Source organism: Spirosoma jeollabukense (assembly GCF_054777855.1).
The window spans coordinates 1-115,343 of sequence record NZ_BAAHAD010000013.1; the positions used below are offsets into that span (position 1 = coordinate 1).

Consider the following 115,343-nt stretch of genomic DNA (forward strand, 5'->3'; position numbering starts at 1 on the left):
TAATAAAGCATCGGACTTACCCCACTGGTGGCTCAATTCACAGTTGAATAACTGTTTTTTTGAGTATTTTTCAATCCAGTTCAAACGTACTATAAAGTAGTATGACCAACAGATTTAACCTAAACACAAGCCGCATGGCGGCCGTAGTAGTTGCCACGATCTTATTGGCCATAGGTTGTCAGCCCGTAACGGATTTAGATCAACTTCCTTCAACGGCCCCAACCAATGCCAACGCCCGACTGGTTGCCGGAGAGGATTTTGTGGCCGGGGAACTACTGGTCAAATTTAAAAACAGCGTTGGAGCCGAAAAGCGACTAAACGCCTTAAGCCGAATCAAGGGAGCCGTTGCCGAACGGATTCTCACCAAGACGATGGAACGGCTAGGTGATGGGGAAGCGATCCATGTCATACATACCCCGTTAGCCGTATTAGAAGCGGTGGCGCAATTACGGGGATTACCCGACATTGAGTATGCCGAGCCTAATTTTATTTATCAGCATACGGCCACCTCGAATGACCCCTATTACACCAATGGGTCTCTTTGGGGTATGTATGGGGATGCTACGACTCCTGCCAATGCCTTTGGCAGTCAGGCCGGTGAAGCCTGGGCAAGTGGCCATACGGGTTCAAACACGGTTTATGTTGGCATCATTGATGAAGGCTACATGTACACGCATGAAGATTTAGCCGCTAACGCGGGCATCAATCCGGGAGAAACGGCGGGTAATGGTGTAGACGATGATCAGAACGGCTACGTCGATGATGTCTATGGCTGGGACTTTGCCAACGGTGATAATTCCGTATTTGATGGAACAGGCGACGATCACGGTACCCATGTGGCGGGGACAATCGGGGCAGTAGGGGGAAATGGAAAAGGGGTAGCAGGCGTGAATTGGTCGGTGAAATTAATTTCTGCCAAGTTCCTGGGACAAAAGGGCGGTACGACGGCCAACGCCATCAAGGCCGTTGATTATATAACTGACCTGAAAACCCGGCATAAACTCAACATTCCGGCTACCAATAACTCGTGGGGAGGGGGCGGTTTTTCCCAGGGACTGCAGGACGCCATTGCCCGGGCGGCAACGGCCGAAATTCTGTTTATTGCCGCTGCCGGCAATGATGGGTTAAATACCGAAACCAGCCTGAGCTATCCATCCGGTTACCCTAATGCCAATATTATTGCCGTCGCTTCCATCACCAATACGGGAGCCTTGTCCAGCTTTTCAAATTATGCCGCGACCCAGGTTGACATAGGCGCACCCGGTTCCGCCATTTATTCTACCTTACCCGCTAGTAGTAAAGGAAAAGTCATTTCTGCCTACGGGTCCTATAGCGGTACCTCAATGGCCACGCCCCACGTTACGGGTGGAGCTGCTTTGTATGCCGCTACCCATAGTGGGGCCTCAGCGGCCACTATAAAGGGCGCGATTTTAAGTAGTGCGGTGGCTACCCCCTCCCTGGCGGGTAAATGCTTAACCGGAGGCCGATTGAACGTGAGCGGCTTTTAAGCACGGAGAACCTAGGCTATATTATTCTCTCAAAGCTTGATTCGTAAGCATTTGTCCGTATAAATGTTTCATTTCCAGCCGCTCTTTGTCGGGGCGCGGACCTTCGCTTTCCTCAACTGCTCAGGCATGTATTGATCATGCCTGAGCAGTCCAGTTAGACTACCAGAGGCCTATTCCGCTGAGTAGGCTAGATGACTCGCCTACCTGTTAAGGTAAAGAAGCGAGAAGGATACTGAGTTAATAAGCTGATTGGCAAGGTCTAAAGCAGGCTCTCTACGGAATTTCTCTTTAATGACAAAGCAGCCTCGGTCGGGGCTGCTTTGTCATTAAAGAGAAAAATAATCTATTGACTTATACGATTAATGAAAGCCCTGCTGAGTCAGATACGTTTTGTCGGCTTCATCCCGAGGGTGAACCCCCACAACAATACCCCCACTTTTCAGCCCCGATTCATACGCTTTGGCCGTTTCTTCCGGAATCCCTGAATTGACTAAAGCCCCGATTAAGCCACCGGCTAACCCCCCGGCTCCCGCACCGGCTAAACCAGCGGCCAGTGGACCCGCAATCAGTAAACCTAGGCCAGGCAGGGCCAACGTCGTCCCGATAGCGGCAATAGCGGCCGCTACCGCTCCCACCGTACCGCCAATAGCAGACCCTTTACCAGCTCCTTCTAGGGCTTTATCCGTTAAGGCCGAATCATCCGAATCACGAGCATCAAAATGCTGTTTACGGGTTTCATCCGTCATGACGATATTCACATCATCTTTCGAAAAGCCATGCGCTAACAAGGCGTCGTAAGCGGTTTCGGCCGCGTCACGATCCGTAAAAATAGCCGTCATCAGCATGGATGAATCGGTTGATGATGAGCCACTAAAGCTGGTATTACTTGGTTGAGTCGTCATTGGAATGATTTGGTTTTGTTGGGTAAACCAACTAGTAACCTCTAGTCGGTTACAAACAAACCCTAGCAGAGCACGCTATGTTCACGTAATTTGAGCGAGCGGTAAAGAGCAGTCTCCTGAGGGGACCGAACTAGTAGGTGTTATCCATTCACCCTTTTCACCATTCAATAAGAATTAATAACCAATTTGTAGGAGCCCAGTTCTAGTAGACAATTCACTTACTTTCACTACTAATCTCCAAGCATATGGGCAATCTTCTGTATACAATCGCCGTGGTATTGATGTATGTCGTCAGCCAAAAGTGGACAGATGCGGGTGAAAAGAGAAGAGATACTTTTAAACACTTCGTAGGCGCTGAAAAATATGATTTTTTCGTCGTTGAGCCATGGTTAACTGCTTAGTTTTTTGGCGTTCGGCCAAGATTTGATCCTGACGACCCCAATAGGCATCGGCAGGCCGTACATTATCCAACGATTCGTGATACCGCTGATGATTATAGTATTCCACCCACTCAGCGACTCGTTGGCTCAGTTCATCTGGACTATAATAGTGTTCTAGAAGCAGCACATTTTTCATTGACCGATGATAGCGCTCGATCTTTCCCTGCGTCATAGGGTGAAAAGGAGCACTTCGAATATGCTCAATGCTTTCCCCTTTTAAATACTCCTTTAGATACCGAGACACATAGGCCGACCCATTGTCTGACAGCATACGAGGCCGCTGCCCACTTTTTAGACTACTGGCTTTCAGAGCCGCTTGCACAGTTCGTTCAACATCAGTGGCCTGCATACCGGGACATAACTCCCAAGCCAGAATGTACCGAGAATAGTCATCCAGCACCGTCGAGAGATAATACCAACCCCAGCCCTTGATCTTGAAATAGGTAAAATCAGTTTGCCAAAGTTGGTTAGGAGCTGTCGTAGGATTATAGAATTGATCAGCCGCTTCCATCAGCCGATAAGCGGGGGTAGTGATTAGTCCCCGACTTTTCAGAATACGGTAAACGGTTGATTCCGACACAAACCAATGCTCATTATCAACGATATGGCAAGCCAATTCACGGCATGATAGATCGGGGCGATCCAAAGCTAACTCCACCACACGCCCTTTTTCAGCTGGTGGTAGTTGGTTCCAAGCACTAGTACGTCGATAAGCGAGATCGGCCAAGCCATCATAGCCACTCTGCAAATACCGTTTGTACCATTGATAAAAGGTCGAGCGATGGACGCCTAACTCCCGGAGAGTGGCTTTGACGCTCAAGGGTGACTGCTCCACCAACGTAATAATCTCCATCTTTTCGGACTGAGTCATGCGATGGTAGGGATTAATCGTCGGCTTTGAGACTTTTTTTTAACAGCCGATTCTCCAGACTCAACTCAGCTACCAGTTGTTTGAGCGCTTCGTTTTCGGATTTAATCGATTGCACTTCAGGGGCAGTAGCTTCGCGAGTGGTATCGCCCGCCAGCCGCTTTTTACCGGCTTCTAAAAATTCCTTACTCCAGCGATAATAAATGTTGGTATTGAGTCCTTCCCGCCGACAGATTTCGGCCACTGACTGTTCACCCTGCAAACCTTCTAGGACAATCCGGATCTTTTCTTCGGCAGTATACTGACGTCGGGTTTGCCGCTGAATGTCTTTAATGATGGAAAGAGCTGGTTTACGTTCAGCAGCAGTTGAGAGGTTGGTAGCAGAACGCTTAGACTGGGATGATTTAACCGATTTGGACATTACTAAGGTGATTTGGGTGAAACAATTTACTGAATTGTCTCTTCCCATTTTCACCCCTTTTGTCCACTTTCATTTGACGACGTACAGCGAATCAAACGGCAGGCTGGCTTGAAGGGGCTCAGGAGCGAGTGTCGGTAAGGGAGTCGAGACGTTTAATAATACATCGGCTAGGGCAAAAACTTTCTGTTGGGTATCTTGATAATCCGACTGGTTGGACAAGTAAATCAGATCGAGATAATACGCCGGAAAACGCATCATCAGGGAGGTGTAGCGGTAGTCATCACCCCCATGACCAATAGAGCGGGTGGTTTTATAGGGTGTCACATTCAGACCGAAGGCATAATGAATGGTATCTCCGCTACTCAATACATAGCGGGTCTGTAGGGTCTTCACGAATGCTTGCCTGCCCAGACCCAGCCGATTGGTAGCGAAGTTCTGATCCCATAGAATCAGGTCATCCACCGACGTAATCAGGTTGTTGTCGCCAACTACCCCTTGATCATGGCGAATGGATAACGACTTATAGGTTCGTCTCTTTTCGTCGATCAACTGGTAGGGAGTTGCCCGACCCGCTCTGGCGATGGCCTGCGGATCATTGAAATACGTGTGGCTCATGCCCAAGGGCTTAAAAATGGATTGATCGGCAAATTCGGCTAAACTAAACCCACTGACTTTGCGAACGATTTCACCCAGTAAAATATAGTTGATGTTGGTATAGGCGAACTCATGGCCAGGCTCGAAATTAAGCTCTTGTTGCTTAGCCATTAACTGGACTAAATGCGCTGTGTTCTTATACTGCTTTCGTACTTGCCCTTTCAGATTGACTTTCCCGGATAGAGCCGCTAAAACATAAGCCTCTCGCAATCCGCTGGTGTGGCTGATCAGGTGTCGGATTGTAATGGTTTTCTTGATCTGAAATTGCGGAAAATAGGTACGGATGTCATCCTCAAAGGATAGTTTACCCTGCTCTTCGAGAAGGGCAATACAAGTGGCCGTGAATTGTTTGGCGGTGGAGGCAATGTTAAATAGACTAGCCGTTGTGAGGGGTATTTTGTTAGCTATATCGGCCATGCCATATCCTTTTTTGAGCAGAACGTCTCCTTTATATAGCACCGCGATCACGCCACCAGGCGTATTTGATGAGTTAGTATGGGCGAATATGGAATCTGTTTTCCGCTCTAAAGCAGTAGATGATAAGGGAGAGAAAGGGGATTGGGCAAACCCTATTGTTGCTGTTAGGTAGCAGAAGCCAAGCAGAAAATGGCTAGTTCTCATCATACACCGTTATAACTCGTAAGACGTTTAACCTCGTTAAGGAAACGGGTTATTTAAGCTTATAGTGTTACTGGCTGATACTGACATAGAGATGACTTAATTGGACGATTTTCAAGGCTAATTCTTGCTAGTTCATAGTCTATTTAACTGCCCCATTTAAGACGCAGATCATGATACCTCGTCGTCTCTGAAGAATGCTTATTCAAGAATGATTACTCGTCTCACCGGGGAGCGTTTTAGTAAGAACAGCTGATTTTTGAGGTTATTCACTTCGCAACGATTTTACTGGATTGGCCAAAGCGGCTTTTACACTCTGGTAGCTGACCGTTACTAAAGCTATGCCAACGGCTAACCCACCGGCTAAGGCGAATAGCCACCAGTCTAGATCAATTTTGTAAGCAAAATCTTGAAGCCACCTCGACATAATCCACCAAGCCAGGGGGGAAGCAAGAACGATAGCGACTACCACCAGTTTCAAAAAATCGCTCGACAGCAGCGCCACGATGCTGGCCACCGATGCACCTAACACTTTGCGGACGCCGATTTCTTTCGTGCGCTGCTCGGTCGTGAAGGCAGCTAAGCCGAATAAGCCCAGACAGGCAATGAAAATGGCTAAGCAAGCAAAGCTTGTAAAGATGCGGCTTACGCGCTGAATATTATCATACATGCGGGCATACGACTGATCCATGAACGTGTACCGGAAGGCTAGATGGGGCACAAACTCCTTCCATTTGGCTTCCATGGCCGTCAAGAGCTGCGGCATATCCTGCGTATTGACCTTCACAGAAATCATGCTGGGACTGGTATCGAAAAATAGAGCCAGTGGCTCAATTTTGTTTTGCAAGGTTTGGGAGTGAAAATCTTGCACTACCCCGATAATTTCGTAGGGGTCGTTCCCTAAGCGCGACAATTTTTTGCCAACGGGATTAGGCAGACCCAATTTTTGAGCCATCGTCTGATTGATGATGGTGGTTCGGCTATCGGCAGGCCGTTTCTCGGAAAAATTGCGCCCGGCCACCAATCTCATACCCAGCGTGGCTAAATAATCCGCATCCACAGCCCAGGCCTGCCCGGAAATGCCTGGGTCTATTTTTTCCTTACCTTGGTTAAAAAAAGTGTTACCGTTGCGCTTGGTCCCCTCAATGGGCAGGTAATCGCTGATACTGGCATCGACGACGCCGGGTAGGCGTTTGAGTTCAGACTTGAAGGGTTTCACCCGCTCATGGAGCAGATTCGTACCGTACAGCTGAATCACCTGGCTTCGGTCGAAGCCCACTTTCTGAGTCAGAATATAGTTCATCTGCCTACTGATAACCAGCGTTCCGACAAGCAGCAGCATCGAAACGGCAAACTGGAACACCACTAAGCTGCTTCGCAGCCCGGTGGAACGAGTCCCCTGGCGAAGTTTACCTTTCAGCACCGCAACCGGATTGAAACCCGATAGATAAAAGGCGGGATAAATCCCGGCCAGAAAACCCACCAAAAGCGTGGAGCCGACAAGGACCGGCACAAACCAGGTGGTTTGCCAGGGAAAAGCTAATGCCTTGCCTGATAACGTATTGAAGAAGGGCAGCAACAGCGTGGTAAGCGTAATGCCTACCCCAAAGGCGACCATAGTAATTAGCGTCGATTCGGCCAGAAACTGCCCAATTAACCAGCCCCGTCCCGAACCGACTACCTTACGCAGGCCCACTTCTTTCGCTCGATTGGCTGACTGAGCCGTTGACAGGTTGACAAAATTGACACAACCAATCAGCAGGATAAACAGGGCTGCGGCCCCAAAAAGCCAGATGATCCGAATGTCGCCATGGGTGTGACCATCGTCAATATCGCCCGAGTATAAATGAATGTCCCTCAGCGGTTGCAGATGAAGGGCGGCCGATTTCAAAAAAGCTTCCGGGTTAGCAAAGTCCACCTGTCGTAAAGCGGGTAGGAGGTAATTGGTGACAATATCCCGGGTCATCTTCTCTTCTAATGCCCTGATCGTTGTGCCGGGTTTGATTTGTACATAATTGGTATAATTACTTTGCAGCCAACGGGTTTGCTCGCCTTCGCCAAACTCCACTCCAGCCAACGTGAGCAGAAAATCATAGCTCAGGTGCGAGATGGTGGGCCTGTTTTTCATCACGCCACTAATTCGGTAGGGAACGCTGTCATTGCCATTTAGGTAGATGGCACTACCAATTGGGTTCTTGTCTTTGAAGTATTTTGCTGCCTTCCGTTCCGATATGACCACGGTGTGTGGTTCGACCAGGGCAGTGCTCACTTCCCCCCGAACCAGCGGTAGACGGAGAATATCCAAAATAGCCTGGTCGGCGTAGGCAAATCCCTCTTCATGGTACTGTGTGGGTTGGCCCTCCATACGGATTTCATTACTGCCCGCCCCGTAAAACAATGGGCTATCCAGTAAACGGCCTGCTTTTTCTATTTCCGGAAAGTTTTTCTGGATGGTGGCAGCAAAATTGGCCGAAAAGTCGGTGTCTGTTTTGCGTTGGCCGTCCAGCGTAATCGAGCGGTATACCCGATAGATATTTTCCGCGTTGGGTACCTGCTGGTCATAGCTGGTTTCCTGGACAATGTAGAGCGTAATTAGTAGACAGGCCGCTACGCCTAAGCCTAAGCCTGATACGTTGATGGCGGTAACTACTTTGTGGCTGAGCAGATAGCGCCAGGCGATTTTGAGATAGTTGTGGATCATAGCCGGTTGCCAGGTTGAGGGTTGATCATAGGGATGTGACGGTTTTTTTAGTAAGCGGGTGATAGGATGAATTAACCGCAGGACCGTTAACCCATACCGCCAACGAGCGGCGGGTACACCTAGGGTTTTCACCCAGTAGGCGTACATTTCGAGCAAATCACCTTGTAGCTCATCCTCTAATCCAGGTGGACTAAATCGGCTCAATAACCAAGTAGCCCAGCCTGGCGGTTTCGTATGACCTTCTTTCTTACGGCTGGTTAAACGCCCCATAGCTGTAAAATTGGGGTTGGAATCTGCTCCCAGAGTTGGGTCCGCACCTGCCGACACTCGATCAGGGCCCGCTGACCAGCCATCGTAACGGTAAACAGGCGTTTTTGGCGGCCTCCCCGCTCGGCGGTGGCTCCGCCCATCTGCGAAGCGACGAAGCCTTTCTCTTCGAGTCGCTGGAGAGCGGTATGGACCGTGGGAAAGCTAATGCTTCGTCCCATTTGCTGGTCAATGGTTTGGGTGATCGCAGCACAATAGGCTCCTTCTTGCAGCGCGGCCACCGTCAGTAAGATGACCTCTTCCAACTCCCCTAGAAAGACTCGTTTCATGGCGAAAAATGCCGGATTCCCGGTGCTTTAATAATTAGTATAGCTTTTGCCGTACAAATACCTGACCAATTTTCAAAAAGTGACTTATTTAGCTGAATTGGGGCATGGTGATTGTTTGGCCAGCGCTAGTTTGTCCAAAAATGGACAGACTCAAGTACAGAAACGGACAGAGTTTTAATGGCTTCTTAAACGCCCTATTTACGGACCAACTGATTTGGTCCTTCTCAAGCAGGAGGGTATTTTGAGACTATAAAATTGGTGATATATAATCAGGGTCAATAAGACTGGCTTGTAGGGCAGTACTCGTGCCATAGGCTTGTTGTTAATTGGCTTCTATCTAATCACCCCAATAAATTCATGCCTATTCAAGCCAATAGCCCACCAAACTGACACATCCTTTCGACAGTCTGTTTAACAAGTTGATTTATGGAGCCAACCTAAAAATTAGATGGGTTCAAGCTAGGCGCTAGCCATTGCCAACTTCCCCCTTTAATGTTGCTTTTACTTTTATCCGGTGATGTTGCCCCCAATCAGCCATTGCCCACAGGATAGGCCTCAAGGTCTGACCATAACTGGTAAGCGCGTATTCCACCGTGACCGGTTTGGTAGGCTGCACCGTGCGACAGATTAATCCGTTGATCTCCAGCTCTTGTAACTCCTTGGACAGCATTTTGGAGCCAATCCCGTTTACTTCCCGCATTAAGTCCATAAACCGTTTGTCACCAAAGCTCAAGCACCCAATGATCGTGATTTTCCATTTGCCGCTTAAAATATCCATCGTATCATGGATAGCCTTGAGCTGACTGGGACAGTGCAGCGGCTTTTGATCAATAAATACTTTCTTGTTCATCCGTCTAGGCGCAACGTAGTTTCTCGAAGGAAACTACTTTCTAAAGGGAAACTACTTTCTAAAGGGAAACCCATATCCAGGGTAAAGTTCGTTCATCTAGCTTTGTCAAAAAAGAGAGCTCATGAAAATAGATTTGACGCAGAAGGTTGCCCTCGTTACCGGCAGCTCAAAGGGTATTGGCGCTGCCATAGCCAAGGAACTTGCCGCCTGTGGCGCGATTGTCATTGTTACCTATCATTCGGCGGCAAGCGATGCAGAAGGCGTGGTTAAGGCCATCCAGGAGACAGGCGGACAGGCAATTGCCCTACAGGCCGATTTGGCCCGGCATACCGATATTATTAATTTGTTCAAACAGGTGCAGGAGCGGTTTGGCAAACTGGATGTGCTGGTGAATAACGCGGGCATCGCTCGATTCGGCCCCATTGAAGCGGTTACGGAGGATGATTTCCTGGAACAGTACCGGGTCAATGTGTTAGGACCAATACTGACGATCCAGGAATCTTTGAAGTATTTCCCCCAAACAGGAGGTAGCATTGTTAATATCAGTTCAGTAGGGGGACAGAATCCAGGGCCATACACCAGTATTTACACCTCATCGAAGGCGGCCCTGAACGCCTTAACCGTTTCTTTGTCAAGAGAACTGGTAAACCGCCACATCCGGGTCAATACGGTGGCACCGGGTCCAACAGAAACCGAAGGGTCAAAGGCGCTGGGACTGGCAGGCAGTGCCATCGAAAAGGGCATGATTGCCGCTATACCCATGGGTAGATTCGGCAAACCAACTGAAATAGCCCCAGCCGTTGCTTTCCTGGCATCGGATAACGCGGGCTGGATCACGGGTGAAAAATTAGCTGTTTCGGGAGGAATGCGCTAAACCGTATACGAATCTAGGGAGCAGCCAGGAGTGTTAAAAACAAGCCCTCTATCGGTTGGGTGAGGCTGTCTGCTTAAGCTGATCTATTGACCCAGATCGTTACCTTGTTAATCGTTAACTATAGTTTTTGAGTTCTAATCGACACTGTTTCACCCTACTTCCTGTGTAAGAAACAGATACATGGACCTCTCTTTGTCTCAAGCAGGAGGGTTTGTTGAGAAATTTCTAATTGTTTGCCTATCCCAACGTAATGAACTTCTCACTAATTAGTGAGCCCCCAACAGGGGTATAACCTTCGTGCCAATCAAGTCAATGGACTTCATCAGCTGGGTATGACTTAGTCCGGCATTGTCCATCTAAAAGGTAAATCGATCAACGCCACCAAAGGCTTCGCTATGCCGAATCAGCTTGTCAATGACCCGCTCAGGACCGCCAACTACCAATACGCCAGTGGGCGAGACTAACTCATCAAATTGACGCCTTGTCACTGGTGGCCAGCCTCGTTCCCGGCCTAACTTGGTCCATAACTCCGCATAACCCGGATAATAGTCGGAGATGGCCTGCTCATCCGTAGCACCCACGTAGCCGGGCGAATGCAACCCTACCCTTAACTGATCAGGCGAAAACCCGGCAGCTGTACCTGCTTTACGGTATAAATCGATTAAAGGACGAAAGCGATGGGTTTCTCCACCAATGACCGCCACCATCAGCGGCAAGCCTAAAGTGCCCGCCCGAATAAAGGAGTCTGGGGTTCCCCCTACTCCCAACCATACAGGTAACTTCGTCTGCAAGGCTCTGGGGTAGATGGGTTGATTTACCAGTCGTGGCCGGAATTTGCCCGACCAATTAATAAACTCTTCGTCGCGAATTTTGAGTAACAGCTCAAGCTTCTCCTTAAAGAGTTCATCATAATCCGAAAGGCTAAACCCAAACAAGGGAAACGCTTCTACTGATGAACCACGGCCAACCACCAGTTCCGCCCGACCGACCTTTGGAGATAAGATCAAGTGTAGCAAAACTTTGATAAACTCGCACGGGATCTGCCGCACTTAGTACGGTTACAGCACTGGTAAGCCGTATTCGCTTGGTACGTGCTGCGGCTGTAGCCAAAATCACGGCTGTTGCCGAATCCAGAAATTCTTTCTTGTGGTGTTCCCCAATCCCAAATACGTTAAAACCGACTTCATCGGCAAAAGCAATTCTTTCCAGCAATTGCTCCATCGCGTCTGCACTGGTTAAAGAATTTGTACCATACATCGCTGATGCGAAGCTATCAATGCCAATTTCCATAGTACGCTAGAACCCCAAATGGTTGACAAATGGTTCTCTAACGCCTGATAACCTAAAGGAAGCATTTGTTGAGACGGAGCCAAGTTCTTGACTACATCGTTCTGAGAAGCCGACGCGCTAAGAACTGGTTCATTAGACGCCTGAAAGTCACAGTTATGATCACAAGCTTGTCCGCGTTGAAGAGACCAATCTTACCAGCAGTCAATTGCAGTGGTTCGTCAGCTACCGGATGCTTATCGTAACCTTCCCTTGGGGGCTTGCCTGCTCGAAATAAGTGAATGCCGCTCTAGCCTCTTCAACATCAAAGTGTTTGGCCAGCAACGGTTTAATGGCACCAGTGTCCACTAAGGTGGCCAAGCGTGTCAACTGCTCGGCGTTTACCTGGCTCATCTGTCGGATAGCGGTGATCCCACGCTTCTGAGCTAAGTCTTGGTCAATTTGACCGACCAGGGTAACCAACATGCCCCCCTTTCGAAGAATCTGATAGGATCCCGCCAGCGCATCAGCGGCATTGACCAGTACAGCGTCGTACTCCTGAAGCAGGGCCGTAAAATCTTGCGTTCGGTAGTCGATTACCTGATCGGCACCCAGGTGTCGAGCGGCTTCCAACGACCCGCTGTCGACCGTCGTAGCCACAAAAGCTCCATGGTACTTGGCCAACTGAATTGCCAGCGAGCCAATCCCACCCAAGCCGCCATGAATAAGAATCTTCTGGCCCGGCTGCAAGTGAATATGTTCTTCGATGGCTTGCACGGCACTAGCTCCGGTCAGGGGTAGAGAAGCTGCTTCCTCCATGGTCAGTGAAGTTGGTTTTAGGGCTACCTTATTACTAGCTACAGCCACAAATTCAGCCAAGGAACCTGAGCCACCCATCAGCGTGCCGGCCTGTCCATATACCTCATCCCCCACCTTTAGCGACGTAACATTATCTGCCGTCTCAATCACCACGCCAGCAAAGTCCCCGGCTAATACCGCCGGGAAGGTAAGCGGTACTATTTGGTGAAGATAGCCCGCCCGCAGTAGCGAATCGATGGGATTTAGACTAGCACTATGCACGGCAACAAGTAGCTGGTTAGCTTGAGCCAATGGCTTAGGCGCATCAGCGATGAAATGAATGACGTCACTGCTTCCATACTGGTTAATGATGACCGCTTTCATGGATAGGCTGTTGGTTAATTGGTTTACCGGTTAACTCTGAAGAATAAAGCTTCTTTCGCTGAGGGCAGGCATACTGGATGGGGCTTCGTAAAAATAACGCAGCTCATCCGTTGGCTCCATCAGACCAAGGCTGTACAGAACTGGCACAAAATGGTCCGGCGTAGGCGAGGCTAGTTTACCTAACGAATGGCTGGATTGATAGTTGATGATATTAGTCACGGCGCGCGTATCGAGCTGCTCTTTGAGCCAGCCATCATAGTCGACCTCCCAGCCGTAGGGTGTCCTGTCACCCCGCGCTAATTTTTGCCTCACCAGCGATAGGTTATGAATCAGGGAGCCACTACCGATGATCAGAACGCCTTTTTCGCGCAAGGATTTTAGCTGCCGAGCTAACTCATAATGGTAGCCGGGAGATGCCTTGTAATTGAGACTAAGCTGAAAAACAGGAATATCAGCTTGGGGAAACAAGTGCATCAGCATCGGCCAGGCCCCGTGATCCAGGCCCCACTCGGTAGTCTGTTCTACGGCGGGAACCAGCCTGGCAATCTCCTGCCCAACAGCCGGAGCACCTTTTGGCGCATATTTGGGCAGGTAATACTCCGCTGGAAAGCCATGGTAGTCGTAGATTTGCGCCTGCTCGGGCGCAATATTGACAAAGGTCCCCTGGGTGCACCAGTGAGCCGACACGACAAGAGCCGCTTTTATTTCATACTGGCCCTGCAACTCTAACCCTAACCGACTGAGATTGCCCCAGAAGGGGTACTCCTGATCATTTTTTGGAATTTGCATCGGGCTGCCGTGTGAGGTAAACAGAACCGGCATCTTTTGGTTCTGAACGGGCAGCATATCGGTATATGCTTTTAACTGGCTCAAGGGACTGGCTGCTGTAAAGGCAGCTAGGGCCTTCATAAATTTACTGCGTTCCATAAGGATTTATTTGGCTTAGTGGATGATCATGTCTACGCTAAAGCGTTCTAGCCTGTTCAATGCATACAGTTGCCTGAACACTCATCCTGTCTTCTTCTGCTGATCGCTTGTTTGCTGACACAAAATTGCACACATTAGCTTTCTAAAAGTATCCAGCTACCTAAAGGTAACTAGTTACCTTTAGGTAGCTGGATATAACTGACTAATCGATGAACAAAACTCAGGAAGCGACGAATAACCATCCTTGCCGGTTTCGGCTCCAGGCCGTCGGCGATGCCATGTATGCTATTGGAGGCAAATGGAAAATGCAGATCATTGTGGCTATGCTGGAAGGTACGAACCGATTCAATGAACTGTTGCGGGTCATTGATGGCCTTTCCTCCAAAGTATTAGCCTCTGAACTGAAGGAGCTGGAAATGAACGGGTTCATAAAACGAACGGTTTCAACGGGGCCCCCAGTGGTAGTGGTATACGAATTAACGGAATATAGTAAGACGTTAGAAGATGTCCTGAAGTCTTTATTTGAATGGGGCGTTAAGCACCGAAAGGAAGTAAGGAAATAGTAATGACATCTATCTCGTCAAACGCCCCATTTGCGGACGTGAGAACTCTAGTTGTCTTATAGGGGAGCGACACGGAATCAGCCCAGTTGAGTAACTAGTTCTGGCTGAAATTAACTAATGGTTGGTGACCCCCTTTTAGGTGTACAATCAGGCGTCTCAAGTGGGAGCGATTCCTATGAACAAAACAAGCGTCGTCAACTAAAAATTATTCTATTTCGCATATTCAAACGTATAGGCCGTTCTTCGCTCCATAACCGCCACCATTCGATGGACTAATTTGTTGCGAATGGCATTGTAAACACTCATCTTTCGCTTACCAGCCGCTACTTTCCGCTCAAAATAATCTCTCAATTCCCCCTTTACTTTTACGGCAGCTAAGGAGGCCATATGCAATAAATGTTTCAGTTTCGTATTCGCCATCCGACTGACCTTAGTTCGACCCCTTACCGACGTGCCGGACTCATAAGCGAAAGGCGCCACACCGGCATAGCTAGCCAACTTTTTAGCATCCGTAAAGCGGGTAAAATTGCTGGTGAAGATGAGCATAAACAAGGCCGTTTGTCGACCCACGCCCGGTATGCTCATCAGTAAATCCATGTTCGATTTTAACTCAGGAGAAGTCTTGATGTGCCGCTCAATCTGAGCCTCTACTAGCTTGAGCTGCTTTTGTAAGCCAACCAAGGCTAGCTCACTGGTTTGCTGATGAAGCTTCAGTTCCGCTAAAAGGCCCATTGCCTGGTAGTCCTGACTTAAATCCGTGAAGGCCTTAGCCATCTCCATCAACCGTTCCCGTTGCTGGGCAAGCTGGCGAACCGTAGCTAATACTTTGTCATTCAGTCTAAAGAGGCTCTGATCACGCTGATGGCGGATACAATATTTAGCAATCTGTCGCGCATCAGCCTTATCGGTTTTTCCCCGCGTTAAGCCTAGCGAGCGTTTAATATGGACCGCTGATTGCAGCCATAAATTAGCGCCGATAGGATAAAAGAAGTTGATCGTTGGCTGGCAATAGATCCCCGTGTGTTCCATACAAAAGAGCGTTGTTTCCAGTCTGAAGTCGGGTAGCTTATTGAGTTGTTTGAGCAAGGTTTCCATCCCCGCTTTGGTGTTGGGTATAGAGAGTTCGAGTTGACGATTCTCCTGTGCATCAATGACACAAACTGCATTCGTTTTCTTGCCAATATCAGCGCCGATAAAGTAATTGTAAGTGATCATGGTTTAGCCGATTTAGGTTACAGACTAACACTAAGCAGACTGGCGAACGAAACTGTGATAGTAGGCCTTATGCCTCAATTCCTATAAGTTCCCTGTTCTGCATTCAACAGGTAGCGGGGTCTGTATCGCATCGATAGGCCTATAACCTGGTTTAATGATTAGCTCGCCCCACTACCTATTGAAATGTCTTGATTTTTAGCGACAAAGGCCATCCATGAATCTGAGTTTTGTCTCAGCAGCGAACCTAACAGTTTTAATGAGACCATTGGGCACAATCAAACTGACCTCATGGAGGCCCTGCCGGGGACGGCCACCACGGCCAGTAGCCCGGAGTAGGCCGTCTGTATACGAATAGTTAATAGGGCATCTTAAGCGTAGAAAGGTATAATGAGATAATCTGTTCGCAGAAAAGCGTCGTCTGTTAAAGGTAGACGTGGATTTAACTCACTGAAAAGTGTGCTGATGTTATCATGTCAATTCTACAGAACGCATTCCTTAGAATTGCCAATTGAAAACAATTCTCCGTAATTCTTAAAAGGCGACCCCTCTCCCCAAACTTGACTGTATTTCGTACCAAGGTCAGGCAATTGGCGAAATATAGTGGAAATCTAAATTTAAAAATTACTATAACTGTCTGATAATTAGCAATATATCTGTTTGGCATGTCGATTGTCTTTCTATTGTTACGTCTGACATTAAAATCAACCACAGTACAGGCTCATCTACAATCTGATTAACAAATCTGAGTTGATGGTAGGAATTGATTTTAACTGGCAGTGTAACAACAAGATTGCTAACCATTTTTAAACGTGTTAAATTATGAAAATCGTAGTCATAGGAGGTACCGGCCTCATTGGATCGAAACTTGTAGACAGACTTCGCCGACTGGGGCATGAGGTAATAGCCGCATCCCCCGCATCAGGGGTCAATACTATTACTGGTGAAGGACTAACAGAAGTGCTCGTAGATACGCAGGTCGTTGTGGATCTGGCAAACTCCCCTTCGTTTGAGGACAAAGCTGTGCTGGAATTCTTTGAAACCTCAGGACGTAATCTGCTTGGTGCCGAAATAAGAGCCGGTGTAAAACATCATATAGCTTTATCGATTGTTGGGGTCGGTACGGACCGGACAAAAGAAATCGGGTACTTTCGGGCTAAACTGGCGCAGGAAACCCTGATCAAAAAATCCGGAATTCCGTATAGTATTGTTCATTCAACGCAGTTTTTTGAGTTCCTAAGCGGTATTGCTCAATCGGGTACGGTTGGGCAAACGGTTCATCTATCCCCAGCATATGTGCAACCGATTGCCGCCGAAGATGTGGCAGACGCCATGCTGGATGTTACAATCGGCCCACCGCTAAATGCAACAATCGAAATCGCTGGCCCTGAACGGGTGCGTCTCTCAGAACTGGTACAGCGTTATCTGCGCGAAACCAACGACTCACGAACAGTAACGCCTGATGTACATGCCCGCTACTTTGGCGCCGAACTAACTGATCAAATGCTTGTTCCCGGTGATCACCCGCGTATTGGCTCGATCAATTTCGAGGCCTGGATTGCTAGTCAAAAGGTGAACGTATAGACGCATACGTTCTTTTCTCAAACCCGTTTAGTTAGTTTCTATCTATAGAACGAAGATGACGGGTGTCAGGTCTTCGAGGCTGTTGTAAGGGGTATGCACTTTCCACCCGTTCGTGCACGAGACAACCTACGTCGGCGCGGTGTCTCCGCGAAAACCGATCAACAACGCGACGATAGTATGGACAGAAACTTTCTACGGGAGCTATAAGCAAGTTCTCCTATTGCCGATAATCATAACGCGAACAACGTATTAAATAATAAAAACAATGACAACGGACCTTGAAAATCCACCCGTGAAGGATTATGCGACTGATCCTCACCTCTCAAAAGAAGTTAGAAGCTTTTTAAAGGTATTGAATACGGCGGGAAACCCACCGTTGGAAACACTTTCACCCCAGGAAGCGCAATTGGGACTTGTCCAGGCACAGGCATCTGTGGAGGTCGACCTGTCGGGTGTTGAGGTTAGTCAAAAAACCATCACGAGCGAAGGCTATACGGTTGACCTTCACCTTATTCGTCCACAAGGTGTACGTGAAATCTTACCCGTGTTTATGTTTATCCACGGTGGCGGCTGGGTATTAGGCGATTTCCCAACCCACCAGCGTTTGGTTCGGGATCTGGTGGTAGAATCTGGGTTTGCCGCCATATTTGTAGACTATACCCGTACCTCCGATGCACCCTATCCGCAAGCCATCCACGAGATTTACGCAGCGACCAAATGGGTGGCCGAACATGGCCGTGAAATCAATGTTGATGGAAACAATCTGGCCATTGTAGGCAATAGTGTGGGAGGCAACATGAGCACGGTGACCAGCTTACTGGCTAAAGAAAAAGGAGGGCCTGTCATTAAATTACAGATTCTGATGTGGCCCATTGTCGATGCCGATTTTGAGACGGATTCCTATCATCAGTTTGGGGAAGACCGTTTTCTGAGCACGTCGCTGATGAAGTGGATGTATGACTTATATATACCTGATCCTGAGCAACGCAAAACGATCTATGCTTCACCCCTGCAGGCATCCTTAGCGCAACTGAAAGGCCTGCCACCCGCCCTAATCCAAACGGCCGAAAATGATATCCTGCGGGATGAGGGTGAAGCGTATGGCCGTAAGCTAGACCAAGCTGGTGTAGCCGTAACGACGGTGCGCTACAATGGCATGATTCACGATTTCGGATTACTCAATGGGTTAGCGACCCTGCCGGCGGTTCGTTCACTAGTCGTACAGGCGGCTGCTGAACTGAAAAAATACCTCAGCTAAGGTCAAAAATTCGTCTGTTCATTTTTCTGATAAACAATAACCAGCTACAATCATGTATAAGCCAAAAAGTTTGTTAAGCGCAATTTTCATTGGTTCATTATTCACTCTTTTCTCGTTAAATCAAGTGGAAGCCCAATCAAAAGCAGTAAAAAATATTGTCCTGGTACACGGTGCCTTTGCCGATGGATCAAGTTGGACTAAAATTATCCCCCTTTTAGAAGCGAAAGGGTATAAGGTCACGGCTATTCAAAATCCCTTAACATCTTTAAAAGAAGATGTGGCAGCTGCCAAACGAGCGATTGCCTTGCAGGATGGTCCTGTGCTGTTAGTCGGCCATTCCTGGGGGGGCGTTGTCATTTCGGAGGCCGGGACTGACTCAAAGGTAGCCGGGCTAGTTTATATAGCGGCTTTTGCGCCCGATAATGGAGAATCGCTAAATGATATAGCGAAAACCGCTTCGCCAGCACCGGGTAATCAGGAAGTAAGGGCAGATGCTTTTGGTTATCTCTCCTTAACGCCTAAAGGTATTTATGAGGATTTTGCTCAGGACTTGCCCATTGCCGAGCGTAAACTTATTCTGGCTACACAAGGTCAGTGGGCAGGTTTCACCACGGACGAAAAGGTGTCTAATGCCGCCTGGCGGATAAAGCCTTCCTGGTATGTGGTTGCCAGCCAGGATCGAATGATAAACCCGGATCTGGAACGGATGTTGGCAAAGAAAATAAAAGCTAAAACGCTCGAAATCAATGCCAGTCACGTGCCGATGGTGTCCCAGCCAAAGAAAGTAGCCTCATTCATTATGGAGGCTGCCAGTAACATAAGTACTCAGGAACTAGTCTCTAAATAACCGGTTTTTTGCTCAGAAGGTAACAGGCTACCTTACGTCAACAGGTAGCCTGTGCATCATCTAGCCGAATGGTGGACTTGTTGAGGAAAGCTGTTTGAGAAGGCCAACGTTACTGTATATCAACGGACATGTCGAAATACCTCAACTTTGATCGGAGTCGCTGGTTAGACGTTCTCGTATTCATCCTTTTAGCCGGACAGTATAGCCTCATTATATTCGGGGCTACGCACGATCACCAGTTAAGCCAGCTAGTTACCCCAGCCTTTTGGCAGAAACCAAACCGTTCGTTTGGTGCGCTGAAGCAAATTGATGCCGGCGTCCTACGGATTAGCTACGCTGAAGTAGGGCCTCAAGACGGAATACCGGTGATTTTGTTGCACGGCTGGCCCTACGATATCCATAGCTATGGGGAAGTAGCGCCCTGGCTGGCTGCGCGTGGTTGCCGCGTCATTGTACCCTACTTACGTGGCCATGGTTCAACTTGTTTTCTAAGCCCAACTACACCGCGATCAGGACAACAGGCTGCTATCGGAGCCGATGTCATTGCCTTAATGGATGCGCTCAAGATACCCCGTGCCGTGCTGGCAGGCTATGACTGGGGTGGCCGGGCCGCCTGCGTGGTGGCTGCCCTTTGGCCAGAGCGATGCCTAGGGTTGGTATCCGTTAACAGCTACCTAATTCAGGATATTGCCAAAGCAACACTACCGCTCCCCGCAGCCGTTGAAGCTGGATTTTGGTACCAGTATTATTTCTTGACTGAGCGTGGGCGGGCGGGATTGATCGCCAACCGGCGCGATGTTGCGCGGCTCATGTGGACACGTAACTCGCCCAACTGGCGTTTCAGGGACGCTGATTTTGCCCAAAGTGCCCCAGCCTTCGACAACCCGGATTATGTCGATGTGGTCATCCATTCTTATCGCCATCGACTGGGTTTTGCCGCAGGATTTCCACCCTACGAAGCTATCGAGAAGCAACTCGCCCGACAACCCGTAATAATTGTTCCAACAATCACATTAGACGGCGATGCCGACGGTGTTATTCCGGCAACAGATGGCAAGGTAACGGCCGGTAAGTTTACCGGTTGGCGTCAACATCGTGTCATTCCGCAGGCAGGCCATAATTTACCTCAGGAAAACCCTGCCGCCTTTGGGGCTGCGGTCTGGGAGCTTGCTTCGAGAAAACGATGAAACCCGTTACATCAGCAGCAGCGTGATTGCCGAACGGATTCACTCGTCATTTTGCTAGATATACTTGTCAAACTATGGGGTCTCAAGGGTGGTTTGCCATGAAGTAGCGGCTGCGTCTGAGCATACATCGTATTTAAGGTCACTAAACTAACACAACACGATGCATATAGGTAAATCATATAAACTATCCGAATTTTTGATCTGGACCAGACGAAAAACGTATAGTCTTTTCCTGCTTGGGCTTCTACCGGTAATCTTCTATGAAGTCTTTGGGTTAAGATGGTTGACCGTACCCTGGCCCGTAGTGGCTCTGCTGGGAACGGCCACCGCATTCACCGTTGGGTTTAAAAATACCCAGACCTATAACAGGGCCGCTGAAGGGCAGAAAATCTGGACGGATATACTGAGTCTAAGCCGGTATTGGGCTGTTATTAGTTTGGATTTTTTTACCGAAGCACAAAAAAGCAAGGAATTAATTTACCGCCAACTGGCCTGGCTGACTGCCTTACGGTACTACTTGAGAGAAGATCGGGTGTGGGAAAGCGTCAATAAAAAGCACAACGCTGAATATCAGCAATTTTATTCCATTCCAGAACGAGAAGCCGCTTTGGACAGCGAGTTAGCCAGGTATTTGCCCGATCCTGAACTGACATCCATTCTGTCGGTTAAAAACAAGGCAACTCAACTCCTGGTCTTCCAAAGCAGGGCGGTTAAAGCACTGTATGTACAGGACAAAATTGTCGTACTGCAATTTGTGGAAATGGAGCGGGTCATTAAAGATCTTCTCCTTCAGCAGGGGAAAAGTGAGCAATTGAAAGATTCGCCCTATCCCCGACAGTACGCCATTATCAACACGTTTTTCGTTTGGCTGTTTTGTGTTCTGCTGCCATTCGGCATACTCCGGGATTTTGATCAGCTCAATCACATGATCAATGGCCCGCTGAGAGGCTACATGGTGTGGCTGGTTATTCCGTTCAGCATGCTTATTTCCTGGATGTACACCTCCCTGGAACAGGTCGGTGAAAGCACAGAAAATCCATTTGAAGGCAGTGCCAATGATGTACCGATTTCGCAAATAGGCCGGCAGCTCGAGATTGAACTTCGGCAGATGCTGGAGGAAGATGATTTACCCGCAGAACTGCAGCCCCAACATGATATCGCTCTATGAAGATGCTTAGAGTGCGGTCAAATACCCTTAAAACACTAAACGAAAAAACCATGGAAGCGCTTAATCAGGAAATTATTAACCCAGTAGCTATCCTAACAAATCTGAAGTCGAAACTACAAGCGGTTACGGATTTGTCTACCCTCTATCTCAGTCGTCCTCAAACGGATAGTCAACCAGATACGTCAACAGCTAATCAGACCATGAATGCATTGGGGATTCAGAAGGCCATTTTGCCCTGGATTCTGCAGCTGATGGGCATCCGCAGCTTGACCTTACGTTCCCAGCAGGACTTAACTCAACTGACAAACTTTAGACTTGACTTAACCAATGTAGCCAGTGAACAACACCGCTGGCATTACCTGCGAAATGATACGATCGTTGCTGAACTGCAGGCACTATTCCGGCAATGCCAGAGCGTTGCTTTTGATGATTGGTCAAGGGTAGTGAGTGCCTCTGACCTTTGGATTGGCTTATTGACTGATGTTATCCAGCCGATTGACAATAAGAACATTGAGTTTATTTTTTATCTGGGCGATCCGCTGACAAAGCTTTCGTTTCAGGTTGATGAGGCCCTGGATATCATTAGTGATTTTTCCCGCTATGGCCAGATAACCTTTGCCCTGGATGAACATGAGGCTATCAACCTGTGGATGGTGCTCAATGGTGTGCAACCACAAATGCCGGTGCTAAATCAACACTTTCTCGATCTGAAACGGAAGTATATGTCCATTTTCAGGGCGATGAACATTGCCCGGTTGCTGATTTATTCCCCAACGAATGCCATGCTGTTTACTCGACAGGAGCAGTTTATCCTGGCCCGCAGGAAAGTAGCCCCCCTCATTGAAATGGCACCCGATGCCCGGCAGCATTTCATTGAAGGCTATAGCATTGGCTTACTGCACCAACTTGATATGGCCCAGTGCCTGGCGCTTGGGCTTATCGTTTTCGGCTCGTATGGTGAAGTCGGAGTCAGTCCGGATCTGGAAGCCCTCATTGCCTATATAAACCAGTGGGTCGATGATCTCCAGCAACCAGAAGCGATATACCTCTACCAATAATAAATCGATGCATTTAGTAGGTGAGTTAAGGCTAAGACTTTTATAAGTAAGGTAAAACAGGTTATGCCCTCTTTGGAATGAAAAAGTCAAAAACACTTGATCCTTTTGATGGAAATTCAGCTCAAACCAGGCAGGATGGCGATGCGATCGAATTATTGCAAACGCAAATTAACTTGCTGGAGCGGGATCGGGATATATTGCTGGACTTAGGAAATGACATCACAAAGGTTCGAGAAAAAAACGACCTCATTACCCTATTTACATCAAGGATTAAAGGCCTCTTTTATTTTACTCACGCCATTATTTCCCTGGTTGATTGGCAAAAGGAAACCTATAACGGTTTTCTGCTTGACCCCTATTCGTCGGCCATTAAAAACCACAAAGAGTATGATTCGATTACCAAGAAGCATTTCTCTCTAAACGAGCCGTTCATTCAACAAGTTATGAGTTCGGGTGAGCTTACGTGCTTTACCTTGGAAAAAATCATGAATGCCCCGAACTATCCATCCTACCTGCGGGCAAACTTTGAAAGTGGCGTTCGGGAAATAATGATGGCTCCGCTGAAAAGTAAGATGCAGATTATTGGGTTCCTGCATATTTACTCGGATCGGTTAAACAGTTTTACGCCTGAGTTCAGGAGTATTATAAAAGGCATAGCTCCGCAGATTTCCAGCGCTGTTTCCAACATTATTAAGAATGAGGAACTTAAAAACAAAGAATGGGTCAACGAGGTATTGCTGGCGTTAAGTAATGATATGGTTACCGTCCGTAACCGAAGGGATTTGTTGAACGTAATTAATTCGGGACTAAGAAAACTGATTCCTTTCACAAATAGTGTAATGACCATACTCGATGAAACAGGCCAAACCTATAACGCCTTTTTGACCGATCCTGAGTCCAAATCAAAAAACTTTTCACTGTATACAGAAGCGATTTCCATACCGTATTCCGTTAACGACGGCATTTATGACGTAGCAGCGCGGTCAGAAAAGCCGGTATTGTTTGATATGAAAACGGTCAACACTAATACGGCTCCATTATGGTTCAAGCTCAATTATGCCGCCGGGGCGCGGGAGATGATGATCAAAGCCCTTCCTGGTGATGAGACGCCTAAACATACGTTACTATTATTTTCGGATGAACCCGGCACGTTTGACCACTATGCTATACAAATAATAGAGCGCATATCCAGTCAGTTATCTACAGCGGCCAGCAATATTTCAGTTAACGAGGAAATTCTGAACAAGGAAAGTGAAAAATCATTCCTACTGGATTTTAGTCAGAACATAGCGGCTGTCCGCACCAAAGCGGATTTAGAAGTGGCCATTTCGAGTGTATTACAGCAAGTGTTGAATATACGGCTTGCCATGATACGCATCATTGACGATGATGGAATAACACTGAGTCCTTATATGTATGACAAGGAAATGTTCTCTGGTGTAATAGAGAGCTTTGATGAGCTTGCGTCTAAAACGATTACTGTTACTGAACCCTTATCCGCTCGGGTGCTTACCAGTAAAGAGCCAGTTATTTTTAACATTGCAGCCGAAGAGAAAAAAGGAAATAAGTCCGATTACATTCAATTTTGGAAAAAAGTAGGCTTTAAGAATGCCTATGGGGCCGCTCTTCGTGTTGGAAATGTTGATCAGGGAACTCTATGGTTATTAACCGACGAAATTAATCTAACGCTACTTCGAGGAATCTGTGCACAGATATCCATAGCCATCTCCAATATTAGGGCGAATGAAAAAGTACTGACGTACAAACAATTGCTGGAAGTTGAAAATGACCAGCTAAAAGAACAAATAAAGACACTCTATAACTTTTCTGACATCATCGGCAGTGGAGCCGAAATGCAGAAAGTGTACCATCTGATGTCACTGGTGGCTGAGTCCAATTCAACGGTGCTGCTGCTTGGTGAAACCGGCACCGGCAAGGAACTAATTGCCCGGGCTATCCACAATGCATCGCCCCGGAAAAATAAAGTGATGATCAAGGTTAATTGTGCTGCTCTACCGGCCAATCTAATCGAGAGTGAATTGTTCGGTCATGAACGAGGTGCCTTCACCGGCGCTGTTGATAAACGAATTGGCAAGTTTGAATTGGCCCATAACAGCACCTTGTTCCTGGATGAAATCGGCGAGATGCCGCTGGAATCACAGGTAAAACTGTTGCGTGTACTTCAGGAAAAAGAACTGGAACGGGTTGGGGGACGAACACCCGTCAAAGTGGATGTACGCATCATTGCGGCCACCAACCGGAACCTGGAAGAGGAAGTTAAAGCGGGCCGCTTCCGTTCTGATTTATATTACCGGCTTAATGTGTTCCCTATCCATCTTCCGCCCTTACGGAATAGGCCCGAGGATATAGCACCTTTAGCCAATTTCTTCGTCGCGCGTTACAGCAAGAACGCCGGACGAAAGGTAAGTGCGATTTCGCCGAAAGTAATTCAGGAGCTAAAGGCGTATTCGTGGCCGGGAAACGTCAGAGAGCTGGAACACCTGATCGAACGAAGTGTGCTGCTGACCCATGACACTATACTTCGGGAAATCCATCTACCTACCTACCAAAGTGACCGAATAGAAACTGTCGAGTTAGCAAACCGAACCCTTGATGAAGTAGAACGGTCGTATATTATTGACACACTCAAGCGATTTAGTGGGAAAATATCAGGCCAGGGCGGAGCCGCTGATTTTTTAGCGATCCCATCGACCACGCTGCATTCCAAAATTAAAAAATTGGGGATAAATAAGTCTGACTACTTCTCAAAATAAGTGCACTAAGTTGTAATTCATACAGCCTACGGGTTTTCCTGATGATGTTTCTTCGCTGTATAAGCTGACTATATTTCGTGAATCACTTCGCCAATCAGCTAAATATCGCCTGAAAAAATTTACAAATTAGGCTGTAGTTTACTGGTAGACACGCGGTTAGCGCTATGGCACGTCAATTGTAAACACCCTATCAAGCCGATAAATTTCTGAACAGCTCAGTACATATAGGACAGACCCGTTGGTTGTCCACCCTGGTATTGCCAGATGCTTGTGTAAGTCAATGAACCACGGCTTTACACTATAATTAGATAGATAAAGTGAATGAAATGATCGAGTTCGTATTGGTATTCCGGCGGGATTATTCGACAGAAGCAATACAACCTACTGAGAAAGAACTGCTACAGCATACTAAGCATTGGCAGGATTGGTTCCTAAGTCTGGCTGCTCAGGACAAACTGGCCAGGCCAATTCAACGCTGGGATACGCAGGGGTTTGTGATACACCCGAATAAGGTCGTAGTGAAAGGGCCATATCTCGAAGGAGTTAGCCCGATGGGCGGGTTAATTTTTATCAAAGCGTACGATTATAGGGAAGCCAAAGAAATTGCTCAAAACGCACCCATACTGGAATTAGGTGGTACAGTGGAAATTCGGGCGATCAGTTGACGTATGCATAGTTAGCCGGTAACAAATAAAGGAAGATGAACGAGTTCTTGTTGCTTTTTCGAAGAGATTTTACAACTAAAGCAGTCCAACCTTCTCAGGAAATGATGGAGGATTACCGTACACACTGGCACGAATGGCTCGACAAACTGGCTATCCAGAACCTGTTAGTCCGGTCAGTACAGCATTTAGACCCCCGCGGAATGGTGATTGGGCCAGATAACACCGAATTCGATGGCCCTTTTAGTGAAACAGGGGAAGCTATTGGTAGTCTATTGATTTTAAAAGCTCCTGACTATGAAACGGCTGTTAATCTGGCAAAAGACTGTCCGATTCTGGAATTAGGTGGCAATGTGGAAGTACGTCAGGGGAATTAAACACCGTCCAGCTTCTTTATCAGTACTTTATTTCGTCACAGACAACGTTTATTGACGAAATAAAGTGAAATCGGAAAGGGAGATTTTAAAGTATACTGTTGAAAATCAATAGCTTAATTAATTGGCACGACGGTTGCAACTTAATAGACTATCCTACCGAAAAACCGAATCGAAGGTAACAGTTCAGATTTAGATTGGCCAGGTCAGGATTCGGCATAAGGCAGACAATACATTTTTTTCATAACTAAACGTAACCAATACAATGAGCATTTTTTTGAATTTATTTAAACTCAGAATGGCTGGAAAGCCAGCTAATGAAGCGAAAAAAGACTCGTTAGAACCTGTAGTGCCCAACCATCAGGAAGATGCCAGTCAAGGCGGGGAATTTGTCGACGATGTAATTTGGGAAGAAGATCAGTCTCAAAATGCAGAAAGCCAACAAGCGTTTTAATCAGACATGTATCAATGAGCGAGAGTCAAATCAAGCTTAAACCATTAACTGATATGAGCACCATTGGTCCAGCTAAAAAACGCGTTGTCATTGTTGGCGGAGGCTTTGCAGGCCTTAGTTTATGTCAGCAATTGTTCAACAATCTGTTCTACGAGATTACATTGATCGATAAGAACAATTACAATTATTTCACTCCCTTGCTTTATCAGGTTGCTACTGGTTTTCTAGAACCTTCGAGCATCAGTTACCCATTCCGAAAAATTTTCAGAGGGAAGAACTTGAACTTCAGAATGGGTACTCTGTTAAAGGTAAACACGGATGTGAATACATTGTCGTTAACAGATGGCAGTGAGATTGGCTATGATATTCTGGTTTTTGCGGCTGGTTCGAGGACTAATTTTTTGGGCAGTGAAAGCACTCAGCGACATGCCTTTTCTCTGAAAGGGATTGATGATGCTCTTCATATGCGTAACGAATTGATTAAAACCCTTGAAATGGCATCATTGGAAAGTAATCCGCTGATAAAGAAAAAATTGCTAACAGTCGTTATAGCTGGTGGTGGGCCAACCGGCGTAGAAATTGCCGGTATGCTGGCCGAAATGAACGAATACATCTTGGGTAAAGATTATCCGGGAATTAATAAGGAATTGGCCCAAATCTACCTTATAGATGCCTCTCCCTATCTTTTGGCTCCGATGAGTGAGAAAACCCATCAGGCTGCTTACAAAACGCTTACTCAGATGGGCGTACACGTAAAATTGAACACGCGAGTCATCCTATTTGAAAATGATAAAGTTTACTTATCAACCGGTGAAGTAATCGAAGCAAAAACGTTGCTCTGGGCGGCCGGGGTCATAGCCAATAGTTTCGAAGGAATAGCAGACAGCAGCATAGGGAGAGGTAACAGAATGATCACCGACCAGTACAATCGGGTTTTGGGCTACAATAACCTGTACGCCATCGGAGATATCAGTGTCCAGTTTACAGACATTCATTATCCGGCAGGACATCCGCAACTTGCGCAACCTGCTATTCAGCAAGGTAAAGCCTTGGCAAAGAATTTGTTATTATATGCAAAAGGGAAGCCAATGAAGCCTTTTAGCTATTTTGACAAGGGAGAAATGGCGATTATAGGGCGAAGACACGCTTACGCTGATTTGTTCAAGCATAAATTTCATATAGGCGGTTTATTGGGTCTAACGAGTTGGCTTTTTATCCACCTAATTTCATTAGTAAATTACAATAACATCATCAAAACCCTTTATAACTGGATCGTTGCTTATCTGACAAGGGATCAGGCATTGCGAATGATATTCCGATCGGAAAATAGAGAGACCCGAGTTTATAATGCAGTAAAACCGGTCGAAGTTTAGCACTTATTTCGTTATCAGTAACCTGATTTCCCGATAACGTTTATAGGTAATCGTTAGTTTGATTGGGATGTTAGAATCCCGTAAAACTGCATAATAAATTAGCATATGGCTCACCCCTTCATATTGGTTTTAGGCTAGAGAAGCTGAAGCTTGGTGGTTAATGAAATGGTACATCGATTGCAGAGGATTACCCCTCTGACGCGTCACGTATTGCCTCACGTTTTTCCTGTTTCACCTAACGAACATTAAATAAATGTTCCCAGCAGTAACAGCTGGCATTCGGTTTATGACCGAATGTTAATTCCAACAAAACCTCAATTCATAATTTATTACTGTTCAACACAATTAAAAAGTTAATAAGATGGAAAATAGATTAAACGTTTTCGAAAAAGGACCAAATGCCCTCAAACCGCTTTTCGGAATGGGTGGTTACCTGAAAAAATCTTCAGTTGAAGCCAGCCTTCAGGAGCTAATTGATGTCCGAGTTTCTCAAATAAACGGATGTGCTTACTGTCTTGATATGCATTACAAGGAAGCCCGGGCAAAAGGTGAATCTGAACAACGACTGTATGGATTAAACTCCTGGCGAGAAACTCCCTATTATACTGAACGGGAAAGAGCAGCGTTAAGCTGGGCCGAGGCAGTCACAAAATGTGATGTTCCTGATTCTGTTTATAACCAGGCTATTGAGCACTTCTCCGAAGAAGAGTTAATTGACCTAACGCTGGCTATATCAAATATTAACACCTGGAACCGTATAAATCTTGCTTTCCCTAATACACCAGGTAGTTATATGGTCGGCCAATTTGGATAGACTTAATGGATACCTATAGCCCACCTAGGGTTATAGCTGCAGTCAAATCAGGCAAGGGGAGTTTAAATACCCGTGTGCAACCTTGCCTGATTTGTCTAATCGCATTGGATCATTCATAAGATCATGATGAATCAGAATAGGGTAGCCATCATAAAAAAGTAAACCGAGAGATGAATTTTCAGGTGACAAGGCAGAAAGATGTACCATTATGACGACGGAACTTAGGATAACCAACCAATACGCGCCTGCTTCTGATCAGGGGTCTGGCAACATCCTTGAGTTGGTTGAGTACGGCGATTATACCGACGCTCGTTGCAAAGCGCTTCAACTTGTAATTAAAAACAGTTTACCTGACTTTGGAGAACCAATTCGACATACATTCCGGCACTTTCCGAATCTAGATAGTCCGCAGGCGCTGTACTTGGCGTTTTCGGCTGAAGCGGCTCGGCGGCAAGGAAAGTTTTGGCCGATGCACCAAGTCCTGTTCACTCATGGCTTAACCTGCACATCGAACACCCTGTCCAGCCTAGCGGTTGACGTTGGTTTGCAGTTGGATAGGTTCTTAGATGATTTACACGATGAAACGCTAAAAGCATCTGTTCAGGCCGATATAGAAGGGGGCATAACGGCTGGCATAACAAAAGCCCCTGCCCTATTTATAGGCACCCACCGGATTATTGGAAAATTGACTCAGGCTAAAATAATCCCATTGATCCAGCATTATTTACGTCACACGCCAACTCAAGTGTTAAGTACGGTGGATCAAGGAAGTGGTATCATTAATTGGTCTAATACTGGATGTCTTCTATAAGAAATCATTTATGCCCGGAAAGGCCGTTCTTTTCCTCCAATTGACTTTATAGAATGCATCTTCCTTTGTGTGCTTGCTTTGACGGCATTCATTAATTCGCCCTGTCAAAACGTAACAGCCTTACAAACACTTTCGCCCTTTCAAGTGCATACCAGGGAGCTAAGGATCCATCCAACGGATTTAAAAAAAATTTGGTACTACTTATCATACCCACCCGAAAATCTTATGAGCTGGATCAACCAATTGTTAACAAGTTCTATTGGTAAGAAAATAGTAATGGCCCTGACTGGCTTATTTCTTATCAGTTTCCTGATCGTTCACTGTGCTATCAATGCACTGATTTTCTATAACGATGGCGGTAAAACATTCACCCACTGGGCTCATTTTTTTGCCACCAATCCAATCATTCGTACAATCGAGATTTTTTTGATAGTTGGCTTTTTAATTCATATTGTTCAGGGCGTATTGCTCTGGAAACAAAATCGCAGAGCACGCCCTGTTCGGTATGCAGTACAAAAAGCATCTACGAACAGTGCCTGGTATAGTCGGAGTATGGCTTTATTAGGAACACTGATCTTACTGTTTCTAGTAATTCATACTTCGAATTTCTGGATACCTAATCGCACAAATCAGTTTCTATATAATGAGGAGCTGCCGCTTTATGACATGATGTTGGAAACGTTTCATAATCCTATAGAAGTGATCATATATACACTTGGCTGTTTTTCCCTATTTTGGCATCTGTTACATGGATTTAAAAGCGCCTTTCAATCGTTGGGTTTGAACCACATAAAATACAACTCCCTGATTGCCTCTACCGGGACCATGTTTTCAATAATTGTACCATTACTACTCGCCCTGATGCCTATATCAATTTACTTTCACTGGATACATTAGGTTCTGAACAAACGTGAAATCAGGAATTAGAGCGAATGGGTTTATATCAAATCCGAGTCTTAGGGTCGTAGAAATGGTAGCCTTACCAAGCCCGCTAGCGTATGCACTAAAGTATTGACTGGTGACGGGTAGGATCCATGTCTTGTACATTTATCAAAATATTATTTACTTATTCAATTAACGCCCGTTTGTCCAACACAGCCTGTCTTTATCTCAGAAGTTACACCCGGACATTTTTAGTAATCTCAACCGGGTCGCCGGAGCGATTGCCGTCTCATTAATCAACTGCTTATTCTCACCGTAGAGATGAGTTCGTGCGACATCTACGAATAATTGTAGCGGTCTTGTCCTGAGTGGAAACCGATGAGGTTAAGACACACTTTTTGCCACCCTCTCTGTTTCTTCTGACTAACCCGCAAACTGGAAAAGCTGGTTAAGTAGCGCTGTTTTCTTCATTAACAGCGGGTCGGGATAATAGCCCCGTTGGGGCTCTTTCTTAAGGGAAAGTAAGCCAAACCAACTCCCAAACTGCTCAACAAAGCGCCAGCGGTATATCCGCTCAAATTCTAACCAGTAACTTGACAGCCGACCAGAGGGTATCGGCTCCTGTAGATGAGGAAAAGCTTGTTGAACTTTAGCCGCATAAAAATCCGTGTTGCGCCATTCGCTTCCGTACCGATCTACCAAGTAGAGGGAAAAAGCCCAACCGAACTGACCTGCCTGGGTCTGGGTATCATCCAGGTAAGCCCAGTTAAAACGAAGGGTATAATCCTGGAGTGCTTGCCGGAAGCGTAAAGCTCGATGCTGGTCCATCGCCTGTTTACCCAGTTTAGTCAGCTGGAGGGTATTGTGCTGTTTCTTGGCATAGGGACTTAGCGAAAGGCAGACTTTAAGCGCCTGAAGAAAGGGAACATTATCCTCCGAAATCTTTTTGGTAATGCCTCGTTCGATATCATCCTGCACCAATAGCTTTCGGTCATACAGCTCTCGGCACAGGGCCAGGGGGAGATTACCCTTCGGGGTTAGCTTGATAGCTTGATGGGTGAGCAACTGCTGATAGAGCACCTCCATCAAGACAAAGAAGGGAATTTGATCCAATAATGAATCGGTCAGTCCCTGCTGTAAAGAGAGACATGATCCGCTGCCCAGCGGCTCGCTCAGCAGTACATGCATCTGCTGAGGGGAGAGTCCCTCGAAATCGGGCTGCGGCTGCTGATTGCGAGCTTGGGTGAAAGCAGTCATCTTCTGGTTTACCTCTTCTAGGGAGAGATGTCCTTTGGTCACTTCGGGGTGAGCAGCGATGAAAGCTTGCCAGATTTCTTGAGCGACTCCCATAGGACAAGATGTTAGACCAGTTGGTGAATAAGTCAAAGATATCCAAATTCGGGAAGCGTTCTCATCAATACTGAAAGCGTAATTTACTTCTTTAGGTTTGTAACATTTTCACAACGCTCCTTCGAAAAGGCTACAAACTCACATCTAAGCTAATTTTACATTTTCTAAACGCAGGTCTAAAAAACGAATAGGTCTTTCCAGCAAAACGGGGCCACCGTGGCGCGGCCATCCAGTCGGACAGCCGAAGCAGCCGGACCAAAATGAAAATAGAGTGCTGGGTGTGATTAAAAAATACTACAAAAACCGTCACGGGTTGACTGTGTGTTTTTTAATCACATCCAAAGATGAAGGAGCTGTGAGAATTTCATCCTGGCCACGATCAGGAGATAGATCCAGGGCAGCCTATCATTACTGGCCTAATTGTAGCCAGCCCTTCGAAAGGAAAGCGGAATGAACAGCTCAATTTTCCACGGATGCTAACGTGGCTTTTGCTAGTGCATCTTCTTTTGAGGCTCCAGTTCTTGGGATAGCGTCTTTTTTCGAGACTTTAACCATCAGATACCTGCTTCCTGTGCTCGGGATACCAGGTACGACGGGTGGTATTGGGGATTTAATAGCGTAATAAACAAAATCCGTATCTACCCCCAATCCAACGAGCACGGGGTTGCCCGTTATGCTGGGCTGTGCTGGCTGAGGTATCTGAGCTGTCACCTGCTGAGTAGTGTATATAAATACGCTTAAGCTTAGCAAAACCGCTGAAATAGCAGCTGCGAAGATTATGATTTGTTTAGTTAATGTATCTAGTGATCTCATTTTATTAGGACGTTTGATGAAACATAATATGGTGAATTGATCTTAGTTAGATGGATGCGAGTTTGAATTGCAGCAATTTACGGACGGCATCCGGTAGTCATTTTTTAGTTCTTCACCGTAAACTTAATTCTAACTTTTTATACAAGCGCCTGACCCACTTATGATTCACTAGCTTTCCCTACCTACGCAATCGCCGATAAATCTAGAGCACGCCAGTTATAATTTACAAGACGGTTTAACCGACATTTTGCTGTTTGGGACCGGGACGCCCGAACATTCGCTCCGATCTGCGATTCAGTGAATCGTTACCTGCTTCATTCTCCTTTGTTTACTAGTGAAATTCAAGTTTTCCCTCTATTTTCACTGGCTCACTTTTAGGGGATCAGTACAACTTAAACTAGGGGCCCAGCCCTATCCGGTCTGTTGTAGTCGCTTGAGTAAGCGCATGACCTGAGTGGCCTGAAAAGTACAACCTCGTACGGTTTGAAAGCCTGACTGGTTGAGGTAGTCGGCAATTTGAGAATAGTTCTTGCCAGCCTTGAACATCATATCGGCGACAGATAAGGTCCGCCGGTTGGCCGGGTCAGCTACCGCATTACGCCGGGTGGTCTCCCCGCCTTTCTGCTGACCCTTGGCTGTTAGATTTTCCGGTTTACCCAGTTTAGCCCCCTGGGCAATCTTAGCCGCTAAAGCCGACTTGGTACGGGCGCTGATTAATTCCCGTTCATGTTGAGCCAGTGAGGCAAAGATGCCAATGGTGAGGGTGTTGGCATCGGGCAAATCGACGCACTGAAAGTTAACCCCCGAATCCCGAAGGGTAAAGATAAACGAGGCATTGCGGCTAAGTCGATCTAATTTGGCAATGACCAGAATTGCCCCCTCTTTCTTGGCTCTATTAATAGCTTCTGCCAATTGAAGGCGCTGGTTATTCTTACCCGATTCAACTTCGGTATACTCCGCCAGGATGACCCCTTTAATAAATCCGGCCACCGCCGTTCGTTGTGCTTCCAATCCCAATCCCGAATCACCCTGTGCTTTGGTCGATACCCGGTAGTAAGCAACGTATTTAGTAAGACCTGTACTAACCAGGGCAGGGATTGATTTCTTGGCCATCACCTTACAGAATTACTTTATTAATCCGGAAGGTCAGAAAGGGGTATTTCTTGGAGAGCTCCATTAGTCTGGTTTCGGCTTCTCCTAAGCTCAATTGCTCGGCCGAGTCGGAAAGGGGTAAAAGTGCCCCGGTCGAGTCATCAAATCCGTTGACGCTGATCCACTCCCCCTGAACGGGTGTGAGAAACTGAACTTCATGGTAAACCATAACTTCTTTGCTTTGTCTGCTCAAAAATATAGTTTCTTCTTTACTTTACAAGGCTTAAATGTACGTTCAATAAATGTTAAATTGAGTATCTTTAAGCCATGAATCTTAGTTTTTGTGCCGTGGAACATTATTTTGGACACAAACTATCAATATATTGATCTAATGATGCAGCGATCCTACGTAGCCTACTTCCGGGTATCAACCCAGAAACAGGGACGAAGTGGCTTGGGCCTAGAAGCCCAACGCTCAACTGTCAATACATATCTAGGAAGTAGCGGAGTGCTTGTGGGAGAATTTACAGACGTTGAGTCAGGTAAGAAAAACGACAGGCCTCAACTGCTGGCTGCTATTGCTTACTGTAAAGAGCAACGAGCAATCCTGTTAATTGCTAAGCTGGACCGGCTGACCCGGAACGTTGCGTTTATCTTTACCCTTCGAGACTCAGGTATTGAATTTGTCTGTGCCGATATGCCCGAAGCCAATACGCTCACTATCGGCGTCATGGCCACCATGGCTCAATACGAGCGAGAATTAATCGGCGAACGTACTCGTAAGGCCCTTGCTGAAAAGAAGCGTCAGGGTACTCAATTGGGCAATCCCCAAAATTTAACGGAAGCTGCTATCCTAAAAAGCCGTCAGATTCGTCAGGCCAATGCTCGTCAAGATGAAAACAATCGAAGGGCCGCTACATTGGCCCGCTCACTACGGCAGGCGGGTCAGAACTGGAGTCAGATCGCTGAGACACTCAATACCAATGGATTTCGCACTCGTCGTGGTAAACCCTTCCATGTCATGCAGGTAAAACGGGTTATTGAATTAATGGGCTAGTTTTGCCTCCCAACAATAATTCAGTTATCCTTTTCATAGGTATTTTTTAAGAGACCCCTGTTTCTATGGCAAAACAATTAAAGAAAACTACACAGTTTCCAGATTACATTCTTCGAGATTGGGAAGTTACTGATGGAGTAAATTTTGCAATTGCTTTAAGCAGAATTACTGGCTAGTTGTTACACGTTGATTGGTGGACGCCTACTAACGATAAAGAAGTCGCTGAAAACATGAAATCTTTACGTGTATATGTCGGCAATAACGCCAATCAAATATATGATTTCAAAGGCAAGCAGTCTCTTGCAACTTTTACAAAGAACATTATTAAACCACTAGCTCAAAAACGAGGAGCAAATCATGGCGGTATTGCAACAAGATATTATGGCGAAAGCATATTATTCAGTTTACCATTGAGAGTAAAGCCTGATGAAAACAGAATAATCACAGCTCAAAAAATGATTATTGCTAATAAAGACTTTTTAAGGAAAATCCCTAAAAGACAAGATCCTAATGTCCCTGCACATATTGCAGCTAATTTTACCTTCGGGCACTGCAATCCTTTTGCAAATGCACTAAGTGATTTAAAAAATTACAAACCTGTAGCACTAATTGCTAAAAAATACAGTGATCTATTCGGTTTTAGTCAACCAGGTTATGTCCATAGTTTTGCCATAGACCATGATGGAAACGCTATTGATATCTGGGGAAAGGACACGGTGGAAAATATCGCACAAAGATACGGAGTGATAGAGTATGAATTAAGCGAAGTGGAACATTTTATTATTAGTCAAAAGCTAAAAAACAACTCAACAATAAAATATGGAGAAATTTACGAAAAATCGACAGCAATCATTAATGAATACTTTAAGTAAATTAATCTTACTGCATTGATTTTATTTGAAATAGGTCGTTTTTGTTTTTACAATGCTATACACAGCCAACTATTTACGAAATCGCATACGAGAATATACGTTGGAAGCAATTATGGATCAATGTCTTCCACTTATTCAAGATGAATTGCTTACTTCGAAGTTTCCCAGTTGGAGTCTATTTACATTAATGAGATGGGCATATGAATTTGCAGGTAGCAAATCCAAGTTAAAGGAGCTTACAAGCAGCCGATTTAAGACATTGTTTAATGGAATAACAGAAGTAAGTGATGAGCATGTTGGAAGATTTTTTAAAGAAGATAAAACCTTTAAACCATTTCAGATTTTATATAGTCAACAGTTTTACTTACAACGAAACGTTTATACTAGCGATATCTTATCTCAACTAAAGCTTTTTTGTACATTAAATGGTAATTATGATATTGAACAAGCTTTTAAGAAAAAAGCCGGATTAACTATTCAAGAATTTATACGAATTGTTTATGTAATAAATCTTGTTTACATTTCTGAAAGTTCCATCAAACATAAATATATATTCCGCAATAGATTACTTCCTGAATTATTACATGTGCTGCGTGAGTATACATCAGAAAAAGCTGTTGAGTCATTCTTTGATCTATTAACTGTAAATTTCTCTTCAAAAGATAAACGCTCAATATCTACTAAAACTGAAATCAGGAATTTAGAAATACAACCACTAGGACTTTCTTTTTTCACTAGATTTCCTTTCCTATTTTATAAAGGTAATTGTTATTTAGTGAATCATGGCCTGCTAAAATACGTCCTTGATTATTATATATACGATTTTTTACGCGATGAAGACTTTACAACTGAATTCGGTGGTCGAATTGAAAAGTATATAGAGTTGTCATTAAAAGATTTAAATATTGTTTTTAAGAATGAAACTTCTTTGAGGAAAATATTAGGTAAAGGTTCGAATGTCGTTGACTTCTATTTAGAGAACGAGAATATATTTTTTGAGTGCAAAGCCACTGAACTTCAGCCTTATGCAGCTGTCAATCCTACAGATACTATATTGTTCAAATCCCTCAAGGAGTCGCTCCTTAAAGCATATTTCAAACAGTTGCAAACCGCTGCACGCAATTTATCGCCAAATACAGAAGCATGGGGCGTCATATTGACATATAAAGAATTGTTCTGGAGTGATTTTAGAGATTTATATCAAGTTGGAATTACACAATATGGAGATATTGTTGGTTATAATCCTTTGCCGCCTGAAAATGTATTTATTGTTGATTTATACACTTGGAATAGAGTTCTGTATATTTTAAAACATTCAAATGTTTCATTGCAAACTATCTTAAAAAAGGCTAAGGAAAACAATAGCCATACTAGTACAGAAAAATTATTATTTAGTATGCATTTAGAAAGTTTCTCAATTCAATCTTCTGATATTGAAGTTGAGCTGACATTTTTAAAAGACGAGCAGGCCATAATTGATTTGTAAAAAGTTATTTCATTGATTCTTTTATATATATATTAATTTCACTCTTAATTGGAGTAAAAAATTTAACAAAAGTCTTCGATTGGAAAAATGGCTATATAACCCTATTTCATATAATCAAAGACTTTTTCCAATTCAGTATTTAATTTACCAAGTACCTTAAGGCCTTTATAATATTCAATCATCATTGTTAAAAACTTAAGGCTTGCCGATGCTATATACGTTGAGGATTGATTAATTATTGCCAAATTTATAGGTATCTGTGATTCGATGCTCATTGGTTTCAGTTCACGTGTTGTTCTCGTAATAATCCTTGTCGCGCTCACAGGAAAAATATGATCAGCGTAATAAAGATCATTAAAACTTTTAGGAAATTCACTATAGAGCATCGGATAATCTCCCAACAATAGCGTCTTTTCGGGAAAATCCGTTATTCTATAATAGGCTGTTTCTTTAGGAGGACCCGATAGTTTATACACACTCTCAAAAAGCAATGCCGCTTTAGCTACTTTTAAAAAAGAAGGATCCTTTTTGTAATTTTTATTTTCAATTAAATTAAGAAATAAAGACGTGTTCTTTGATGTAAAGGTCAAATCTGCGTTTTGGACAAGATTATTTATCAAATACCTTGTTGTCGGTATACGCCAAAATATAGAAATAAAAAACAACGAAATTGCAATCTTATTTTCTTCTATAAAAAGAGTCTCCGCATTCTTTTCATTACGAAATATTTCAATAGTTTTTGAAAATTTATTATCAATATCACGATAATATACATCCTCTAACTCATAACTTACTTCGCCATGCAATTCAATTGTATTGGCATCAAGCTCATAGAATATTCCTCCAGGAGCAATCGGCCTTTGACTTATAGTATCCTTTTTCTTATTGTATATATATAGTTGCTTTTCATTATTAGTAAAGCCCTTAATGTAGAATTGAGGTAGATAATGATGCTTGCTAGACTTGCTCATAGGATCCTTGATGCTAAGAACGATACTTATATCTCTAATTAATTTTTATGTGCGATTTTTTACTAAATAAACTGTTGCTTTTAATTCACCAATTCGTTCAATTATGCCTTGTTGCACCATATATAATAAATCTTTTTTTAATGTATTTATGGATATATCAGGTAACAGGGCTGCCAAATCACTAATCTTGACTGGTTGGTGATCTTGCAATACAGCTAGTACTTGCTGCTGACGGTCATTTAGGTATCCTCCCTTATCCTTGTACAATGCATATTTACTCTCCAGACGATTAGCCAATGTTAACAAACAGTCTAGAAAGAATATTATCCACTCACTAATCACCTCTTTATCCGTATTACGATATTGTTGGCCAGCCATTAACGCTCGGTAATAGTCGGCCTTTCGCTGTTCAATGATATTTTCAAATGATACATACTGAGCAAAATCATACCCTGTTCTTAATAATAGCAGCGTGGTCATCAGCCGCGATAAACGACCGTTTCCATCCTGAAAGGGATGTATAGACAAGAATTCATAGATAAATAATCCAATGATGATTAATGGATGAATGAGTTCATTATCTAAGCTAGTACGCACCCACTCAATCATCTCATACATCTCCGTCTCTGTTAGATGCGGAGCGGTTGTGTTAAAGATTATCCGCTGACTCCCGTCCGGATAATTGGCTACAACTTGGTTCGAGAGTGTTTTATAGCTACCCCGATGTCGCTGATCTTTGTCGCTGTACCGGAGCAAAATACCGTGCAGTTGCTTGACATAGGCTTCCGATAGGTTAATCTCCTTTGCATGATCTAGTATTAAGTCCAGCGCTTCGTAATAGCCAAATACCTCTTGTTCATCGCGCGTCTTAAACTCGGTAATCTTCACATTGCGCACGAGCCTTTCAACTTCATCGTTGGTCAGAATTGCGCCTTCGATTCGCGTTGATGAGCCTATACTTTCAATCGTAGCTACTCGTCGTAATTCGCGTAGATATCGGTTGTTCTTCTGTTCAATTGCCCCCCACTTTCCTCTAAACGCATCAATTACGCCAATCCGACGGATAACCTCCTGCATTTTAGCAAAGTCAAATTGTAGTTTATTTTCAAACGTCATATCTGTATTGTATCCATATTATATCCGTAAATGTAGTATATTTAAGCTGGCCAGATGTAAGTTTCAACCCCAACTTAGTTCTAATTGTATATGGATTGGCCTAAGCATTTTGTAATGATATGATACTTTACAAATACCTATCCAGGTTAGAAACCTTAACGAATGGTATGCTTCGGTTCACGCAGCCAAGCTCATTTAATGATCCATTTGAAGTGACACCGCATATTGATGCCTTAATTGAGCGGGATAAAATAACGCCCTTTGGTGAAGCACTTTTTTCTGGGCCCGATTTTGAGAAAGAGTTCTTTACGAATTTTAGTCAAGGTATTAACCAAATTATAGAGGAACATAACTTACCTCCAGAGGTTGCGCAGCTGCTTAAAGTAACAAAGCCTGAAGAGGCTTTAACTGCTACGCAGCCCTTGTTGATGTCAATCTTTAGCGATTTTGTCGGCTTGAATATGGATGGCATAAAAGATCATTATCAGGATACGCTGCAAAAAGACTTAAACAGTAAGTTTGGTCTATTATGCTTAACTGAGAAGCCTGACAATGAATTAATGTGGTCTCACTATGCTGATTCTCATAAAGGATTCGCCATTGGCTTCAAATCTGACCATCCCTACTTTAACCAACGAAAATCAGATCTTGACCAAACCAATTTTCTGCAGAAAGTAATTTATACTAAGCAAAGGCCAAGCCTTGCCTTCTTCGATCCTGAAGCGGATGAAGCAACAGCAGTCCCTAAACTGATACAGCAAATTTTTTTGACTAAAAGTCTCAATTGGAAATACGAGAAGGAATGGCGAATGATCAAATTACTCGAGGGAGCTGATTTGATAAAACAGGTATCAGTTGATCAAATCTATTTATTCAACTATCCAATAGACAGTATTGATCGGGTTGTATTGGGAGCTAAGTGCCCTCAACAATTAAAAATGGATATCAGTAAGTTCATTAGTGAAAAATCGGCATTGGCAAAAATTAAGCTCTACCAATGTACACTAGATCGTACTACTTATAAAATCAAATTAGGTAAAGTTGACTAAAGTGGTGCAGTAAGCAAGTTGAACCGTAGCAATTAATCGAGAATTTTCGTAAATTAACTAGGAGATAGAACCCCATTTCCTAGAATGACTTCAAAATCGACCGCAACCAAAACCACACCTAAAACCAAGGATAAATCAGCAAAGAAAAGTCGTAAGCCAACCAGTGTTCGGGATTCTAATGCAGGACACGACTTTCATGTTCTGTGGGCGACGCGAAAAGTGATTTCTATGCTTTCTCCAGACAATTCGCTTACCTGCGTTAAAATGGAGGGCGTTCATGAGTACGATACGGCCAATCTGTCCCCTGATGAGGATCACTTTCTAGCAGCTGACCTGACGGAATATTATCACGGAGAGCATTTTGCCGAAGCGGATCAGGTCATCATCTCTCAGTTAAAATATAGTACACGGCATCCAGATAAAGATTGGACGCTCGGTCGATTGCGAGAACGCAGTTCATCCGATTCAACCGATTCTGTTGTGCAGCGGTTGGCAGCCAGTTATACGGATCTAATAAGTAATGGTTTTTCACCAGCTGATATTGTCAGGAAGACAAAAATTCGGCTGGTTAGTAATCAGCCTTTAGATCCTAAACTAGAGACTTGGCTTACTACTGTCCAGTCGATTATTACGACTCAAACTAGGCCATTTACCAAGCTACAAGAATTAATTGATAAACTGCCGAAAAAACCAGTCTCGTTTACGAAGAACGTCGAGAAACTTCACGAGTTTCTCAACTTATCAGAAGTTGATTTTATTAATTTTCTGCAAGTTCTAGACCTGAGTGGTTGTGGTGAAGACTCACGAATGGAGCAGCACCTAACCATGATGCAGGAAATAGCGATGTCTGTCAATTCAGGAGACAGGAAGGATGTATTGCTAAAATTAACCGATTTAGTATGTAAAGAAGCTTTACCCGATAAAGAAAAATCAATTGGATTAATCCCTGGGGACATTCTAGCCGAACTAGGAATTTTTGCCATACGTGATTTATTCCCTGAGCCATCCTGGCTTATCCTTCCAGAAAAACTGATACGAACAGAAGAGGCTAAGGACTTAGCACAGACAGTCATTAAACACAAACGTATATTGGCCCATGGTGTCGCTGGCGTAGGAAAAAGTACAACTGTGCAACAAGTTAAGGACCATTTACCCGCTGGTTCACAGGCCATTATGTATGATTGTTACGGTGGCGGAGATTATTATTCAATAAATTCTGGTCGGCACACCTTACAGAGAGCCTTGCTTCAGCTTAGTAATGAACTATCAGCCCAAACAGGTATTCCTTATCTGATTAAACAACCCTCAAACCAATTTGACCAGCTTACTACTTTTCAGGACCGTCTGAACAAGGCAGCCCAAATTGTTGCTGCCGCAGGGGGCCTATTAGTGCTTATGATTGATGCCGCTGACAACTCCGTTATGAAAGCGGAAAAAGAGGGCGAAAAGCGATCGTTTGTTCCTCATTTGTGGGAACTTGATATGCCGTCTAACTGTCGACTGGTCATGACAGCACGTACTGCCCGTGCTGATTCGCTACAAGCGACAAAAGACACAATACGTTTTGAGTTAAACGGGTTTGGGCTTGACGCTTCAGCAACCCATTTAAGGCAAGTCTTTCCGGCGGCAAAGCAAAAAACAATAGAAGCTTTTCATACTCGTACTCGCCACAACCCCCGAGTCCAACAGTACTTACTCGAAAGAGCACAAAAGCTAGGGACTGACTTTACGAGGTTTCTCTATATTTTTCGTCAAGCTAATTTAATTCCTGATGAAATTTTTGAAGACTTAATTCGCGATGCTGTTCAACACCAGCCTGATCCCGTTCAAGCGAATCGTCAATTAGCCACCCTAATCTGTCTACAACGACCAATACCGATAGACGTTTTTGCCGGTGCCTGTGGCATTTCTGAAGCAGCTGCAACAAATTTCTGTCAGGCATTGCGGCCTGGACTCGTGTTTGAAGAGGGAACGATTAATTTTCGTGATGAAGATTTTGAAACGCATGTCCGGACAAGAACTGAAACCGTACAAATTCTTAAAGAAACTCATTTCCAATTAGCAGACTATTTTACCTCAAAAGCAGAAACTGATATCTATGCAGCTTTAGTTGTAGCCGACCATTATGTTGAGGCAGAACGATATGAGGATTTAATCCAATTAGGACTTAATGGCCCCTCTCTTGATATTATAACGGATAGTCTGCTACGCCTAAAAACTTATCGACGCCGACTGCAACTGGCTATAGAGGCAGCTGCTCGATTGAAACGCGATGCTGAAGGAGTTAAATTGCTTTTATTGGCCGCTGAAACAACCCGAACGAATGATGCCGCTAAAAGCCTGGTACTAGCGAATTTAACCTTAGCGAACTATTTCGGCAATGCTGGTAACCTCACTGATTATTTTGACAGAGATGATGAGAATAGCTATGAACCTCGCTGGTTGGGATCAATGCATTTCAAGTTGGCCGCTACGTATGCTAAAGATGAAACACAGCGTGCATTAGCTGAAGATCATCTCAAACAAGGGCGGGTATGGATTCGTCGGTACATGAAATTATCTGAAGATGAGCGGTATAACCAGAGAATAACTATAAACGACATTGCCAATGAAACAGAAGCAATCTTCTGGCTTTATGGTTCACAAGCAGCCAAGCAATCGCTCAATGGGTGGACGCCCATACAGGCAAGATTATATAGTTTGGCCATAGTGACCAAAAATGTTGCTATAAGGTTAAAAGATGACGCTATAGAGCGTTGTCTAGCTGATCTTAAATTAACAGTGCTAGGCGAAAGTATTGTTGTAGCAGCCCTTTGGGAAGAAGGGCGGACTATTCAAAAAGCTAGAATTGATAGGCTTGCTCGTCGTCTTCAGATCGCGATTCAAAAGAAACTTATTCAACGTGAAGATCGATCTAGTCAATCAATTCTAGATGATAAAGAGCCTGAATGGCCATTACTTTTAGCTGAGCTATTTGCCCGTTATAAAGTTGACAAAGCAATAATCGCGGATGTCATTAATGAATTGGTACATCCATTTCCAAACAGAGCACCTTTAGAGCATGGTGACTTTAAAGAGTTTATTTATGCATTAAGGTCAGTCACTCTTAAAGCCGCTTTACAAAAGACTGTTTTAACGATCGAAGAATTATTACCTGAGAAGCACCGTCAGACAGACGAGACAAAAAAAGGTACGTATACTCCTGATCGATACGACACCGACCGAAGAAGATTTGTTGAGAAAATAGGTTTCGTTTTACCAGTATATACTATACGGGCACAAACGATTGTTGGCTCGGCAGATGCAACAGTGATCAGTAAGCAAATCGAGGAAGGACTAACAGCCTTACATACCCTTCACGAAAGTAATCGCCTATATTTTATTGATAAGCAACGGAACTGGTTATTAGGAGGGGGTATTGCCTTAGCGAATCTGCCAGGTCAACGAGATTTATTAAGTAGACTATTTGAAGAAGCACCACGTTGCACAAACCGTTTTCAGGCGCGTGAACTTTGGATACGCTTAGCAAAAGAGATAGTGCATTTAGAAGAATACCAACAGTTTGCGCTGAGTTGGCTGGAAAAAGCAGCTGATGATGCACAAGATGATTCAATAGCAGTCGAAGACCGTTGGGAGATATTATTAAATTGTTCAATCGTTGCTTTCCCCTATGATAGAGATCTCAGTCAGGAATTTTACAGAAGAGCTGTAGAGGCTGCTGATCAGGGTGTTGGCGACGAGGTCGCCTACCGTCTTGGCATCAGTGCTCATCTTCTCGGGCGATATACATCGAGCTTTAATTCTATAGAAGGACATCAGCTGGGAGCTAAGCAGGCTGCGTTAGTTGAAGGGTATAAGCCATATATATCAGACGACATAGTACTACCTACAAAAAATACAATTGAGGCAGTAGCACGATTAAATATAAATGCAGGTCTTCGGCTTAGCAGCCGGTGGGATATGCGCAATATCTGTCCGTTAGATGATGCAATAGTACCTTTATTGACTGGGGCAACAGCCATGAATCAGTGGTCAGCGAACATCACCGTGCCCTTTTTACGATTACTGGGTGATGGACGAAACTACACTTCCCACGCATTGACATTGTTAGATATTTCAAAGCGAGAAAAGTGGCCAAACAGAGAAGGTGATATTCAAGACATTTTTAAAAAACTCTGTCAATGGGTGTTGCGAGATGCGCCAGTTAACTTTCGTCAAGAAGCCATCCAAAAATTAGTCGATTGGGCTAATGCGAATAACCTGAGTCAACTTGATGAAGTGAAGCAATTAGAACAAGCACTTTCATTTGTGTCAACATTGCATCCATCCGTCAAGAATACAGACCCAGAAAGCGAATATAAAATAGAAGCTAAAAAAAGGGCTAACGATTGGTACTCAAAAGCAACTCAAGGTAATTTGAAAGCCTTTCAGGATTGTGATGATTTGTATTTTCAGGTAGGAGAAAAAAAACTAGCTTCCTGTTTAACAGAGTTAGGAAACCGAATTTCATATTCACAAAGAATTGATTTCCTCAGCCTGATCAGCAATTTAAAACTGTTTCAGGACAGCCGTGAAGATCTTGCGGTAAGTTTATTAGCAACTTTTCTTAGAGATTGGCAGCGAAATAATAATGTAAATGAATGGGCTATAACAGGTTTGCCACATTTCTTTTCAAGAAATATAGGTCGTTTGACGAATCAAGGAGAATGGCCTTCACATGTGGAATCCGTTTGCCGTTTGCCTTTGGCCAATTCATCCCGCGCGGCCTTACTCCTACCTGGTGTAGCCGACAAACTCCATTATCTAAGTGCTGAAATGATGTGCCGTATTGCTCAGGCCACAACCGATACGTTAGAGGATACCTCAGCACGTGAGTTGATAACCTGGCTATTGGATAGATTGGAGAAGCAATTGATCAATGATGGCAAAACGTTGCCTTTTACTCAGTTGATTGACGATCCGTTGGCACTTTCGATTCCACCGATACAAAATCTGGCTGAATTGGCCTGGTACCTATTTGGTTATCCAGACAAACGAGTACGATGGCAAGCCGCTCATGCTATGCGAGACATTTTAACTATGAACTCAAATAGCTCACAGCGAAGCGATCTTCTAGCTACATTGTTAAGGCTTTCACACACCACCAGCTCACTGATTCCTGATAAAAATGATTTTTATTGGATGTCGGCTAGAGTCTGGCTACTGTTGTTGTTGGAGCAATTAGCTTTTGAAATACCCGATCAAATTGCTCTATATGCCGAAGAGATTGTAAAACATGCCTTAAACAAGTCGCTTCCGCATATACAAATACGAGGACTTGCCCGTTCGACTATACTCCGCTTACAGCAAGTTTATCCTCAATTGATTTCAGAAACATTAGAAGCAATTGAACTTGTAAACCAGCCTACCAAATATTTAATCGACCGTCGGCGATATGAAGCGTTAGGCGATGAACTAAATCTCGCCAAGAAAAAAGCTGATCGTTTTAAATTTGATCATTTCGATATTGAAGAATACTGGTTTAGACGATTAGGCGACGTGTTTGTTCAAGGAAGTAATACCATCGCTGTACTAACTGAACAATGGATATGTGATCGTTGGGGGTATACGAATGAGGATTGCGAAAAGAATTGGCCTTACCTAAACCGATATGAACACCGCCTAAAATATTATTATAAAACAGATGAACCAACTGTCGAGTCCCTGAAAATGAACCTGACTCTGAATGCCCTTATGTGTACGGCTGGAGAGTTAGTTGATCAGTGTAGTGTATTGATGGAAAATTATTCCGATAACGATACGATTTCATATTGGGATCAATGGGTTGACGACCGATTGTCAAATTCGCTAAATAAAGGATGGTTAGCGGATGTTCGAAGCCCTATCCCATTACGACCCGAGTGCTGGGGTAAAATGCCATCCCCCTGGGAACAACGCTCAGGCGATGATTTTCTTAGTTGTATGGGCATTAAGGAATTAGGCCGAGAGGACTGGATAGTCATTTATGGAGACTACGATTTTGGCGACAGTACTTATTCTGGTCATAGTTATGTAGAAAGCTTGCTGGTAAACCCGGACATGGCTACATCTTTTATGCGTGCGATACAATTAAGTGAGCCATCTCGATTCGTTTTTCCAACATTTGGATTCAAAGAGCACCATGAAGATGCGGATTGGATAACTGATTTATCTTCTGAGTTTTTAGTGGAGCCAATTATTCAACAAATTGATTCTGTTGATGAGGGACTAGAGGAGACGGATGGGAGCCTGCGGAAAATAAGCCGACTGCCTATCATACCAGCAGATAAAATAGTATCTGGACTTTCCTTATCTGCTGATAATAAGCTTCTTAACTTCAAAGATGCTAATAACTCTGTTGTGATTAAACGAGAAGTATGGAATGATGATCTGCGGAATGAGCGTTACCACAAAAATAACCCATACTCATCGGGTCATCGCATCTGGATGAATAGAAAAAAGTTGCTTGAGTATATGCACCAAACCAATCAGGATCTATTGATTGACGTTAGATTACAACGTAACTACCATGACTCAACCCGAGAAAAGCGAAATCATTATGACCATGGAAAACACATCTTACTCATCCTCCGCCAAGACGGAAGCCTCGAAACCGTGGATCAATGTTGCTCGCCTTGGCCAACGAATAATCCATGAACTAGGTATCCATAAAGATGTAAGCGTCCTTGAACGATGGATGTCCCACCGAGTAGCGGAACTAATGGATCGGGTCGAAACAGCTACTGATGCTACGATTCAGGAAAGTGCCGCCAAAGAATGTGAAGAGCTAATACTAAAGCTTTGGGAAAAAAGAAACTCATGGCCATCAGGCGGTCCTTTATCACCTATACTGCCTACCCTAAATCGACTCTTTAGTGACCCTGATGAATATTACCACCCTTTTTTTGAAAGCGAATCCGATACAGCTGGGGTAGTTGGTCAATTAATTAAACTACACAAACGAGAAATGCGACTTTTCCTCAGTAACCCGAATTTAGCCGTTTCAAAAGAAGCAGCTGAAGCTAGCGCAGAAACGCTTGAATCATTAACTGATGATTTAACTGACGATGAAAGACGGGCTTTTCAATTCGCTTTAATAGAAAGACTTTCGGAAAGTGAAACATCTGATCCTGAAACTCAATTAGAGTTAAACGAGGAAGATCTTCAAAATATAATTTACCAATCCAAAGACAATTTTGAACTACTTACCAAAGATCGAGCAGAATTGATAAAGCAGGTTTCAATGCCTCCATCAGATGGACCTAAGGAGGAGTTCAATCCATTTAAATAATCAAATTTATATCGACAGGTAAAAATTGATCAAATTACATAATGAGCTACTTTACAAAAAAGTTGACATAGGCAAACTGGTCAACAAATCGTACAATTAATCCAAACTACAACCAGAAATGCTAAACTATTAAAGTGAACGGGTTTATTGGACGCAAAAAAGGACAATTACCGCTACTTCTCTCCTACCCGACCACCGTTCAAAAAAACGTCCGTATAAAATCAGGACAAGACACTGGGTAATGTAGGCGTTACTTAGTCTCTTTATTTTAGTATGGCTAAAATCGTTAAGTTAGTAGCCACCATACCCTTACTGCAAACGTAGTGCCCATACCGCAGTTCGATGCTTTGCCCGGGTCCAATACCTAGCATGCCACCGGGCGAAGCCAGCATCAGATCGAGATTAAAGAAAAACCTGTGGATAAACCACCTAAAGTACCGATTCCTGCTCCTCGCAGTTCGCCGAGAAATAAGTGAATTCAATCTTGATTCAAGAAAGTACAACCAACTGTTGAAACATTAAATTTTAAAATTTTGACTCAAATCAGTCTATCAAAAGCTTATGAAAAGGTGACCTCAACTATGTGCCGACGGATCTGGGCATCGTACATATACTGCACAGTCATTCCGTACTGATTGGCAATTTCTTTAACAAGGGCTAATCCTAAACCCGTTGACTGAGGTAATGCTTGGTTTCGAACGAACCGTTGGAAAATGTCTTCTTCTGGAAAAGGGAGCGGGTCGCCTTGATTGGTAATAATAAACGAATGAACCGTAACCTGAATCAAAATTGACGTGTTCGAACTTCCATGGCGAATGGCATTTTTTATCAGATTAGAAAAAAGGACAAAGGCTAATTGCCGGTTCATTGTTCGATTAGGATTATCCGTAATGAGTCGGTTCAAGACCATCCCTTTATGAGCCGCATAATCAGTATAGTTTTCTATTAACTGATTGGTCAGCTCGCTAATATTGATCGATTCATTCTGGATAAATTGCTGATTGTCAATCTTAGTCAATAGCAAAAGCGACTGATTCATGGACGATAAGCGCTTAATGGTCTGCTGGGATCGCTGAATTCGATTCAAGTCGGCTTCGGTGAGCTGACTGGATTGTTGCAACAGGTCTAACTCGAAGGATAATATACTCAACGGTGTCTGCATCTCATGGGAAGCATTGTCGGCAAACTGTTTCTGCTGGTGGTATTGATGACCCGATCGCCGGGTCATCTCCTCAAGCGACCGGCTCAACAAAGCAAATTCGTCTACATCACTGATAGGAAACGTAACCGGTTTCGACTGATCAATGCGGTATTTCATTAATTGGCCGATAATCGTGTAGAAAGGACGCCAGATACGCTGTAAAATAACTGCTTCAAACAACAATAAGATAGCGACCAGCGCTAAAAAACAGATAATAATCCCCATCGATAAGATGTGGGCAATTTCATCAAATTCCAGGTACGGCTGATGCAGCGTAATTACGTAATACTGCTGCTTTACGGCATACGTAGCCAATAGCTTACGAACCCGCACGACTTCATTATCGAGAGGATCTACCAGTGTAGTGTCGATCAGAATGGGGGAACTCGTGCTGGTGTTAGTTGCAATTGCAATCTGTAGATTGTGGTCCCAGTTACGCAAAGTCGTCGCGTCGGGTGGATGTTGACGTAGGTTTTGTTTTACCTGTTCGAATTCACTCAGAAGTAATTCATCGATCTCAGTTGAAATGGTTTGATGAATAAAGTAATTCAATAAAAAAACGCCCCCTAACGCGAAAGGCAGTAGGGCCAGAAATATATAGCGGGTGGTTTTTTGAACTAGTTTCATTCGTCAGCGGTCAACACGTACCCAACCCCGTAGCGTGACTTGATGTAATCCGGGCACCCACAGGCCAGTAGCTTTTTACGGAGGTTTCGGACGTGCGTATAGAGGAAATCATGCGAATCCACATTGTCCATGTAATCACCCCAGACGTGTTCGGCAATAATCTCTTTTGATAATAAACGGTCCTTATTGGTAATCATAAAAAGCAGAAGGGCGTATTCTTTGGCCGTTAAATCAACCGGTTGATTAGCTACCTTAATTTCTTTCCGATTTGGGAACATTGCAATTTCCCCAAATGTGAGCTGAGTTTCACCCAGGTGCTGACGTCGGCGCATCAACGACCGAATTCGGGCATTTAATTCGGGCAGATAAAATGGTTTTGTTAGGTAATCATCGGCACCCAGGTTTAACCCGCTCAGCTTGTCATCCAGGGAATTTTTGGCTGATATAATAATAATACCGGCCTGCGAATGCGCTTCTTTTAACTGTTCTATAATGGACATGCCACTACCATCGGGAAGCGTAATATCCACCACAATACAATCGTAGATGTAATCATTCACTTTTTCCGAAGCCTGGCGAAAATTGTTGGCTGTCGACACCAGGTAACTTTCATTTTCCAGATAGTGCTGCATGGTCACCAGCAACCCAGGCTCGTCCTCAATTAGCAATATTTTCATAAAATACGACCTATTTTACCACTAAGTAAATCGTCAAAACTGAATACAATCCGAAGACAAACGTACTTGCTTCAGATTAGCCTGCCAAATCATAGTACCCTTAAGCTTACTACCTACTTTCATATCTTTTGCCTTTTCCGGATTTGACCTTCTTTACGTAAGCCGACATAAAATCCGACACTATTCGTATACAGATCGCCTACATCGGCCGCGATTGATGTACTGGCCGATGTACCGCCGAGAATAGGCAGTAGCGCGGATAAACTTAAAATCGACGAGAATTGGTGCACGGGTTGCTCAAAGGGGATCGCATACGTACCCAGATTTTCACTATAAGAAGCTTTAAGCTGAAAGTGCAGAAAATTGTAGGCATGACCGTCAAGGCCAATGTGCATAACAGCCACCCGATTATTATTGGTGAATCCATAGCGCGGCAATCCGCTTTGGCTATCATTTGAAGGGGAGATAAACGGGGTTCCTATGGTCTGACCAAAGCGTGACCATCCATCTACATACTGTGAATGGTTGAAATAGTTGTCACGACCACGGTGCGCGGCATCGTCTAGAAATAAGTCGCCCCCCTGGTTTTCAGTGAACAAGTACTCTAGAAGCAATGTTTGAAGCTGAAACCCGTGTGCATTGACCGGGCGAAGATTTCGAATACGTAGCCCATTCAATCCGTCGCGAAGATTAATGAGGTGAAACAGCGAGCCATCTTCATAAAGATTCTGGCGATACGCAAAAATAGAAAACCGGCGGGCTATATACTCCGCTCCCAAATCAACCGATCCAAGGTGATTCCCAATGCGATTCTCGCGGTCAAATGAACTGATTCGATTGGTATCAACATTTGTGCGGTTACCCAGCGTACTCGCGGTGACTACATCCATGTAATCGCTGAACTGGTTGGGGAGCTGATTATTTTTAATAACCGGATTTAGATTCTGATTCGTATTACCTCCCCACATGACCTGATGGTTAATTCCTCCATAGAGCTTGAGTCTCCATTTCGGCTTACCAAACCGAGCATACAACGCTTTTTGATGTAGCATTGTGTTTCTGACCAGGCGATCATTTTCAAACCAGCCGTGGGCGTAAAAACCTTTAAAGCCAAATAATCCGCGACTAGGTAAGTAATCAGGAACGGCCAACTGAATTTTCATCATCGGCAACGCATTGCCCGACCAGGCATAGGAACCCGATGTTAGGGTAGAATCAACCAGACCAATGATTTCCCGCCGTTTACCCGCCCACAATTCAAGTCCTTTTCCAAACTTTACTTTTACATAAGCTTCTGGTATAAGCAGTTTTTGCGTAACGCCTGCATTGTACACGGCTTCTCCTCCCCACCCCCAATCAATCCACCGGTTACGTGCCCGAATACTGTCCAGTTTATTTTTGGGCGTACCGTGATAATCCATCCAAACCGCCTGACGAATGGTCATAAAAGGAGTCTGGCCTGGGACAATACCGTATTGATTCGATCGCAGCCAGAAAGGTGTTAGGCCAGATGCCGCATAATAGCCACCTATTTCTGACCGGTAACGTACTGATTTTGTCGTCTGTGCAGAGCAAGTAGAAACGGCCAGCAAACCAATGGCTAATTGACGGGCAAGAGTGAATTTGGGCATATATGTGATTTATACCGTCTGGTTATTAACTACTTAGGCATGCTCCCACCTCCTATAAGAGCAAGGAAAATAAATATCTATTATGAAAAACGGGCGAAAGCAGTCTGGTCTTGATACGCTGCTTTTGTATCAAGACCAGACATTGCGATCAACTAAGGGAAAGATTAATTGGCCAATCGGGCTAGTGTGTCGGCAATACGACGTCGGGAAGTCAGTTTCAATACGCCATCGCTTAATAGCAAAGACACTGTTTTCGCATCTTCTCTGATCACTCTATTGACATGCTTGGGATTAATCATTGTCGACTTGTTGATTCGAATGAAATCCGTAAGTTGGTCTTCGAAAAATTTCAAGGTTCGACTAACGATCAATGGATACGTTTTGTCTTTTAAATAGACGGCCGTGTAGTTACCCCTGCCCTCTAACCGAGTAATCAGTTGAGTATCTTGCAGGTGTCGATAGGCTGGGATCAATAACTGGGAACTCTCTTTTGACAGAATTATCATGTGTTGAGTTATTATTATTTAGTTTAAGCAAATGATGTAAAGATTACTTTCCATAGACTTCGCTAAACCTAATAGATCAAACGTACTCAACGATTCTTTAGAAAATCTGTAGAGTGGCCACTAGGGTATTACCTATTGAAGTACAATTCCTGCCGATTTAAAGCTACGTTCACAGAAGCTGTCAAAGAAATTGTGCTACTATTTGATTGCCAATACAATGAGTCAAAAATTGGCGTAAACTATTCAGCCCCTTACGAATGGGTTTACGCCAACCAAAGCGAGCTAATTTATTTGTATCTGTTCAATGACTTACCGTAATAGATCCACTAAAACAAGAACAAGACCTACGACCAAGGCTATTATACCCAATGGTGACGCTACATTGAGAATGATTAATAATAAACCTATGATACCAACGATTGCCCCAATGGTTAGCAATGATTTTGCCATTGCCCGCTCAGGTGATAAATGATTTTTTATTTTCTTGTCAATACGCTTCAGCATTACACGCTGAACTAGTGTTGTTTTTTGAGCAGACAAAGCCTTTGTCGACAAATCCATCTGAGAGTTGGTCTTAGCCAGCAATTCACTCACGCGCGCCATACGTTTGGTTAATTTCCTATTCGACGTCAGCTTGCTGTCATTACGCACATAGGCTTCAAACCGATTCATCGCCAGTTTAGCCTGATCAACCTGTTGAGCCGAAAGGTCCTGCTCGGGTAGGGCTTTAGTAGTAGAGGCTATCTCCAGAGCTATCGGTTGAGTTTCTTTTGCAACACTAGTCACGTTGGGTTGAGTTGACTTAAATTGCTCCCGCGAAGTCGGTTGAAAATAAGCTACCGGACGGCTGCAGGAAAAGATAGAAACTCCCAAAAAAGTAGCAATTAAATAGTTAGAAAAGGTTTTCATAATGTACGTTTTAAAAAGTAAAAAATAAGATACTGTCCAACGGTTTTAACAAAGTATAAAGCGTACTTTAACAAAACGCCTAGGAAAAAAAGAAATAAACCTGGATTTATTTTGCATAAAATAAATCCAGGTTTGTAGTGACAGTGGAAGTATTTGCGTCAATCATGCCAAATGTATAGTTGAAATCTAAAGGAATTCTGAAGAATTGAAATAAATAATTAATAGTTAAATTTAATGCCCTAGTTAAAACCAATTAATTATAAATTTGATCAATTTTTACTATTTTGTTAGTCAAAATTTTATTTATTTAAATTCCAATACGTACGTCAAAAAATTAGGAAATTTACTTTTCGGCATAAAAAAAACCTTCTCATACAGAAGGTTTTTTATAAATCCACTAAATTTTACTTTTTTATTCTATTTTCTTAGCCGTTTTTTTCATCATCTTAGCCGTATGCTTCATCTTTTTGGCGCTATCTGCTCTCACATAATCGCCTTCCATTTTAGCTTCTTTTTTTTCTATTTTAGCATCGTGCTTCATTTCTTTCATGTCCATTTTCACCTCTTTTTTGGGTTTGTCCTGTGCCAGGCTAATCCCTGAGAATAATAAAATAGCTGCTGAGGCAATCATTAATTTTTTCATAGTGTACATGGTTAAAATGATTCAACATATTGACAGGCAGGCCATTGACTTTTTCAACCAGCCGTACTACTCAGACTTTACACTGGGCCCATGCTTTAACTCGTTGTGCGTTATCAATGGCATCAATAGCTTGAAAGAATCAAACCTACGAAATGATTCTAAAGCAATTCTGAAGACCGGTAGCGCTACTTGTTTACGCTAACCCCATTGGCCAGTTCGTCGTAAGTAATCTTATCATTATGCATCAGTGTCTTCTTTACTTTGGCTTGACGGTGGAGCAAATACAGGCTCCAGAAGACGCCCAAGCCAGCAAGTCCCAAAACAACAATCCACTCATGCTGTCGAAGGTTGGTTAACAATCTTTCAGCCACCTCAATAATACTATTTCCAGCTAAAGCCACCACCAAAGCCCATAGCAATGCGCCTATGGCATTTAACGCCAGAAACTGAAGTTTGGGGAATCTCGACAAGCCAATAGCTGCGGGTATAACCCCTCTGAGACCGTACAGAACCCGAAAACCCATTAATAAACCCACTCCATATCGATTAAGCCAGTACTGTACCCGGCTAAATCGCTGCTGCCATGTAGGACGATTAGCCAAAAACTGCGCACCATATCGGTGACCCAGGAAGAAATGTAGCTGCGTAATGACAAACGAGGAAAAGGCGGCAACCGCAATAACAGCAGGCAACGAAAAATAACCTTTATGCGCTAAATAAGCACCTACCAGCAGAAACGCTTCACTTTCGAGGATAACGCCCACGAACAGAATCGGGTAGCCGTAAGTAAGCATCAAATCCTGGAATGACATGGCCTGACAAATTAGAAAAAAAGCGTAAAATGATATAAAAGTCCGTTAGTTGGTGATCCATTTATTTTAGGCATATACGTGTCATTTATCAACTAACAAAATCAGGTTTTTAATTAAAGAGTGCAGATTAGGGTACATAGAATTAACAGTCTTGCACCAAAAGATTTGGAATTAATTCTTATAGTTTCACTTTGCGCCTGACAAATTCGAATCCACCACAGGAATACAGTAAAATAGCCCCTGTTTCGAGTACAGCTTCCATCTGATGACTTGCGTATACGCCCGTTTTGTAATCTTGTACCCAGTCAATCAAAGCGGCACAATAACCAAACAGGCACACCAGGCTACCGATTACCAAGCCTAAAATACTGAGTGAATAGCGCATAACTATTTTTAATTCTTTAAGCACTATTGGGTAGGGCGAGTGATGGTGGTATCATCTAGTAGAAGCAAATTGTTTGCCAGCTACTATCATTTTTTTGTCAGTCAGGCTATAATTCAGCAACGGGCATTAAAAAATGTATAGCCACGCAACAATACCTATTTTGCTTTAGTAGTACCGAACTATACGTTTATGGACTGTCAATTCTTATTACATATATAAAAATCAAATTTGGGCAATACTCACCACACAATTGACGAATTTCATGGACAAGTATAAAGACAGTATTACTTCTACATCAGGTAAATTCCAGCAAGGATTTTCATTTAATTCTCAACTTATTAAATCAGATATAAAGTAAACAGCTTTTATTAGGACGAGATTATAAGAGTATTTTCCCTAATTATGATCTTTCTTATTCATTCATTTACCATTTTTTCACATAGAATTAGTCTAGATAAATTACTAATATAAAAAAACGTTCGATTAATAAAGTAATTAAGCTAACTGAAAAGAGTATCCAACTCGTGAGTTAGATACTCTTTTTTTACTACCTCTTTTTGATCGCTATTAATTGAGTAATAGCACTCGGTCGATACAATGAACGACACCATTCTTGGCTACCCTATCAGCTGGCACAAAATAGCTGCATTGGTACTATTGCCTTTGCCGGTGATGGGTACTTTATTAACATTAACCGTAAACCGAACGCTGGTCCCCTGAGCCGTCACAACATTAGATCTATACTGGAACGTCTGCGAGAAGGCGTGGTAGTTCAATACATGATAAGCCAGCCAGTCAGCTAACATCTTTGGATCAGCAGCCTGAATGGCAGCAACATTCGCATAACCGGCGGCTTTAAAGGCGGCATTGTTTGGGGCAAATACGGTGTGGCCTCCTGCGAGTTTTGACTGAGTAAATTTTGCATCGTCGAGCCCACCCAAGCAACAGTAAACTACGACAGGTCCGACTTCTTCTGGATCAAATCTGTTGCACCAAGTGTAAAGGGCGTCAGCACCTGATTGATAATATGAACCACGCTACCCGTTATGGGAATATTCCCCTCTACAATCTTGGCCTTATTTATACAAATATCCGTATTGCTGACTTTGTAGAGAGTGGCCCGTCTCTCAGTCAATGTTATCTGGTAGGACGTATTAACGTTTGTCAGAAAAGCAGACAGGTCGATAACTGAGCCGACTACGTAATACTGAAAAATTTGTTTCAGGTCAGCGGCTGGCGCGGTACGCACAGCGCCAACACTGGTATAACCAACTGCCCTGAAGGCGTCAATAGTACTTTCTAGTGAGGACTGGACTTTTCCATAGAACACATGAACAAAATACCCTTTCTGCCGGGCGAACAACGAATACAGCCCAGGCTGGTGAAGAGCCGTTTGCCCACCAAAACGGCCAGTTGATCGCGGATCAGCTACCTGTTGGAGCGTTGAAGTTTGTCGATAAGCAACCGTTCGTGGTGACCGCTAGCCTGGATCAGCAGGAGTCGTTCTGGGTATCGTTATTGGCTGGCAGCCTGGCTTTGTGCAGACCGAAAGTTCACAGGTCGTTCGACTGAATCCGGATCAATTGGTATAAGTCGCCGATAACATTTTTTGGACGAATGTGTCTGACAAACTGTTTAGCAAATGCGGCATTTTCTAACAGAATGGATTACGTTGGAAAACAACTCCCCTCCTACTTGGCCATCGTTCATTTATACTGCCGAATAATTTAAGGGTATGACGCTTTGTGGCCGTTTAATTTGCTTCACCGGATACTCTCCGGCACGGATTGATTGGGGGATTCTGTGTGTTTAATCAGGATTATGGAGAGGACTTTATGATAGTGTCTCAGTTTAAATTTTTTTATGCTTGACTGTTCAAGTAAGGTGCATAAAATGCTATACGTAACCCAAGCAATGGAAACGGGATTTGTTAAATGTCCAATGGAACCCGCGAGACCGTTGAAATGACCGATAAATAAAGCGGCATCCGATGTGATTTATAACGAGTCTAAACCTGATTAGTTAGTGACTGAAAACACTCATTAAACTTTTAAGTATTGTTAAAATCTATAGTACTATACTATAGATTTTAATAAATAAGTATTAACTATTTATTTATTAAAATCCGACCTTAATATACTTAAAACAACGTTAAATGAAGACTATGAAACAGCACTTATCGTTAATCCTTTTTATGGGCGGTACGTTAATTTGTTTTGCTGGTTATTGTTGGGCGTTAATTGATTGGGTACAAGATTATAAAACGGGCGTATATGCACTTGAGCGCTGGGAAGCCTTTTATGAATCGTTAGCACTTCTCATTTATACAGCGTTAGCCGTTCGATTCATGATTAAACACCTTGCCTTTCCTAAAAACGATATGTAGGGTTTTCATCTGTGGTTGACAGTCTACGAAGAAATTCAAACTGAGACACTACCAACTTGTTAGAAAACTGTTGGTATGGGCTTTTCTACTTTGTCAGGAATTAGCCATCTCAAATTTAGAATACCCTTTATGATAAGAGGGCGCCACTCTAATTCATTCTATTCTTCAGAATTGCTTCAGAAAGCTAACCGACATTTAGCTCCTTATTTTAAATATTAGTCAATGTACTGATTCAGCCAGCCTAGTTAGTCAACTAACTGGCATCGCAATTCGCCACTTCATTCATGACTAGTCAGCAAGAAACCCCATTACGGATTCCAGGCTACCGTTACCTCCAGGATGCACAACGCATCAGTCGGCTCGAAGGCAATGGTAATAATACAATCATGAACGTACAGAGTGAGGCAAAACCCCTGTTGGTTAGTCAGACTCTAAAGCGGTTTGAGGAGCACTTACCCCATTTTATCCGCATCAGTAAGTCAACGATGGTCAATCCGCAGTATGTTGACCAGGTCATTCGGGAAGATGCCAAGGTGATTTATTTAAAACTAACCAACGGAATCTGTGTGTTGGTTTCCCGCCGTCGAACAGTCGAAACGTTGAAAGCACTTGCTCGATTAGGCCATATGTACGGGTAGGGTAAGTCTTTCATACCTAATGGTTTTACACCTGATCCATTTACTCCTTTTTCCGTATGCCCTGCCAACCCACATCCAAACTCGCCCAGCTATCGACTTATTGGGCAGCATTACGCTTTATCATTCAGATTGTCTTACTGCGATTCAGAAAGAGCCGTTGACCAGAAGCTACTCAATGCGTAAACTTACTAGCCAACTCTAGTGCATTATGCTTCCTAAATCTTAACAATCTACCTGCTTGGAAGGTGTTTGTTGAATGGCTATTTAACCCCTAATCGTCACCCTATTACCTGAAAATAGTAGCTTTTCTCAATAGCTTTGACACGACTTACTACGCTTTCTTACACGGATGAATTGGATCTATGCCTTACCCAATTGGCTCTTTTTTCTACTCGCCACTGGAATCACCATTGCCATTGCGGCCCTAGGCATGCTAGTGACCCGTAAATGGGTTCGACAGCACGCGGATCAATACGAACAGCAAAATGATTTGGTCAGTTACTTCCTGGGCGCATCGGGCGTGATCTACGGCATCGCCCTGGGGTTAGTGGCGGCCGGTGTGTGGACTAATTTTCAAACCTTGTCGGGGGAAGCCGATGACGAAGCGGGCATCACGGCCGCTATTTATCAGGATGTGAGCGCGTATCCCATGCCGCAACGGCAACGCTTACAACAGCATCTACGAAACTACGTCCAGGCGGTCATTGATCAGGATTGGCCCCAGCTGCACCAGGGACATACCCCCCAAGCGAGCACCAAAGTCCTCTACCAGCTTAAGCGAGAGTTATTCAACTTTGTGCCCACGGATGCAGGGTTACGACTAATTCATGAGCAGGCGCTGGTCCAGTACAATGAACTGGCCAAGGTTCGCCGGGATCGGTTACAAGGGAATCAAAGTAGTTTGCCGGCTGTCTTGTGGTGGGTGATCATTTTAGGGGCCTTCGTCAATATCATCATCACCTGGTTTTTCGTGAGTGATCATGTAGGCTATCATTTACTGCTGACCGTTCTGTTAGCCCTTTTATTAGGCTCCTTGCTGTTTCTAACGGCCGCTATGGATAATCCCTTTCAGGGCGAGTTTTGTATCGACGCGGGATCATTCAAACAAGTATTAGCGCAAATGCCAGCGCCTAAAACGCCACGATAATTGGCCTCCCGAGGCTTCCCACTCACGAATAGTTGGCAATTTCAGCCCGATATTCCTATGCAAAAGGCATTATTGGCCTTAGAGGTTGTCTACCGGTAATCGTTCACGAAGACATCCACTTGTTTGAAAAAATACTAAAGTTGGAGTGACAGCAGGCATCCAGGTAGGTTGAGGTAACATGTAAGAAATTCCACTTCTTCCCAATTGGATTGAAAACAAAGTCAGTATGAGCAAACGTTTTAAGCCATAGTGGACACGTAGACATGTGGATGTATTGTTATGACTACTAGTTAATTACTCAGCCTTTAACACCTGGGCCGGATTGCTTCGCGCCACACCAATTGTTTTTGAGCCGATGATTAGCAACGCAATCACCATAAATAGTCCCAGGCAACTCAGCAAACCAAGCACTGTAATGGGTGCATGATAGGCCATCTGCCTTAAAACCAGTTTATCAAAAAGCAAATAGGTTGCAGGCAGGGCCAGGAAAGCCGCAGCGAGTAAAAGGCTTAAGAATCCCTTACTTAAAAGATACACCAGACTCGCCTCACTGGCGCCCAGCACCTTCCGAACGCTTACTTCTTTCAGGCGGGTCTCCGCCGTGAAGACGACCATCCCGAACAGACCCAATGAGGCAATAAAAATGGTTAGAAACGCCAGGCAGCCAATGACTTTACTCATGACGGTTAAAGGGTGATAAAATTGCCTGATGTCATCCTTATATAAACCCGCCTTAAGGGGGTGAACCCGATCAATGGCACGCCAGGTCGATTGAATGCGAGCCAGCGTGGCGGGCGAATCGTTGGCCTGTATGCGTACATTCAGATAGCGGGCATCCTGAGGAGCATAGCGAAAAAAGGTGGGGTCAATTTTTTGATACAAGGAGCCATAGTGAAAGTCTTTCAGAACACCTACAATCTGATGGGCTTTCCATTCACCAGTAGCGACATCCCTATTGCTTTTTGGGGATCATGGTTGCCAATATTGAATCGTTTCAGTAGTTGCTGATTGACTAGAATTTCGCTTGTTTCACTCGGTACAGACTTAGGCAATACATTCCGACCAGCGAGCAGTTGATACTGGTGCAACGGTATGTACTTTTCGTCAATTCCATTCATCTTAGCCATGGCGGAATCCTGAGAATCCGTATACTTGACGTAAGCATCATACGAATTACCTAAACCCGTGACCATCTGAGATTGCGAAAGCCCACTTACACCGGCTAACTGGGCAATTTCTTTCTTAACCCGATCGGCCGGATTACCCTGCAACGCAATATTGACAATGTTTTCGGTTGTAAAGCCCAAGTCCTGCGAAATGAAATAATCGTATTGGGTGTAGATAATTAGGGTTGAGGCAATGAAGCACAGCGAAAACGTATATTGAAGAAAGATCAACGCCTTCCGCAGATTTAGGTGGCGAAACAACTTCAGAGCGGGAGCGCTCTTCAACACCTGCACCGGATTGATTCTGGCCAGTGATACCGCTGGCAAAAGACCCGAAAGGATTCCCACGACCACAGCCAACATCAAAAACGAAGCAACGACTACGGGGCTTACATCCAGCCGCGCGAAACTTGGTCCCATTGACAAAAAAGCGGCCCTCAAACCAAAAAATAAGCCTATGGAGACCAACAGGGCCAGTAACGCAATCACGACAGCCTCCACCACAAACTGCATAGCCACCTGGCTTTTCAGGGCTCCGAGTACCTTGCGAACCCCTACTTCGCGGGAGCGTCGGAGCGAACGGGCGATGGACAGATTCGTATAATTGAAACAGGCCGATAAAATAGCTACCATAGCGAGTCCGATAATCACCCACAGCACGCTACGCGGTACGCTATGCCCGATCTCATTATGGAGATCCTGGCCCAGGAAGATGTTGGTCAGGGGTTGTAGATGTGTCTTGATTGTTGCATCAGCCAGACGAGCATTTTCAACCCGACTCAGCCGATCCAGACCGGCCTGAATCTGGGTGGCATCGCCGGTTGGTGGCAACAGGAGATAAACATAAGAATCGGAGATATTTTCCCAATTATCAAACTCCTGTTTATAACGTGGCGTGTTTTCCAGCGTGGCAAACGAGGCCAATGCGTCAAATTGAAGATGGGAAAAAAAGGGAATATCCTTCATCACACCCGTCACGGTAAAGTTCGTTGAATCAACCTGAATCTGTCGATTCAGCGCAGAAGCATTGCCAAACAGTTTATGCGCTGCTTTCTGGGTGAGTACAATCGAATTCGGCTCCTGAAGAGCAGTGGTTGGATTCCCTTCGCGAAGCGGAAAGGTAAATACAGTAAAAAAAGAGGCTGTAGCCCACAATCCATTGATGGGTAAGGTGGTGTGTCCAACTGAAATATCACCCGGAAAGCCACGTCGAAGTATGACTACATCGTCTATACCGGCCAGTTTTTGAGAACTATACTTCCCAATTTTAATCGAGGTAGATGCCAACTCATTGGTATTGCCGGCCTGAGTTTGCTGAGTCGTGATAACGCGATAAATACGATCCCGATGCTCGTGAAATCGGTCATAGGACAGTAGGTCGTAGATGAGAGCAATGACCAGCAGGCCAACCGATAATCCAATCGAAAGTCCCGCCACGTTGATGAGGGAGAATAATTTATTCCGCACGATGCTGCGCCCGGATGTTTTGAGGTAACTGCCAATCATGATTGGTTGAGGAGAAAATGTACGGGAAGGGGTACGAAGGGTATAGATTCGGGCGAACTTGAGTACATCGAGGCTATAAATCCAACGGGCTTGCTTTGGCCCTTTTGTTAGGAGATTACGTTCAAAATATTCATTCAGATCACCCTGTAAGTCTTCCAGCAACTCGGGTCGGCAATACCAGCTGAGCAGACGCTGCGCCCACTTAGGTGGTTCGACGGACTTTCTATCTTCTGGTCTACCATGATTTGGCTCCTGATTGTCTGGCGTTTTCATAGGCTGGGTTTGAGAGCAAAGTCTGGAATTAAGTGCCAAAGTCCATCACGCACTTCCTTACTTTTTAGTAAAGCCGCCTTCCCTGCATTGGTCACCGAGTAATAGCGTTTGCGCTTGCCCCCTCGCGCACTGGTCGATTCACCCAGATTACTGTTGACCAATCCTTTCTCTTCCAGCCGATTGAGAACGGCATGAATAACCCCAAACTTGGCGGCTCGTCCGGTATGCTTTTCCAACTCGTCACAAATCGCTACGCTGTAGGCATCATTAATCAAAGCCGCAATAGTGAGTAAGACTAGTTCCTCAAATTCACCCAGGTTGGTTCCTTTCATGAACAAAATCAATTAATCCATCAAATGTATGTAAAATTGATTAACTACGTATTTGTATGTAAAATAAATTTTAGTAAGTAAATTTCGATGGTATTATTAGTAGAAGGCTATCCCTATGAAAATCTGCGGTTTCATAGAGATAGCCTTCTACTAGGTTAGTTCTATTAAATTAAACGCTCCTGTTAGTTCTCCTCTTCACCACCCGCCGATTTTCCTTTTTTTACCTTAGCCCCATTCAGATTACCTAGTTTATAGCTGAACGTCAGCCGGATACTGGAGTTATAGATATACTGGCGGAAATCCTGATTGAACTGGGCGGAATTCAGCACCGAGGTGAAGCCCATGCCGTTTGTCAGAAAATTCTCGGCGGCTAATCCAATACTGCCTCGTTTATTGGTGAATGATTTACGGGCTCCCAACGAGTATTGGGCAAACCCAATCCGATACCCTTGCAAAGCGATGTCCTTACCCCGATAGCCCAGATTAGCCTGAATCGCCCAGCCCTTATCGAATTGAATCTGGCTATCGAACCGACCACCCCAGCGAATACCCGTGTTACTCAGCGGAATGGATAGCCCCGACACATCCAGGGCCAACCCGCTGATGTACCGATACATAATATCCAGGTTCGTATTGATGCTCCACCGGGGTGTAATATTCACCGTAGCGAACAGGTTGGTGCCGTAGTTGTATTCCTTACCAATATTAGATCGGCGGCTAACCACCGCACCGATCAACGTATCGGAGCGTTGACTGATCGATTGAATATCATCCCGATTCAGGCGGGTATACAGCGTTAGGTTTAAATACGTTTTTTTGACGTAGGTACTGTACCCAAATTCGATCCGGTCGGTTATTTCCGGTTTCAAGTACGGGTTCCCGATGGAAACATTGTAGGGATTAGCCGCGTTGAAATTGGGATTCAGATCCTGAACGTTCGGACGCTGAATCCGGCGATTGTAGGCCAGTTTAATCGTGGTTGACTCGTTCAGTTTTTTTGAAAGATTAATACTCGGAACCAGTTTACCGTAGTTCGGAATGGAAATAGGCCCCTGGGTTCCAGCAGAGGCCTGTATACTTGTATACTCATAACGGGTACCCGCTTTAATCGTGATCTTAGTAGGCGTCGTATACGTATACGATAGATAAGCCGCTCCAATATTCTGATCATACAGCAGGGAACCATCCGGACGTTGGCTATCAACCGAATATTCGGAGGTTGGGCTAGCCAGCAAGTACTGATACTGACTGTTCACGCGCCGGTAGGTTTCTTTGGCCCCAAATTCCAGTTGCTGGGTTGGACTGATGGGTGTCTGATAATCTACTTGCAGCACAAACTCCTGACTGGTATTGAAGTTCAGGTTCCGTTGCCGCGTGGTCAGGATGCCCAGCGTATCCAGATTATTCGCATCAAAATTATTAGTCAGGTGATTCTGGCTATACTGGGTGGAAAGGCTTAATTCCCGCTGAGGACCGTCACCCGTGCCGGGATAGGTATGCTGGTAATCGACGTTCATATCGACTGAGTTCGACAAATCCTGGCTAGTTACATCCCGTCTCAACGGTGATCCTACGATATTGCCATTGAGTAAGCTAGTGGCCAGGTGCTGGTCGCGGCTTAAGTTGCGCACCCCAAACCGAACCCCGCCGGTGAGCGATTGATTTTTGGCGATATCGTAGTCCAGCCCCAGGGCATATTGCCCGAACAGACCGGTATCGAAGCCATCTGAGTGCTGAAGGGTCTGAACGGGGGGAATGGATTCACCCTGAAAGGTCGTCTGGGCTAAATCCGACCCCGATTTATTGTACACGCCCCGGCCATTGCCGTTCAGACTAACCCCCAGTTTACCTTTTCGGAAACTACCATTTACACCCAGGGTGGAGGCCCGGTTACCCACGCCCCCATCCACATCGAGGTGTAATCCCTGCAAGGTGTTCTTCTTGGTGATGATGTTGATAATACCGCCCGAACCTTCGGCATCGTATTTAGCTGAAGGTGAGGTGATAACCTCCACCGTTTTAATCAAATCAGCCGGAATCTGACGCAGTGCATCGGCCAGATTCCCCGCCAGAATCGACGAAGGTTTATTGTTGATCAACACGCGCACGTTGGAGCTACCCTGTAAGGATACATTACCCGCCAAATCCACCGACAGCATCGGCACCTTTTTAAGAATATCCGTGGCGTCTCCTCCTTTTGCGGCCAGATCGACGTCGGCATTATAGACCAGCCGGTCGACCTTGTCTTCTACCAGGGCTTTCGTTCCGGCCACGGTTACTTCACCCAGTGTGCGCGTGCTGGGACTGAGTCGGATAACGCCCATATCTTTTGCCTGACCTTTCGCCAGTACTACGTTGTCAACCGTTTTGGCGGAGTAGCCCAGAAAGGAAATTAGTAGTCTATAGGTGCCGGGCGCTACCTTGGTGAGCGTGAATTTGCCTTTATCATCGGCTACCGTGCCATCAACCAGTTTATCGGTAGCGGTATTATAGACGGCAATGTTGGCATACTCGACCGCTTTAGTCAGGGTTGAATCGACGACATAACCCGAAATTTTTGCATTGCCTTTTGATGACGTTTCGCCTACTGGCGAAGCAGCGGGTTGGCCTGATTGAGCCGGAACGGGTTGTGTGGGAACGCCGGCTGGCGTTTGGGCCAACGTAGTTCCCGTCGTTACTAAAATAAGAAGCCCTGTAGTTTTAAGCCACATAACGTGAGATTGAAAAAATTGAACCTGGCCAGATTGCACAAACTTGCCACTAGCCCTTGATGAAGAAAAAAATTAATAGACTGAATACCTAAACTATCCCGGTGGATGCCCTTTTTGGCTGGCCGAACAAAAAGTCATGGCCCGCTTATGTTTTGTCGATCAGCGAGCCACGACGTCAGTCAGTTGGTTTACTTTATACGCTGACCTTTCTCGTCGAATATCAGGTCTTTACCCCCGATTTCGGCTTCGTAGGTTTTCTTGCCTTTGGCATTTACAATTTCTGCCGCTTCCTTAATTTTTTTGCCGGTGTAGTGCCTCGTAACGTACTCACGAACGGCTGCTGGCAGAGCCGACACCGCAATCTCGGTTTCGGTCTCGATCAGATTTCCTTTCGCGTCAATGATTAATGACAGGTCTTTCCCATTTTGGGTGATGCCCGCTTCGTAATTTTTTCCCTCCATTTCCCATTTCACCTCTTTTGCCCCGGGATATAACTTAGCGACGGTAGCTTTCGCGGCAGCCGGAACATCAATAGCGATCATGATAACGGCAGAGGTTGGAGCAACTACGTAGTTAGTCAGCGCAACGGAAGCTGCGTGTGTTGACGTGAATACGATCAGGCCACTTAGCAATAAGGTATACATCTGTTTTGACTGGTTTAGTTTGTGGGTCAAAAGTACTCCCACATTCTGAAGCAACTTGGAAGTTTCAGCAGCCAGTCGCCCGTCATTAGAAATCAACCTGAAACATATGCCGACGCATGGACAGAGCATAGTTGTAGGTGACGGTCATGCCATACTGCTCAGCAATCTCTTTGACTAGCGCCAAGCCTAGGCCAGTTGATTGTGGTAGCGCCTGATTGCGGACAAATCGATGAAAAATCTGTTCTTCCGGAAAGGGTAAGGGGTCGCCTTCGTTGGTGATAATAAAACTATGGCTACCCACGTGCACCCAGATTGAACGGTTCGGCTCGCCATGACGAACCGCGTTTTTTATCAGATTGGAAAAGAGCACTTCGGCCAGTTGTCGATTCAGGTTCCAGGTAGGACCGTTTTTAATCATTCGGTTAATGGTTATGCCTTTGTGCGCCACGTAATCCAAATAATTGTCCAATACGTTATTCACCAATTCGCCGATATTAACCGCATCATGGTGCGCAAACTGCTGGTTATCAATCTTGGCCAGTAATAGCAGAGATTGATTCATGGCTGAAAGTCGCTGAATTTCCTGCTGTGACCGCTGAATTCGATCCAGATCGGCTTCATCCAGCCGCTCCGACTGTTGCAACAAGTCTAACTCGAAAGCCAGCACGCTTAAGGGCGTTTGCATCTCGTGGGACGCATTATCGGTAAACTGCTTTTGCTGCGCGTATTGATGGCGGCTTCGGCGGCTCATGGCTTCAAGCGACTGACTCAAGAGTTTAAACTCGGTCACGTCGCTCACAGGAAATGCGGTTTCGTCGGGCAGATCGATCCGAAACTGCTCTAATGTAGTCAGGATACCATAAAATGGATGCCAGATACGCCGGGTAACCAGTACGTCGGCTCCGATCAGCAGCACCACCACTACCAGAAAACAAACGGTCACACCAACGGATACAGCACTGGCTATTTCATCAAACTCCAGATACGATTGCTGTAGGGTGAGGACGTAATATCGATTGCCATCGGCATAACTTGCCTGAAGCATTCGAACGAGGGCCTGCTCCTTCTCCTTTGGGTTAACGGTGACGGTGTCTTTAAAGGTATGCCTGGGTTGAAGGGCCGACGTAGCCAGGGTTATCCGTACATTCGGGTCCCATCCGGGAAGGTCGGTGGCATCGGGGGGATGCTGGTGGAGTCGCTCCTGCACCTGGACAAGTTCACTACTCAACAACTCGTCGATTTCATGCAGCACGTCCCGGTGAATATAATATCTCAGCAAAAAAACACCGCCCAGGACGATAGGCAGGGCCGCCAGCAACAGATAAAGTGCTGTTTTATGGAGTAGTTTCATTCGCCTGCCGAGAAAATATAACCCGCTCCGTAACGCGTCTTAATGTAATCCGGGCAACCAGCCTCGACTAGTTTTCGACGCAGATTCTTGACATGCGTATAGAGAAAGTCGTGCGAGTCAATACCATCCATATAATCCCCCCAAACGTGCCCAACAATGCCGGCTTTCGACAGGAGTCGCTCCTTGTTGGTCACCAGAAACAGGAGCAGGTCAAACTCTTTGACCGTTAACTCCAGCACTTGGTTGTTCACCAGCACCTGTTTCTGGGAAGGCATCATCGAGATTGGCCCGAATACGAGTTCCGTTTCACCATCGTGCTGCCGACGGCGCATCAGGGAGCGAATGCGGGCATTTAGCTCCGGCAGGTGAAAGGGTTTGGTCAGGTAATCATCAGCGCCTAATTCCAGCCCCGTGAGTTTATCATCCAGCGAATTTTTGGCCGACACCACGATAATGCCCGCCTTTGAGCGCGCTTGTTTGAGTTCGTTGACAATCGCCAGGCCGTTCCCATCGGGCAGGGTTATGTCCACCACGATGCAATCGTAATCGTTATCATGGACTTTCTCCGAGGCTTTCCGGTAGGTATTCGCCGTTGAAACGTTGTATTGTTGCTCCTCTAAATAATGCCGTATAGCCACTAAGAGTGACGGCTCATCCTCAATCAGCAAAATTTTCATAGTTCATTCATCTGGATTACTCCCAAAGTACAGACCCAATCCTGATTACATTTTGAAGATGAGCTGAGCGGATGCGGCATTCGCTTCATCAACTACAGATTCTCCTCAGGTTTGCCCATTTACTTTGCTTATCCCCAGGTATTCATCGTGACGTTGCTCAACCACACCTTTTTTATCCGGTACACGTACTGGGGAGATAAGAAACGCTATGCCTATTCAACGTATGAAACAAAACCGGAGATTCGGTTCTTCGTTACCAGCCTGGGTACTGATCCATTGGCTTTTGCTGCTTCCAGGGGCCGTGGCCGTTGGACACCCCCTGAATACCAATGGTCGACAGACGTTTCGGGACACCCTTCCGACGCGCCCCGCTACGTTCCGCTGGGTGGCTCCGGCGGTGCTGATACCAGTTGGTCTAGCTTTATTACCCGACTATTCGAACAGTCATTTCGATCGCTTTTATGTCCGGAGTGAGCTTCAGGATAAAATCCACGTTCGCACCCATGCCGATGATTATTTGCAGTACGGGCCAGCCGTAGCCTGGATAGGCCTGAGCGTAGCGGGTGTGAAAGGCCGGTCACAACCCCTCGATCGGGCACTTATTGGTGTACTGGCGTATGGAATGAGTACGGTCGTCGTCCTGGGGCTCAAACATACCACGAACGAATTGCGCCCTGACGGATCGGATTACCTGTCCTTTCCATCGGGTCATACGGCCAACGCGTTTACCGGAGCGGGTTTGCTGGATCGGGAGTTTGGCGGGGTCAGTCCCTGGATTCCCATTGGTGGCTATGCCATGGCCACCTCGACCGGAATCCTGCGGATGACCAACGATAAACACTGGGTTTCTGACGTACTGGTTGGCGCGGGTATTGGGCTGCTTTCCACCGAAGTAGCGTATCACGTGTATCCGTGGCTGAAACGAAAATTGGGGCGACATAAACCAGCTATGCCTTAGTTGATCCGTAAGCGTCAGCAAAGGCGATTTGAGATTTAGCTTGACAAGTAGAAAACAGACTCGCATGAAAAAAGCTCGATTTCCGTCAAAATGGCTTTTTGCCGTTGGTGGTCTGCTGCTGTTATGTCCCAATCATGTCCTGGCGCAATACCCAATGATTAACGGCAACCCAGCCGCCCGAACATTGGTGACGGCAGGGCTTGACCAAGTCTATGATAATCAATTTTCTGCCGCCGACGCTACGTTTACTCAATTAGCGAAAGTAGCACCCAACCATCCATCCCTTGATTTGCTCCGGGGCGTCAGCTTATACTATCAGTGGTTCCCCGCTCGCACCGATGCGAAGTTGAAGCAACGATGCGGGCAACAGTTAGAACTGGCGGCAAAAAAGGCCGATGACTGGCAGAAAGCACAGAAGAAAAGCAAAGGCTCCGACCTGCCCGAAGCCATGTTTTTATACTTCACGGCGGAGGCTATGCTGGCTAAAATCAGTCATTTCGAACATGAACCGTTTGCGGCCATTCGGCACGCCAAAAATGCGTATCCATATATTCAGAAAGGCAAGCTTTTCCAGCAACAGTACCCAGACTTTTACCTCTCGACGGGTCTTTACAATTTCTATCGCGAGGTATATCCCGAAATTCACCCGTTCTATAAAACCGTGGCCTGGGTGATGACTTCCGGGGATAAAAAACTGGGCATGAGTCAACTCCAGATCGCGACCCAAAAAGCGCTCCTCGTGCGAACGGAAGCCATTCTCTACCTGACGCATTTACTAACGGATTACGAAAATAAACCTGCCGATGCGCTACCCTACCTGGCTCAACTGGTGATAAAGTATCCCGGCAATCCGTACTGGCGATATAAGTACGCAGAAGCCCTTCTGAACGCGCATCAAGTAGAGACCATTCCCCATGAAATCAATCACTTAATGGCGACTTCGGAGGAAGTTTATCATCAGATGGGAACGCTGGTTAAGGCTCGGTACGCGCTGGAAAAAGGACAGCGATCAACGGCCCAAACCCTGGCCAACGACGTGATTCGCAGTTCGGTGCGGGATGAAACTGTGCGGGCCTATGCGTATCTGGTTTTGGCCCGAATCGCCCGTATTCAGGGGCAGGAAAAACAGGCCAGGCAATACTATAAACAAATGCTTGAGTTTGCGGAGTACCCGATACTACGTAACGAGGCTCCTTGAACAAGCAATATGCGCATAGATAAACGACTACTATGGGGGAGTATATGGATACTGCTTCAAGCCCTATCCGGCTATGGACAGGATACGCTTGTTCACCGAAATTTAAATTATTACCTCGACGCAGGGCTTACAAACAGTCCCCTGTTGAAAGATAATATCAATGCCATTACGTTGAATCGGCTGGATAGCCTGCTTAATATTGCCAGTAACAAACCCTACGTTCAGGCCATTGGTCAGTACCTCTACGCCCCCTCCGGAACGAACTGGGGCTATGACCAGAATACGACCAACGGTGGTGCCTACACGGGCCTGATTCAGGCGAACCGAAATCTGCTGTATCGCCGGAACCTGCGGATTCAGAATAACCTGAATGCTGCCCTGCGCGATTCACTGGTCAACACGGTTCACATTAACCAGAACGATCTCCAGAAAGCCATTGTCGACCTCTACCTGACGGCCTATCAGGATTATCAGCAGATGGTCATATTCGGCGATTTGTACAAGATTTTCTCCCGACAAAACGAGGTATTGAAAGAGCTACTTCGGAAAGCGTTGTTCAACCAGTCGGATTATCTGGCATTTCGGGTCGACTGGCAGCAGAGCGAAGTAAATTACGAAGGGGCGAAAGTGCAGTTTTTACAGGATTTGCTGACGCTCAATACCCTTTGCAACATTCCCGAAATGGGTCTGGTACAACTCGAAAAGCCAGCTCTGGCTCCTCAGGCCCGCTTCACGCTGGACGACAATCCCTATTTTCTCCGCTTCCGCTACGACAGCGTCATTGTCGAACGTAATCGCCGGGTTATCGATATCTTTTATCGCCCCTCGCTGGACGTAGTGGCCAACGCCGGCACCAACGCCATTAGCTCCGATCTGATTACCCGGCGTTTTGGCTATAGCCTTGGGTTGAATTTTACCATGCCCATCTATAATGGGAACCAGCGTCGGCTGCAATACCAGAAACTCGACGTAGCGCAGCTTACCATCCAAAATTACCGGAATCAGTACCTCAACCGCTTCAACCTGCAATTGAGAACGGTAAACGAGCAACTACGCGTGAATCAGAATCTGATCAGCCTCACCGAAAAACAAAATACGGACGTCGAGAATCTGCTGACCATCAGTCAGACGCGGCTCTATCGGGGCGACATATCGGCCATTGATTACCTGCTCATCGTGCAGCGATACCTGAATATCAAGCTGTCGCTGATCCAGTTAACAGTCCAACGACAACGATACATCAACACATTCAACTACCGTAACTTTTAACGTATTGACCTCATCCATGCCGCCACTTTTGACTAAACAATTGTATCTGTTCGTGCTTATCGCGTCGCTGTTTCTGACGGGCTGCGGTTCGTCGTCAACAACTACCGACACGAGTACGCAGACGGCCGCTTCCGACGCTCTGAGACCCAAAACACCGGTGGACGTAACGACGGTAAAAGCCGACTCATTCCGGGAGGAAAAAACGTTTCGGGGCATGACGTATTACCTCACCAGTGGCGACATCAAATCGCCGATTGCGGGTTACGTAACCAAAGTATACGTCAAAATTGGCGATCAACTCCGCAAAGGATCGCCCCTGTTCGGACTGGAAACCAAGGAAGCCTATGCGCTGGGTGGCAAAAATTACCTCAATGACCCAACGCTCAAAGACATTGGCCAGTTGATCATCCGCGCTCCTGATAAGGGTCTGGTCACGCTGGTGCAAGCCGAAGAAAACGAGTATGTGCAGGACGGTACGGCACTGGCCTCCTTCTCGGCACCCGACATGTTTGTCTTCCTGATCGAAGTACCCGTCGAGCAGGATTCGTCGGTGCATGTAGGCAGCGTTTGCAGCATTCAGCTACCGAATGGTCGGCGCATTGCCGGACGGATTTCCCGAACGTTGCCCATGACTGATTCGCTTTCGCAAACCGAACGGTTCGTGGTTAAACCCGATCAGCCAATGGTGTTGCCCGCCCGACTCCAGCTCAACATCACGTTCACCAATCAGCAACGTAACAACGCCCAGTCTTTACCGAAAGAAGCGGTCCTGGCCAATGAACTTCAGACCGATTTCTGGGTCATGAAAATTATAAACGACACGACGGCGGTAAAAATCCCCGTCCAAACCGGCCTCCAGCGCGAGACACGTATCGAAATTCTCAGCCCACGGTTTGGCCCCAAAGACCGTTTCGTTAGTAAGGGTGGCTACGGCCTGGCCGATACCGCTTCCATAATCATAAACCGCCCCGCCCATGCCCACTGAACAGCCTGGCTTTTTTCGCTTTCGCAAGCCGATTCTGGGGCTGCTTCTCCTGCTGCTGGTAGGCGGCATTTTCGCGTACCGAAGTATCCAGGTATCCTTATTCCCTGAGCGAACATTTCCTAAAATAAAAGTCATTGCCGATGCAGGTGAACAGCCCGTGGAGCTGATGATGGTAGCCATTACGCAACCGCTGGAAAATGCCGTCAATCAGGTGGAAGGCGTCGAAATGGTACGTAGCACCACCAGCCGGGGCAGTTCCGAACTATCGATTTACCTGAACTGGTCGGTGGATATGGATGTCTCATTACAGCGCGTCAACGCCCGGATCAACCAGATTCAGAATACACTACTGCCTAATACAATCCTGTCGGTGGAGAAAATGTCGCCGTCAATTCTGCCTGTGATGGATTTCGCGCTGACCTCGACCAGTCGTGATTTAATCGAACTGCGAAAGCTGGCTATCTACACCATTCGGCCGTATTTAAGTCGGGTAACGGGCGTATCGAACGTGCAGGTGATGGGCGGCCGAACCAAAGAGTACTGGATTGTGCTCCAGCCTGACAAACTAGCCAGCCTGAACGTAACACCGGTGGCCATTACGACCGCTCTGGCGGCAACGAACTTCATCCAGGCCGACGGACTGGTTTCGGATTACAACCGCCTGTATCTGACGCTCACCGATGCGTCGGTTCATTCCCGACAGGATGTCGAAAATATCATTATTCGCAGCGATGGACAACGAGTACTTCGTTTAGCTGACGTAGCAACAATCGAACTGCATGAGCAACAGGAATACACCAAAATTGAAGCGAACGGCAAAGAAACGGTACTGGTCAACATCGTCAAGCAGCCGTCGGCGAATCTGATTAGTTTAAGCGATGGCATAACCCAGAAAGTTAAGGAATTAAAGAACCTGCTTCCCGCCGACGTAACGCTGACGCCCACCTACGTTCAGGCAGATTTTGTGACCGACGCCGTTAAAAGTGTGACTGACAGCATTTTTATTGGGCTGGTGCTGGCCATTGTCGTCACCAGCTTATTCCTTCGGTCACTAAAAGCCAGCTTCGTCATTCTACTTACGATTCCCATCATCTTGGCGGCTTCGATTTTTGTGCTGTTTGTAATGGGTTACACGCTCGACATCATGACGCTGGGCGGTATTGCAGCCGCCATCGGCCTGATTATCGACGATGCTGTCGTGATTGTGGAGCAGATTCACCGGGTAGAAGAAGAACCCGGCCGGTCCGCCGGTGCGGTGGATTCGCATGAAGGGAAGTCGGATGCCAGGACGATCCAGCAGGCCATTAGTTACCTCTTTCCGGCCATGGTTGGTTCATCGCTCAGCACCATCGTTATTTTCATCCCTTTCTCGCTGATGAGTGGTGTAGCGGGCGCGTTCTTCAAAGTGTTGGCCATGACGATGGTCGTTACGCTCACCTGCTCGTTTCTCATTACGTGGCTGGGGCTGCCGGTAATTTATGGTCTGTTTAGTTCGGGAAAGAAAAAACAAAATGATACGGCGACCCACCCCGCCATTGGCAACATACTATCCGTTTTCATTCACCGGCCCTGGATCGCGCTGGGCCTGGCCGGAGCGATGGCGCTCGCCGTTTTTCTGATCTATAGTCAGCTAGAAACGGGTTTTCTGCCCGACATGGATGAAGGGTCCATCGTTCTCGATTACCATTCCGCACCCGGTACGTCGCTGGCTGGAACCAATGTTATGCTCGATGGAGTCGATCAACAGATAAAAACCATTCCGGAAGTAGCCGCTTATTCGCGCCGTACGGGTGCACAGATGGGCTTTTTCATTACCGAACCCAACGGGGGTGATTACCTGATTTCGCTCAAAAAAGACCGAACCCGCTCCACCAATGAAGTCATCGACGAGTTGCGCGGAAAAATCGAAGCGACCCAGCCGGGACTGACCGTCGATTTCGGTCAGGTGATTGGCGATATGCTCGGCGATTTGATGAGCGAACCCAACCCCGTGGAAGTGAAAGTATTTGGTGATCAACCCGCCGAACTTCGCCCCCTAGCCGATCAGGTTAGTAGCATCGTGACCCAGGTACCCGGCACGGCCGACGTGTTCAATGGCATCACCATCGCCGGGCCTTCAGTAGTATTTAGCCCAAAATCCAGCGCCTTACTGCAATATGGCCTGTCACCCCTCGACCTGCAAAATCAGTTGACGACCCGGCTGATGGGTAACGAGGTCGGTAATATTCTGGAAGGCAACCAGTTCATCAAAATGCGTTTGAAGTACCCCGGCACAAGCAGCGATCTACAACTTCTCAAGCAAAGCCCCGTTTTTACCGCCGATGGCCGCAGTCGTTTATTATCCGACTTCGCTAATGTACGGGTCGATTCGGGGAGTGCGGAGATTCAGCGGGAAAACCTCCAGCCGATGGTCGCAATTACGGCTAGTCTGGCCGGTCGAGATTTGGGCAGTGTGATGGGCGAAATTCAACAGAAAGTAAGCACAGGCGTAACGCTTACATCTGGTCAGCACATCGAGTACGGCGGAGCCTTCGCCCAACAACAGCAATCCTTCCGGGAGTTGCTGCTCATTCTGGTATCAGCCTCGCTGCTGGTGTTTATCGTGTTGCTGTTTCTGTTCCGCGATTTGAAAGCCGCCGGACTGATTCTGTTCATTTCGGTATTAGGCGTATCGGGGTCTTTTATTGCCTTGTTCATTACCAAGACCCCGCTCAACGTGGGTAGCTATACGGGCATTATTATGATCGTGGGTATCATTGCAGAGAACGCTATTTTCACGTTTCAGCAGTTTGCCATTCACCACCAAACGGCCCTGGTCGCCGAATCCATTGAGTTTGCCATTTCAGCTCGTATCCGGCCCAAACTCATGACCGCCACCAGTGCCATTATCGCCCTGATGCCGCTGGCATTGGGCATCGGTACGGGCGCGCAACTTCATCAGCCGTTGGCTATTGCCGTGATTGGCGGGTTTTGCGCAGCCTTACCCTTGTTGCTCCTGATTTTTCCCGGTCTATTGCGATTAGCCTATAAAGACAAACCAGTAAACCAATTGATTGACAAACCAATAAACCAAGTAGGATGATTATGAAAACGTTCTGGATTTCTGCCGTATGCCTGTGTTTAACGGGCTCACTCTTCGCTCAATCAGCAAACTATCACCTCGTTAAGAAAACCACCATCGGGGGCGAAGGTGGCTGGGATTATTTACTGGCCGATGCAGAAGGGGGCCGGCTCTACGTATCACATGGTACGCAGGTGGAAGTGCTTGATCTGAAAAGTCATGAGAAAGTTGGCGTCATTACGCCGACTCCGGGTATTCATGGCATCGCTGTTGTGCCCGGCACCAATGTCGGCTACACAACAAATGGCCGCCCTAACACAGCAACGATGTTTGACACGAAGACGCTCAAAGCCAGCAAAGAAATCCCGACGGGCAAAAAACCTGACGCGATCATGTACGATGCTTTCTCCAAACGGGTCTTCATCTTCAACAATGAAGGCAATAGCGCAACAGTGCTGGATGCCACTACGGGCAACGTAGCAGGAACGGTTGAACTGGGTGGTGCGCCTGAAGCTACTGTCACCGATGATCACGGAACGATTTTCGTCAATCTGGAAGATAAAAATGAGGTAGCCGTTTTCGACGCCAGGTCGCTGGTGGTCAAACATCACTGGAAATTAGGCAAGGGCGAAGAACCGACCGGACTGGCTTTTGACAAACCGCATCATCGGTTGTTTAGCACCTGCGATAAGGTCATGGTAGTACTCGATTCGCAGACGGGTAAGGTGCTGGCTGAAGTACCCACCGGTAGCGGAACCGATGGTGCCGTATTTGACACATCGACTGGCTCGGCTATCAGTTCCAATGGCGAAGGCACGTTAACGGTCGTGAAGGAAGTAAAACCGGGTAACTTCGGGGTCGTTCAAACCGTGCCGACCATGCGTGGTGCCCGAACCATCACCATCGATCCAAAAAGTCACCATATTTTCGTAACAACCGCTGAATTTGGTCCGGCACCAGCTGCCACGACGGAAAACCCAAAGCCCCGACCTGCTGCGAAGCCGGGAACGTTCATGGTGCTGGAATACGCAGCCAAGTAGCATTGATCATTGCTGGATGGTTAAGGCTATCTAGCAATGTTTACGTTCACTTCCCCAAACGATACAGAACTTGCAGGTTTGCCCCCCAGGAAAGCTCGTCCCGTTTATTCTCAACCGGGCGAAGTTGCGGACTGATAAAAGGTCCTGCCCGAAACAACCACTTTTTCCAGGATCGTTCTACGGACGTACTCAGTATGAGGTTGTTGACTGTATGAATGTGATCCTTACTCCCTGATAACTCGTGTTCTGATGACCGGCCGTTTTCCCGATAATTATAACTCACCGTACTACGTTCCCAAAGATTTAACTCTGTGCCGAGTCCCAATCGTAATCCCCATTGCCGCCCCAACGGGTAATGATAGGCTACCTGGATGGGTACCTGAATGAGCAGTGTCAACTGACTAATATCCTCAATGTCAGACGAGGAAGGAACTTGTGAAGCGTATGTCTGGCGAAAATCTTCTTTCTGATGTTCGTTAAAGTCCTGTTCGTCCCGATAATGAAATCCCTGGTTATAAGCGAGTTGTAAGCCAGCCTGAACGCTCCAATGTCGCTTGACCATGATTTCTCCTAATAAAGCTCCTCCTACCTGATCGCTACCACCCGTAAGGCCAGCTCCTATTCGATATTGCGCGTTGGGTACCGATAAACTGGGCATTGCCAGGTGCCAGGATCGGCGAGGGGCTTTAACGGCCAATTCGCTTTTAGGAACAATAAGCGATCGGCTAGGCGAAATGATCGCTAATTGATTTGAGGCAGCGCCCATTTGCAAATTGGCTAGCGGTTCAATAGATATCATTGGGCGATTAACTACTGAGACCGATACGCTTGAATGGGAATTTTCCGGTTTGACGGGCGTAATTCCAGTCGTTAGCGGGTTAGAAGTAGTCCGTTGATTCTGGTAACGGGAATAATTTGTTGCCAGCAACTCATTTTTCTCGTTACCTGAGACGGTTTGTTTTTTGCCAAAACCCGTTTGTCGTCGAGTAGTCGAATGGCGGCTGTTTGCCCGTGTAGTAGGTAATAGACTACTGTTTGGAAAATCGCTTCCCATCAGTTCTATTCCCGAAGAAGAAGGATTCAGCAGGGTATCTGTCCCATTAGTTGGCCTTGACTTTTCTGTAGTTGAACGCTCTCCTGAACCTGACGGCAAAAGCACTACTGATTCATTAGTTTCTGTCTGTACCTGACTCGATCGCTCACGTCCTTCACTTCGTTGATTCCGTTCAGACAATATATTCGTCGGAGCTTGTTCAGCAGCTCTTGCCTCCGAACGAGGAGTACCTACTTCCGATTGCCTTGAAACCACTTCCTGCCCGGAGGGTGGTAATTTCGGACGTCCCATTGCTACCGAGCCAATAGGTTGAATGCCCGTTGGCTGACTGGCATCTGTCTGATCCAGTAGCTTTTGGCGAGTGGTTTCGCTGGCGGTATTCGGCAATGGTGTCGATTCAATCGAATTGCCGGATCGGGTAATGTAGACCGTATCATGGCGAATTATTTCGCCGGATGCCGTTTTATCAACCGGTCGCTGAGCCAGTGAATCAATCGATGACTGTAAATGTGTATTTCGATAGTTCTGGATTACGTTATAGGATAATGAACCGATTAGCAACAGGCCGCTTCCACCATATAGCAATAGCTTACCCCACCCAAAACCGGGCAGCGCAGGTTTGTTCGCGTTAACAAAACCCTGTATGCGTTCGACTTCACCGGAGTCAGCCTTGGCGGGCAGGCCCAGCAGCTTGCGCCGGAATTCCTCGTCGAATCGGTCAGTTTTCATTGAATCGCTGATTGGGCCACGTATACTGTTGATACAAAGCCGGGTAGTGTAGTTTTATCATGAGTTGCAGTTTACGGCGGGCATCGCGCAGGTTCGATTTGGACGTACCTTTCTGAATACTCAGCAGATCGGCAATTTCGCGATGGGAGTACCCTTCCACGACAAACAGCGTAAAAACCATTCGGTAGGCCGGAGGTAGTTGTTGCACCATCGCCAGAATCTCCTGCGCTGAAATAGCCGCAATAACATCGTCGTTCCAGTTAACTACGTCTAGATCATCAAGACTGAACATATGAGCCCATTTTTGATTTTTTCGGTAATAGTCCACCGCCGTATTCACCAAAATAGTTCGCAACCAGGCCTTAAACGGCTGCGTTGGATCATATCGATCCAAATGGGTGAATACCTTCAAAAACCCTTCATTAATAATTTCTTCCGTTTCGTGCGGATGCGCCGTATACCGCTGACAGATGCTTTTTGCATAGCCTAAAAACTGGCTAATCAGGCTACGCTGCGCCCGGTCATCACCAGCCAGACAGGCTTGCAGGACACTGGCCAGATCATCTTCCGAGAAGCGGGTTTTCTTTTTAAAAAACAAGGGCTGCGCAGGTTAATGAGAGGTCAACCAATCATCTATACGAAGGTCAACTCACTAAGGTGGGGTGCGAATCTGTTTTTTTTCTGAAGATTTTTTTGACGAGCAACCCCACCCTTCACTCGCACCTGTCGTAATGGTAATTGAAGACAAACAAACTTCATCTATTGCTTTTATGAACGCATCTCACCGATTTATTGGACTTGCCCTGTTCATGGGCCTGTTGAGCGCGCCATTTGTATATGGTCAGGATAACATTATCCTGAAGAACGGCTCCGAAATTCAGGCCAAAGTGCTGGAAGTATCGCCCGGCCAAATTAAGTACCGACGTCAGGATAATCCCGATGGGCCGATTTACACAACGGGTACTACGGATGTATTACTGATCAAATATGCCAACGGCACCAAAGATGTATTGGGTCAGTCAGCCAATCGCCCACCGCGTACGGCACCTGCTCCTATGAATCCTACTGGCTCTGAAATGACCAATTCAATAGGCAATGCCGCCCTCGGCAGACTGGGCTATCATACGGGCTTTTTCAGCCGCTATTTTACGAATACTGCTGGCGAACGGATTGATAATTCTGTAGCTCGGTCACTATTGGTTGAACACCCAGACGCCATGCGGACTTACCGGCGTGGGCAGTCACTACGTCGATGGACATATGTGGCGGCTGGTACAGGTATAGCGTTGATTGGAGCCGGTGCGGTCGTTGCAGCAGTTGGTGATGGTGGTTTTGGGGGCAACGAAAGCAATCGGCGGGACGGTGTCAATACGAACTCAACGACAACTGCCGATGAGCGAAATCGTCGGGGAGATCATGGTTCCACGGAAGTTGGGATAGCCCTGGCCGGTGGTGGCGTATTACTGGTCGTTGCTGCCATTATCCTTGACCACCGGGCAACCGTACAGTTCCGGCGAGTGGCTGACCGCTACAATCAGCTACAACCCGCCACAAGCCTCCGCTTCGGAGCGAGTCAGCGCGGGCTGGGCGTCGGCATGGTCTATACGTTCTAATTCTGTATACCATGCTCCAAGCCATTGCTTTAGACGCCGACCCATCTGCGCTAGAAATTCTGGATACGTTTTGTCAAAAAACAGGCAACGTAGTGCTTTCCTGCACGTTTACCCATCCCTCCGAAGCCCGTCAGTATTTACATCGCCATCCAGTTGATTTGGTCTTTATGGACATCAATTTCCCAACCGAATCGGGCATTGATTTCTGGCAGTCTATTCGTCAACACGGAACAGGACATATAGAGGCAGGCCAGCCCCCAATGGTCATTTTCACAACGGCATCCAGCGAATATGCATTGGTCAGTTATGAGCTAGAGGCCATTGACTATTTACTAAAACCGTTCGCTTATGACCGGTTCGAGCAGGCCGTTCAAAAAGCGGCTTACTTCGCCAACTGGAATCGCCTGCCCACTGCCCAGCCAAGCACGTATCTTTCGGTGCGGGTTGACGCGGGTTTAGTCCGGATTAAACTCGCTGATATTGCGTGGATTGAAGCCTTGAGCAATTACCTGAAAATCCATTTGTCGGATCAGCGCTTCCTGGTCGTACGGATGACGATGAAGGCCATACTAAATGAACTACCTGCCACTGATTTTATTCGGGTTCATCGATCCTACATCGTCCCCATTCACCGGGTGCAGGCGATACATAACAAGCTGATTCGAATCGGCGAAAAACGAATCCCGCTGAGCAGCAACTACGACGATCAATTTGTTGCGCGTGTGCACGCGTACCAGCCTTCGTCCCAGTTTTTGCCACTTTCGTCACATAGGCAATCGCCCCTGCAACAGGCTTAGGGCAACGTTCGTACTGGCTACTGAAGACGAAGACGTCTAAATCCAGTAAAACAAACACAGCAAAAACACTATGAAAAATCTGCTTATGGCCGTTACGACGGCCCTGCTGTTGGTAGGCCTTATTTCGGCCTGTACACAAACCAGTGTAGACTCAGCAGCATCAACCAGCCTGGCCGATGCTCGGATTGCCTCCGTCACCAGCACATCAGCCGTGAGCGGTACCTGCGTGAAAGGGTCCAGTGAAACTGTTGTTAGTGCGTCGAGTTTACCAGCCGCCGTGCTCACTTACCTCAGTACCAACTATGCGGGTTATACGATCGTACAGGCCGAACAGGGAATTAACCTCAACGGTGGAGCTACGTATTATGAAGTCACGTTTACTTATAACGGGGCAACTAAAGAGCTTCATTTCGACATGACCGGTGCCGTTCTGGCCGAGATTGGCCGCGGAAAGGGTAAAGGTAAAAGCGGATCAGGCGGCAATACCGAGACAGTCATTACTGCCGATAAGCTACCAGCCGCGGCCCTGACCTATCTGAGTACTAATTTTTCTGGCTATACGCTGGTGCAGGCCGAACAGGGAACGGATAGTAGTGGGGCTACCTACTATGAAGTGAAGTTCACCTACAACGGGAAGACCAAAGAGATTCACTTTGATGCGAACGGCGCTTTGCTTTAGTAGACTTTTTTACTCCTTCATACACAGGAGTTTTATGTAGAAATCAGGAATCAGTAGATACGCCAGGTCAGCTTGATCTGGCGTTTTTTAAAGTTACTGACCTGCCGACCTCGATCAGCACGTAAACCCGAACTCGTTAATTTTCCTACCTATAACCCAGACAGCCAATCGCTTATGATTACGTTCACTCATCTCTGCCGGTATATCGATCAGCAATTCACCCTACCGACACCAGACATCAAGCCAGATCACCGCTTGCAAACCGATTTGGGCCTAAACGCGATGGAGGTCACCGAAGTGGTCGTTTTTCTGGAATTACTGTACGGGGTAACCTTACCAGACGAGACGTTAACGCCCTCCCTTTCTGTAACGCAATTGTGTTCGCTCATTGAACATTATAGGAACAGCCAACAGGCAGATTCAGCCTTTCTGGTGTACCGAAATCCTCGGCTAGTATTCTCCAGAGCCCGTTTGGACCGAAACCCAATCGTCGTGAAAAATCTGTGCTGGAATTCTACACTACATCAAGACTTGCTCCTGAGTGACTCCGATGTCCAAACCATACGGATATAAGTCACAGAATTGATGACTATCCCGATTTCGATCGATGCCGACCACCACCTGACGGATGTATTTGATGTGACGGTTTACATACTGCTTTGCACTAAGGCGGAGTTAGCCTATTTGAGAGATTCCGAGAGTATACGTCCGATGGCTCCTGATTTTCCTCAGTTTTCGGCGTTAGCTTGTCGAATGGAAACGGATGTAGATCGTCATTTTGGCGGTAAAAAAGGGGAATGATTATTGACAGCATGCTAGCCAATACATCGAAACTCTGGAAAATTCTGGCTGGCCATCACTCAGTATATTCGGTCGGTGTAAATCACGGCAACTTTAGTTTGACGAATCAGCGAGCAAGGCGATATTATTAGCTTTCCCTTCTGCCAGAAACTTCTGGCAGTACGTGGTATTGAATTTATGGGTTTTTAGAAGTTTCAGCGATGAAGCGTCCCAGCCGTCAATGGCCTTCCCGCTTAACAGAGTCTCCTGCTTCACCAGATTGTCAATACGACTAAACTCGTCAGTACCAAAATGGTATAGGTCGGCATCACAGAGAATTTTTTCAGGTAATGAATGGGGACACTGTGGCATTTTGGTCGCCATGATGCACTGTTCCACCTGGGCAATAAGTAATGGGGAAACCTCCGCCTGGCTGCTTAAAAAATCCCGGGCAAGCTGAGCACTTTTTTCTTCATGCAGTGGTGGAACTACAAAAAGATAGCCCGTATCATGAAACCAACTGGCCACATGAAGAATAAATTGGGTATTGGCATCCAGTTCATAATGGGCCGCGATTTGCCCGGTACGTTGTACGACCGTTTGGGTGTGCTCAAGATTATGATACACGAGAATCGGCGACGTATAATTTCTAAACAGCAATGTCACAGTCTGTATGGTCTTCTCCTTGAGCAATTCGATGAATTGAAGCGTCATGCTAATCCGGATTTATACGATGATCAAATTACCAGTTTGATTTATGGCCAGCCGTTGATATAAAAAGCTCTCTTTTCTACTTTGTCAATACGTTGGGGCGGAGATGCCAAAGGCGCCTATGACTACCTATACGATAAGTATATCCGAAAAGAGGGGAATCAATCAAAAATTATTTACCCTTCCGTTTGACGGAAGGGTAAATAATTTTTAGACGAATGATCATCAACTTTTACAAAAGGCGGAATAAGTTCGACCGTTTCAGGGGTCCTGAACCCACGGCCATAAAGTAATCGACGGGGTAAATAGTGCTAAGTATTAGTCACTTCACCGAATATTTCCTCCGGGATTTAACTTGCTGGGCACACTTGCGGGAATACTTTTGTCGAAGTTACTGTCCGTGAGTGCCGTGAGAAAGGCCACAATCTGTGCCTGCTCATTGTTGCGCAGGTTAATGCGTCGTACTTGCGTGTCTAACTGTTGCCGCCCTACGTGCGGATTTTGGGAGTTCCCATCACCAATTCGGTCATAAAAGGCGACCACCTGATCAAGTGTTTGGAACACCCCGCTATGCATGTATGGAGCCGTTAAACTTACGTTACGCAAACTGGGCGTTCGAAAGGCATACGTCCCGCCCGCACCCCCATCCGAAGCCGCCAGCTTTGCATTATCCGGCACCGACAGGACATGAGCCTGATAATCGGAAAACATGGTGCCCGAATGACAAGTAGTACACCCTTCATTGGTGAAGGTCTGTAAGCCCTGAATCTGCAAGGCCGTCATGGCCGTTTTATCCCCTTTTTGATAACGGTCGAAAGGCGAGTCTGTAGCCGTCAGCGTCCGCTCAAAAGCCGCCAGTGCTTTCCCAATGTTAGTGGTAGTAATGGACTGTTGTGTGCCGAATGCCTGCTGAAATAAAGACTGGTAGTCGGCAATAGTGCTCAGCCGGGCAACTAGGCTATCCATTGTTAGTATATCAGTGTAAGCATGTCCCCGCATTTCTTCAAAGGTCGTCAGCGGCCCATTGGCCTGGAGTTCCAGACTAGCCGTGCGGGAATCCCAGAACATGGGAGCCGTTGTCGGATTAAACAAGCCATTAGCATCCATGCCGTTATAGGCCGTATTTAAAATGGTCTGGGAATTCCGTTTCGTAAACGACACATCATTGGGTAACAGAAAGTGGCGGGCACTTCCATACCCAACGGCATTTTCTCCTAATGACAGGTCAAGCCCATCGGTGTAGGCATTGTTGGGGTGATGGCAGGTAGCACAGGCAACATCTTTACTTCCTGATAAAATTGGGTCCCAAAATAAGGCTTTGCCAAGGGCTACCTGAGCTTGACTGGTAGTGGCATTGGTTGAATTTGGAGTGGTGATCGCCGTCGAAAAGGCGGGATTCACCACATCTGTTTGTTTGGTGCAGGCATTCAGGATGGCCACCATAAACAGGCAAAATGAGACCATTAGTACCCATAGCTGTACATTTCTATCCATTTTCATCAACGTGTGATCGTTTTTTGTTTCGATGCCGTCCGTGTATACCTACAATTGTTCCTGAAAATAGTGGCTTACAGTACCAGTTGACCAACCCAACCCATTGATAGCCATAAACACAGCTCGGTTTTACAGGATTACGACCGCCCTTTAGCTTCTGTTGCATTGCCTGACCGATTAGTGACGAAGGCCCTAAATGCTGGGATGAAACGCTGAATGTGTTCATAAAAAACCTTCAGGGTTTACCTCACACATGCAAAAACAGGGGTTTCAGGCGACAAATTGAATCGCCTGAAATCCCTGTTTTAGGGAAAGGAAATTACTTGGTTACCTTGAATGAATCGAGTTCTTTACCGTTCACATCAATCTGGCGGATAGTCAGATTTTTGCCGTCTACGTCGGCTACCGTGAGGGAGTGTACATTCGAAAAAAACTTGTCCGTAAATCGCTGCCACGAGTCGGGGTCGTTGTTTTGCTCGGGGTTATACAGCGTTTGACCACCTGCGCCCGTCACCAGATAAATGATGCCTTTTGGTTTGGTGTTTGTCTTCCCGTTAAACGATTTGTCGAGTGTCCATTGGCCGTTGACAACCCGACCACGGGCCGATTTAGCACCCATACTCGCGACCAGCAAAACGCCTTTTTTATCTGGAACAAAGGTCAGCGGGAAAGAGCGCTGGTAATTATGCACGTGTCCCGTGAACACTACGTCTACATTGCCCTTTTCAAAGATGGGCGACAGAAGCCGGGTGTGTTGCTGCTCATAATGCTCGCGCGCCGAGTTGAAGCCGGGGTGGTGGAACATCACAAACCGCCAGGTAGCCTCTTTAGCACTGGCTAAATCAGCCGAGATCCAGTCCTGCAACGCTTTATCCGTAAAATCAACGTAGGGGTTCGAGTCGATTACGGTCCAGTGGGCATTGGCGTAATCGAAGGAGTAATTCGACATTTTCATATAGGCATCACCAGCGGCATCGGTAAATGCTTTGCGATTATCGGCCGAGGCCGTCATCGTCGGCACAAGTGGGCCACCTTCTGTACCCGTTAGGCCGTTTAAGGGCTGATTCCAGTAATAGTAATACGCCAGCGCATCGGGGTATTTGTCCAGATCACGCGTATCGGTATCGTGGTTGCCCGGAGCCACAATCATCGGCACTGACCGTAGTAGCGGTGCCCCTGCCGTATCAACCTGGTTGGCGTTATAGATCGGCCAGAAGCGAGATCGATATTCTGAAATCAAGCCCCGTTCATAAACAATATCACCCGGAACGACCACGAAATCTGGTTTCGCTAAATAGGCGCGGGAAGCCAGTTTTTTCTGAGCGGGCGTTTCTGCCCCAATATCGGCAAATGCCACAAAGCGGTACGGCTGGTCGGCTTTTTTCGAGGCTTGTGCTTCAGCGGTAAACACGACCTTGCCCGCTTTCGACACCCGGTAGTTAAACTTGCTGCCCGGCGTCAGACCCGTAAACGCTGTCTGAAAAACCCGGTGTGGCTCAATGCCAGCCACCGCCACCCGAACGGACGTAGGGGTTTCCGTTTTTTTCCAGGGGCCATTGCCTTTAGGTTGATATTCAACTGTCCAGTCGGTGCTCGCGTCGGGTGCGTGCCAAAGCAATTGAAGGCTTTCGGCAGAAGGCGTGGGACCAATCTGAAGATAAGGCCGCGCAATGAACGGGTCATCCGTTTTTTTGTCCTGTGCCGAACAGGCTTGGGCTACCACAAACTGAGCCAGTAGCAACAGGAGTATAAGCTTGTTTTTCATCGATGGCTATTTGTTAGAGGATCAAAAAGTTAATACACAGAAAAGCCCAGAGGTAAAAGGAGATTCCCCGAGTTCGGAGTGCTTCTCTTTTTATTCCTGGGCATCTCTGAGGGATAAATCGTACAGTTTTTAGTGCAGATTACCCTTGCCATTGCTTGGGTAGGCACCGATATCGGTACTCGGTGGCGTGATTTCCGATGAACCAAAGTTGGGACTCACCGGCACAACCGTCAGCGGACTGAAACTGGTTGTGCCTTTGCCAATAGCGGGTGACGTTGATAGTAGGCGGAAGTTCCAGGTGCCTACATACGTAACATCCGATATTTTCTTGGTTGCCACATAGGGCAATGGGAAGTTCACAAACTGTGGGTTGTTTTTCTGAACCACTGCCGACCCATCATAGACCTGACCAGGTTTATAACCAGCGGGCAGGAACGTTGAAGGCGCTGGAATGTCAGTGGTTTGTGGTTTGGTGGTGAAGAGAACCGGATAAATCTGGTTGGCCATTTTCAGCGAATCAACATAGTTGTAGTTATTACCGTATTTGATGTTGGCCGTATCGGCTACTACCAGCGCGTTGCCTGCATACGACTGCGTAGCACCGACGATGCGCGGGCCATATTTACTATCAACCATTAGGTTGTTATAATAACCCCCTTTTGCACCTTCCTCAAAGTTAATCGAACCGCCCCGGCCATCTTGCGCCCGGCGATATCCATTTGCCACCAGCGTGTTGTTATAGAACATCAGGTTGGTTTGTGGCTGGCCGGGCTTCTGACCATTATTAGACGCTTTAGGGCCGTTCGTGGCAGCACCAATTACTACGTTATACGCGAAGTTACCTACCGTACCGCCTTTCACGTTCCAGGCTTCGCCACCCGTGAACCCGCACTTTTCGAAGGTGTTCCGCATGACATTGTACTTACCACCAAAGGGACGCATTGGATCATCGACCGAGCCATAAATCCAGGAATCTTCCAGAACCACGATGCCATCTGAGTTAGCCGAAGAGACTACGTACGCTTTGCCCCCGTTCGCAATAAAGGACACAGGCGAGGTCACGACTGTGCCGCCCCCAAACTCCAGGTGCGTCCACTTGATGATGATGTTTTTGAACGTCGTTTCACCCAGGATACCCCCCCACAGACCCGCATAAGCCGGATCTTTAGTTACATCAGCGCCAGGGGTATCGGTTTTAGTCGTATTTGGAACGGTGAAATAGATTGGCTTTTCCTGTGTACCCAATGATAAAAACGAGCCTTTCACGATGAAACTCCACACGCCCTTGCCATCGAAATATACCTTGGCCCCGGGCTGAACGACCAGCGTATCACCTTCATTGATAAATACATCGCCGGTAACCCGGTAGGTCGAATCGGCCAGGAGAGTCCCTTTCACGACACCCGACAACGGCGTTTTCGTGCTAATGGCAACACCCGCTTTAAAAAACGGAGCCGATACCTGCACATCTTCTGATTTGCTGCAACCGGTAAGTCCGGCCATCAGCCCGGCAGCAACGGTAACAGCTGCCAAACGGAAACGAATCTGATAGTTCATAGTTGAAAAAAAATAAAGAAGCAATGCGTGATGAAACGATTAGTGTTTATAGCGGAATCCGATCAGATAGGTCTGACCAAACAGATCTTTCTGCACCAGAATCCGATCGGTGCGGAGTTGCTCCGGCAGACTACTCAGGGTATTGGGCTTCAGAATCTCGGAGATGATTGGGTTATTGAGCAAATTGGTCAGCTTGGCAAAGACCGAGAATCGGGTACCCGAAGCCCGGTTCGTCCCAAAGCGCTTCTCCGCCGAGAAATCCAGTTGCGACGTACCCCGCTGCCAATAATCCAGATTCAAATACGGCGACACGACGTTGATCCGCTTCCCCGTGTATACCCAGGCTAGTTGCGCGTCGACATTGATCCGCTGATTTTTATACACCAGCGACAGGTTCGCAATGTGATCGGACTGTCCCTGTAAGGGCCGTGTCTGCGATGCATTGGTCACCACGGTTGCCCCTTGGGCATCACGACCATAGACCAGTTTTGAGGTCGTAATACTCGATTTGGTAAAGGTGTAGTTACCCGTTAACCCCCAGTCACTGAACAACTTGGCAAACACTAATTCAGCGCCAAAGTTGGTCGCCGTACCGAAGTTAAGCGGCTGGTAAAGCGTATTGACCTGGCTGACCTGGTTAAAGCCGTATTCAATCGGATTCTGGATGTTTTTATAAAACCCACCGATCAGCAATTGCTGACTACCGCCCGGAAACAGTTCATACCGCAAGTCAATGTTATCGGCAACGGTATGCTTGAGGTAGGGGTTACCCGACTCGGTGTAATAATCACCAGGAAACAGGGCCGGAACCAGTTCAAAATAACCCGGTCGGCTGATACCCCGGAAGTAGGAGAACCGGACATTTTCCAGGGTCGACAAATGATACTTCAGGTGCAGACTTGGTAAGATATCCAGGTAATTGATTTTCCCCGTTTTCCCCGTCGAGGTGACTGGAAGTTGTGATACATAGGCCTGATTGGTGTTTTCGAAGCGAACGCCACCCATCAGTTGCCAGCGACTCGCCAAGGTAACTTTCCCCTGCACATAGCCCGCTGCAATTTGCTCTTTAGCCGTATAGTTGTTGCCATTCGCACTATCCGACAAGGCCGTGGCTGTGGGGAAGAACGACAGGGTTGCCTGATTGATGGTCGTGTACACCTGTCGATCGCCACCGGGTAATACCGTCGACAAACTGTAATCATTGTAGTAATTAGTCCGGTCTTTATGACGGTACATGCCGCCTACTGACACTTCCGCATTAGCCATCGGATAGTAGCTCAGGTTAAGGTAGCTCGTTAGATCGCGGTCACTGTTGCGCGTCCAGATATAACTCACCGGGTTAATGAACTGCGATCCGGCGATGGGATTGCCGTTTATATCGGGTTCTACCCGGTAGGTAACGCTATAGTTGGCCCAACTCGGCGTTTGACTCTTCGCCTGGGAATACACCGCCGACCAGTTCAACTTAAGCCGGGCATTGGTTGGATTTCCAACTAGAATATGATCGCCCTGCAAGGTGGCACTATAGATGTTCTGCCGCCGAAACACCGACCGTTCACTGGTGGTAATATCCCCAAATTTGGTCAGTTGGTCGCCCAGAATAGTTCGGTGTTGTTTATCGTCGAGCTGCATAAAGAGGCCGTACAAACTCAGTTTGTGACGATCCGTAAACGCATAATCGAACTTGGCATTCAGCCCCGTTCGGGCCTGTTCATTGGAATTAATCCGGTTATCGACCGAGGTGAAAATAGGCGTATTGGGCAACGGGTCCGGACTTGGCTGGCCGTTGATGGTGAAAAACGTAGTGGTGCCACCCCGATAGGTATGCTGGTAACTACCGCCCAGTAAAAAGCCCAGCCGGTGATTGAAAATCCGGTTACCGATGGATAGGCTAAACAAGCCATTTACGGGCAGTGACACCTTGTTGTAATTGAGCGACGTGCGCGAAAACTGCGACGGTTGCGCGTAGGCCGTGTTACTGCCCATGATCTCCGAGGGCGAACGGAAGTTGATGTCTTTGGTGCTGAATCCCTGGAAAGGTTGTTTACCAAAAATCTGGCTGTATCCGCCCGATGCGGTGGCCGACAGGGTCAGGTAATCGGGGGCCGATTTCATAATCATGTTCATCGAACCCCCAATGGCATCGCCTTCCATGTTGGGCGTCAGCGCCTTCACAACTTCTAAGCGTTCGAGCAGATCGGCCGGAAAAATATCCATCGGCACGTAGCGGTTTTTATTGTCAGGACTAGGAATTTTGATCCCGTTGACCAGCGTATAATTGTACCGCCGATCCATACCCCGGATGATCGCAAATTGCCCATCGCCTGTGCCATTCCGCACCACCGAAACGCCTGAAACGCGCTGCAATACGTTGGCCACCGTAATGTCAGGTAATAACGAGATGGCTTTGGCACCAATGATATTCAGGACATTATCGGCTTTCTGCTCGGTTTTTCGGGTGTTATTCTCATTTTCCCGATCACTGAAAGCTGTCACGACTACTTCGGTCAAGTCGTGGCTACTTTCCGCCAGGGTAAAGTTTTGGATGAACACATCATTATTAACGACAATCGTTTTATGCGTTTTCTGGTAACTCACATACTGAACCAGATACGTGTACGTCCCGGCAGGAACCCCTTTGATGAGGTAGTTGCCATCTAGCCCGACCGTACCCCCGAATTTGGTATTGGCCAGACTTACCGTCGCGCCAATGAGTGGTTCGCCGGTTCGGGAATCCATCACGGAGCCTTTCAGCGTAGCCGCCTGCACCGCAAGCGATCCAAGTAGTAGCAATACGTATAACGTAAGTTTCATAGTTATGGCGTCAAATCGTTGCTATTCATTAGTTGCCCTGCACCATAAGCGGCTCAATCTGAAATAGCCCCGGTGTGGCTGGATTGATCGTCACTTTTACGGCATGGATATTATCTTCTCCGAAGAGTTGTAGCCGGGTGAAATTGTCGAGGTCTTTCTTGCCCTTGCCACCCTTCACGTAGACTGGCTTATCGACCAGAAAAATGTGCGAATCACCATTGACCAGCAGCACGGGCTTTTTAAAGTCTACGGTCAGATTCTGGAGCTTTTCTTTCAACGCGATAAAGGCATTCGCTTCCTTCGCGTCCTTTGCCGGGTTGTACATATCGGCCTGCGTGAACAGCACCACTGCGATGTTGTTAGCCGCTTTCGCCTGAGAAAAAACTTCATCCAACCAGGCAAGATTGGCCTTATTCCGGTCGTAGAATTCGGCATTGTTCCCCTTCGGGTCGGGGTAAAAATTGTTGTTTGTCCCAACGATGTGGACGGTGGCAAAAGCGACATTTCCGTGCTGCCAGCGGTTGTTTTCAACGTATCTGGCAAACTCTGGATGCCTGGCCTGGGAGAGCATCGGCAGTTTCGATTTGCCCAGACTGTTCTGGCCGTCGAAGAACAGTTTCCGGATCGTGCCCAGCCGCTCGTCGATGTCATATTTACCCGGTGTATGTTTGTTACAATCGGTCCACTCATTGTCACCAGGCGTATAAATCAGCGGTTTTTCAAACTGATTGAAATAGCCGTGAATCTTTTTGTAATACGCATCCGAGCAATCGTTCTCACTCGACTTGATATCACCGACGTGCACATTGAATACCTGATTCTGTTTGTTCACATCCCGAATCAGATTCTCAAAACGGCCATAGTCTTCGGGAAGATTATAGGGCATATCGCCGAACGCGACAAAACTAAACGGTGCCTGCTGAGCCTGAGTCGAAAAACCCAGTAGCATCAAGGTGCTAAAGACCAACAGGAAAGAACTTTGTCTTTGTTTCATGGGTATAAAATGGGTCATTAAACGGGTTGGCTTATCGTAGTTTTACGTCACGACAGACCGTCCCAAACGTTTCGGCATTGACCGCTTTTAAGCTGACAGTCGGGCCATTGACCAAAATCAGGGCCAGTACGGGCGGTTCGGTGAAATATTGAAACTGCTTCATCCAGGGCGTGGCCAGCATTGCGTAGGGAGCCGAACCTCCTCCCCCATTGTTGAGGTGGTAAAACGAACGGCTCAGTTTCAGCCTGGGTAATGCATAACTTTCCGGATACATCGGTGTATCGGGCGTTACATGCAGGAAAGCGAAGTTGTGTTCGTCCCCTGAAAGGAAGGCCAGAAACTTTTTGCTCTTGTTGACACACAAATCCAGCAACTGATCCCTGCGCTCCAGAATACCCGTTTTCACTGGCTTTCCGGCTACTTCCGGCCGTTCAGCGTTATTACCCTCGTACCACATGGCACCGTTCGCATGATCGCCATTGGGGAAGACCGCACTGTGTACATTGACAAAAATGTGGTCGATGGACGGGTCTTTCTCCAGTTTCTGGATGGTTTCGGTCAGCCACTTGAACTGCGCATCCATGATGTAGCCTTCCGGCGATCCATCAACTCCTGGATAATGTGACTTCCAGTACTCGGTATTCAGCACGATCATCCCTACATTGTCGTAGGTATAGTAGTACACATTTTCCTGATAGGTCGGGAAATCAACCTGCTTGTTATCAGGGTCGTAGCTTGCACCATCCTCGCTGGCGGGGCCATTAGTTGGGTGAACAAAAGCGCGGGCAAACGTGGCCTCCCCCGATTCGGTCTGATAGGGAAACCGATCGATCTTCGGATTTTTCTTTGTCTCCGGGTCGGGCGCAAACGTCAAGTAATTCACTTCATGATCGCCCATACCGGTATATACTGGGATCTTGTGCCAGAACGGTTCCAGCGCCCGCTTCCAGTTCGTATACTCCATCAGGTGGCCATCTTCACTCGGATTTCCGCCGGTTGTCAGATCGCCCGTGGCCTGCATAAAAACGGCTCCATTCAGCATGGCAGCGGCCATAATTGCCCGCGACGACTGGTAATTCGTGCCACCGAAATCACGCTCTCCACCGCCTGTTGTCCCTCGATTCGCACAGGCAAATGCGAACGTAAACGGCTTGCGACTACCCGAAGCAGGTGCTGTTTGGAAACGATGCTGATCGCTCCGGGCGGCATACGTAAGGGTATATACGTAAGCCATTTCTGATCGTAATCCACTGATCGTGATCTCATGATGCGTTGTTTCCTTCGGATCACTGAACGTCTGGTTGCCAACCGAAATTGTCGTCTTTACCGGCACCTGCGTTTCATACGAAATAACGCAGCCCGTCGATGTGAGGTTGTTGATAAAGGGCCCTTCAATAACCGTTGGTACTACGGTATAAGGCCCTTTTCCCGTGAACGCCACCCGACCTTCGTAGATGATCCGTCCGGCATTGTCAAGTGCACGATAGCCAATAACGCCCTGACCTTTTTCAATTAGCTTGAAGAAATCGTTAACGGCTTTAATTGTGCCTTTGATATCCAGCAGAGCTTTTCCATCCTGAATGGGTACCGTGCGGGGTAGAAACGCAATGGCTGGATATTCGGCTTTTTCATTGTAGGGCCCATAGGCCACAGTTCCTGTAAAACCCGGTTTACTAAAATTCAGGAGAATACCCGTTTCATTACCAACCGGATTGCCTACCATCTGCGTCAAAGAATAGACATCTTTTTTATCCAGGTCAACCAGTTTCTGACCGTTTCGTGTCAGGACCAACTGGCCTGTTTCACTATAGTTTAAGCCCGATAAAACTCGGGGAATTGTTGGCTTAGCCGATTGCGCCTGGGTAAATAACGGGCAAAGCGCGGCCAGACAAGCCACCAATAAGGCTTTATGAAGGACTGACAACATGTGTAGTTGGATAATGAGTTATTTGACCGTTTACTGCTTTTGACTAGGCCCGTACACGTATACTCCGAACGTTCCGGGCGTCGGTGTTTTCCCATCGGCCTGGTAGTCAGCCCCGCTTAAGTAAATACGATGCGTTGTGCCCCGATGAACCATTGTTTTCTGGCCAGGCTTCGTGGGAAGCGTTTGAACCACAGAATAGTTGTCGGCCGAATCTTGGTGAATAATCGTGACATTACCCTCGCCATTTGAGGTCATGATCAATTTTAGATCTTTCTCATACACCACTGCATCGACACCACCACCAATTGGCAGGCTCTGAACGATTTTACCAGTCGACGCATCCATCACCACCAGCGCCTGAGGTTTACGACAAACCGAAAACAACCGGTTTGTGCTCGCATCGAAGGCAATCCCCGTTGGTACACCGCCATTAGGTGCCACAGAATACTTGTTTTTTACCTTGAGTGACTTCGCGTCGATCTCGAAAATCTCGTTGGTATCTTCGTTGTTATTGAAAATACTTCCTTTCTCGTTGGCGACCGCAAACTCGGGGGCGCCACCCATGTCTACCGTGCCAACCACTTTATCGGTTGTGGCGTCGATAGCTACCGCATCTCCGCTGCCATTGTTAAAGACAAAAATCCGCTTTGTGCCCTTATCGTACATAATGGCGTCGGCCTTTTTACCCGGAACCGAAATCGTTTGCAGGACTTTGAACGTATTGTAATCAAAAACAGTGATCGTGTTGTCTGTTCCGTTGGTGATGTAGCCTTTGTTAAGGTCTTTCGCCAGACCGATACCGTGCACCCCTTTCAGGCCGGTGATCTCACCAATTTGTTTGTTCGTGTTTAAATCAATAACATGTACCCGATCAAAGTGCGATACGAAGAGCCGTTCACGTTCGCCATCCATTTTTAGGTAATCCCATTTGCCATCACCCGTAGGCAGATTGATTTTCTCAATAAAGGAATACGCAGGCGTAGTTTGCGCGGTAACATGTACGTGGCTAGCGCCTATCAGGCAGGCAGCAACAGCAATTTTTTTGATTAAAGAGACCATAGGTTGTCGAATGAAAAGGAAATTGTTTCGATCCTTTTCGCCAGCAAACTTATAGACTATTTCTAAGACATAACATGTCAGTAATTCGAATTAATTATTTGATAATAAGCAATTTACAATTAATTAATATTGATTTATTATATAACAAAAGACATAACCGATCGACTGCTTTCCAGGGCAGATCTAGCGGTTATGGCTACAATATGGTTGGTTTGGTTAGCGGCTAAAGTCCACGTTTGGACGTTCCATTTTACGTTGGTTGCGTTTTACTGTATAGCTGCCGAGTGGCATCATGCGTACAAAAGTGATGGCCAATTTTGAAGCAAATCTGAAGTTGATGCAGATTTGATCTGCTTCTATCAATATGTCAAGCTACTCCTCTACTAATCCTAAACAGTAGCGCTGTCAACGGTAGGGGTTATTCCCCAAAACCAGGATCGGGGTAATCTTCAAAGTCTCTTCAGAATGCCATCGTTAGTTTGTATTCATAATCTCTGTTCTAGTGTAAGAACTAACCGAATGACGACAAACCAACTCCAACACCATATTCATCATCGCTTTGGCCGATTGGCTACCCGTTTCCCAAGTCTTGTCAGCTGGCTGGTCGAACGTTTATCGACCGAGCATTTCCGAGGTTTACCGTTGACGGTGCTTGTCGGGTTGATGATCGTCAATGTGATGGTGCTTTCCGAAATTGCCGAGAATCTGGTCAATGCTGAGCCAATGGTTCGTGTCGATCACGGATTCACCCAGTGGCTCTTTCGGGAGCGAAGTACGCCAATCAGCCAACTGCTTTATGCACTAACTTGGCTAGGTTCTGCTTATGTAACGATTGGTTTGACGCTGGTTGGATCAGCGGTTTTATATTATCAAAAAAAGACGCGTAACATCATAACTCTCTGGATTTTAATGGCGGGCGTCGGCTTATTTGTTCAGGTTGGTAAACGAACATTTATTCGGGCACGCCCGACAGAAGTGGCCTATTATACAGAATCAGGTTATTCATTTCCCAGTGGGCATTCAGCTACAGCCATGACGCTTTACGGATTACTCGGTTACTGGCTGGTTCGGGGGCGTCGTCGCATTCGAAATCGGTGGCTGGTGGGTTTCTGTGCCGTTGGGTTGATTTTGGTGGTCGGTTTTAGTCGAATTTATTTAGGCGTTCATTTTTTGAGCGACGTATTGGGAGGCTACCTGCTAGGTGCCTGCTGGCTGATTGTTGGGATTGTGCTCACCGAATGGCAGCGAAGCAATCACGCGTCCAACGTTGCCTAGGGCCCCAGCATTTAGTTCATTCACTTGTCTACGTATGTTTTTATCCGGTTTGCTTTTATTTGGTTGCGCGCTATTGGCCTTTTCGCTTAGTGCTGTTTGCGGGGGTGGGGCTGGTCTGTTGTTATTACCTGTACTGGGTACCCTGTTGCCTGGCGCTCAGGTTCCGGCGGCTTTGTCCATCGGTACGGTCTCTAGTTCTATTTCCCGAATCATTGCCTTCTGGTCCCGCATTCGCTGGGACGTAGTGGTTTGGTTCGTACCCCCGGCCTTACCCGCCGTATGGATAGGGGCTAAGCTACTGACCTATATTAATCCCCTCTATCTGGAGCTATTGATGGGATTGTTTTTGATGGCCAACCTTCCGTTAATTTTTCGCTCCACCAAAGAATTGGAAGAAATCAATCCCTTACCCAAAGGGTACTTAGCCCTGATTGGTCTGGCAGCGGGTTTTGTATCAGGTTTAACAGGCGCGGTTGGGTTGCTATTCAATCGATTCTATCTGCGCTACGGCATGAGTAAAGAGGAAATTGTAGCCACAAGGGCGGCTAACGAGGTGATGCTGCATCTGATCAAACTAGCACTATACGCTTCCTTTGGCCTATTGACGGGTAAAGCAATCACCTTTGGGGCCGTAATTGCCGTGGCGGCCATGCTCTCTTCCTGGGGCATGAAATGGTTGTTGCCCCGTCTGAGTGAAAGTCTTTTCCGACGTATTGGCTACACGGCTATGGTGGTTTCCGGCTTAAGTTTATTCACCGAAGCGGCTGGCCAGGTCGTAACGAAATCGCCCATTGATATTGACTACTCTCCCGTAGCCAACGGCATGACCACCCAGCTACAATGGCGAAATAAACTCTTTGCCCTCGAATTTGAATACGATGAAGGCTTTGAATTCGAGCATAACATTTCATTCAGCGAGTTACCACCCGATAAACAGGTTCAGGCAATGAAACTCAGTCAAGGAGCCGATAAAGTCGTTTTTGAAGAAGTATTCAGTTTCGATACCCACTCCTATGAAGTTTATGTTTATCGAAAAGGGAAATTGGAAAAGTTTGATATGTAATAGTTTCAATCACCTAAGGATTATCATTAAAAAAGGAGAGTCATAAAATAGGCTTCTGAAGATTACTCCTTCAGAAGCCTATTTTATTATAAGGTGAATTTTAGCGCCAGATTCACAATCCGGCCTTCCAGGGGTGCCCACACCGGCCGGAAGGTAGGTTGTACCGTCGGGTTAGTACCCAGCACAACGGTTTCGTAGTTAGCCTGTTTCACATTGAAGATGTTCTCCCCATTGAGCACTAGGCGCCAATGATCATTGTAATGGTATTCAGCCGCTGCGGCAAAGAAGGTATAATTGGGCACTTTCTGGTTGTTGTAAAGATACTGTGTACCTACGTAGCTGGCTTCGATCCCAAACCGGAAGTGCTCATTTTCCCAGGCAAGTGTAGTCGAAAATTTATCCTGGGGTGCCAGCGGCAGGTACGTATTATCGGTTGGTCCGTCACGCCGGGCAAGCGTGTGGTTGTAGCCAAAATACAACTCGTAGGCTTTGTATTCGAGCCGTACGTAGGTATCGGTGCCGACGCTGAAGATATTGTAAGGCGCGTTGATCAACTGCGTGTAAGCGCCCAGGTTGCTCGACAAACTGGCAAAAGCCGACACAACCGGCGAATTGACGTAAGTGTAATAAAGCGCCTGATCGACTTGGACTGAAAACCCGCTTTCAAACGTTTTAGAATAAGCAATGTCAATGTTGGTCCCGACAGATCGTTCAGCCTTCACGGTGGCTACGTCAATTGGCAGTAAGCGGGGAAAGATCAAACTAACATTTAAGGCCCCTGGTGTTTGGTTGACAAACAGGTTTGGCGTTTTGTAACCGGTTCCGACGCTCAACCGAATCGTCCAGGGATCGGATGGTTTGAGTTTAACCGATAAGCGAGGGAGTAGAAAACTCCCAAACGTATTGTGGTGATCGTACCGAAGTCCCGCCTGGATCGCTACTTTTTCGCCCACCTGCCAGTCGTCCTGCACAAACCCACCGATGGTATTATAGGTGTAATCCACGAGACGAGTGCTATCGGGATTCTTACGAAACGCTTCAACCGTCAGGTTGGCCCCCACAATAAGCTGGTGTTTACCAAAGCGGGTCAAATCATTGGCTTCCAAATAAATCGATGACTGTCGCCCGTCGGAGAGTTTCAGATAATCCGTGTTCTGCCGATGGAAAGTGCTAGCAGCTCCTTTGACCGTCAGGGCGTTGGTTTCCGAAGTATTGAGGCTAGCGTTGAAATCAACGGTGTGGCGCTGTAGATCGGTAACATTTTTATAGGAAACCGGTTCTGTACCCTCAAGAGCAGGCAGGTAGCCACCCGTTCGGTTCTCGGTAGTGAATGCATACCCGATATCAAGTTTGGTATGATCGGTCGGGTTCCAGAAAAACTTGGGGTGGAAATTAAACTGCTTGATGCCGGGGCTATCGGTAAACCCGTCGCCGGTTACATCGACAGCCTTCTGGTAGGTATAGCCCGTAAAGAGCGTCAGGCCAGTTTTGCCATAGCGTTGTGAGTAGTAGGCATTTAGATTTGTCTCTTTCAGATTCGAGTGGTTCAGCAGGGCCGTAAATTCGGGAGTATCCGAGTGCGGTGTCTTCGAGACGATATTAATCATACCACCAATGGCTCCTCCGCCGTAGAGTGTTGATACGGAGCCTTTTACCACCTCGATCTGCTTTAAATCCAGCGGTGGGATTTGCAAAACACCCAGATTTCCGGAAAATCCTTCGTAAAGTGGCAGCCCATCACGCAAAATCTGGGTGTATTTCGGATCAAGCCCCTGCATCCGAATGGCCTGGTTTCCATTGACGGCCGAGGTGCGCTGGACGTGAATGATGGAAATATCGCCCAGAATACTGCTCACGTTGCCCGGTACGACCGCACTTTCCTCGTCCATATCTTCCTGGCCCAGCACTTCCACTTTAATGGGCAAGTCTTCGATGCGCGAGTTGGTTCGGGTAGACGTAACGGTTACTTCGTCCAGCGACTCATCCTGGCTATGCAGTTGAAAAACGAGCGTGTCACTCCCCGCCGTAAGCGGGAACGATTCGGTTTCGTAGCCAACCGCACTTACAGTAAGCGCCGTGACGCTGGCCGGGGTACTGAGCATTGTAGCTAGACCGTTCACGTTGGTAACAACTCCAATAATGGGTTTTATACTGGAGGGGGTACGGATCGTGGCCCCGATGATGGGTTCGTGGGTAGCACTATCTTCCACCCGAATCATTTGGTTTGTCTGACCAAATACCGATGCGACTGCCAGCGTTAGCCAGGCGAGAAGAATAAGTTGTTTCATAAGCGACAAAATTTGCCAGCAAGTTTCGACATGAATTATGAAGCAATTTTGAAGTTGTTCGCTTTTGAGTTTATAAGTCCGATTTGGAATGAATGCTCTCTACGGGTCTGTTCATACTGATAGGTCAGTGGCAGTCCGTACCGATCGCAGATTTGCTTAACTAAAGCCAGGCCTAACCCAATGGAATCAGGGCGGGCAGGATCCTTGACAAACCGATTAAATAACTGACTTTCGGCAAACGGAAGCGGCTCTCCCGAATTGCAAATCGTCAGTTGAGAATTTGTCAATGAAAGCGCAACACGACCGCCAACGGGACAATGCCGTGCCGTATTTTTTAAGAGATTGGTAATTAGTATCTCCGCCAGTTGACGGTTTATAAATAGTCCTACATCTGGCTGAATGGTTTGGGTAACAATCAAGTGTTTGTGGACGAAAAAGGGCTCAAAATCAAGCATAGACTGATTGACGAGCGTACTCAGATTGACGGTTTCATCGGCCGAAAACTGGTCGTTTTCAACCTGCGTTAGTAATAAAAGGGAGCGATTTAACTGGCTTAAGCGGCTCAGAGCATTGGTAGCTCGTTGTAAATGTGAATGGTCATCTTCAGTTAGGTACTGCGACTGGAGCAAAAAATCTAACTCAGCTAATGCGATGGCTAAAGGCGTTTGTAGTTCATGGGACGCATTTTCGGTAAACTGCTTCTGCAGGGAAAACTGCTGCCGTAGTTTTCGGGTTAATTCGCCTAGTGACTGGCTCAGTAAATTAAACTCCCGTATGTGAGTCTGGGGAAAGAATGGGCTCGCAAGCTGATCGAGCTTAAATTGGCCAAGCTGATCGATCGTGATATAGAAAGGACGCCATAAACGTCTTGAAAAGCCGAGTCCTACCAGAACGGACAAGGCCATAAGCGCCAAAAAGCCGATGATGATCCAAATCGACAGATCACGTGCCAACTCGTTAAATTCATAATATGGGAGACGAGTCCTCACGAGATAATACTGCCCGCCGACGTTCACCGTTGTCTGAAACTGGCGCACGGCAATGGTTTCATTCGCTTCTACTGAATCCAGAATTGTCAGATCCCTATATTCAGACTGTATCGGTTGGCTGACGGATTCGATATGCGGATTATCATCGCCATCGCCAAGTCGGACGAGCGGCTTTTGCTGAAGCCGCTTTTGGGCCTGTTCTACCTGACTGATCAGAATTTCGTCTACTTCATGCCGAATTTTGCGATGGATGAGCGTAAAGAATCCAACCGACCCCAGTAGGGCAATAAGAAAGGCCGTCAGCAACAGGTAACGGGCTGTTTGGCTGAACAGACTCATGGCGTACGAACAGAAAAGATGTAACCAGCTCCATAACGGGTCTGAATATAATCAGGGCTGCCAGCCGCCATGAGTTTCCGGCGCAGATTCTTTACATGGGTATAGAGAAACTCGTGCGAATCAACGGCATCCATCGCGTCACCCCAGACATGCTCGGCGATGGCCGATTTGGATAGGAGTCGGTCAGCGTTGGTGACCAGAAACAGGAGTAGTTCATACTCTTTACTCGTCAATTTGGCATCCGTATCACCAATGTGAACGCGTTGCTGATTTAACCAGAGAGTCAGTTCCCCTGCCTTTAACTGCTCATGTCCGCCAAATAACCGCCGACGGAGTACCGACCTAATTCGGGCATTCAGTTCCGGCAGATGAAAGGGTTTGGTCAGGTAATCATCCGCGCCGATCTCAAGTCCGGTGAGTTTATCCGTCAGGGTATCCTTCGCTGTGACTACAATAATCCCAGCCGCTGACTTACGACTTTTTAAAGCCCGCACTAGGTCGAACCCGTGTCCGCCGGGCAACATTAAATCCACCACGACACAATCGTAGTCGTAATCGTTCGCTTTTTGAGCAGCCTCTGGATACGTACCGGCAGTTGTAACGGTGTATCCCTCCCCTTCCAGATAGTGACGCACAGCCTGCTGTAGATCAGGCTCGTCTTCTATTAACAATATCTTCATTCGTTCTGAACGGCCACTAAAAATATACATGTTCGGTTCGTCAGCCTGAAGATAGGGGCTTGTTACCCTTTCTATCCTAAGCAATCGGATATATTGCGTGTGAAATAGGTGGGAACGAAGGAATTTATTCAAAAAACGAACCTCAGTGGCCGACCATTAACTAGCTCACGGCTTGCTTAGATAATCAGTAAGCCGTGATCAATTTATCGGCTTTCTTGATACAGCCTATTTCCTTTTTCGTGGTCAATACAAGCTGATTGTAAACTACTGTTGGATCAACTATTAACCCCACTATATCGGAATCTATTCGTGCCGTAAAGCTCGTACTGGATTTCTACGAGCCAATCGTATGGCATGATAGCCAGTCGTCAGGGCCGCAATCAATAGGGCTACTCCTCCGGCCATCACAAATTCTCCTAGGCCAATGGACGTTTGGTAAGCAAACTCCTGCAACCAGCGATTCATAGCAAACCAAGCCAGCGGACTCGCCAGCAAAATAGCCAGTCCTACCAGTCGTAGAAACTCCTTCGACAACAGGTAGATTAAACCAGATTCATTGGCGCCCATCACTTTGCGAACCCCGACTTCTTTAGTTCGTTGAGCGGTGGCAAACGAAGACAACCCGTAGAGTCCCAGGCAGGCGACGATAATCGTCAGCAGGCTAAAATAAGTAAAGATCGTAACTAGGCGACGCTCCTGGCGGTACTGCTTCTCGAACGTCGCATCCAGAAAGGTAAAATCGAAGGCCTGATTCGGTACGACTTTTTCCCATTGGCTTTCGACCAGGTTGATTTGTAAGGGTAATTGTCCAGCCGATAAACGCACGAGTATCTTTTGGGGAAATTGCTCCGCGTTATTCTGCAAAACCATTGGCTCAATCGGCTTATGAGGGGACTGAAAATGAAAATCCTTAATTACGCCGACTACGCTACCGCGCCAGGTCTCTTCGCCGGTCGGCCCTTGGCTAAGGCTCTTTCCAAGGGCTGCTTCAGGTCCGGGTCCCCATCCCATCTTTTTTACCAAGGTTTCATTGACCATCACGTCATGGATTGCCTCCCCTGGCTTCTCAGCGCTGAGCTTTACAGTCGTAAAATTTCGACCGGCAACCAGGGGAATGCCTAACACCGCCAGATAGTTTTCGTCAATATCAATGCTTCGCTGGGGCAGTGGAAGCATTTTGCCATCCTTTTCCAGGTTGAACGCTGACAGGTTCATCTCCTGGCTAGGGAGTGAATTAGAGCCGCTCAGCGCTACTGCGCGCAAATAAGTCAACTCAGAAAGAGCCTTTTTAAGGGTAGATATAGCTCCGCTAGCCGCTGCCGGGGGAACGTCCAATACGAGTACCTGTTCTCGTTGAAAGCCCAGATTCTTATGTTGCAGATAGTGTAATTGTTTATAGACGACCAGCGTACCGATGATGATGGTTATCGAAATGGTAAACTGTAGCACGACTAGCCCTTGCCCAAGCTGAACTTTCGCTGATTTTCCACCCAGACGCAGTTTTCCCTTTAAGGCACTTACTGGCTCAAAAGAAGACAGGTAAGAAGCCGGGTAGCTTCCGGCTAAAACGCCCAAGATAATAAAAATAGCCCCCAGCAAGCTGGCTATCGGCCAATTCAGGAGCGAAACAAGCGAGAAATGGGTATCAGCTAGTTCGTTATAGATAGGTAACAGCAGGATGACTAGGATCAGCGAGAGCACTAAGGCAACTCCGGTTAACAGCAGGGACTCACCCAGAAATAGACCTAGTAACTGAAAACGGGCTGCCCCAATCGCTTTGCGAACGCCTACTTCCCGGCTTCGCCCAACCGATTGGGCTAGGGAAAGGTTGATATAGTTAATCGAGGCAATTAACAACAAAAATCCAGCTACAATGGAGAAGATAATCAAATAGGCACGATTGGCCTTGGGCGTATCGAACAGTTTAGGTTCACCCAGATGAATATCCTTCAGATTCTCCAGGGCGAAGGCAATATGGCCCCCTCTTTTGGCAAAGTCGGGCTGTATTTTTTGGGCAATATGATCTAGTTTTGGGGGAAAGCTGGCTCCATTGTTCGACTGCTTAAACAAGACGTAAAGAATACACCAAGCCTGGTTCTCTAACTTCTCAGCATCTTGGGAAAGTAACACCTGGAATGGCATATCGGTAGCAGATGGTATATCCCGTAGTACGCCGGTAATCTGATACGTGTTTCCGCCCGACTGGATGACTTCTCCGAGTATGCCTTTCCCTACCTGCCAGTCTAAACCAAAAAATTTGCGGGCCACACTCTCGGTAATGACGGCTGAGCCGGGTCGAATGAGAGCGGTTTGTAAATCACCTTCCAGCATGGGGTAAGTAAATACCTGTAAAAAGACTGGGTCGTAGACGTTGTATACTTGATCGATGCTCACTAATCGGGGCGCTTTAGCCGTTGAGTGTGGAACTAACTTAAACGTAGTTTTGCCTGAATTGGCTTGCAGGCGGATGATGGTTTCAACTTCTGCATAGTCCGTCCGTATTTGTTCACCGATAAAGTTGGGCGTCCAAGCTGTATGATTTTCTTTACCATCCGTGGTTAAGCGGGTCGTCAGCCGAAAGATGCGATTCGCGTTTTGGTGGTAATTGTCATAGCTCAGTTCCTGCTGAACGTACAGCATAATCAGGATACAACTAGCCATACTGACAACCAATCCGAGCAGGTTGATTGAAGTAGACAGCTTATGACGTTTTAGGTTACGCCAAGCACTTCGAAAATAATTGTCGAACATAAGAAGGCTATTAAGTGAAGGACTGATTATGCCTAGATAAAATACCTTCGCCTATTCCATAAACCTACTATGACGTTATAATCTAGCGACTAGCTACTAATGCATTAAAGAAACCGATCGTAATTCACGGTTCGTCTCGGAGTCGCGTACGACTTGCGCCGGGCAGCCGTAGCGGTTATGGATCGGATGTACGAACCTGATGCCTATTTGAGTACTTCGTATCGCATTAACGACTCTGTTGAATCTCGGCCAATTTGAAGAGCGGGTACATCTAACCAACCAGTCCGTTGGGCGGTACTAGTTTAGGGTATATACCCCTAGTGTCTTACTCGGAAATAAGTTGTCAATTTTTTATCCTAAAAAAGACTTCCTAGATCTATTTAAAATCTACATAAAATTTCGTCCAATTTAATGCTAGCTATTACTATTTTTTGAACTACCTAATTTGTTGTGATACAGACAATTGTGTTTGGACTTGCAACACAATACTGGACAAATCTTTAAGCAACATGTTGCTGTTGCCCATTATAATAGTCAAAGGGGGAAAGATACCCCAGCGATGAATGCCTCCGTTGCCGATTGTACCAGATCTCGATGTATTCAAACGTCGCCTGTTTAGCCGCTTCTCTAGTTTTAAAGTCGTGTTGGTAAATCATTTCTGACTTTAAGCTTTTGAAAAAGCTTTCGGCTACGGCATTGTCCCAACAGTTACCTTTTCCACTCATGCTTTGTGTAACCAGCGGGTGTTTTTTCAGCAGTCTAGTAAAACTATAACAGGCATACTGCACTCCTCGATCAGAGTGAAAGATTAAATCCCGCTCAATAGGCCGGTTTTTAATCGCCATCTGCCAAGCCGGAATGGTTGTTTCAGCGGCCTTCATGGACGTACTCAAAGCCCAGCCAATCACTTTCCGATCATACAAATCCATAATCATAGTCAGGTACAGCCAGCATTCACCAGTCCGGATATACGTCAGATCCGAAACCCAGGCCTGGCCCGGTTTTACCGGATTAAATTGGCGGTTCAAATGATTTTCGGCCACCGGGTAAGTGTGCTTGGAATCCGTAGTCGTGACCACATACTTCTTCTGAATAACACTTTTCAGATTAGCCTGCTTCATGAGTCTGGCCACCCGGGGCCGGGATACCTTTACGCCCTGGGCCTTCAGATCTCGCGTGATTTTTGGGCTCCCATATCGTCCTTTACTGGCTTTGAATAAGCTGCTGATTAATTGAGTGATAGCGTCATTTTCACTGGCTCTTTTGGATGGTCGTTGGGCTAGCCAATAATAATAGCTACTGCGGCTCACTAGTAGCACTTTACACATCCGCACCGGCGGACCGGTCTCAACGGGAAACTCATGATGGTGAGCCTTTATAAATCCGAATATTTTCCGTCGCTCCTGGAGAAGATGCCGACCGCCTTTTTTAAGATATCGCGTTCCAATTCGGCTTGTTTAAGCTCCTTTTTCAGCCGCAGTATTTCTTGTTGCTCTTGGCTCACCTGGGCCCTGCTAACGGCTGGGGTGCTTGGAGTCACCACTCGTTCTCTGCGCCATCTGGTTAGAATTTGTGGGGTTATGCCTAATTCTTCAGCGGTTGCTTTTAAAGAACCTTTTGCCTCTGAAAGCTCCACGGCCATCTTTTTGAACTCGTCGTCGTACTGTCTCCTTGTTTTCATTGTCCACTAAGTTAGATCGTCCTTAACTTAATGTCCAGTCAAATGTAGCAGCTCCAGTTTCAAACGAACAAAAGATAAAATCGTTCATAAATACCTCCATAAAAATGATATTCTAGTTAATCTTTTGTAGGATCCCAAATACCCTCTCCTACCCAACACCTTACTGCTGAATGTAATAGGTTTAGAAAAAGTGTATAAAAACATTGGTTTCTAAAGTACACAATTTGTGATGTTGAAAAGAATATGCTTAGCCTTTTTCTATCGCCTGAAGTAACTCTTTTTTGTATAGGCTACTTAGTGGAATCATAACGATTCCTTCCGTTCGTTTGACTCCGATTTGATCCTTTTCCACAAACTCGATTTTATCCAGTGAAACAATATAGGATTTGTGAACCCGCCTAAAATGAGTGACGGGAAATTCCCCTTCCAATTTATTAAGAGTCGTTTTGGTAGCGATATGATCGTCAGCGCGAAAAATAGTGGCGTAGTTTCGATCTGCTTCCACGTAGCATATGGAATCGAACAGCATACGAACTTTCTTGTTGTCTGACCTAACGTATAAGGAATCGATAAGTTTTGGACTAATCTCTTGAGCCTGGGCTGGCAGTTGAATTCGTTCCTGTGCTTTTTGCACTGCCTTAGCAAAGCGATCGAACGAATACGGTTTACGAAGGTAATCGACTACATTATATTCGTAACTCTCCAAAGCATATTCTGCGTGAGCCGTTATCAAGATATATCGCTGGTCAGCTTTCATAAGTTTCATAAAGTCAATACCGTCGATGTCAAAATTGGGCATCTCTATGTCCAGAAAAATTAAATCGACGGTATTCGTTTGTAGAAAAAGAAGGGCTTTTTGCGGATCAGTGAAAGTGCCCATTAACTTTAAATATGGGACTTTCCTGATATTCTTATCAACTAAAAAATTAACTGATAGTTCTTCATCGTCTAAAACAATACAGGTCATGTTATCAATATTTAAAAGTGGATCTTGTTAAACCTCGGTTTGAGATGCTAACCCATCTTGCAGATCATTCGTATTTACTGATAAATCGATACAAAAGCTTTCTTCGTCCTGATTAATATCAAATGAATAATTGCGGTACGTTAAATCCAGTCGCCGACGTGTGTTATTCAGGCCAATAAGTGTTGAGCTAACCCTCTTTTTAAGGTTTTTCTGATTGCAAGTGAAAAATTTAAGATGAGGAGGAGTAGCTTCAATAGTTATGATCAATGGCTTTTCGGGATTAAGCATATTTCCGTGTTTAAATGCGTTTTCCAACAGACCAATAAAGAGGAAGGGTAATACCTGAATTTGGTCAACTGAGCCCTTTACCGAAAAGTCAATGCATAGTTTATTGTTGTTACGCAACTGGAGCAGCTCAATAAAGTGCCGCATGTGTTTGATCTCTTCATCCAAATTAACACGATCTACATTGTCTCGTACACTATACTGCATGATGTCAGAAAGCATCAAAATAGAATTAGCTAATTCATCGGAGTACTCCGAACTTTTCATGTAGAAGTAGTTCAGCGTGTTAAATAAGAAGTGTGGATTAATCTGGGCCTTTAAATTCTTCAGCTCTGTTTTAAGGGCTTCCTCTTTCAGTAATGCACTTTTTAAATCCTGCCGACGAGCCTCTTCGAGAGCTACTTTCATATCTGCTTCTACATCGGGAACAACTTCAGTCATCTTTTTGGCACTATCAGTAAAGAAATAAGCTGACAGATACGCTACCACTATGAAGCAAACCCACATATTAAAATAGCGGGAAGCCTTGGGAGAGTTCATGTGCTGACTCTTCAACAGCTCCTGCCGGTTGACAGCCCATTTTTCACCCTTAGCTAACGCAGTCTCGTAGCGTGTCGATTCAACTGACGTCAGGTAATTATACTGGTAGGAATACCCTTTCTCCATAAAAGTTGTATAAACCAGAATACCCAATACGATTGAAAACCAGATAAACGATGCTTCTCTACCCAGCAGCATTGCAACGAGCACAATGAGTGAATGTCCCAATCCAAAATCAGTTAATAATGTATCATTACTAGGATTACCCAAGCCAATCATAAAACAGAAGCTCATCATCATGATGGCTATCAGACTTGCCCATCGCAGGCGTTGTTCAAACTTGTTTGTTGTTTTAAAAGCGATAGTGAACCCTAGTATATTCCGGGATTGAGTAGGGCTCATGTTAACATAGGTGTACACGAGCGAAATGGCATTGGTAACCCCAACCAGAACGTACACATACCATAACACTTGCACGGGCACTGCCCGGCCCGTGGAGAACCATTCCGTTAGGATGTACTCAGCTGCCAGCACCAGATAAGTAATGTTAACAACTAAAAGCAACCGGCGCTGACTTTCAGCCACTGGTCGCGTTAATTTTTGGAGCGCCCTGTGCAGTAGATGGCTGATATTGAGTTCACTTGATTTAAGTATCATTAGTGTGTAAGAGGATTGGCTAGCAGAGCTACATTTTATAATGATTCCGAATCATTCGCTCATAAATGGTGGTAGGCAGTAATTTCTTCAGCACCACAGAAAACTTTTCCAGTGGTTTACCAACCCGGTACATCCGCTCAACTTGCTTAGACTCAATAATTTCCTCAATCAACGGCCCAAATACGTCGGCTTCGATCCCCCCGCTGACACTCTCGTCGATTAATTCATAAGTACGGTCAAATGTTTCTTTGTAAGCACTGTCGTTAGGCAATGAGACGCGTAGTCTATTTTTATTGATGTCGGTTTTTGTCCCGCCCGGCTGCACGTAACAGGCTTGAATACCGAACTGTGCAACCTCAAATCGTAAGGCTTCCGTCAGCCGATCCACGGCGGCTTTCGAAGCGCAATAGCCTCCCCTAAAAGGCAAACCAGCTTCAGCGGCAATCGAACTGATATTAATAATTAAGCCTGACTTAAGGGTTCGCATAGATGGTAAAACGGCTTGAATCGTACGTAGCGTACCCATGACGTTGGTGTCAAATACCCGTTGTACTTCTTCCAGCGGAAGGGCTTCGACCGGTCCTGCGATAGCCAGACCAGCATTGTTTATAAGTACGTCTATACGACCATGTTTTTCGATGATCCGTTGAACAGCATTCTTAATACTTTCATCGTCACATACGTCCATATTCAGCGTATTGAATGGTTTCGGCAGGCGTTCAATGGACCGTGAGGTGCCATATACTACGTAATTCTGCTTGGTTAGGTAATTGGCAATGGTCTCACCCAGGCCCGTTGAAGCGCCTGTAATCAAAATAATCTTTTCCATAGGAAATTCTAAAACTCGGAATTTGTAACTGTTAACTCACTATCGGCGGTAAGTAGTAGCTGCCGTTATTTAAAAGGAAACCCAAAAATGCCACTTTGAATTGTTTCAGGTGGCAATTATTCAAACAATGAAGTGATGGTAATGTGGCTTAAGTAAGGCTCCAAAGCGACTTTACTGCGGAAAGATCGGCAACCAGTAATTTGATTATCCGTTCGTCGCGAATCTCAACAAAAAAATCACCCAACGCATACAAATTAACGCGTGATTTTTCGACAGGTCGACTTAGCAAGAAAGAACCCTGGTCCCAAACACGTTGATACTGATCCTATCTTGATAACGTATTGAACTCGTTAAGAGTCATGATAAATTCGCTAGTGGACTCCCTTATAAAAGGGTATGAAATTACTAAATAAAGCAATGCTTTTGTTCCTTAAGTTGAGAGGCAAGTCTTGCTGCCATGATACTCCTTTCCTATTTGTCTATTTGCTAGGAATTACCTGTCAAGCGGCAATCAATCTTCATAAAGCTGTGGTCAGAAGCGGGTCACGCTAGCTGTATGGCTATGACTCATCCTGGAATAAGAAACAGCAGTGGCTTACTTCGTGTTATACGACCAAGTGGAGTAATATATTAACTGCGAAATAGACTTATTATCGCTTCTATAATGGAGTCAACAAACCTCTCTATTCGTGAACCTTAGGGCGGTTCTTGAAGTGGGTGATAGTTTAGTGATTTAAAAATTTATGCTTTCTCATTATTTATTAAAAGATCTTATTCCTGTAGGCATTGATGTAGATGCCAATGGGAATATAGATAGTTACTATAAACTTCCAGCTCCTATACTTTGGGTATTGCGAATTCCTCATCCCGATGATTTAAGTAAATACACGCATATGGAGGTTATTGTCACTAAAGTTGCGGTAAGTATTCCAGTCTCTGCTGAAAATAAGGCTACAGCATGGGTGGTTCCTCTTAACGAAGACGACGAACCAGATATTAATGGGGCTTTGGCCTTTGAGGGTGTCAGTTCGTATGAAGGAGTTCTAGCCAAATTAGGATTTACACCTGATCTGCCAACTAACTAGTTAGTTGGGTCGCTTTGACGTAACGGTTGAATCGAGGCTTTAGGTAATCATAATGGCCCTAATACAGCGGGTCCGAGGAGCATTACAACGGAGCTACAACCGTTAGGGTCCTGTAGAAAAACATCACAATCATGAAGATTTACTGTCTCTTTCTACTCTTATTTTGTTTGACTGACTGTCACAAAAGCGAAGTTGAACCCGAAGAGGTTAAGGTAACAATACTTGATTATACAGTGGGGTTTGTTGCTTGTAGTGGCGGATACACACTTCAAATGGAAAACGATGGTTTGTACCGAACTCTTTCGCTCCCTAAGCCTTATGATGATGCAGCTAAATTGAAATTACCCGCTTCCGTATGGATTCGCTTTAAAAACCCAACAGGGAGCTGTAGTCAAACTCAAGCCTTGATTGATGTAACGGCTATAAGACATCAGTGAATTTTGATTTTTTCAAATCGACTAACATAATTGCACTTATACAACAGTGCTATCCAACCTTTCCAGCAATAAGATAATCTTATGATAAAACTGGACCATGAACAAAAAGCCAATCAACTGTCTGACGATTATATGCATTTTACTCACATCTAGCTGTCATCAGGGAGCTATTGAGCAGGAAAGCGGATGCGGCTGTAAAGGAAAAGCGACTGAAAGTGTTACAGACGTGCCAGCACAGATAACTATTTCAGCGGGTAGGTATTTAACTTTAGAAAAAGCTGTCTCTACTAATGGCGCAGTTACTAGAACGCTATTCTTGTGTGATACCTCGATGCTCAGCGGCTTGTCTACATCTAAAACTGGGGAATACGATTATCTAGTCAGTGGCAATTTAAGACCTCCATGCGTAAACACAGGAGTTGTCTATATTTGGAATATGGAGCTCACTGCTATCCGTAAAAAGTAATTGACTATTTCTAATAATTGAGCAGCGTCAATTCAATAAATGTTTCGAAGTTAAAGTGTATATCGTCACCCGCATCTGTCCACTTTTGGCTGACGACATACACCATACACCTTACAAAGATCAAAAATTTGGCATAAGTGGAGCTTTCTTAGCTATACCCTAAAAGTTGGCTTCAGCCTCTTTCTCCTTTTTTTAAAAGCGACGATGTACTATTAGGGGATTTTCAAACTTCTACTGGACAATACGTTACGATTATTCAGAGGCAGTTAAGCAGTTAATGTGCCTAGTCACGGATTAGGATTAAGGCTCAGCCTACATTGACGTTCTCAATACCTCTCTCCTACCCCTATTCTGCTTTGTACAAAATATATTTCCTACTTATTACAACGTTCGTTCGCTGGTTACCTTTGGTTCATGGCGCTGTCGATTAGCCTGCGTTTTGAACGTATCCGAATAGCTATTTTCTAAACCTGAGGGGGTCACGCGAATGTCACCTAGGACGGTTGGGTTCAGCTTAGTGGACCCTATTTTTAGTAATTGAAGTTCGCTACCAAGTGGCATTGTTTTTTTCGTTAATTCGTTCTCGATGAATTGATGAGCCGCATCTTCGGTGGCAAATCGGTTCACGATCTGGCCTTTCGTGGTATTGATCAAAAGAATAGGCCGTTTTACCTGACGGAGTTGTTCCGCTTTCAAATCTTCATTAAAATCCTTTCCCCTGGGTCGAACGATGGCTACCGAGCGGGTGAACTGACCGTGCTGAATGAGTTGATTCGTTACGGTGTTTAACAGGGCCGTATTAATCGGAATTTCCAGTGTGGGTATGTTGGCTTCTGCCCGCCATTGGAACATGTTCTTTTTTAAATCAGCCCCTCCTTCGTTTAATGTCTCAGGCATATACGTTTGCATGGCCCGGCTGTGTTCTTCAAGTAAGCTTGTAAAGACTTTCTGGAGAGCAGGTGAGGGAATCTGTAGAGCAACATACCCCTGCTGACTGGCCTGGGTTAACGATAAATTGTCTTTTGACATCGCCACCAATGCCGTAAGCGCGTAACGGGCTCCTTTATCATCGTTGTCAAACGCCAATACGAGTTGCGTTGAGGGATTCATGAATTTCTCCAGGGTCGTCAGATTATCCAGCGATAAGCTACCACCGATGGAGGCATACCGGCTGTCGGCCTGGGGATGGAGGCCCGTACTAATTTCCATTTGTCGGTAAGATAACAAATCAATAGCGCTTTCACCGACGAGGAGCCGCTGCGTTGGCATTTCATTGGCGTTGGAGATCCATACACCGTGGCTGCGGTCTGAGCCGGCGGCGTGACTTTTAAACGTTGCGCTTCGCAGCTCCAATCCGTTGATGGCTTCTCCATCGCCTGAAATGTACGGGAAGGCGATATTTTCCAGTACCCGTTCACCGTTGGGTGAGGGTTGGTTACCAGCCAGGTAGATTGGTTTGCCCTCGTCAAAATAGAATCGCTGGGTGGCCACTGTCCCCGAAAACTGGGGTGAGTTGAGTAGTTCGGGAAGAATATAGCGTTCTTGGGTCAGGTAATTTTTGTCGGGTAGCTGGCTGAGTTTATAGAGTTCCAGAGAGAATTCCTTCTCAGTGCCTGCTTCCCGAAAGCTTTGATGAATAAAGTTTTCCAACTTTTTCACCGATTGCTTTCGCTCGGGAACGATACCCAGATAATCTTTGAGGACGTCGTTAATGCACTGCGCGGGGGTACGGTTGGGATTGTTGAATTGACTAAAGCAGGCCGTTAACCGATTGGATACGAAATTGATCAATGTACCGCGATCCGCGTAGGAACCCGTTTTAAAATATACTTGATTTGCTGAGTCGTTGGGGTTTTTAACGACGATATGATCATCGAACCCGGCATGGTAAAGAACAGGCAGCGTTTTTCCTTTCTTGGGTTGCCACTCGTATCCTGAATGCAGGGCCAGTTCGATAATTGAGATTTGGTTCCGGTAATCCTGAAAACTGGGTTGGTTGTAGGTAGGCATATTTGTATCCAATTACTAGATAGATAACTATGAAACGTTTGATTCTTTTCGTAAGTCTTACCCTGCTGTTGAGCTGCAAAAAAGGGGGTGGGGATGAGCTCACCCCGGCGTTTGATCCGGCGCTGGTCGCTGGCACCTGGAAACTCCAGGCCTTAACGATTGACCCATCAGAAACCGGCGTATGGGGTAAGGATGTGACGGACTTATTAGCCGCGTATCGAACTCAGATTGGGGATGAATGCATTGATAATTTTCGCATGAACATGACCAGCGCCGGTACCATCTCGCGCACAACGTCCGATAACTGCAACTCCCGCACGCTGACCCTGTTTGGTTTTGCCGAAGGGGGCGTTTGGAAAGCCGCTGGCTCTACGTTACGTATTGTATCGCCCTACGAATCCGGTGAGTACATCAATGTGACGGTTGATCAGTCGACGATGATTTGGCACCGGCACATTGATGTGATCGACAGTGAAGATAATAGAGTTCACACAGCGACACTAACCTGGGCTCGTCAGTAACGTACGCTACACTCACCCTACGCTAAGACCCTGATCCTTCTGGGTCTTTTTGTTTTTAGCTTGGCTTTTCTTTTTACTTGACTCCTTCTGAGCGGTTTGTTCTCCAGCGTTACCGACGTTCGGGTCAATACCACGATTGGTAGCGTCCCTCTTTTGTTGTTGCTCAGGTAACCTAGTCTTCGTGGTAGCCCCCCCGGCTGAAGTGCCTTGCAGTTGATCGGATGACCGTTCCATTTCCTTCGCTGTTTTTACATCGAGGGTTTGTTTGATCGCTTCGGAAGGGGGCGAAAAGCTGAGGCTTCGTTTACCAGCGGACACCTGGACATCGGCATCAAACTTCTGACCGTTTTCACTCGTCAAACCACTCAAGCGAATAGCTCCCCCTTGTTGCAAAGTTTCCTGTTGTTCTTTCGATAGGGTAACGCCTTTAATTTGAATAGGTACGTGAAACCGGTCGGCCCGCCAAACTGTCAGCGAATTGGTCTCCTGATCGACCCCCACGTAAGCGGTAAATTTCTTTTTCGTATACTGGTCGTCTAACTCGACCTGCTTACCTAATTCCCCTTTTTGTTTCAACGTATCTTTGTCTTCCTGACTAAACGAGTAGCCCCATTTTTGATCGGGCACTTGCAGCGTCTGCTTGACAGTTTGGAAATAGGGTTTTACTTCCTCCCCCTGCCCCACCAAATAGAGCTTTCCCCGCAAGGCCGTTTCCTGATTATTATACACCGATTTGAAGTCAATTACGCCGGTTTTTTCGCCCTTTAGTAACCGGTCCAGATTGCCTGTTTCAGCTAAGATTTCCCGGGTGAGCCCCATTTTTTCCAGGGATGCTTCGACGTCTTGCCATTGATAGCGCGTTTTCTTTCCCATGTCTAGCGACGGATTTTCTTGAAGGTTATATGCTTTTTTAAAATTGTGGAGAAAGTTAGCGATGAGCCCGCCGTTTACGATCTCCAGGCTTCGGTCCGGGTGTCGTTGCTTGGCTGGTTCAGCCTCTCCCGGTTTATCATTAGTCTCTGGCAGGGCTTGAATGGTCTCGACTTGGTAGAGCTGATCCGCTCGAATTTGGTCTAAGGCTGGGTCCTTAACAATTTGGTGCAGTTCCCATAGGTAGTCTGTTAATTTTTCCTGCAAGCCCTTGTTTTCAGTAGGAAGATTCAGCGTCGTAAGCTTTTCGGCAAGCTCCTTCCTCCCTAATCGTCCATCTCGCAGGGCTGCACTAATTTCATCATTACTCAGAAAACCATCGTTCCCCAAGTACTGACGCAGTTCCTGGTATTCTTCCGGCAAGAGCAGTTCGTAGAACTGTTCTTTGAGTTGCTCGGCTTCGGGGGCCGTTTCGCTGACGGGCGAAATTTTTAAGCTGGGTGACCGTTTGGGTTTGTTCTGTTTAGCCATCGTGCTTGTTACTCAGCGTTTAGGGATATTGGGAAAACAGTCTTTAAGTAAGCGAATTACTATAGTATATACTACTAAACCATAGTATCCAAGAATTTTTATTTTTATTTTTGGCTATGCGCATTTCAAATCAGTTACTCACCATTTACGGCCTATTGGTCGGGTCTCAATCTGGTATAGCTCAGGGCGTCTTTACTGCTCCTACCCTGCTCTCACCCAACTCAGAGCAGGTTACATCCGATACGGCCGCTCCACACGCTGAGCATTCCTTTCCAATTACGTACCTCGACAAAACCAATTCCCTGGCCAGCTTTTCGAAACCGACCTCATCGGCTGTGACCGATGTTCCCCTTAGGGATAGCGTACAGTTTTTACGATACGTGGATAGTTTGGCTATTCTTCGGGTAACGGCGCTTCGGAACAAGGAAGT

The 115,343-nt window shown here is 46.1% G+C and carries 99 protein-coding genes (1 of these 99 running past the window's edge); 45 read left to right on the forward strand and 54 right to left on the reverse strand.

The window, feature by feature from the left end; genetic code table 11:
• The first annotated feature begins 134 nt into the window (after positions 1-134).
• Positions 135-1,508, forward strand: a complete 1,374-nt coding sequence (locus ACYVEA_RS29485; RefSeq protein ID WP_461116960.1) for a S8 family peptidase — start codon at positions 135-137, stop codon at positions 1,506-1,508.
• 359 nt (positions 1,509-1,867) lie between these two features.
• On the opposite strand, the gene ACYVEA_RS29490 is transcribed toward ACYVEA_RS29485, so the two are convergent.
• The 6 genes from ACYVEA_RS29490 to ACYVEA_RS29515 form a co-directional block, all read right to left on the reverse strand.
• On the reverse strand, positions 1,868-2,410 hold the full coding sequence (locus tag ACYVEA_RS29490) for a hypothetical protein (protein WP_461116961.1): 543 nt from the start codon (positions 2,408-2,410) through the stop codon (positions 1,868-1,870).
• A gap of 336 nt (positions 2,411-2,746) precedes the next feature.
• A protein-coding gene (locus ACYVEA_RS29495) for an IS3 family transposase (RefSeq protein ID WP_461116962.1) occupies positions 2,747-4,139 on the reverse strand; the annotation gives its coding sequence in 2 pieces (ribosomal slippage) (positions 2,747-3,752 and positions 3,751-4,139; 1,395 coding nt in all).
• Between the two features lie 69 nt (positions 4,140-4,208).
• Complete coding sequence (locus ACYVEA_RS29500; protein WP_461116963.1) at positions 4,209-5,417, reverse strand: serine hydrolase domain-containing protein; 1,209 nt, start codon at positions 5,415-5,417, stop codon at positions 4,209-4,211.
• Positions 5,418-5,676: 259 nt separating this feature from the next.
• On the reverse strand, positions 5,677-8,382 hold the full coding sequence (locus tag ACYVEA_RS29505; protein WP_461116964.1) for an ABC transporter permease: 2,706 nt from the start codon (positions 8,380-8,382) through the stop codon (positions 5,677-5,679).
• Positions 8,370-8,708: a PadR family transcriptional regulator gene (locus ACYVEA_RS29510; RefSeq protein WP_461116965.1), complete on the reverse strand. Its 339-nt coding sequence runs from the start codon at positions 8,706-8,708 to the stop codon at positions 8,370-8,372. Before ACYVEA_RS29510 ends, ACYVEA_RS29505 begins: the two co-directional genes overlap by 13 nt.
• A 466-nt stretch (positions 8,709-9,174) precedes the next feature.
• A complete protein-coding gene (locus ACYVEA_RS29515) occupies positions 9,175-9,558 on the reverse strand; it encodes a winged helix-turn-helix transcriptional regulator (protein ID WP_461116966.1) in 384 nt (127 codons plus the stop codon).
• A gap of 121 nt (positions 9,559-9,679) precedes the next feature.
• On the opposite strand from ACYVEA_RS29515, the gene ACYVEA_RS29520 reads away from it, so the two are divergent.
• Positions 9,680-10,432 carry an SDR family NAD(P)-dependent oxidoreductase gene (locus ACYVEA_RS29520; RefSeq protein WP_461116967.1) on the forward strand — a complete coding sequence of 251 codons (753 nt, stop codon included), beginning with the start codon at positions 9,680-9,682 and terminating at the stop codon, positions 10,430-10,432.
• Between the two features lie 356 nt (positions 10,433-10,788).
• Here ACYVEA_RS29520 and ACYVEA_RS29525 read toward each other — a convergent pair whose 3' ends face one another.
• The 4 genes from ACYVEA_RS29525 to ACYVEA_RS29540 form a co-directional block, all read right to left on the reverse strand.
• Positions 10,789-11,439, reverse strand: a complete 651-nt coding sequence (locus tag ACYVEA_RS29525) for an LLM class flavin-dependent oxidoreductase (RefSeq protein ID WP_461116968.1) — start codon at positions 11,437-11,439, stop codon at positions 10,789-10,791.
• The gene (locus ACYVEA_RS29530) at positions 11,354-11,722 is read right to left on the reverse strand and encodes an LLM class flavin-dependent oxidoreductase (protein WP_461116969.1); all 369 of its coding nucleotides are present in this window, start codon (positions 11,720-11,722) and stop codon (positions 11,354-11,356) included. Before ACYVEA_RS29530 ends, ACYVEA_RS29525 begins: the two co-directional genes overlap by 86 nt.
• Positions 11,723-11,944: 222 nt before the next feature.
• A complete protein-coding gene (locus ACYVEA_RS29535) occupies positions 11,945-12,880 on the reverse strand; it encodes an NADP-dependent oxidoreductase (RefSeq protein WP_461116970.1) in 936 nt (311 codons plus the stop codon).
• Between the two features lie 30 nt (positions 12,881-12,910).
• Complete coding sequence (locus tag ACYVEA_RS29540) at positions 12,911-13,807, reverse strand: dioxygenase family protein (protein WP_461116971.1); 897 nt, start codon at positions 13,805-13,807, stop codon at positions 12,911-12,913.
• 209 nt (positions 13,808-14,016) lie between these two features.
• On the opposite strand from ACYVEA_RS29540, the gene ACYVEA_RS29545 reads away from it, so the two are divergent.
• Positions 14,017-14,370, forward strand: a complete 354-nt coding sequence (locus ACYVEA_RS29545) for a winged helix-turn-helix transcriptional regulator (protein ID WP_461116972.1) — start codon at positions 14,017-14,019, stop codon at positions 14,368-14,370.
• Positions 14,371-14,580: 210 nt separating this feature from the next.
• On the opposite strand, the gene ACYVEA_RS29550 is transcribed toward ACYVEA_RS29545, so the two are convergent.
• Positions 14,581-15,585 (reverse strand): IS110 family RNA-guided transposase, encoded by a 1,005-nt coding sequence (locus tag ACYVEA_RS29550; protein ID WP_461116973.1) that lies wholly within the window; start codon positions 15,583-15,585, stop codon positions 14,581-14,583.
• Positions 15,586-16,404: 819 nt separating this feature from the next.
• Between ACYVEA_RS29550 and ACYVEA_RS29555 the strand changes: the two genes are divergently transcribed.
• The 14 genes from ACYVEA_RS29555 to ACYVEA_RS29620 all read left to right on the forward strand — a co-directional run bounded on the left by ACYVEA_RS29555 (position 16,405) and on the right by ACYVEA_RS29620 (position 30,843).
• Positions 16,405-17,166 (forward strand): SDR family oxidoreductase, encoded by a 762-nt coding sequence (locus ACYVEA_RS29555; RefSeq protein WP_461116974.1) that lies wholly within the window; start codon positions 16,405-16,407, stop codon positions 17,164-17,166.
• A 265-nt stretch (positions 17,167-17,431) separates the two neighbouring features.
• Positions 17,432-18,424, forward strand: coding sequence for an alpha/beta hydrolase (locus ACYVEA_RS29560; RefSeq protein ID WP_461116975.1), 993 nt, complete (start codon positions 17,432-17,434; stop codon positions 18,422-18,424).
• Positions 18,425-18,476: 52 nt separating this feature from the next.
• Positions 18,477-19,271, forward strand: coding sequence for an alpha/beta fold hydrolase (locus tag ACYVEA_RS29565; RefSeq protein WP_461116976.1), 795 nt, complete (start codon positions 18,477-18,479; stop codon positions 19,269-19,271).
• A gap of 128 nt (positions 19,272-19,399) precedes the next feature.
• Entirely contained in the window at positions 19,400-20,458 is a 1,059-nt protein-coding gene (locus ACYVEA_RS29570; RefSeq protein ID WP_461116977.1) for an alpha/beta fold hydrolase, read from the forward strand.
• 160 nt (positions 20,459-20,618) lie between these two features.
• Positions 20,619-21,626 (forward strand): bestrophin family protein, encoded by a 1,008-nt coding sequence (locus ACYVEA_RS29575; protein WP_461116978.1) that lies wholly within the window; start codon positions 20,619-20,621, stop codon positions 21,624-21,626.
• A 50-nt stretch (positions 21,627-21,676) separates the two neighbouring features.
• Positions 21,677-22,684, forward strand: a complete 1,008-nt coding sequence (locus ACYVEA_RS29580) for a hypothetical protein (protein ID WP_461116979.1) — start codon at positions 21,677-21,679, stop codon at positions 22,682-22,684.
• Positions 22,685-22,761: 77 nt separating this feature from the next.
• Complete coding sequence (locus tag ACYVEA_RS29585) at positions 22,762-25,458, forward strand: sigma 54-interacting transcriptional regulator (RefSeq protein ID WP_461116980.1); 2,697 nt, start codon at positions 22,762-22,764, stop codon at positions 25,456-25,458.
• Positions 25,459-25,784: 326 nt separating this feature from the next.
• Positions 25,785-26,123, forward strand: coding sequence for a YciI family protein (locus ACYVEA_RS29590; RefSeq protein ID WP_461116981.1), 339 nt, complete (start codon positions 25,785-25,787; stop codon positions 26,121-26,123).
• Between the two features lie 101 nt (positions 26,124-26,224).
• Positions 26,225-26,497 (forward strand): YciI family protein, encoded by a 273-nt coding sequence (locus ACYVEA_RS29595; RefSeq protein ID WP_461116982.1) that lies wholly within the window; start codon positions 26,225-26,227, stop codon positions 26,495-26,497.
• Between the two features lie 262 nt (positions 26,498-26,759).
• Positions 26,760-26,948 carry a hypothetical protein gene (locus ACYVEA_RS29600; RefSeq protein WP_461116983.1) on the forward strand — a complete coding sequence of 63 codons (189 nt, stop codon included), beginning with the start codon at positions 26,760-26,762 and terminating at the stop codon, positions 26,946-26,948.
• Positions 26,949-26,962: 14 nt separating this feature from the next.
• On the forward strand, positions 26,963-28,321 hold the full coding sequence (locus tag ACYVEA_RS29605) for an NAD(P)/FAD-dependent oxidoreductase (RefSeq protein WP_461116984.1): 1,359 nt from the start codon (positions 26,963-26,965) through the stop codon (positions 28,319-28,321).
• A gap of 361 nt (positions 28,322-28,682) precedes the next feature.
• Positions 28,683-29,135 carry a carboxymuconolactone decarboxylase family protein gene (locus tag ACYVEA_RS29610; protein WP_461116985.1) on the forward strand — a complete coding sequence of 151 codons (453 nt, stop codon included), beginning with the start codon at positions 28,683-28,685 and terminating at the stop codon, positions 29,133-29,135.
• Positions 29,136-29,343: 208 nt separating this feature from the next.
• A complete protein-coding gene (locus ACYVEA_RS29615) occupies positions 29,344-29,946 on the forward strand; it encodes a DsbA family protein (RefSeq protein WP_461116986.1) in 603 nt (200 codons plus the stop codon).
• A 225-nt stretch (positions 29,947-30,171) separates the two neighbouring features.
• Positions 30,172-30,843 (forward strand): succinate dehydrogenase cytochrome b subunit, encoded by a 672-nt coding sequence (locus ACYVEA_RS29620; RefSeq protein WP_461116987.1) that lies wholly within the window; start codon positions 30,172-30,174, stop codon positions 30,841-30,843.
• A 408-nt stretch (positions 30,844-31,251) separates the two neighbouring features.
• Here ACYVEA_RS29620 and ACYVEA_RS29625 read toward each other — a convergent pair whose 3' ends face one another.
• The 4 genes from ACYVEA_RS29625 to ACYVEA_RS29640 all read right to left on the reverse strand — a co-directional run bounded on the left by ACYVEA_RS29625 (position 31,252) and on the right by ACYVEA_RS29640 (position 34,312).
• Complete coding sequence (locus tag ACYVEA_RS29625) at positions 31,252-32,178, reverse strand: hypothetical protein (RefSeq protein WP_461116988.1); 927 nt, start codon at positions 32,176-32,178, stop codon at positions 31,252-31,254.
• 459 nt (positions 32,179-32,637) lie between these two features.
• Positions 32,638-32,991 carry a hypothetical protein gene (locus ACYVEA_RS29630; RefSeq protein ID WP_461116989.1) on the reverse strand — a complete coding sequence of 118 codons (354 nt, stop codon included), beginning with the start codon at positions 32,989-32,991 and terminating at the stop codon, positions 32,638-32,640.
• Between the two features lie 411 nt (positions 32,992-33,402).
• Positions 33,403-34,104, reverse strand: a complete 702-nt coding sequence (locus ACYVEA_RS29635) for a recombinase family protein (protein ID WP_461116990.1) — start codon at positions 34,102-34,104, stop codon at positions 33,403-33,405.
• A 4-nt stretch (positions 34,105-34,108) separates the two neighbouring features.
• The gene (locus ACYVEA_RS29640) at positions 34,109-34,312 is read right to left on the reverse strand and encodes a hypothetical protein (RefSeq protein ID WP_461116991.1); all 204 of its coding nucleotides are present in this window, start codon (positions 34,310-34,312) and stop codon (positions 34,109-34,111) included.
• Between the two features lie 162 nt (positions 34,313-34,474).
• Between ACYVEA_RS29640 and ACYVEA_RS29645 the strand changes: the two genes are divergently transcribed.
• From ACYVEA_RS29645 to ACYVEA_RS29655, 3 genes are all read left to right on the forward strand, one after another.
• On the forward strand, positions 34,475-35,140 hold the full coding sequence (locus ACYVEA_RS29645) for a recombinase family protein (protein WP_461116992.1): 666 nt from the start codon (positions 34,475-34,477) through the stop codon (positions 35,138-35,140).
• Between the two features lie 230 nt (positions 35,141-35,370).
• Complete coding sequence (locus tag ACYVEA_RS29650) at positions 35,371-36,012, forward strand: hypothetical protein (RefSeq protein WP_461116993.1); 642 nt, start codon at positions 35,371-35,373, stop codon at positions 36,010-36,012.
• A gap of 100 nt (positions 36,013-36,112) precedes the next feature.
• Positions 36,113-37,498, forward strand: coding sequence for a hypothetical protein (locus ACYVEA_RS29655; RefSeq protein ID WP_461116994.1), 1,386 nt, complete (start codon positions 36,113-36,115; stop codon positions 37,496-37,498).
• A gap of 101 nt (positions 37,499-37,599) precedes the next feature.
• On the opposite strand, the gene ACYVEA_RS29660 is transcribed toward ACYVEA_RS29655, so the two are convergent.
• Together ACYVEA_RS29660 and ACYVEA_RS29665 are read right to left on the reverse strand one after the other, a co-directional pair.
• The gene (locus ACYVEA_RS29660; RefSeq protein WP_461116995.1) at positions 37,600-38,469 is read right to left on the reverse strand and encodes a DUF4238 domain-containing protein; all 870 of its coding nucleotides are present in this window, start codon (positions 38,467-38,469) and stop codon (positions 37,600-37,602) included.
• Between the two features lie 45 nt (positions 38,470-38,514).
• Positions 38,515-39,585 carry a Fic family protein gene (locus ACYVEA_RS29665; protein ID WP_461116996.1) on the reverse strand — a complete coding sequence of 357 codons (1,071 nt, stop codon included), beginning with the start codon at positions 39,583-39,585 and terminating at the stop codon, positions 38,515-38,517.
• Between the two features lie 167 nt (positions 39,586-39,752).
• Between ACYVEA_RS29665 and ACYVEA_RS29670 the strand changes: the two genes are divergently transcribed.
• The 3 genes from ACYVEA_RS29670 to ACYVEA_RS29680 all read left to right on the forward strand — a co-directional run bounded on the left by ACYVEA_RS29670 (position 39,753) and on the right by ACYVEA_RS29680 (position 47,943).
• A complete protein-coding gene (locus tag ACYVEA_RS29670; protein ID WP_461116997.1) occupies positions 39,753-40,634 on the forward strand; it encodes a DUF2971 domain-containing protein in 882 nt (293 codons plus the stop codon).
• An 84-nt stretch (positions 40,635-40,718) separates the two neighbouring features.
• Positions 40,719-47,309, forward strand: a complete 6,591-nt coding sequence (locus ACYVEA_RS29675) for an ATP-binding protein (RefSeq protein WP_461116998.1) — start codon at positions 40,719-40,721, stop codon at positions 47,307-47,309.
• A gap of 64 nt (positions 47,310-47,373) precedes the next feature.
• On the forward strand, positions 47,374-47,943 hold the full coding sequence (locus tag ACYVEA_RS29680) for a hypothetical protein (protein ID WP_461116999.1): 570 nt from the start codon (positions 47,374-47,376) through the stop codon (positions 47,941-47,943).
• Between the two features lie 559 nt (positions 47,944-48,502).
• On the opposite strand, the gene ACYVEA_RS29685 is transcribed toward ACYVEA_RS29680, so the two are convergent.
• The 10 genes from ACYVEA_RS29685 to ACYVEA_RS29730 form a co-directional block, all read right to left on the reverse strand.
• Entirely contained in the window at positions 48,503-49,771 is a 1,269-nt protein-coding gene (locus ACYVEA_RS29685; protein WP_461117000.1) for a sensor histidine kinase, read from the reverse strand.
• Positions 49,768-50,448 carry a response regulator transcription factor gene (locus tag ACYVEA_RS29690; protein ID WP_461117001.1) on the reverse strand — a complete coding sequence of 227 codons (681 nt, stop codon included), beginning with the start codon at positions 50,446-50,448 and terminating at the stop codon, positions 49,768-49,770. The genes ACYVEA_RS29685 and ACYVEA_RS29690 overlap by 4 nt, the downstream gene beginning before the upstream one ends.
• Before the next feature lie 119 nt (positions 50,449-50,567).
• Positions 50,568-52,079: a capsule assembly Wzi family protein gene (locus tag ACYVEA_RS29695; protein WP_461117002.1), complete on the reverse strand. Its 1,512-nt coding sequence runs from the start codon at positions 52,077-52,079 to the stop codon at positions 50,568-50,570.
• Between the two features lie 164 nt (positions 52,080-52,243).
• On the reverse strand, positions 52,244-52,585 hold the full coding sequence (locus ACYVEA_RS29700) for a LytTR family transcriptional regulator DNA-binding domain-containing protein (protein ID WP_461117003.1): 342 nt from the start codon (positions 52,583-52,585) through the stop codon (positions 52,244-52,246).
• A 309-nt stretch (positions 52,586-52,894) separates the two neighbouring features.
• Positions 52,895-53,494, reverse strand: a complete 600-nt coding sequence (locus tag ACYVEA_RS29705; protein WP_461117004.1) for a hypothetical protein — start codon at positions 53,492-53,494, stop codon at positions 52,895-52,897.
• Between the two features lie 412 nt (positions 53,495-53,906).
• A complete protein-coding gene (locus tag ACYVEA_RS29710) occupies positions 53,907-54,137 on the reverse strand; it encodes a hypothetical protein (RefSeq protein ID WP_461117005.1) in 231 nt (76 codons plus the stop codon).
• Positions 54,138-54,322: 185 nt separating this feature from the next.
• A complete protein-coding gene (locus ACYVEA_RS29715; RefSeq protein WP_461117006.1) occupies positions 54,323-54,949 on the reverse strand; it encodes a DedA family protein in 627 nt (208 codons plus the stop codon).
• A 178-nt stretch (positions 54,950-55,127) separates the two neighbouring features.
• Positions 55,128-55,334, reverse strand: a complete 207-nt coding sequence (locus ACYVEA_RS29720; RefSeq protein ID WP_461117007.1) for a hypothetical protein — start codon at positions 55,332-55,334, stop codon at positions 55,128-55,130.
• A 617-nt stretch (positions 55,335-55,951) separates the two neighbouring features.
• Entirely contained in the window at positions 55,952-56,275 is a 324-nt protein-coding gene (locus tag ACYVEA_RS29725) for a fasciclin domain-containing protein (protein WP_461117008.1), read from the reverse strand.
• An 11-nt stretch (positions 56,276-56,286) separates the two neighbouring features.
• Positions 56,287-56,664 carry a fasciclin domain-containing protein gene (locus tag ACYVEA_RS29730; RefSeq protein WP_461117123.1) on the reverse strand — a complete coding sequence of 126 codons (378 nt, stop codon included), beginning with the start codon at positions 56,662-56,664 and terminating at the stop codon, positions 56,287-56,289.
• Here ACYVEA_RS29730 and ACYVEA_RS29735 point away from each other — a divergent pair.
• The 4 genes from ACYVEA_RS29735 (at position 56,637) to ACYVEA_RS29750 (ending at position 59,505) form a co-directional block, all read left to right on the forward strand.
• Positions 56,637-56,906: a hypothetical protein gene (locus ACYVEA_RS29735; RefSeq protein WP_461117126.1), complete on the forward strand. Its 270-nt coding sequence runs from the start codon at positions 56,637-56,639 to the stop codon at positions 56,904-56,906. The genes ACYVEA_RS29730 and ACYVEA_RS29735 overlap by 28 nt on opposite strands.
• A gap of 592 nt (positions 56,907-57,498) precedes the next feature.
• Positions 57,499-57,720 carry a hypothetical protein gene (locus tag ACYVEA_RS29740; protein WP_461117009.1) on the forward strand — a complete coding sequence of 74 codons (222 nt, stop codon included), beginning with the start codon at positions 57,499-57,501 and terminating at the stop codon, positions 57,718-57,720.
• Between the two features lie 284 nt (positions 57,721-58,004).
• Positions 58,005-58,358 (forward strand): LytTR family DNA-binding domain-containing protein, encoded by a 354-nt coding sequence (locus ACYVEA_RS29745; RefSeq protein WP_461117010.1) that lies wholly within the window; start codon positions 58,005-58,007, stop codon positions 58,356-58,358.
• Positions 58,359-58,707: 349 nt separating this feature from the next.
• Entirely contained in the window at positions 58,708-59,505 is a 798-nt protein-coding gene (locus ACYVEA_RS29750; protein ID WP_461117011.1) for a bestrophin-like domain, read from the forward strand.
• Between the two features lie 294 nt (positions 59,506-59,799).
• Here ACYVEA_RS29750 and ACYVEA_RS29755 read toward each other — a convergent pair whose 3' ends face one another.
• From ACYVEA_RS29755 to ACYVEA_RS29785, 7 genes are all read right to left on the reverse strand, one after another.
• Entirely contained in the window at positions 59,800-60,387 is a 588-nt protein-coding gene (locus tag ACYVEA_RS29755; protein WP_461117012.1) for an ABC transporter permease, read from the reverse strand.
• A 29-nt stretch (positions 60,388-60,416) separates the two neighbouring features.
• Positions 60,417-62,450: an ABC transporter permease gene (locus ACYVEA_RS29760; protein WP_461117013.1), complete on the reverse strand. Its 2,034-nt coding sequence runs from the start codon at positions 62,448-62,450 to the stop codon at positions 60,417-60,419.
• Positions 62,447-62,782, reverse strand: a complete 336-nt coding sequence (locus tag ACYVEA_RS29765) for a PadR family transcriptional regulator (protein ID WP_461117014.1) — start codon at positions 62,780-62,782, stop codon at positions 62,447-62,449. Before ACYVEA_RS29765 ends, ACYVEA_RS29760 begins: the two co-directional genes overlap by 4 nt.
• A gap of 182 nt (positions 62,783-62,964) precedes the next feature.
• Positions 62,965-65,493, reverse strand: coding sequence for a TonB-dependent receptor (locus tag ACYVEA_RS29770; RefSeq protein WP_461117015.1), 2,529 nt, complete (start codon positions 65,491-65,493; stop codon positions 62,965-62,967).
• Positions 65,494-65,681: 188 nt separating this feature from the next.
• Positions 65,682-66,137 (reverse strand): PepSY-like domain-containing protein, encoded by a 456-nt coding sequence (locus ACYVEA_RS29775; RefSeq protein ID WP_461117016.1) that lies wholly within the window; start codon positions 66,135-66,137, stop codon positions 65,682-65,684.
• Between the two features lie 85 nt (positions 66,138-66,222).
• Positions 66,223-67,488 (reverse strand): sensor histidine kinase, encoded by a 1,266-nt coding sequence (locus ACYVEA_RS29780; RefSeq protein WP_461117017.1) that lies wholly within the window; start codon positions 67,486-67,488, stop codon positions 66,223-66,225.
• Positions 67,485-68,165, reverse strand: a complete 681-nt coding sequence (locus ACYVEA_RS29785; RefSeq protein WP_461117018.1) for a response regulator transcription factor — start codon at positions 68,163-68,165, stop codon at positions 67,485-67,487. The genes ACYVEA_RS29780 and ACYVEA_RS29785 overlap by 4 nt, the downstream gene beginning before the upstream one ends.
• Before the next feature lie 208 nt (positions 68,166-68,373).
• On the opposite strand from ACYVEA_RS29785, the gene ACYVEA_RS29790 reads away from it, so the two are divergent.
• The 6 genes from ACYVEA_RS29790 (at position 68,374) to ACYVEA_RS29815 (ending at position 76,676) form a co-directional block, all read left to right on the forward strand.
• Positions 68,374-69,123, forward strand: coding sequence for a phosphatase PAP2 family protein (locus tag ACYVEA_RS29790; protein WP_461117019.1), 750 nt, complete (start codon positions 68,374-68,376; stop codon positions 69,121-69,123).
• Between the two features lie 64 nt (positions 69,124-69,187).
• Positions 69,188-70,321, forward strand: a complete 1,134-nt coding sequence (locus ACYVEA_RS29795) for a tetratricopeptide repeat protein (protein WP_461117020.1) — start codon at positions 69,188-69,190, stop codon at positions 70,319-70,321.
• Positions 70,322-70,330: 9 nt separating this feature from the next.
• A complete protein-coding gene (locus ACYVEA_RS29800; RefSeq protein WP_461117021.1) occupies positions 70,331-71,590 on the forward strand; it encodes a TolC family protein in 1,260 nt (419 codons plus the stop codon).
• Between the two features lie 16 nt (positions 71,591-71,606).
• Complete coding sequence (locus ACYVEA_RS29805) at positions 71,607-72,575, forward strand: efflux RND transporter periplasmic adaptor subunit (protein ID WP_461117022.1); 969 nt, start codon at positions 71,607-71,609, stop codon at positions 72,573-72,575.
• A complete protein-coding gene (locus tag ACYVEA_RS29810; protein ID WP_461117023.1) occupies positions 72,565-75,657 on the forward strand; it encodes an efflux RND transporter permease subunit in 3,093 nt (1,030 codons plus the stop codon). The genes ACYVEA_RS29805 and ACYVEA_RS29810 overlap by 11 nt, the downstream gene beginning before the upstream one ends.
• 2 nt (positions 75,658-75,659) lie before the next feature.
• A complete protein-coding gene (locus ACYVEA_RS29815) occupies positions 75,660-76,676 on the forward strand; it encodes a YncE family protein (protein WP_461117024.1) in 1,017 nt (338 codons plus the stop codon).
• Positions 76,677-76,722: 46 nt separating this feature from the next.
• On the opposite strand, the gene ACYVEA_RS29820 is transcribed toward ACYVEA_RS29815, so the two are convergent.
• A complete protein-coding gene (locus ACYVEA_RS29820; protein WP_461117025.1) occupies positions 76,723-78,459 on the reverse strand; it encodes a hypothetical protein in 1,737 nt (578 codons plus the stop codon).
• Positions 78,449-79,057 (reverse strand): RNA polymerase sigma factor, encoded by a 609-nt coding sequence (locus ACYVEA_RS29825; RefSeq protein WP_461117026.1) that lies wholly within the window; start codon positions 79,055-79,057, stop codon positions 78,449-78,451. The genes ACYVEA_RS29820 and ACYVEA_RS29825 overlap by 11 nt, the downstream gene beginning before the upstream one ends.
• Before the next feature lie 172 nt (positions 79,058-79,229).
• On the opposite strand from ACYVEA_RS29825, the gene ACYVEA_RS29830 reads away from it, so the two are divergent.
• From ACYVEA_RS29830 to ACYVEA_RS29850, 5 genes are all read left to right on the forward strand, one after another.
• Positions 79,230-80,072 (forward strand): hypothetical protein, encoded by an 843-nt coding sequence (locus ACYVEA_RS29830; protein ID WP_461117027.1) that lies wholly within the window; start codon positions 79,230-79,232, stop codon positions 80,070-80,072.
• Between the two features lie 11 nt (positions 80,073-80,083).
• Entirely contained in the window at positions 80,084-80,869 is a 786-nt protein-coding gene (locus tag ACYVEA_RS29835) for a LytR/AlgR family response regulator transcription factor (protein ID WP_461117028.1), read from the forward strand.
• A gap of 70 nt (positions 80,870-80,939) precedes the next feature.
• Complete coding sequence (locus ACYVEA_RS29840) at positions 80,940-81,548, forward strand: PepSY-like domain-containing protein (protein WP_461117029.1); 609 nt, start codon at positions 80,940-80,942, stop codon at positions 81,546-81,548.
• 174 nt (positions 81,549-81,722) lie between these two features.
• A complete protein-coding gene (locus ACYVEA_RS29845) occupies positions 81,723-82,121 on the forward strand; it encodes an acyl carrier protein (RefSeq protein ID WP_461117030.1) in 399 nt (132 codons plus the stop codon).
• Positions 82,122-82,133: 12 nt separating this feature from the next.
• On the forward strand, positions 82,134-82,349 hold the full coding sequence (locus ACYVEA_RS29850) for a hypothetical protein (RefSeq protein WP_461117031.1): 216 nt from the start codon (positions 82,134-82,136) through the stop codon (positions 82,347-82,349).
• Between the two features lie 93 nt (positions 82,350-82,442).
• On the opposite strand, the gene ACYVEA_RS29855 is transcribed toward ACYVEA_RS29850, so the two are convergent.
• The 8 genes from ACYVEA_RS29855 to ACYVEA_RS29890 form a co-directional block, all read right to left on the reverse strand.
• Complete coding sequence (locus ACYVEA_RS29855) at positions 82,443-83,042, reverse strand: HD domain-containing protein (protein ID WP_461117032.1); 600 nt, start codon at positions 83,040-83,042, stop codon at positions 82,443-82,445.
• Positions 83,043-83,366: 324 nt separating this feature from the next.
• On the reverse strand, positions 83,367-84,533 hold the full coding sequence (locus ACYVEA_RS29860) for a cytochrome-c peroxidase (protein ID WP_461117033.1): 1,167 nt from the start codon (positions 84,531-84,533) through the stop codon (positions 83,367-83,369).
• A gap of 319 nt (positions 84,534-84,852) precedes the next feature.
• Positions 84,853-86,298 carry a metallophosphoesterase gene (locus ACYVEA_RS29865; protein WP_461117034.1) on the reverse strand — a complete coding sequence of 482 codons (1,446 nt, stop codon included), beginning with the start codon at positions 86,296-86,298 and terminating at the stop codon, positions 84,853-84,855.
• A gap of 129 nt (positions 86,299-86,427) precedes the next feature.
• The gene (locus tag ACYVEA_RS29870; RefSeq protein WP_461117035.1) at positions 86,428-87,855 is read right to left on the reverse strand and encodes a hypothetical protein; all 1,428 of its coding nucleotides are present in this window, start codon (positions 87,853-87,855) and stop codon (positions 86,428-86,430) included.
• Positions 87,856-87,894: 39 nt separating this feature from the next.
• Positions 87,895-90,669 (reverse strand): TonB-dependent receptor, encoded by a 2,775-nt coding sequence (locus tag ACYVEA_RS29875; RefSeq protein WP_461117036.1) that lies wholly within the window; start codon positions 90,667-90,669, stop codon positions 87,895-87,897.
• 28 nt (positions 90,670-90,697) lie between these two features.
• The gene (locus ACYVEA_RS29880) at positions 90,698-91,663 is read right to left on the reverse strand and encodes a metallophosphoesterase (protein WP_461117037.1); all 966 of its coding nucleotides are present in this window, start codon (positions 91,661-91,663) and stop codon (positions 90,698-90,700) included.
• A 31-nt stretch (positions 91,664-91,694) separates the two neighbouring features.
• Positions 91,695-93,590, reverse strand: coding sequence for a hypothetical protein (locus ACYVEA_RS29885; protein ID WP_461117038.1), 1,896 nt, complete (start codon positions 93,588-93,590; stop codon positions 91,695-91,697).
• 30 nt (positions 93,591-93,620) lie between these two features.
• Positions 93,621-94,649 carry a YncE family protein gene (locus ACYVEA_RS29890; protein ID WP_461117039.1) on the reverse strand — a complete coding sequence of 343 codons (1,029 nt, stop codon included), beginning with the start codon at positions 94,647-94,649 and terminating at the stop codon, positions 93,621-93,623.
• 519 nt (positions 94,650-95,168) lie between these two features.
• Between ACYVEA_RS29890 and ACYVEA_RS29895 the strand changes: the two genes are divergently transcribed.
• Positions 95,169-95,924 carry a phosphatase PAP2 family protein gene (locus tag ACYVEA_RS29895; RefSeq protein ID WP_461117040.1) on the forward strand — a complete coding sequence of 252 codons (756 nt, stop codon included), beginning with the start codon at positions 95,169-95,171 and terminating at the stop codon, positions 95,922-95,924.
• Positions 95,925-95,958: 34 nt separating this feature from the next.
• Positions 95,959-96,987, forward strand: a complete 1,029-nt coding sequence (locus ACYVEA_RS29900; protein ID WP_461117041.1) for a sulfite exporter TauE/SafE family protein — start codon at positions 95,959-95,961, stop codon at positions 96,985-96,987.
• Positions 96,988-97,073: 86 nt separating this feature from the next.
• On the opposite strand, the gene ACYVEA_RS29905 is transcribed toward ACYVEA_RS29900, so the two are convergent.
• From ACYVEA_RS29905 to ACYVEA_RS29940, 8 genes are all read right to left on the reverse strand, one after another.
• A complete protein-coding gene (locus tag ACYVEA_RS29905) occupies positions 97,074-99,275 on the reverse strand; it encodes a TonB-dependent receptor (protein WP_461117042.1) in 2,202 nt (733 codons plus the stop codon).
• A 35-nt stretch (positions 99,276-99,310) separates the two neighbouring features.
• Positions 99,311-100,603 (reverse strand): sensor histidine kinase, encoded by a 1,293-nt coding sequence (locus tag ACYVEA_RS29910; protein ID WP_461117043.1) that lies wholly within the window; start codon positions 100,601-100,603, stop codon positions 99,311-99,313.
• Positions 100,600-101,283 (reverse strand): response regulator transcription factor, encoded by a 684-nt coding sequence (locus ACYVEA_RS29915; RefSeq protein ID WP_461117044.1) that lies wholly within the window; start codon positions 101,281-101,283, stop codon positions 100,600-100,602. Before ACYVEA_RS29915 ends, ACYVEA_RS29910 begins: the two co-directional genes overlap by 4 nt.
• 303 nt (positions 101,284-101,586) lie before the next feature.
• Positions 101,587-104,034 (reverse strand): ABC transporter permease, encoded by a 2,448-nt coding sequence (locus ACYVEA_RS29920; RefSeq protein WP_461117045.1) that lies wholly within the window; start codon positions 104,032-104,034, stop codon positions 101,587-101,589.
• 500 nt (positions 104,035-104,534) lie between these two features.
• Positions 104,535-105,715 (reverse strand): IS3 family transposase gene (locus ACYVEA_RS29925; RefSeq protein WP_461117046.1). Its coding sequence is split into 2 segments (ribosomal slippage): positions 104,535-105,469 and positions 105,469-105,715, totalling 1,182 coding nucleotides; the frame shifts between segments, so codons are not numbered across the junction.
• Between the two features lie 247 nt (positions 105,716-105,962).
• Positions 105,963-106,682 carry a LytR/AlgR family response regulator transcription factor gene (locus tag ACYVEA_RS29930; RefSeq protein ID WP_461117047.1) on the reverse strand — a complete coding sequence of 240 codons (720 nt, stop codon included), beginning with the start codon at positions 106,680-106,682 and terminating at the stop codon, positions 105,963-105,965.
• A 27-nt stretch (positions 106,683-106,709) separates the two neighbouring features.
• Positions 106,710-108,164 carry a sensor histidine kinase gene (locus ACYVEA_RS29935; protein WP_461117048.1) on the reverse strand — a complete coding sequence of 485 codons (1,455 nt, stop codon included), beginning with the start codon at positions 108,162-108,164 and terminating at the stop codon, positions 106,710-106,712.
• A gap of 28 nt (positions 108,165-108,192) precedes the next feature.
• Positions 108,193-108,993 carry an SDR family oxidoreductase gene (locus tag ACYVEA_RS29940; RefSeq protein ID WP_461117049.1) on the reverse strand — a complete coding sequence of 267 codons (801 nt, stop codon included), beginning with the start codon at positions 108,991-108,993 and terminating at the stop codon, positions 108,193-108,195.
• Between the two features lie 552 nt (positions 108,994-109,545).
• On the opposite strand from ACYVEA_RS29940, the gene ACYVEA_RS29945 reads away from it, so the two are divergent.
• From ACYVEA_RS29945 to ACYVEA_RS29955, 3 genes are all read left to right on the forward strand, one after another.
• Positions 109,546-109,638, forward strand: a complete 93-nt coding sequence (locus ACYVEA_RS29945; RefSeq protein ID WP_461117124.1) for a DUF4113 domain-containing protein — start codon at positions 109,546-109,548, stop codon at positions 109,636-109,638.
• Positions 109,639-109,736: 98 nt separating this feature from the next.
• Positions 109,737-110,078 carry a hypothetical protein gene (locus ACYVEA_RS29950; protein WP_461117050.1) on the forward strand — a complete coding sequence of 114 codons (342 nt, stop codon included), beginning with the start codon at positions 109,737-109,739 and terminating at the stop codon, positions 110,076-110,078.
• 131 nt (positions 110,079-110,209) lie between these two features.
• Positions 110,210-110,515: a hypothetical protein gene (locus ACYVEA_RS29955; protein WP_461117051.1), complete on the forward strand. Its 306-nt coding sequence runs from the start codon at positions 110,210-110,212 to the stop codon at positions 110,513-110,515.
• 847 nt (positions 110,516-111,362) lie between these two features.
• Here ACYVEA_RS29955 and ACYVEA_RS29960 read toward each other — a convergent pair.
• Positions 111,363-112,991 (reverse strand): toprim domain-containing protein, encoded by a 1,629-nt coding sequence (locus ACYVEA_RS29960; protein WP_461117052.1) that lies wholly within the window; start codon positions 112,989-112,991, stop codon positions 111,363-111,365.
• Between the two features lie 29 nt (positions 112,992-113,020).
• Between ACYVEA_RS29960 and ACYVEA_RS29965 the strand changes: the two genes are divergently transcribed.
• The gene (locus tag ACYVEA_RS29965) at positions 113,021-113,512 is read left to right on the forward strand and encodes a hypothetical protein (RefSeq protein ID WP_461117053.1); all 492 of its coding nucleotides are present in this window, start codon (positions 113,021-113,023) and stop codon (positions 113,510-113,512) included.
• Positions 113,513-113,524: 12 nt separating this feature from the next.
• On the opposite strand, the gene ACYVEA_RS29970 is transcribed toward ACYVEA_RS29965, so the two are convergent.
• Positions 113,525-114,913, reverse strand: a complete 1,389-nt coding sequence (locus ACYVEA_RS29970; RefSeq protein ID WP_461117054.1) for a DUF3945 domain-containing protein — start codon at positions 114,911-114,913, stop codon at positions 113,525-113,527.
• Between the two features lie 116 nt (positions 114,914-115,029).
• Here ACYVEA_RS29970 and ACYVEA_RS29975 point away from each other — a divergent pair, with 116 nt between their 5' ends.
• A protein-coding gene (locus tag ACYVEA_RS29975) for a M23 family metallopeptidase (protein WP_461117055.1) crosses the window boundary here: on the forward strand, positions 115,030-115,343 show its 5' portion. Its footprint extends 520 nt past the window's final position; only the first 314 of its 834 coding nucleotides appear in the window; its start codon is at positions 115,030-115,032; the stop codon falls past the right edge of the window.

What these genes read in the sequence shown, in the direction of transcription:
- ACYVEA_RS29770 (WP_461117015.1), bottom strand. Translation starts at nt 65,493, where the DNA reads ATGTGGCTTAAAACTACAGGGCTTCTTATTTTAGTAACGACGGGAACT.
- ACYVEA_RS29865 (WP_461117034.1), bottom strand. Translation starts at nt 86,298, where the DNA reads ATGAAAAACAAGCTTATACTCCTGTTGCTACTGGCTCAGTTTGTGGTA.
- ACYVEA_RS29765 (WP_461117014.1), bottom strand. Translation starts at nt 62,782, where the DNA reads ATGAAAGGAACCAACCTGGGTGAATTTGAGGAACTAGTCTTACTCACT.
- ACYVEA_RS29810 (WP_461117023.1), top strand. Translation starts at nt 72,565, where the DNA reads ATGCCCACTGAACAGCCTGGCTTTTTTCGCTTTCGCAAGCCGATTCTG.
- ACYVEA_RS29660 (WP_461116995.1), bottom strand. Translation starts at nt 38,469, where the DNA reads ATGAGCAAGTCTAGCAAGCATCATTATCTACCTCAATTCTACATTAAG.
- ACYVEA_RS29715 (WP_461117006.1), bottom strand. Translation starts at nt 54,949, where the DNA reads ATGTCATTCCAGGATTTGATGCTTACTTACGGCTACCCGATTCTGTTC.
- ACYVEA_RS29800 (WP_461117021.1), top strand. Translation starts at nt 70,331, where the DNA reads ATGCGCATAGATAAACGACTACTATGGGGGAGTATATGGATACTGCTT.
- ACYVEA_RS29885 (WP_461117038.1), bottom strand. Translation starts at nt 93,590, where the DNA reads ATGTTGTCAGTCCTTCATAAAGCCTTATTGGTGGCTTGTCTGGCCGCG.
- ACYVEA_RS29615 (WP_461116986.1), top strand. Translation starts at nt 29,344, where the DNA reads ATGACGACGGAACTTAGGATAACCAACCAATACGCGCCTGCTTCTGAT.
- ACYVEA_RS29870 (WP_461117035.1), bottom strand. Translation starts at nt 87,855, where the DNA reads ATGAACTATCAGATTCGTTTCCGTTTGGCAGCTGTTACCGTTGCTGCC.
- ACYVEA_RS29805 (WP_461117022.1), top strand. Translation starts at nt 71,607, where the DNA reads ATGCCGCCACTTTTGACTAAACAATTGTATCTGTTCGTGCTTATCGCG.
- ACYVEA_RS29550 (WP_461116973.1), bottom strand. Translation starts at nt 15,585, where the DNA reads ATGATCACTTACAATTACTTTATCGGCGCTGATATTGGCAAGAAAACG.
- ACYVEA_RS29625 (WP_461116988.1), bottom strand. Translation starts at nt 32,178, where the DNA reads ATGGGAGTCGCTCAAGAAATCTGGCAAGCTTTCATCGCTGCTCACCCC.
- ACYVEA_RS29545 (WP_461116972.1), top strand. Translation starts at nt 14,017, where the DNA reads ATGAACAAAACTCAGGAAGCGACGAATAACCATCCTTGCCGGTTTCGG.
- ACYVEA_RS29795 (WP_461117020.1), top strand. Translation starts at nt 69,188, where the DNA reads ATGAAAAAAGCTCGATTTCCGTCAAAATGGCTTTTTGCCGTTGGTGGT.
- ACYVEA_RS29780 (WP_461117017.1), bottom strand. Translation starts at nt 67,488, where the DNA reads ATGAAACTACTCCATAAAACAGCACTTTATCTGTTGCTGGCGGCCCTG.
- ACYVEA_RS29720 (WP_461117007.1), bottom strand. Translation starts at nt 55,334, where the DNA reads ATGCGCTATTCACTCAGTATTTTAGGCTTGGTAATCGGTAGCCTGGTG.
- ACYVEA_RS29855 (WP_461117032.1), bottom strand. Translation starts at nt 83,042, where the DNA reads ATGACGCTTCAATTCATCGAATTGCTCAAGGAGAAGACCATACAGACT.
- ACYVEA_RS29965 (WP_461117053.1), top strand. Translation starts at nt 113,021, where the DNA reads ATGAAACGTTTGATTCTTTTCGTAAGTCTTACCCTGCTGTTGAGCTGC.
- ACYVEA_RS29590 (WP_461116981.1), top strand. Translation starts at nt 25,785, where the DNA reads ATGATCGAGTTCGTATTGGTATTCCGGCGGGATTATTCGACAGAAGCA.
- ACYVEA_RS29640 (WP_461116991.1), bottom strand. Translation starts at nt 34,312, where the DNA reads ATGGTTTACCATGAAGTTCAGTTTCTCACACCCGTTCAGGGGGAGTGG.
- ACYVEA_RS29970 (WP_461117054.1), bottom strand. Translation starts at nt 114,913, where the DNA reads ATGGCTAAACAGAACAAACCCAAACGGTCACCCAGCTTAAAAATTTCG.
- ACYVEA_RS29960 (WP_461117052.1), bottom strand. Translation starts at nt 112,991, where the DNA reads ATGCCTACCTACAACCAACCCAGTTTTCAGGATTACCGGAACCAAATC.
- ACYVEA_RS29585 (WP_461116980.1), top strand. Translation starts at nt 22,762, where the DNA reads ATGAAAAAGTCAAAAACACTTGATCCTTTTGATGGAAATTCAGCTCAA.
- ACYVEA_RS29900 (WP_461117041.1), top strand. Translation starts at nt 95,959, where the DNA reads ATGTTTTTATCCGGTTTGCTTTTATTTGGTTGCGCGCTATTGGCCTTT.
- ACYVEA_RS29650 (WP_461116993.1), top strand. Translation starts at nt 35,371, where the DNA reads ATGAAATCTTTACGTGTATATGTCGGCAATAACGCCAATCAAATATAT.
- ACYVEA_RS29630 (WP_461116989.1), bottom strand. Translation starts at nt 32,991, where the DNA reads ATGAGATCACTAGATACATTAACTAAACAAATCATAATCTTCGCAGCT.
- ACYVEA_RS29700 (WP_461117003.1), bottom strand. Translation starts at nt 52,585, where the DNA reads ATGATAATTCTGTCAAAAGAGAGTTCCCAGTTATTGATCCCAGCCTAT.
- ACYVEA_RS29875 (WP_461117036.1), bottom strand. Translation starts at nt 90,669, where the DNA reads ATGAAACTTACGTTATACGTATTGCTACTACTTGGATCGCTTGCGGTG.
- ACYVEA_RS29665 (WP_461116996.1), bottom strand. Translation starts at nt 39,585, where the DNA reads ATGACGTTTGAAAATAAACTACAATTTGACTTTGCTAAAATGCAGGAG.
- ACYVEA_RS29920 (WP_461117045.1), bottom strand. Translation starts at nt 104,034, where the DNA reads ATGTTCGACAATTATTTTCGAAGTGCTTGGCGTAACCTAAAACGTCAT.
- ACYVEA_RS29595 (WP_461116982.1), top strand. Translation starts at nt 26,225, where the DNA reads ATGATGGAGGATTACCGTACACACTGGCACGAATGGCTCGACAAACTG.
- ACYVEA_RS29910 (WP_461117043.1), bottom strand. Translation starts at nt 100,603, where the DNA reads ATGAGTCTGTTCAGCCAAACAGCCCGTTACCTGTTGCTGACGGCCTTT.
- ACYVEA_RS29890 (WP_461117039.1), bottom strand. Translation starts at nt 94,649, where the DNA reads ATGGTCTCTTTAATCAAAAAAATTGCTGTTGCTGCCTGCCTGATAGGC.
- ACYVEA_RS29535 (WP_461116970.1), bottom strand. Translation starts at nt 12,880, where the DNA reads ATGAAAGCGGTCATCATTAACCAGTATGGAAGCAGTGACGTCATTCAT.
- ACYVEA_RS29680 (WP_461116999.1), top strand. Translation starts at nt 47,374, where the DNA reads ATGGATCGGGTCGAAACAGCTACTGATGCTACGATTCAGGAAAGTGCC.
- ACYVEA_RS29635 (WP_461116990.1), bottom strand. Translation starts at nt 34,104, where the DNA reads ATGGCCAAGAAATCAATCCCTGCCCTGGTTAGTACAGGTCTTACTAAA.
- ACYVEA_RS29785 (WP_461117018.1), bottom strand. Translation starts at nt 68,165, where the DNA reads ATGAAAATTTTGCTGATTGAGGATGAGCCGTCACTCTTAGTGGCTATA.
- ACYVEA_RS29895 (WP_461117040.1), top strand. Translation starts at nt 95,169, where the DNA reads ATGACGACAAACCAACTCCAACACCATATTCATCATCGCTTTGGCCGA.
- ACYVEA_RS29560 (WP_461116975.1), top strand. Translation starts at nt 17,432, where the DNA reads ATGACAACGGACCTTGAAAATCCACCCGTGAAGGATTATGCGACTGAT.
- ACYVEA_RS29935 (WP_461117048.1), bottom strand. Translation starts at nt 108,164, where the DNA reads ATGATACTTAAATCAAGTGAACTCAATATCAGCCATCTACTGCACAGG.
- ACYVEA_RS29675 (WP_461116998.1), top strand. Translation starts at nt 40,719, where the DNA reads ATGACTTCAAAATCGACCGCAACCAAAACCACACCTAAAACCAAGGAT.
- ACYVEA_RS29950 (WP_461117050.1), top strand. Translation starts at nt 109,737, where the DNA reads ATGCTTTCTCATTATTTATTAAAAGATCTTATTCCTGTAGGCATTGAT.
- ACYVEA_RS29930 (WP_461117047.1), bottom strand. Translation starts at nt 106,682, where the DNA reads ATGACCTGTATTGTTTTAGACGATGAAGAACTATCAGTTAATTTTTTA.
- ACYVEA_RS29710 (WP_461117005.1), bottom strand. Translation starts at nt 54,137, where the DNA reads ATGAAAAAATTAATGATTGCCTCAGCAGCTATTTTATTATTCTCAGGG.
- ACYVEA_RS29830 (WP_461117027.1), top strand. Translation starts at nt 79,230, where the DNA reads ATGAACGCATCTCACCGATTTATTGGACTTGCCCTGTTCATGGGCCTG.
- ACYVEA_RS29685 (WP_461117000.1), bottom strand. Translation starts at nt 49,771, where the DNA reads ATGAAACTAGTTCAAAAAACCACCCGCTATATATTTCTGGCCCTACTG.
- ACYVEA_RS29555 (WP_461116974.1), top strand. Translation starts at nt 16,405, where the DNA reads ATGAAAATCGTAGTCATAGGAGGTACCGGCCTCATTGGATCGAAACTT.
- ACYVEA_RS29860 (WP_461117033.1), bottom strand. Translation starts at nt 84,533, where the DNA reads ATGGATAGAAATGTACAGCTATGGGTACTAATGGTCTCATTTTGCCTG.
- ACYVEA_RS29540 (WP_461116971.1), bottom strand. Translation starts at nt 13,807, where the DNA reads ATGGAACGCAGTAAATTTATGAAGGCCCTAGCTGCCTTTACAGCAGCC.
- ACYVEA_RS29850 (WP_461117031.1), top strand. Translation starts at nt 82,134, where the DNA reads ATGACTATCCCGATTTCGATCGATGCCGACCACCACCTGACGGATGTA.
- ACYVEA_RS29670 (WP_461116997.1), top strand. Translation starts at nt 39,753, where the DNA reads ATGCTTCGGTTCACGCAGCCAAGCTCATTTAATGATCCATTTGAAGTG.
- ACYVEA_RS29490 (WP_461116961.1), bottom strand. Translation starts at nt 2,410, where the DNA reads ATGACGACTCAACCAAGTAATACCAGCTTTAGTGGCTCATCATCAACC.
- ACYVEA_RS29520 (WP_461116967.1), top strand. Translation starts at nt 9,680, where the DNA reads ATGAAAATAGATTTGACGCAGAAGGTTGCCCTCGTTACCGGCAGCTCA.
- ACYVEA_RS29695 (WP_461117002.1), bottom strand. Translation starts at nt 52,079, where the DNA reads ATGCCCAAATTCACTCTTGCCCGTCAATTAGCCATTGGTTTGCTGGCC.
- ACYVEA_RS29815 (WP_461117024.1), top strand. Translation starts at nt 75,660, where the DNA reads ATGAAAACGTTCTGGATTTCTGCCGTATGCCTGTGTTTAACGGGCTCA.
- ACYVEA_RS29905 (WP_461117042.1), bottom strand. Translation starts at nt 99,275, where the DNA reads ATGAAACAACTTATTCTTCTCGCCTGGCTAACGCTGGCAGTCGCATCG.
- ACYVEA_RS29745 (WP_461117010.1), top strand. Translation starts at nt 58,005, where the DNA reads ATGACTAGTCAGCAAGAAACCCCATTACGGATTCCAGGCTACCGTTAC.
- ACYVEA_RS29705 (WP_461117004.1), bottom strand. Translation starts at nt 53,494, where the DNA reads ATGAAAACCTTTTCTAACTATTTAATTGCTACTTTTTTGGGAGTTTCT.
- ACYVEA_RS29750 (WP_461117011.1), top strand. Translation starts at nt 58,708, where the DNA reads ATGAATTGGATCTATGCCTTACCCAATTGGCTCTTTTTTCTACTCGCC.
- ACYVEA_RS29610 (WP_461116985.1), top strand. Translation starts at nt 28,683, where the DNA reads ATGGAAAATAGATTAAACGTTTTCGAAAAAGGACCAAATGCCCTCAAA.
- ACYVEA_RS29760 (WP_461117013.1), bottom strand. Translation starts at nt 62,450, where the DNA reads ATGAAAACGCCAGACAATCAGGAGCCAAATCATGGTAGACCAGAAGAT.
- ACYVEA_RS29575 (WP_461116978.1), top strand. Translation starts at nt 20,619, where the DNA reads ATGCATATAGGTAAATCATATAAACTATCCGAATTTTTGATCTGGACC.
- ACYVEA_RS29955 (WP_461117051.1), top strand. Translation starts at nt 110,210, where the DNA reads ATGAAGATTTACTGTCTCTTTCTACTCTTATTTTGTTTGACTGACTGT.
- ACYVEA_RS29940 (WP_461117049.1), bottom strand. Translation starts at nt 108,993, where the DNA reads ATGGAAAAGATTATTTTGATTACAGGCGCTTCAACGGGCCTGGGTGAG.
- ACYVEA_RS29845 (WP_461117030.1), top strand. Translation starts at nt 81,723, where the DNA reads ATGATTACGTTCACTCATCTCTGCCGGTATATCGATCAGCAATTCACC.
- ACYVEA_RS29790 (WP_461117019.1), top strand. Translation starts at nt 68,374, where the DNA reads ATGCCTATTCAACGTATGAAACAAAACCGGAGATTCGGTTCTTCGTTA.
- ACYVEA_RS29605 (WP_461116984.1), top strand. Translation starts at nt 26,963, where the DNA reads ATGAGCGAGAGTCAAATCAAGCTTAAACCATTAACTGATATGAGCACC.
- ACYVEA_RS29600 (WP_461116983.1), top strand. Translation starts at nt 26,760, where the DNA reads ATGAGCATTTTTTTGAATTTATTTAAACTCAGAATGGCTGGAAAGCCA.
- ACYVEA_RS29515 (WP_461116966.1), bottom strand. Translation starts at nt 9,558, where the DNA reads ATGAACAAGAAAGTATTTATTGATCAAAAGCCGCTGCACTGTCCCAGT.
- ACYVEA_RS29530 (WP_461116969.1), bottom strand. Translation starts at nt 11,722, where the DNA reads ATGGAAATTGGCATTGATAGCTTCGCATCAGCGATGTATGGTACAAAT.
- ACYVEA_RS29820 (WP_461117025.1), bottom strand. Translation starts at nt 78,459, where the DNA reads ATGAAAACTGACCGATTCGACGAGGAATTCCGGCGCAAGCTGCTGGGC.
- ACYVEA_RS29840 (WP_461117029.1), top strand. Translation starts at nt 80,940, where the DNA reads ATGAAAAATCTGCTTATGGCCGTTACGACGGCCCTGCTGTTGGTAGGC.
- ACYVEA_RS29620 (WP_461116987.1), top strand. Translation starts at nt 30,172, where the DNA reads ATGAGCTGGATCAACCAATTGTTAACAAGTTCTATTGGTAAGAAAATA.
- ACYVEA_RS29500 (WP_461116963.1), bottom strand. Translation starts at nt 5,417, where the DNA reads ATGATGAGAACTAGCCATTTTCTGCTTGGCTTCTGCTACCTAACAGCA.
- ACYVEA_RS29915 (WP_461117044.1), bottom strand. Translation starts at nt 101,283, where the DNA reads ATGAAGATATTGTTAATAGAAGACGAGCCTGATCTACAGCAGGCTGTG.
- ACYVEA_RS29690 (WP_461117001.1), bottom strand. Translation starts at nt 50,448, where the DNA reads ATGAAAATATTGCTAATTGAGGACGAGCCTGGGTTGCTGGTGACCATG.
- ACYVEA_RS29510 (WP_461116965.1), bottom strand. Translation starts at nt 8,708, where the DNA reads ATGAAACGAGTCTTTCTAGGGGAGTTGGAAGAGGTCATCTTACTGACG.
- ACYVEA_RS29565 (WP_461116976.1), top strand. Translation starts at nt 18,477, where the DNA reads ATGTATAAGCCAAAAAGTTTGTTAAGCGCAATTTTCATTGGTTCATTA.
- ACYVEA_RS29505 (WP_461116964.1), bottom strand. Translation starts at nt 8,382, where the DNA reads ATGGGGCGTTTAACCAGCCGTAAGAAAGAAGGTCATACGAAACCGCCA.
- ACYVEA_RS29880 (WP_461117037.1), bottom strand. Translation starts at nt 91,663, where the DNA reads ATGAAACAAAGACAAAGTTCTTTCCTGTTGGTCTTTAGCACCTTGATG.
- ACYVEA_RS29580 (WP_461116979.1), top strand. Translation starts at nt 21,677, where the DNA reads ATGGAAGCGCTTAATCAGGAAATTATTAACCCAGTAGCTATCCTAACA.
- ACYVEA_RS29835 (WP_461117028.1), top strand. Translation starts at nt 80,084, where the DNA reads ATGCTCCAAGCCATTGCTTTAGACGCCGACCCATCTGCGCTAGAAATT.
- ACYVEA_RS29740 (WP_461117009.1), top strand. Translation starts at nt 57,499, where the DNA reads ATGAAACAGCACTTATCGTTAATCCTTTTTATGGGCGGTACGTTAATT.
- ACYVEA_RS29485 (WP_461116960.1), top strand. Translation starts at nt 135, where the DNA reads ATGGCGGCCGTAGTAGTTGCCACGATCTTATTGGCCATAGGTTGTCAG.
- ACYVEA_RS29645 (WP_461116992.1), top strand. Translation starts at nt 34,475, where the DNA reads ATGATGCAGCGATCCTACGTAGCCTACTTCCGGGTATCAACCCAGAAA.
- ACYVEA_RS29775 (WP_461117016.1), bottom strand. Translation starts at nt 66,137, where the DNA reads ATGTATACCTTATTGCTAAGTGGCCTGATCGTATTCACGTCAACACAC.
- ACYVEA_RS29570 (WP_461116977.1), top strand. Translation starts at nt 19,400, where the DNA reads ATGTCGAAATACCTCAACTTTGATCGGAGTCGCTGGTTAGACGTTCTC.